Origin of the sequence: Streptomyces olindensis (genome assembly GCF_040645895.1) — a bacterium.
Classification (GTDB): Bacteria; Actinomycetota; Actinomycetes; order Streptomycetales; family Streptomycetaceae; genus Streptomyces; species Streptomyces olindensis.
The window spans coordinates 1-100,004 of the sequence record NZ_JBEYZD010000027.1 but is presented as its reverse complement, the minus strand read 5'-3'; the positions used below and the strand labels follow the sequence as shown (position 1 = coordinate 100,004).

At 71.2% G+C, this 100,004-nt stretch carries 86 protein-coding genes and 3 pseudogenes; 56 read left to right on the top strand and 33 right to left on the bottom strand.

Going from position 1 to position 100,004, the window contains the following annotated elements; all coding sequences use genetic code 11:
- Positions 1-189 precede the first annotated feature (189 nt).
- Together ABZ948_RS19540 and ABZ948_RS19535 are read left to right on the top strand one after the other, a co-directional pair.
- Positions 190-573 carry a VOC family protein gene (locus ABZ948_RS19540; protein ID WP_359761122.1) on the top strand — a complete coding sequence of 128 codons (384 nt, stop codon included), beginning with the start codon at positions 190-192 and terminating at the stop codon, positions 571-573.
- A gap of 101 nt (positions 574-674) precedes the next feature.
- Complete coding sequence (locus tag ABZ948_RS19535) at positions 675-1,436, top strand: SDR family oxidoreductase (protein WP_359761120.1); 762 nt, start codon at positions 675-677, stop codon at positions 1,434-1,436.
- An 89-nt stretch (positions 1,437-1,525) separates the two neighbouring features.
- Here ABZ948_RS19535 and ABZ948_RS19530 read toward each other — a convergent pair whose 3' ends face one another.
- From ABZ948_RS19530 to ABZ948_RS19510, 5 genes are all read right to left on the bottom strand, one after another.
- Entirely contained in the window at positions 1,526-2,473 is a 948-nt protein-coding gene (locus tag ABZ948_RS19530; protein WP_359761118.1) for a DUF5829 family protein, read from the bottom strand.
- Positions 2,474-2,532: 59 nt separating this feature from the next.
- Positions 2,533-3,222, bottom strand: a complete 690-nt coding sequence (locus ABZ948_RS19525) for a DUF4389 domain-containing protein (protein WP_359761116.1) — start codon at positions 3,220-3,222, stop codon at positions 2,533-2,535.
- Between the two features lie 305 nt (positions 3,223-3,527).
- On the bottom strand, positions 3,528-4,646 hold the full coding sequence (locus tag ABZ948_RS19520; RefSeq protein WP_359761114.1) for an AI-2E family transporter: 1,119 nt from the start codon (positions 4,644-4,646) through the stop codon (positions 3,528-3,530).
- 65 nt (positions 4,647-4,711) lie between these two features.
- A complete protein-coding gene (gene msrA / locus ABZ948_RS19515) occupies positions 4,712-5,380 on the bottom strand; it encodes a peptide-methionine (S)-S-oxide reductase MsrA (RefSeq protein ID WP_359761112.1) in 669 nt (222 codons plus the stop codon).
- A gap of 88 nt (positions 5,381-5,468) precedes the next feature.
- Positions 5,469-6,587, bottom strand: a complete 1,119-nt coding sequence (locus ABZ948_RS19510; RefSeq protein WP_359761110.1) for a hypothetical protein — start codon at positions 6,585-6,587, stop codon at positions 5,469-5,471.
- 163 nt (positions 6,588-6,750) lie between these two features.
- Between ABZ948_RS19510 and ABZ948_RS19505 the strand changes: the two genes are divergently transcribed.
- Positions 6,751-7,905, top strand: coding sequence for a cystathionine gamma-synthase (locus ABZ948_RS19505; RefSeq protein WP_359761108.1), 1,155 nt, complete (start codon positions 6,751-6,753; stop codon positions 7,903-7,905).
- Positions 7,906-7,920: 15 nt separating this feature from the next.
- On the opposite strand, the gene ABZ948_RS19500 is transcribed toward ABZ948_RS19505, so the two are convergent.
- The 3 genes from ABZ948_RS19500 to ABZ948_RS19490 form a co-directional block, all read right to left on the bottom strand.
- Positions 7,921-8,169: a hypothetical protein gene (locus ABZ948_RS19500; RefSeq protein WP_037757577.1), complete on the bottom strand. Its 249-nt coding sequence runs from the start codon at positions 8,167-8,169 to the stop codon at positions 7,921-7,923.
- 106 nt (positions 8,170-8,275) lie between these two features.
- Positions 8,276-8,779, bottom strand: a complete 504-nt coding sequence (locus tag ABZ948_RS19495) for a sigma factor-like helix-turn-helix DNA-binding protein (protein WP_359761106.1) — start codon at positions 8,777-8,779, stop codon at positions 8,276-8,278.
- Between the two features lie 245 nt (positions 8,780-9,024).
- Complete coding sequence (locus ABZ948_RS19490) at positions 9,025-9,531, bottom strand: MarR family winged helix-turn-helix transcriptional regulator (protein WP_031119764.1); 507 nt, start codon at positions 9,529-9,531, stop codon at positions 9,025-9,027.
- Positions 9,532-9,694: 163 nt separating this feature from the next.
- Here ABZ948_RS19490 and ilvA point away from each other — a divergent pair, with 163 nt between their 5' ends.
- The 3 genes from ilvA (at position 9,695) to ABZ948_RS19475 (ending at position 12,861) form a co-directional block, all read left to right on the top strand.
- A complete protein-coding gene (gene ilvA, locus ABZ948_RS19485; protein ID WP_359761104.1) occupies positions 9,695-10,924 on the top strand; it encodes a threonine ammonia-lyase in 1,230 nt (409 codons plus the stop codon).
- A gap of 162 nt (positions 10,925-11,086) precedes the next feature.
- Positions 11,087-12,064 (top strand): ATP-binding cassette domain-containing protein, encoded by a 978-nt coding sequence (locus ABZ948_RS19480; RefSeq protein WP_359761102.1) that lies wholly within the window; start codon positions 11,087-11,089, stop codon positions 12,062-12,064.
- Positions 12,061-12,861, top strand: coding sequence for an ABC transporter permease (locus ABZ948_RS19475; RefSeq protein ID WP_389612734.1), 801 nt, complete (start codon positions 12,061-12,063; stop codon positions 12,859-12,861). Before ABZ948_RS19480 ends, ABZ948_RS19475 begins: the two co-directional genes overlap by 4 nt.
- A gap of 97 nt (positions 12,862-12,958) precedes the next feature.
- Here ABZ948_RS19475 and greA read toward each other — a convergent pair whose 3' ends face one another.
- Both greA and ABZ948_RS19465 read right to left on the bottom strand, forming a co-directional pair.
- The gene (gene greA, locus ABZ948_RS19470; RefSeq protein ID WP_359761100.1) at positions 12,959-13,456 is read right to left on the bottom strand and encodes a transcription elongation factor GreA; all 498 of its coding nucleotides are present in this window, start codon (positions 13,454-13,456) and stop codon (positions 12,959-12,961) included.
- 179 nt (positions 13,457-13,635) lie between these two features.
- Positions 13,636-14,034 carry a DUF4307 domain-containing protein gene (locus ABZ948_RS19465; protein WP_359761098.1) on the bottom strand — a complete coding sequence of 133 codons (399 nt, stop codon included), beginning with the start codon at positions 14,032-14,034 and terminating at the stop codon, positions 13,636-13,638.
- A gap of 147 nt (positions 14,035-14,181) precedes the next feature.
- Here ABZ948_RS19465 and mca point away from each other — a divergent pair, with 147 nt between their 5' ends.
- Both mca and ABZ948_RS19455 read left to right on the top strand, forming a co-directional pair.
- A complete protein-coding gene (mca, locus tag ABZ948_RS19460) occupies positions 14,182-15,063 on the top strand; it encodes a mycothiol conjugate amidase Mca (protein WP_359761096.1) in 882 nt (293 codons plus the stop codon).
- Positions 15,056-15,349: a hypothetical protein gene (locus ABZ948_RS19455; RefSeq protein WP_359761094.1), complete on the top strand. Its 294-nt coding sequence runs from the start codon at positions 15,056-15,058 to the stop codon at positions 15,347-15,349. Before mca ends, ABZ948_RS19455 begins: the two co-directional genes overlap by 8 nt.
- 30 nt (positions 15,350-15,379) lie before the next feature.
- On the opposite strand, the gene ABZ948_RS19450 is transcribed toward ABZ948_RS19455, so the two are convergent.
- The 4 genes from ABZ948_RS19450 to ABZ948_RS19435 form a co-directional block, all read right to left on the bottom strand.
- Positions 15,380-16,372, bottom strand: coding sequence for a hypothetical protein (locus tag ABZ948_RS19450; protein ID WP_359761092.1), 993 nt, complete (start codon positions 16,370-16,372; stop codon positions 15,380-15,382).
- Complete coding sequence (locus ABZ948_RS19445; protein ID WP_359761091.1) at positions 16,369-17,706, bottom strand: CHAT domain-containing protein; 1,338 nt, start codon at positions 17,704-17,706, stop codon at positions 16,369-16,371. Before ABZ948_RS19445 ends, ABZ948_RS19450 begins: the two co-directional genes overlap by 4 nt.
- Before the next feature lie 12 nt (positions 17,707-17,718).
- On the bottom strand, positions 17,719-20,547 hold the full coding sequence (locus tag ABZ948_RS19440; protein ID WP_359761089.1) for an ATP-binding protein: 2,829 nt from the start codon (positions 20,545-20,547) through the stop codon (positions 17,719-17,721).
- A gap of 102 nt (positions 20,548-20,649) precedes the next feature.
- Positions 20,650-23,850: a tetratricopeptide repeat protein gene (locus tag ABZ948_RS19435; RefSeq protein WP_359761087.1), complete on the bottom strand. Its 3,201-nt coding sequence runs from the start codon at positions 23,848-23,850 to the stop codon at positions 20,650-20,652.
- A gap of 238 nt (positions 23,851-24,088) precedes the next feature.
- On the opposite strand from ABZ948_RS19435, the gene ABZ948_RS19430 reads away from it, so the two are divergent.
- From ABZ948_RS19430 to ABZ948_RS19410, 5 genes are all read left to right on the top strand, one after another.
- Entirely contained in the window at positions 24,089-26,122 is a 2,034-nt protein-coding gene (locus ABZ948_RS19430; protein WP_359761085.1) for a thioredoxin domain-containing protein, read from the top strand.
- A gap of 133 nt (positions 26,123-26,255) precedes the next feature.
- Positions 26,256-27,524, top strand: a complete 1,269-nt coding sequence (locus ABZ948_RS19425) for a glycosyltransferase (RefSeq protein ID WP_359761083.1) — start codon at positions 26,256-26,258, stop codon at positions 27,522-27,524.
- Positions 27,521-29,170, top strand: coding sequence for an ArnT family glycosyltransferase (locus ABZ948_RS19420; protein ID WP_359761081.1), 1,650 nt, complete (start codon positions 27,521-27,523; stop codon positions 29,168-29,170). The genes ABZ948_RS19425 and ABZ948_RS19420 overlap by 4 nt, the downstream gene beginning before the upstream one ends.
- Positions 29,167-30,360, top strand: a complete 1,194-nt coding sequence (locus tag ABZ948_RS19415; protein WP_359761079.1) for a glycosyltransferase — start codon at positions 29,167-29,169, stop codon at positions 30,358-30,360. Before ABZ948_RS19420 ends, ABZ948_RS19415 begins: the two co-directional genes overlap by 4 nt.
- The gene (locus ABZ948_RS19410; protein WP_359761077.1) at positions 30,357-32,768 is read left to right on the top strand and encodes a galactose oxidase family protein; all 2,412 of its coding nucleotides are present in this window, start codon (positions 30,357-30,359) and stop codon (positions 32,766-32,768) included. The genes ABZ948_RS19415 and ABZ948_RS19410 overlap by 4 nt, the downstream gene beginning before the upstream one ends.
- Here the strand turns inward: ABZ948_RS19410 and ABZ948_RS19405 are convergent.
- From ABZ948_RS19405 to trhA, 4 genes are all read right to left on the bottom strand, one after another.
- Positions 32,759-33,490, bottom strand: coding sequence for a Mut7-C RNAse domain-containing protein (locus tag ABZ948_RS19405; protein WP_359761076.1), 732 nt, complete (start codon positions 33,488-33,490; stop codon positions 32,759-32,761). The genes ABZ948_RS19410 and ABZ948_RS19405 overlap by 10 nt on opposite strands.
- A 33-nt stretch (positions 33,491-33,523) precedes the next feature.
- Positions 33,524-34,150: a TetR/AcrR family transcriptional regulator gene (locus tag ABZ948_RS19400; protein WP_359761075.1), complete on the bottom strand. Its 627-nt coding sequence runs from the start codon at positions 34,148-34,150 to the stop codon at positions 33,524-33,526.
- Positions 34,151-34,155: 5 nt separating this feature from the next.
- Complete coding sequence (locus tag ABZ948_RS19395) at positions 34,156-35,709, bottom strand: DHA2 family efflux MFS transporter permease subunit (RefSeq protein WP_359761073.1); 1,554 nt, start codon at positions 35,707-35,709, stop codon at positions 34,156-34,158.
- A 124-nt stretch (positions 35,710-35,833) separates the two neighbouring features.
- A complete protein-coding gene (gene trhA, locus ABZ948_RS19390; RefSeq protein ID WP_359761072.1) occupies positions 35,834-36,547 on the bottom strand; it encodes a PAQR family membrane homeostasis protein TrhA in 714 nt (237 codons plus the stop codon).
- A 324-nt stretch (positions 36,548-36,871) separates the two neighbouring features.
- Between trhA and ABZ948_RS19385 the strand changes: the two genes are divergently transcribed.
- Together ABZ948_RS19385 and ABZ948_RS19380 are read left to right on the top strand one after the other, a co-directional pair.
- Positions 36,872-38,701, top strand: a complete 1,830-nt coding sequence (locus ABZ948_RS19385) for a phosphoenolpyruvate carboxykinase (GTP) (RefSeq protein ID WP_359761070.1) — start codon at positions 36,872-36,874, stop codon at positions 38,699-38,701.
- 240 nt (positions 38,702-38,941) lie between these two features.
- Entirely contained in the window at positions 38,942-40,675 is a 1,734-nt protein-coding gene (locus ABZ948_RS19380; protein ID WP_359761068.1) for an Ig-like domain repeat protein, read from the top strand.
- On the opposite strand, the gene ABZ948_RS19375 is transcribed toward ABZ948_RS19380, so the two are convergent.
- Positions 40,665-41,291 carry a hypothetical protein gene (locus tag ABZ948_RS19375; protein ID WP_359761066.1) on the bottom strand — a complete coding sequence of 209 codons (627 nt, stop codon included), beginning with the start codon at positions 41,289-41,291 and terminating at the stop codon, positions 40,665-40,667. The two genes, ABZ948_RS19380 and ABZ948_RS19375, sit on opposite strands and share 11 nt — an antisense overlap.
- Positions 41,278-41,913: pseudogene (locus ABZ948_RS19370) on the bottom strand (vWA domain-containing protein); the annotation flags it as partial. The pseudogene ABZ948_RS19370 and the gene ABZ948_RS19375, both read right to left, overlap by 14 nt.
- Before the next feature lie 132 nt (positions 41,914-42,045).
- Here ABZ948_RS19370 and ABZ948_RS40935 point away from each other — a divergent pair.
- From ABZ948_RS40935 to ABZ948_RS19360, 3 genes and pseudogenes are all read left to right on the top strand, one after another.
- Positions 42,046-42,471 (top strand): annotated as a pseudogene (locus ABZ948_RS40935) (DUF6197 family protein); the annotation flags it as partial.
- A gap of 605 nt (positions 42,472-43,076) precedes the next feature.
- Positions 43,077-43,595, top strand: coding sequence for a MarR family winged helix-turn-helix transcriptional regulator (locus ABZ948_RS19365; RefSeq protein ID WP_359761065.1), 519 nt, complete (start codon positions 43,077-43,079; stop codon positions 43,593-43,595).
- Positions 43,592-44,866, top strand: coding sequence for a multidrug effflux MFS transporter (locus ABZ948_RS19360; protein WP_359761063.1), 1,275 nt, complete (start codon positions 43,592-43,594; stop codon positions 44,864-44,866). The genes ABZ948_RS19365 and ABZ948_RS19360 overlap by 4 nt, the downstream gene beginning before the upstream one ends.
- Before the next feature lie 201 nt (positions 44,867-45,067).
- Here ABZ948_RS19360 and ABZ948_RS19355 read toward each other — a convergent pair whose 3' ends face one another.
- Positions 45,068-45,691 carry a LysE family translocator gene (locus ABZ948_RS19355; protein WP_359761133.1) on the bottom strand — a complete coding sequence of 208 codons (624 nt, stop codon included), beginning with the start codon at positions 45,689-45,691 and terminating at the stop codon, positions 45,068-45,070.
- 170 nt (positions 45,692-45,861) lie between these two features.
- Between ABZ948_RS19355 and ABZ948_RS19350 the strand changes: the two genes are divergently transcribed.
- Together ABZ948_RS19350 and ABZ948_RS19345 are read left to right on the top strand one after the other, a co-directional pair.
- Positions 45,862-46,371, top strand: coding sequence for a GNAT family N-acetyltransferase (locus tag ABZ948_RS19350; RefSeq protein ID WP_359761131.1), 510 nt, complete (start codon positions 45,862-45,864; stop codon positions 46,369-46,371).
- Positions 46,372-46,382: 11 nt separating this feature from the next.
- Positions 46,383-47,093, top strand: a complete 711-nt coding sequence (locus ABZ948_RS19345; RefSeq protein WP_359761061.1) for a maleylpyruvate isomerase family mycothiol-dependent enzyme — start codon at positions 46,383-46,385, stop codon at positions 47,091-47,093.
- 460 nt (positions 47,094-47,553) lie between these two features.
- Here ABZ948_RS19345 and murJ read toward each other — a convergent pair whose 3' ends face one another.
- Positions 47,554-49,236 carry a murein biosynthesis integral membrane protein MurJ gene (gene murJ / locus ABZ948_RS19340; protein ID WP_359761059.1) on the bottom strand — a complete coding sequence of 561 codons (1,683 nt, stop codon included), beginning with the start codon at positions 49,234-49,236 and terminating at the stop codon, positions 47,554-47,556.
- Positions 49,237-49,500: 264 nt separating this feature from the next.
- Here murJ and ABZ948_RS19335 point away from each other — a divergent pair, with 264 nt between their 5' ends.
- Positions 49,501-50,130, top strand: coding sequence for a class I SAM-dependent methyltransferase (locus ABZ948_RS19335; protein ID WP_359761057.1), 630 nt, complete (start codon positions 49,501-49,503; stop codon positions 50,128-50,130).
- A gap of 253 nt (positions 50,131-50,383) precedes the next feature.
- Here the strand turns inward: ABZ948_RS19335 and ABZ948_RS19330 are convergent, their stop codons facing one another.
- The 4 genes and pseudogenes from ABZ948_RS19330 to ABZ948_RS19315 form a co-directional block, all read right to left on the bottom strand.
- Positions 50,384-50,755, bottom strand: coding sequence for a site-specific integrase (locus tag ABZ948_RS19330; protein WP_359761129.1), 372 nt, complete (start codon positions 50,753-50,755; stop codon positions 50,384-50,386).
- A gap of 270 nt (positions 50,756-51,025) precedes the next feature.
- A pseudogene (locus tag ABZ948_RS19325) lies at positions 51,026-51,322 on the bottom strand (hypothetical protein); the annotation flags it as partial.
- 133 nt (positions 51,323-51,455) lie between these two features.
- A complete protein-coding gene (locus ABZ948_RS19320) occupies positions 51,456-51,878 on the bottom strand; it encodes an SCO4983 family protein (protein ID WP_359761055.1) in 423 nt (140 codons plus the stop codon).
- 112 nt (positions 51,879-51,990) lie between these two features.
- Positions 51,991-53,202: a pyridoxal phosphate-dependent aminotransferase gene (locus tag ABZ948_RS19315; RefSeq protein ID WP_359761053.1), complete on the bottom strand. Its 1,212-nt coding sequence runs from the start codon at positions 53,200-53,202 to the stop codon at positions 51,991-51,993.
- A 126-nt stretch (positions 53,203-53,328) separates the two neighbouring features.
- Here ABZ948_RS19315 and ABZ948_RS19310 point away from each other — a divergent pair, with 126 nt between their 5' ends.
- Together ABZ948_RS19310 and ABZ948_RS19305 are read left to right on the top strand one after the other, a co-directional pair.
- Positions 53,329-54,453 (top strand): hypothetical protein, encoded by a 1,125-nt coding sequence (locus ABZ948_RS19310; RefSeq protein ID WP_359761051.1) that lies wholly within the window; start codon positions 53,329-53,331, stop codon positions 54,451-54,453.
- Between the two features lie 161 nt (positions 54,454-54,614).
- Positions 54,615-55,538: a S1 family peptidase gene (locus tag ABZ948_RS19305; RefSeq protein ID WP_359761049.1), complete on the top strand. Its 924-nt coding sequence runs from the start codon at positions 54,615-54,617 to the stop codon at positions 55,536-55,538.
- Positions 55,539-55,571: 33 nt separating this feature from the next.
- On the opposite strand, the gene ABZ948_RS19300 is transcribed toward ABZ948_RS19305, so the two are convergent.
- On the bottom strand, positions 55,572-57,185 hold the full coding sequence (locus ABZ948_RS19300; RefSeq protein ID WP_359761047.1) for an N-acyl-D-amino-acid deacylase family protein: 1,614 nt from the start codon (positions 57,183-57,185) through the stop codon (positions 55,572-55,574).
- A gap of 12 nt (positions 57,186-57,197) precedes the next feature.
- A complete protein-coding gene (locus tag ABZ948_RS19295) occupies positions 57,198-58,475 on the bottom strand; it encodes an amino acid deaminase (RefSeq protein ID WP_359761045.1) in 1,278 nt (425 codons plus the stop codon).
- Between the two features lie 134 nt (positions 58,476-58,609).
- On the opposite strand from ABZ948_RS19295, the gene ABZ948_RS19290 reads away from it, so the two are divergent.
- From ABZ948_RS19290 to ABZ948_RS19270, 5 genes are all read left to right on the top strand, one after another.
- Positions 58,610-59,644: a sugar kinase gene (locus ABZ948_RS19290; protein WP_359761043.1), complete on the top strand. Its 1,035-nt coding sequence runs from the start codon at positions 58,610-58,612 to the stop codon at positions 59,642-59,644.
- Entirely contained in the window at positions 59,641-60,402 is a 762-nt protein-coding gene (locus tag ABZ948_RS19285) for an IclR family transcriptional regulator (protein ID WP_359761041.1), read from the top strand. Before ABZ948_RS19290 ends, ABZ948_RS19285 begins: the two co-directional genes overlap by 4 nt.
- Positions 60,399-60,809, top strand: a complete 411-nt coding sequence (locus ABZ948_RS19280) for a RidA family protein (RefSeq protein ID WP_359761039.1) — start codon at positions 60,399-60,401, stop codon at positions 60,807-60,809. The genes ABZ948_RS19285 and ABZ948_RS19280 overlap by 4 nt, the downstream gene beginning before the upstream one ends.
- Positions 60,810-60,911: 102 nt before the next feature.
- On the top strand, positions 60,912-62,390 hold the full coding sequence (locus tag ABZ948_RS19275; protein WP_359761038.1) for a GntP family permease: 1,479 nt from the start codon (positions 60,912-60,914) through the stop codon (positions 62,388-62,390).
- Positions 62,391-62,494: 104 nt separating this feature from the next.
- Entirely contained in the window at positions 62,495-63,004 is a 510-nt protein-coding gene (locus ABZ948_RS19270; RefSeq protein WP_359761036.1) for a hypothetical protein, read from the top strand.
- Between the two features lie 22 nt (positions 63,005-63,026).
- Here ABZ948_RS19270 and ABZ948_RS19265 read toward each other — a convergent pair whose 3' ends face one another.
- Positions 63,027-64,379, bottom strand: a complete 1,353-nt coding sequence (locus ABZ948_RS19265; protein ID WP_359761034.1) for a M14 family metallopeptidase — start codon at positions 64,377-64,379, stop codon at positions 63,027-63,029.
- A 274-nt stretch (positions 64,380-64,653) separates the two neighbouring features.
- Here ABZ948_RS19265 and ABZ948_RS19260 point away from each other — a divergent pair, with 274 nt between their 5' ends.
- The 4 genes from ABZ948_RS19260 to ABZ948_RS19245 all read left to right on the top strand — a co-directional run bounded on the left by ABZ948_RS19260 (position 64,654) and on the right by ABZ948_RS19245 (position 70,611).
- Positions 64,654-67,665: a LuxR C-terminal-related transcriptional regulator gene (locus ABZ948_RS19260; RefSeq protein WP_359761032.1), complete on the top strand. Its 3,012-nt coding sequence runs from the start codon at positions 64,654-64,656 to the stop codon at positions 67,663-67,665.
- A 64-nt stretch (positions 67,666-67,729) separates the two neighbouring features.
- Positions 67,730-68,620: an anti-sigma factor RsbA family regulatory protein gene (locus tag ABZ948_RS19255; protein WP_359761031.1), complete on the top strand. Its 891-nt coding sequence runs from the start codon at positions 67,730-67,732 to the stop codon at positions 68,618-68,620.
- Between the two features lie 88 nt (positions 68,621-68,708).
- A complete protein-coding gene (locus ABZ948_RS19250) occupies positions 68,709-69,191 on the top strand; it encodes an ATP-binding protein (protein WP_359761029.1) in 483 nt (160 codons plus the stop codon).
- Between the two features lie 103 nt (positions 69,192-69,294).
- A complete protein-coding gene (locus ABZ948_RS19245; protein WP_359761027.1) occupies positions 69,295-70,611 on the top strand; it encodes an Nramp family divalent metal transporter in 1,317 nt (438 codons plus the stop codon).
- A 19-nt stretch (positions 70,612-70,630) separates the two neighbouring features.
- Here the strand turns inward: ABZ948_RS19245 and ABZ948_RS19240 are convergent, their stop codons facing one another.
- Positions 70,631-72,319: a chitinase gene (locus tag ABZ948_RS19240; RefSeq protein ID WP_359761025.1), complete on the bottom strand. Its 1,689-nt coding sequence runs from the start codon at positions 72,317-72,319 to the stop codon at positions 70,631-70,633.
- A 305-nt stretch (positions 72,320-72,624) separates the two neighbouring features.
- On the opposite strand from ABZ948_RS19240, the gene ABZ948_RS19235 reads away from it, so the two are divergent.
- From ABZ948_RS19235 to ABZ948_RS19160, 16 genes are all read left to right on the top strand, one after another.
- Positions 72,625-73,458 carry a hypothetical protein gene (locus tag ABZ948_RS19235; RefSeq protein WP_359761127.1) on the top strand — a complete coding sequence of 278 codons (834 nt, stop codon included), beginning with the start codon at positions 72,625-72,627 and terminating at the stop codon, positions 73,456-73,458.
- Between the two features lie 70 nt (positions 73,459-73,528).
- Positions 73,529-74,236, top strand: coding sequence for a Flp pilus assembly protein CpaB (gene cpaB, locus ABZ948_RS19230; protein ID WP_359761024.1), 708 nt, complete (start codon positions 73,529-73,531; stop codon positions 74,234-74,236).
- 9 nt (positions 74,237-74,245) lie between these two features.
- On the top strand, positions 74,246-75,496 hold the full coding sequence (locus ABZ948_RS19225) for a CpaE/TadZ family protein (RefSeq protein ID WP_359761023.1): 1,251 nt from the start codon (positions 74,246-74,248) through the stop codon (positions 75,494-75,496).
- 128 nt (positions 75,497-75,624) lie between these two features.
- The gene (locus ABZ948_RS19220) at positions 75,625-75,948 is read left to right on the top strand and encodes a pilus assembly protein (protein WP_359761126.1); all 324 of its coding nucleotides are present in this window, start codon (positions 75,625-75,627) and stop codon (positions 75,946-75,948) included.
- 1 nt (position 75,949) lies between these two features.
- Positions 75,950-76,306 (top strand): TadE/TadG family type IV pilus assembly protein, encoded by a 357-nt coding sequence (locus tag ABZ948_RS19215; RefSeq protein ID WP_359761021.1) that lies wholly within the window; start codon positions 75,950-75,952, stop codon positions 76,304-76,306.
- 25 nt (positions 76,307-76,331) lie between these two features.
- Positions 76,332-77,669, top strand: a complete 1,338-nt coding sequence (locus ABZ948_RS19210; protein ID WP_359761019.1) for a TadA family conjugal transfer-associated ATPase — start codon at positions 76,332-76,334, stop codon at positions 77,667-77,669.
- A 9-nt stretch (positions 77,670-77,678) separates the two neighbouring features.
- Positions 77,679-78,623, top strand: a complete 945-nt coding sequence (locus ABZ948_RS19205) for a type II secretion system F family protein (protein WP_359761018.1) — start codon at positions 77,679-77,681, stop codon at positions 78,621-78,623.
- Positions 78,624-78,640: 17 nt separating this feature from the next.
- Positions 78,641-79,528 carry a DUF5936 domain-containing protein gene (locus tag ABZ948_RS19200; protein ID WP_359761016.1) on the top strand — a complete coding sequence of 296 codons (888 nt, stop codon included), beginning with the start codon at positions 78,641-78,643 and terminating at the stop codon, positions 79,526-79,528.
- Between the two features lie 480 nt (positions 79,529-80,008).
- Positions 80,009-81,433, top strand: a complete 1,425-nt coding sequence (locus ABZ948_RS19195) for a sensor histidine kinase (protein WP_435857532.1) — start codon at positions 80,009-80,011, stop codon at positions 81,431-81,433.
- Between the two features lie 25 nt (positions 81,434-81,458).
- Complete coding sequence (locus ABZ948_RS19190) at positions 81,459-82,418, top strand: response regulator (RefSeq protein WP_359761014.1); 960 nt, start codon at positions 81,459-81,461, stop codon at positions 82,416-82,418.
- Between the two features lie 145 nt (positions 82,419-82,563).
- Positions 82,564-82,797: a hypothetical protein gene (locus ABZ948_RS19185; RefSeq protein ID WP_359761012.1), complete on the top strand. Its 234-nt coding sequence runs from the start codon at positions 82,564-82,566 to the stop codon at positions 82,795-82,797.
- Positions 82,794-83,420, top strand: a complete 627-nt coding sequence (locus ABZ948_RS19180; protein ID WP_359761010.1) for a pilus assembly protein TadG-related protein — start codon at positions 82,794-82,796, stop codon at positions 83,418-83,420. The genes ABZ948_RS19185 and ABZ948_RS19180 overlap by 4 nt, the downstream gene beginning before the upstream one ends.
- Positions 83,421-83,436: 16 nt before the next feature.
- Positions 83,437-84,018, top strand: a complete 582-nt coding sequence (locus ABZ948_RS19175) for a hypothetical protein (RefSeq protein ID WP_359761009.1) — start codon at positions 83,437-83,439, stop codon at positions 84,016-84,018.
- An 8-nt stretch (positions 84,019-84,026) separates the two neighbouring features.
- Positions 84,027-84,680 carry an OmpA family protein gene (locus ABZ948_RS19170; RefSeq protein ID WP_359761007.1) on the top strand — a complete coding sequence of 218 codons (654 nt, stop codon included), beginning with the start codon at positions 84,027-84,029 and terminating at the stop codon, positions 84,678-84,680.
- Between the two features lie 190 nt (positions 84,681-84,870).
- Complete coding sequence (locus ABZ948_RS19165) at positions 84,871-87,423, top strand: hypothetical protein (protein WP_359761005.1); 2,553 nt, start codon at positions 84,871-84,873, stop codon at positions 87,421-87,423.
- 45 nt (positions 87,424-87,468) lie between these two features.
- The gene (locus ABZ948_RS19160) at positions 87,469-88,788 is read left to right on the top strand and encodes a hypothetical protein (RefSeq protein WP_359761003.1); all 1,320 of its coding nucleotides are present in this window, start codon (positions 87,469-87,471) and stop codon (positions 88,786-88,788) included.
- 74 nt (positions 88,789-88,862) lie between these two features.
- Here the strand turns inward: ABZ948_RS19160 and ABZ948_RS19155 are convergent, their stop codons facing one another.
- Both ABZ948_RS19155 and ABZ948_RS19150 read right to left on the bottom strand, forming a co-directional pair.
- On the bottom strand, positions 88,863-89,246 hold the full coding sequence (locus tag ABZ948_RS19155) for a DUF192 domain-containing protein (RefSeq protein ID WP_359761001.1): 384 nt from the start codon (positions 89,244-89,246) through the stop codon (positions 88,863-88,865).
- Between the two features lie 70 nt (positions 89,247-89,316).
- Positions 89,317-89,688 carry a RidA family protein gene (locus ABZ948_RS19150; RefSeq protein ID WP_435857531.1) on the bottom strand — a complete coding sequence of 124 codons (372 nt, stop codon included), beginning with the start codon at positions 89,686-89,688 and terminating at the stop codon, positions 89,317-89,319.
- A 204-nt stretch (positions 89,689-89,892) separates the two neighbouring features.
- Here ABZ948_RS19150 and ABZ948_RS19145 point away from each other — a divergent pair, with 204 nt between their 5' ends.
- The 4 genes from ABZ948_RS19145 to ABZ948_RS19130 all read left to right on the top strand — a co-directional run bounded on the left by ABZ948_RS19145 (position 89,893) and on the right by ABZ948_RS19130 (position 92,843).
- On the top strand, positions 89,893-90,771 hold the full coding sequence (locus tag ABZ948_RS19145) for an LLM class flavin-dependent oxidoreductase (RefSeq protein WP_359760997.1): 879 nt from the start codon (positions 89,893-89,895) through the stop codon (positions 90,769-90,771).
- Positions 90,772-90,842: 71 nt separating this feature from the next.
- Positions 90,843-91,304, top strand: a complete 462-nt coding sequence (locus tag ABZ948_RS19140) for a GNAT family N-acetyltransferase (protein WP_359760995.1) — start codon at positions 90,843-90,845, stop codon at positions 91,302-91,304.
- 63 nt (positions 91,305-91,367) lie between these two features.
- Complete coding sequence (locus tag ABZ948_RS19135) at positions 91,368-91,937, top strand: nucleoside deaminase (RefSeq protein ID WP_359760993.1); 570 nt, start codon at positions 91,368-91,370, stop codon at positions 91,935-91,937.
- Positions 91,938-92,045: 108 nt separating this feature from the next.
- Positions 92,046-92,843, top strand: a complete 798-nt coding sequence (locus tag ABZ948_RS19130) for a class I SAM-dependent methyltransferase (RefSeq protein WP_359760991.1) — start codon at positions 92,046-92,048, stop codon at positions 92,841-92,843.
- A gap of 19 nt (positions 92,844-92,862) precedes the next feature.
- On the opposite strand, the gene ABZ948_RS19125 is transcribed toward ABZ948_RS19130, so the two are convergent.
- Complete coding sequence (locus tag ABZ948_RS19125; RefSeq protein WP_359760989.1) at positions 92,863-94,068, bottom strand: winged helix DNA-binding domain-containing protein; 1,206 nt, start codon at positions 94,066-94,068, stop codon at positions 92,863-92,865.
- A 777-nt stretch (positions 94,069-94,845) separates the two neighbouring features.
- Here ABZ948_RS19125 and ABZ948_RS19120 point away from each other — a divergent pair.
- The 4 genes from ABZ948_RS19120 (at position 94,846) to ABZ948_RS19105 (ending at position 99,890) form a co-directional block, all read left to right on the top strand.
- Positions 94,846-95,619, top strand: a complete 774-nt coding sequence (locus ABZ948_RS19120) for an isoprenyl transferase (protein WP_359760987.1) — start codon at positions 94,846-94,848, stop codon at positions 95,617-95,619.
- A gap of 381 nt (positions 95,620-96,000) precedes the next feature.
- On the top strand, positions 96,001-97,326 hold the full coding sequence (gene phoH2, locus ABZ948_RS19115) for an RNA 5'-3' helicase PhoH2 (RefSeq protein WP_359760985.1): 1,326 nt from the start codon (positions 96,001-96,003) through the stop codon (positions 97,324-97,326).
- A 418-nt stretch (positions 97,327-97,744) separates the two neighbouring features.
- Positions 97,745-98,434, top strand: a complete 690-nt coding sequence (locus tag ABZ948_RS19110) for an aggregation-promoting factor C-terminal-like domain-containing protein (protein WP_453073815.1) — start codon at positions 97,745-97,747, stop codon at positions 98,432-98,434.
- A 139-nt stretch (positions 98,435-98,573) separates the two neighbouring features.
- Positions 98,574-99,890 (top strand): AI-2E family transporter, encoded by a 1,317-nt coding sequence (locus ABZ948_RS19105; protein ID WP_359760981.1) that lies wholly within the window; start codon positions 98,574-98,576, stop codon positions 99,888-99,890.
- Positions 99,891-100,004 lie beyond the last annotated feature (114 nt).

Sequence of the window (100,004 nt, the reverse complement as noted above, 5' to 3'; positions counted from 1 at the left end):
GGGTGGGCTTCGAGGCCGGGGTCCGGTGCGGCGGCGGGTCGGGGCCGAGGCCGCGGGTCGGGTACAGCGTCGGGTCGTGCCGTGCGCCGGGGCCCTCGGGCGCGTCCGGAGTTTCCCGGTGCACGAGGGGGTACGAGCGGGGTACACGACGGGGAGTGTCCCAGGGGGGTCCGTCAGGGGAGGCCCACCATGACCGTGCAGCTGAACCACACCATCGTCGTCGCCCACGACAAGCGCGCCTCGGCCCGGTTCCTCGCCGATATCCTGGGCCTGGACGTGAGCCCGCCCTACGGACCGTTCCTCCCCGTCGAGATCTCCAACGGCGTGACGCTCGACTTCATGGACAGCCCCGGCGCCATCACGCCGCAGCACTACGCCTTCCTGGTCTCGGAGGAGGAGTTCGACGAGATCTTCGCCCGCATCCGGGAGGCCGGTCTGACGTACTGGGCGGACCCCTTCCACAGCCGTCCCGGCGAGATCAACCACAACGACGGCGGGCGCGGCGCGTACTTCGACGACCCCGACGGCCACCGTCTGGAGATCATCACCAGGCCCTATGGCAGCGGCGGCTGACCCCGCGCACCGCCCGCCTGCCCCGGCCCGTCACATCGTCGCGTCGCCGCCCGTCATACCGGCGAAGGCGACAGAAGAAGGCGACGAGCCGGGGAGCAGTCATGACATCACCGATTCTGGTCACGGGCGGCACGGGCACCCTGGGCGGGCACGTCGTGCCGCTGCTGCGGGCGTCCGGCCACGAGGTGCGGATCCTCAGCCGGAGCGCGCGCCCGGCCGCGGACGGCGTCACGTACGTCACCGGTGACCTGCTGACGGGCGAGGGCGTGGCGGCCGCCGTGGCGGGCGCGCGGACCGTGCTGCACCTCGCGGGCGGCCCCAAGGGCGATGCCGAGGCGACCCGCACCCTGGTCCGCGCCGCGTCCGGGGCCGGGGTGCGCCACCTGGTCTACATCTCGGTCATCGGCGCGGACCGGGTCCCGCTGGCCTGGATGCGCACCAAGCTGGAGTCGGAGCGGGCCGTCGCGGAGTCCGGCATCCCGTGGACGACCCTGCGCGCGGCCCAGTTCCACGACCTCACGCTGACCATGGTCGAGAAGATGGCGAAGCTGCCGGTGTTCCCGGTCCCTGGCGGCCTCCGGCTGCAGCCGGTCGACTCCCGCGAGGTCGCCGCCCGCCTCGTGGAACTGACCCTCGGCGGCCCGTCCGGCCTGGTCCCGGACCTGGCCGGGCCGCACGTCCACGACCTCGCCGCCCTGGCCCGCCCCTACCTCCGCCTGCGCGGCAGGCGCCGTCCCATGCTGCCGGTCCGCATCCCCGGGAAGGCGGGGCGGGCGTACCGGGCGGGGGAGAACCTGACGCTGGCGGGGGCGGAGACGGGCAAGGGGACCTGGGAGCAGTTCCTGGAGGAAAGGCTGGGTTAGGGGGTGTCCGACCCCCAGGGCCAGGGGGTTCCGCGCCACCTGGGGGGTGTCCGCGCCCCCGGGGAGTGTCCGCCCCCTGGGGCCTGGCGTCAGCCGGCCGGGCTCGGCCGGTCCTGGTCCTCGAACGTCCACACGGCGCGGGCGCCCGGGCCGACGGTGAGGGTCGAGTGGCCGATCCGCTCCTCGTGCCGGTACGACACCGGCCGGTTCAGCGCCATCTCGACCTGCCGGAGACCCACCTGGTCCAGGGGCACGACGTCGAAGCGGAGGGTGGTGCCGCCGCCCTTCGCGACGGCGCCCCCGCCCGGCAGGGACCGGACGGCGAACCCGCCGGCCTCCAGCAGCGGCACCGTGCCGGCCAGGTCCCGCGCGGTCACCGCGATCCGGATGCCGGTGACGTCCCGCATCAGCCGGTCGCGGTAGGTGTCGGGCAGGTAGCGCTCCCGGCCCACGTCACCCGGGTGTGCGGCGGGCTCGGTGTTGCCGCGCGGGTCGGCGAAGTACTCCGGCCGGTACTCCATGCCCCAGGCGCCGAACAGGTCGTACTGGTCGGTGGTGAACACGGCGTCGAACCACGGCACGGGCACGCCGTCACCGAAGTCGCGGGTCTGCCGGAACTCGATCGGGTCGCCGATGCCCTGCTGCCGCAGCCGCTCGATCACCGTGGGCAGGTCACCGGCGCGCTCGGTCGACACGCCCAGGCCGGCGGCGCCGAGGGTGCCGTCCTTGCCGGGCAGGTCACCCACGCCGAACAGCTCGAGGTAGGTCTCGCGGCCCATCAGATAGCGGCCGGTCCAGGTCTGCCCGCCGGATCCGGTCGTGGTGCGGACCTGGAAGTGGGCGAATTCCCGCAGGTAGGAGGAGTGCTCGATGGCGTCGGCGGTCTCGCGGTCGAGCACGCCGTAGGCGTGGTTGTAGTACAGCAGCTGTCGTCCGGCCGTCGGCGCGCCCTCCTCGGCGTGGGCCGTGCCCTGGACCGCCCCCGCGAGGGCCAGGGTCATGATCATGATCGCCTGTAACGCTCGTCTGAGAACCATGCGAAGGAGCGTAAGGCGGGAGGAAGGCATTCCGCCGGGGGTGCGGGCGGCCGCGGAGTTCAGGTCTTGGTCAGGGGCGATCCCTGCTCGGGCGCGGGCGGGGTCTCCCGGCCGCCCAGGTCCAGCCGGAACGGCGGGTACTGGTCGGTCAGCAGCACGGCGTAGGCCGTTACGCGTGCCGTCCAGCGGGCGAGGCCGATCAGGAAGTCGAAGAGGTGCCGCGGGTAGCGGGCGGTGAACAGCAGGATCACCACCGCGACGAGCGAGAGGAAGGGCACCACCCCGCCACCGCGCCAGCCGTCCCTCCCGTCCCAGCCCCAGCCGCCCCCGACGAACATCGCGACGACGATGTACTGCGGGATCGCCAGCAGCCACCACTTCACCAGGACCAGTCCACGGGACAGCCGCTCCGGGTAGGCGACGTCGAAGTGCGCGGGGTAGTCGGGCACGTCGGAGAGGGTGAACGGCGGGTACCGGTCGGTGCCGAGCGCGGTGTGCGCGTAGTAGCCGACCCGCCAGTTCCAGCGCAGCACGCCGACGCTGAAGTCGAAGAGGGACCGCGGGTACCGGCCCGTGAACAGGATGGCGAAGAAGGCGATCACGGTCACGACGACGAACGCGATCCACAGGAACGCCAGCACGACGTAGTGCGGGAGGGCGAGCAGCCACTTCACCAGCCACATCCAGCGGGACAGCCGGGAATCGACGGACGCCTCAAGGCGCACGGGCGACGCGGCGACAGGGATCATGTGTCGGCACTCCTTTCGCCTGCAATCTCGCAGTCGAGGAGGGCCCCCGCGACCCGGGCGGGGCCGTTCGCGCGCCCGGCCGCCTACGACGGGACGGCGGCGGGCCGCCTACGACGGGACGGCGGCGGGCCGCCTACGACGGGACGGCGGCGGGCCGCCTACGACGGGACGGCGGCGGGCCGCCTACGACGGGACGGCGGCGGGCCGCCCACGACGGAAAGGCGGCGGCTGCCCACGACGGAAAGGCGGCGGGCCGCCCACGACGGAAAGGCGGCGGGCCGCCCACGACGGAACGGCCGGGCCGCCTACGACGGAACGGCGGCGGCCGTGTCCGGTGGATCGTCGGATCCCGGTGCGTCCGCCGTCTCGACGAGCTGCTCGCGCACGTAGTTCCAGACCACGGCGATCAGCGCGGCGACGGGCACCGCGAGCAGGCTGCCGACGATGCCGGCCAGACTGCCGCCGAGCGTCACCGCCAGCAGGACGACCGCCGCGTGCAGCCCGAGGCCGCGGCTCTGGATCATGGGCTGGAAGACGTTCCCCTCCAGCTGCTGCACCACGACGATGATGGCCAGCACGAGCAGCGCGTCCGTCAGGCCGTTGGAGACCAGCGCGATGAGGACCGCGACGAAGCCGGCGAACAGGGCGCCGATGATCGGCACGAACGCGGAGACGAAGGTCAGCACCGCCAGGGGAAGCACCAGCGGCACGCCCAGGATCCACAGGCCCAGCCCGATCAGGACGGCGTCGAGCAGACCGACGGCCGCCTGGGAGCGCACGAACGCGCCCAGCGTGGCCCAGCCGCGCGCGAACACGGCCGGGACGTCTGTGGCGAGCCGGCCGGGCAGCTGACGGCCGAGCCAGGGCAGGAACCGCGGGCCGTCCTTGAGGAAGAAGAACATCAGGAACAGAGCCAGGACGGCGGTGACGACACCGTTGACCACCGTGCTCACGCCCGTCACGACCGCGCCCACCATGCTGCCGAGGCCCTCCTGGGCACGGGCGACCGCGGAGTCGAAGGCCCGGTCGATCTGGGCGTCCCCGATGTTCAGCGGCGGACCGGCGGCCCACTCGCGCAGCCGCTGGATGCCCTCGACCACGCCGTCGGACAGCTCCCCGGACTGGGACGCCACCGGCACGGCGATCAGCGCCACCACACCTGCGGCGACCAGCAGGAACAGCACGGTCACCACCGAGGCGGCGAGCGCGGGCGGCCAGCCGCGCCGCCGCAGGAAGCGCGCGACGGGCCAGGTCAGCGTGGTCAGCAGCAGCCCCACCACCAGCGGCCACACCACCGACCACATCCGGCCCAGCAACCACAGGGTCACGGCCAGCCCGGCCAACACGAGCAGCAACTCACCTGACACACGCGCGGATATCCGCAGCGCGGCACGGGATCTGGAGGAACTCAGCGGCGCAGTCACGGGGGCACCCTATTGGGTCCCCGGGTGCTCGGGCTGTGCCGGACCCCCGGCACGGCTGACGGTCGTCAGTCCTCGGCCCGGGCCACGCCGACCGGACAGGAGACGCCCGTCCCGCCGATGCCGCAGTAACCGGCCGGGTTCTTGTCCAGGTACTGCTGGTGGTAGCCCTCCGCCGGGTAGAAGGGGCGGCCCCGGGCCGGGACGATCTCCGTGGTGATGCCGCCGTAGCCGGAGGACGTGAGGACCCTCTGGTACGACTCGCGGGAGGCCCGGGCCGCGGCCTCCTGCTCGGGGGAGTGGGTGTAGATCGCCGAGCGGTACTGCGTGCCCACGTCGTTGCCCTGGCGGAAGCCCTGCGTGGGGTCGTGGGACTCCCAGAACGTCTTCAGCAGGCGCTCGTACGAGATCACCGCCGGGTCGTACACCACCCGCACGACCTCCGTGTGGCCGGTCAGGCCCGAGCAGACCTCCTCGTACGCGGGGTTCTCCGTGTGGCCGCCCTGGTAGCCGACCAGGGTCGTCCACACACCGGCCGGCAGCTGCCAGAACGTGCGCTCGGCACCCCAGAAGCAGCCCAGGCCGAAGTCGGCCGTCTCCAGACCCTCCGGGTAGGGGCCGAGCAGCGGGTTGCCGAGGACGGTGTGGCGGTCGGGCACCGTGAACGCCGGCTCCGGGCGGCCGGGCAGCGCCTGCTCGGGGGTCGGCAGCTGGGGCGTACGGCTGTGCGGGAACATGCGTCTCCAATCGGCCTGCCGCCCGCACCGGGGCGACGCCCCGCACAACACGCGGCGACCGGGGGGAATTCCGGCTCCCGGCCCGCGCTCAGTGGGGCAGGCTCGCCGGGTTGCCGCCGTTCGCCTCGAAGCCCGCCACCGCCAGCGCCCGGTACACCGCGAACTCCGCCGCGGGGTCGGCCGACAGGGTCCAGGGCAGGGCGCCCACATGGCCGTCGACGCGCACCAGCTGGTTCATGGCCTCCGCCCAGCGCTCGCCGCGCACCAGGAAGAACACCAGCATGTGCCGCACGTGCGCCAGCATCGGGTCGTCGGGGCGGGCCGAGTGCACCGCGTGCAGCGCGCCGTGGACCGCCTTCGTGACGACCTCCGTCTGCCAGAAGCCGCTGACCAGCGTCACCTCGGGGAGGTGCTCGAACACCGCGAAGAGAGGCATCGCCGCCAGCAGCGAGCCCTGCGGGGCCCGGGCCGCCGCGGCCTCCGCGAACGAGTAGGCCAGCTCACGCGAGCCGTGCCACTTCTCGCACCAGTAGTGCAGCGCGGCCAGGTGTGCCCCCATGTGGTTCGGGGCGCGGTCCAGGATCTTCAGCCACAGCTGCTCGAAGTCCTTCCGGGAGTAGCCCAGTCCGCGGGCCACCGACAGCTCCACGATGTACGGGATCGGATCGCCGGGGGCCAGCAGCGCCGCCTCGCCGCACGCCGCCTTCGCCTCCTCCATGATGATCCGGAACTCGTCCGTCCCGGGCGTCGCCGTCCGCCACGCCTGCTGCACCAGGAACTCGGCGTGCACCGCCGCGCCGCCCGCGTCCTTGGGCGCCTCGGCGCGCCACACCCGCAGCCACTGCCCGCCCGGCGCCTCGCTCACCCCGCCGGGGCGCTGCGCGAGCTCCAGCGAGGCCGCACCCGCGAAGGCCTGCACGCGCTGCCAGCGCCGCTCGCCCTCCTTCTCCGTGCCCGCGAGGAGCTGCTGCGCCGCGCGGTAGTCCTGCGTGCGCTGCACCACGTCCAGGACGTCCAGCAGGTCCTGGTCCGGGCCGGGCATGCGGATGTCGAGCTCCTCCTCGCGGACGAAGCCGTAGTTCGCCGGGTCCGCGGCGTCCGGGTGGTCGGGCGAGACCAGCCCGATCGCACCGCGCCCGCGCCGCAGGAAGGGGAGCAGCACGAAGCCCAGCATGACCAGTGCGATCAGGACCCAGAGAATCTCCATGCGACAAGCGAACCAGACCGCGCCGACAATTGGCCAACCTGATCCGCGAACCTGTGGAAAACCTCGCCGAGCGTCCCGCACCACCCTGTGGAAAACCCAGGTCCGGGCCCGGGTGGCCGCGGAATCCGGCACGCCTCGCGTCGGCGCACTACCCTCGGTGCCCATGAGCGACAGGCACATCAGTCAGCACTTCGAGACGCTCGCGATCCACGCGGGCAACACCGCCGACCCCCTGACGGGCGCGGTCGTCCCGCCCATCTACCAGGTCTCGACCTACAAGCAGGACGGCGTCGGCGGCCTGCGCGGCGGCTACGAGTACAGCCGCAGCGCCAATCCGACGCGGACCGCGCTGGAGGAGAACCTCGCCGCCCTGGAGGGCGGCCGCCGCGGCCTCGCGTTCGCGTCCGGACTGGCGGCCGAGGACTGCCTGCTGCGCACGCTGCTCACCCCCGGCGACCACGTGGTCATCCCCAACGACGCCTACGGCGGCACGTTCCGCCTGTTCGCCAAGGTCGTCGCCCGCTGGGGCGTGGAGTGGTCGGTCGCCGACACCTCCGACCCGGCCGCCGTACGGGCCGCCCTCACCCCGAAGACCAAGGTCGTGTGGGTGGAGACCCCGTCCAACCCGCTGCTCGGCATCACCGACATCGCCGCCGTCGCCCAGGTCGCCCGGGACGCGGGCGCCCGCCTCGTCGTCGACAACACCTTCGCCACGCCCTACCTCCAGCAGCCGCTCTCGCTCGGCGCGGACGTCGTCGTGCACTCGCTGACGAAGTACATGGGCGGCCACTCGGACGTCGTCGGCGGTGCCCTGATCACCGACGACGCCGACCTCGGCGAGGAGCTGGCCTTCCACCAGAACGCGATGGGCGCGGTCGCCGGGCCCTTCGACTCCTGGCTGGTGCTGCGCGGCACCAAGACCCTCGCGGTGCGCATGGACCGGCACAGCGAGAACGCCACCAAGGTCGCCGACATGCTCACCCGGCACGCGCGCGTGACGAGCGTGCTCTACCCGGGTCTGCCGGAGCACCCCGGCCACGAGGTCGCCGCCAAGCAGATGAAGGCCTTCGGCGGCATGATCTCCTTCCGCGTCGCGGGCGGCGAGGAGGCGGCCGTCGAGGTCTGCAACCGCGCCAAGGTGTTCACGCTCGGCGAGTCCCTCGGCGGTGTCGAGTCGCTGATCGAGCACCCGGGCCGCATGACCCACGCCTCCGCGGCCGGCTCGGCCCTGGAGGTCCCCGCCGACCTGGTGCGCCTGTCCGTCGGCATCGAGAACGCCGACGACCTGCTGGAGGACCTGCAGCAGGCGCTCGGTTAGTCCGGACCGGCCGGGTCACCAGCCGGTGAGGGGTGGGGTCGTGTGCGACGGCGGCTCCACCCAGGGGCGGGCCGTCAGCGCCCACACGGTGAACGCCACGGTCGCCGCGAAGAGCAGCAGCCACAGGGCGCGCCGGGCGAGGGTCCTGCGCCGCAGCATGCGGCCGCCGCGGCGCACCGCCTCCGCGTGGATCTCGGGCGGCACGGCCCGCGGCGCCTGCTCCAGCAGCCGCCGCACGGCCGCCTCACGGTCGTTGCCCCTCATCCCCGCCTCCCTCCGCCGGGACGGCTCTCGCCGGTGTGTCTCCCGCCGGGAGGGCCCTTGCGGGTGAGACTCGCGTCGACAGGGGCCCGGCCCTCGCCGGAATGGCTCATGACGGCACCGCCTTCGCCGTCGTCACCGCCGTGGACGGGCCCCGGCGCAGGTGCAGCAGGGTCGTCGTCGCCCGGTGGCAGATCGCCCGGACGCGCTCCGGGGACAGGCCGAGCAGCGCCGCCGTCTGCTCCTCGGCGACACCCTCGTAGAGCCTGAGCACCAGGATCAGCCGCTCCTGCGGGGTGAGCGGGGCCAGCGGACCGGCGGGGCGGGAGCGGGAGCGGCCGGGGCCGCCGTGGTGGTGCCACGCGCCCCGCGCGAAACGGGTGGCCAGGTACTGCCGGGTGCGGTCGTAGGGATCCTCGCCGCGCAGCCGGTCCCAGCACGCGTACGTGTGGGCCAGCGACAGCGTCAGCAGCCGCCGCGCGCGGGGGTTGTCGTCCGGGGCCTCCGCGGTGAGCAGGGTCGCGGCGTGCAGCAGCCGCCCGGCCGCGCCCGCGACGAACGCCTCGAACTCCCGGGCCCGACGGGCTGCCTGGGACGCATGCCGTTGTCGCACCGCGCCTCCCGCCTTCAGGGCGACCCCGAGGATGCGGGCCCGGCCGCTCGCGACGGGACCCGGTCTCATATCAGGCCAGGGGCGGCCCCGAGGTCAAGAGCCGCGCACGGCCGGACCGCGCGTGCCTGGAAGCCCGGGCGGTGTCGGCGTCCGCCCCTGCGTGCGTCGCGCGCGTGGTGGGTCTGCGCGGAGGGCGGTCGGGGCTCCGCGGCGTACCGGCCGCGATCCCCGTCGTCGTACGGCGGTCAGGACGGCGACTGCGCCTCCGGACCCGGTACCCCCTGCGCCGCCATCCGCGAGGACAGCGCGGTGTTGAAGCGGGTGAGGAGCGAGCAGAACGCCTCGCGCTCCTCCGGCTCCCAGTCGTGGGTCAGTTCGGCCATCAACTGACGGCGGGACGAGCGCACTTCCTCCAGACGGGCCTGCCCGCGCGGGGACAGCTGGAGCACCACCGCCCGCCCGTCCTCGGGGTGCGAGGTGCGCTTGACCAGGCCGGTGTCGACGAGCGGAGCCACCTGCCGGGTGACCGTCGACGAGTCGATGCCCATGCTCGCGGCGAGCGCCTTGACGCCCATCGGGCCTTCTTTGTCGAGCCGGTTGAGCAGCAGGTACGCGGCGCGGTCCATGGAGTTGCGCACCTGCCCGACCCCGCCGAGCCGGGTCTGTTCGGCACGGCGGGCGAACAGCGCCACCTCGTGCTGCAGCGTGTCGAGAAGACCGGTGTCACCGACGGTCGTCATGTCCATCGACATTTCAGGTGTTGTGGGCATGGCCGGGGGCTCACTTCGTGGAGGGCTGGCTGATTGGGGGACAGGGTACGCGGCCGGAAGGCAGGTCGTACCGGCGCTGCGCAAAGCGGGTCTCGGAGGTTGGTCACAACGGCCGTTCCCACCCGTGAACTGCGATGCTGGAGTCATGAGCTACAGCACGGCTGACTCCTTGCGCCCCGTCACCCTGGACGATGTGCGCGGCGCCCAGAAGATGCTCTCGGGCGTGGCGCGGGTGACCGCGATGGAGAGCAGCAGGCACCTGTCCCAGCTGGTCGGCGCGCCGGTGCACCTCAAGTGCGAGAACCTCCAGCGGACGGGCTCGTTCAAGCTGCGCGGCGCCTACGTCCGCATCGCGGGTCTGCTGCCCGAGGAGCGCGCCGCCGGTGTCGTCGCCGCGAGCGCCGGGAACCACGCGCAGGGCGTCGCCCTGGCGTCGTCGCTGCTCGGCGTGCGCTCCACGGTGTTCATGCCGAAGGGCGCCCCGCTGCCCAAGGTCAGCGCCACCCGCGACTACGGGGCCGAGGTGCGACTGCACGGCCAGGTCGTCGACGAGACGCTGGCCGCAGCGCAGGAGTACGCGGCCGAGACGGGCGCGGTGTTCATCCACCCCTTCGACCACCCCGACATCATCGCCGGCCAGGGCACGGTGGGCCTGGAGATCCTGGAGCAGTGCCCCGAGGTGCGCACGATCGTCGTCGGCATCGGCGGCGGCGGACTGGCCGCCGGGATCGCGGTGTCGGTGAAGGCCCTGCGCCCCGACCTCAAGATCATCGGCGTCCAGGCGGCCGGGGCGGCGGCCTATCCGCCCTCGCTGGCGGCGGGGCGGCCGGTGACGGTCGAGAACCCGGCGACGATGGCCGACGGCATCAAGGTCGGCCGGCCCGGCGACGTGCCCTTCGGGATCGTCGGAGACCTGGTCGACGAGGTGCGCACGGTCAGCGAGGACGAGCTGTCCGCGGCGCTGCTGCTCTGCCTGGAGCGGGCCAAGCTGGTCGTCGAACCGGCCGGGGCGAGCCCGGTCGCGGCGCTGCTGAGCGCGCCCGGCTCTTTCGAGGGCCCGGTCGTCGCGGTGCTGTCCGGTGGCAACGTCGATCCGGTGCTGATGCAGCGGGTCCTGCGGCACGGCATGGCCGCGCAGGGCCGTTACCTGGCCGTTCGTCTCCGGCTCACCGACCGGCCCGGTGCTCTCGCCACACTTCTGGGTGTGTTGTCAGTGGTCGACGCTAACGTCCTCGATGTGAGCCATGTGCGGACCGACCCTCGGCTCGGGCTCACGGAGGCGGAGGTCGAGCTGCACCTGGAGACGAAGGGCCCGGCGCACTGCGCCGAGGTGGGCCAGGCGCTGCGCGAGGCGGGTTACACGGTCATGGGCTGACCCGGCTCCCGAGCGGTCCGGCAGCCCGCCAAGATCACCTTCGTCGCTCGTACCGCACGCGGAGAAACTCGTTGAGAGACGCGATACATCGCGTTATGGTGTGTCTGTGAGAAGGCTCACCGGGCATCTGTCCGGCCATCCCCGAAGACGTGGAGACTTTTTATGCCAGGCGCCATTTATGCCGAAGGTCTGGTCAAGACCTTCGGTGACGTAAGGGCCTTGGACGGCGTCGACCTCGACGTGCCCGAGGGCACGGTCCTCGGCCTGCTCGGGCCGAACGGCGCGGGCAAGACGACGACCGTCCGCTGCCTGACCACCCTGCTGCGGCCCGACAGCGGCCGGGCGGTCGTCGCGGGCATCGACGTGCTCAAGCAGCCCGACGCCGTCCGCCGCTCCATCGGCCTGTCCGGCCAGTTCGCGGCCGTCGACGAATACCTGACCGGCCGCGAGAACCTGCAGATGGTCGGCCGGCTCTACCAGATGAAGGCCAAGCCGGCGAAGGAGCGCGCGGCCGAGCTGCTGGAGCAGTTCCACCTGACGGACGCCGCCGACCGCCCCACCAAGACCTACTCGGGCGGCATGCGCCGCCGCCTCGACCTCGCGGCGGCCCTCGTCGTCTCGCCGCCCGTGATGTTCATGGACGAGCCGACGACCGGCCTCGACCCGCGCAACCGCCAGCAGCTGTGGGAGGTCATCAAGCAACTGGTCTCCGGCGGTACGACCCTGCTGCTGACCACCCAGTACCTGGAGGAGGCCGACCACCTGGCGCACGACATCGCGGTCGTCGACCACGGCAAGGTCATCGCCCAGGGCACCTCCGACCAGCTCAAGGCCCGCACCGGCGGCGAGCGCGTCGAGGTCGTGGTGCACGAGCGCGAGCACATCCGGACCGCCGTCGAGGTGCTCGCCGGCTTCGGCAAGGGCGAGACCACCGTCGAGGAGCACATGCGCAAGCTCACCACGCCCGTCACCGGCGGCGCCAAGCTCCTCGCCGAGGTCATCCGCGAGCTGGACACCCGAGGCATCGAGATCGACGACATCGGCCTGCGCCGGCCGACCCTCGACGACGTCTTCCTGTCCCTGACGGGACACGTGGCCGAGGCCAAGGACGAGGAGAACGGCAAGGGGGCCGTCCAGTGAGCGCCATCAGCGATTCCGCGGTCATCGCCCGCAGGAACTTGATCCGTATGGGCCGGATCCCCGAGATGCTCATCTTCGGGCTCATCCAGCCGATCATGTTCGTGGTGCTGTTCACCTACGTGTTCGGCGGCTCGATCCAGGTCGGCTCGTCCAACTCGACCCAGGCCTACCGCGAGTTCCTGATGGCCGGCATCTTCGCCCAGACCGTCACGTTCGCCACCGCGGGCGCGGGTGCGGGCATCGCCGACGACATGCACAAGGGCCTCATCGACCGGTTCCGCTCACTGCCGATGGCGCGGGGCGCGGTGCTGACCGGCCGGACCATCGCCGACCTGGTGCAGACGGCGCTCACCCTCGTCGTCCTGGCGATCGTCGCGGTGATCGTCGGCTGGCGTACGCACGAGAACCTCGGCAAGGTCCTCGCCGGCTTCGCCCTGCTCCTGCTGTTCGGGTACGCCTTCTCGTGGATCGGCGCGCTCATCGGCCTGTCCGTGCGCACTCCGGAAGCGGCGACCTCCGGCGGCCTGATCTGGCTCTTCCCGCTGACCTTCATCTCGAACGCGTTCGTGGACGCCAACCTCATGCCGTCGTTCCTGCGGCACATCGCGGAGTGGAACCCGTTCAGCGCCGTCGTGCAGGCGTGCCGCGAGCTGTTCGGCAACCTCCCGCCGGGCTTCAAGACGCCCGATGCGTGGCCCATGCAGCACCCCGTGTGGGCCTCGCTGATCTGGTCCGTCGTGATCATCCTGGTGTTCCGCACGCTCGCGGTCCGCAAGTACCGCCGGGCGACCGGCTGAAGGCCTCGGCATCAGCGGGCCGCGTGGTCCGCGACGGTATGACGATGCCCCCGGCGCCGCAGCGGTGCCGGGGGCAGGTCGAGGCTCGGTCGGGGGCTCAGCCCTCGTACGGCTCGGCCTTCAGGATCTTCACCGAGGCCTTCTTGCCGTTGGGCAACTCGTACTCCGCGTCCTCGCCGACCTTGTGGCCGATCACGCCGGTGCCCAGCGGGGACTGCGGCGAGTACGTCTCGATGTCGGCGCTCGCGTACTCGCGGGAGGCGAGCAGGAACGTCAGCGTGTCGTCCTCGTCGCCGTCGAACGCGATCGTGACGACCATGCCGGGCGCCACCGCGCCGTCCGCCGCGGGCGCTTCGCCGACCTTGGCGTTCTCGAGGAGCTGGGTGAGCTGGCGCACACGCAGTTCCTGCTTGCCCTGCTCCTCCTTGGCCGCGTGGTACCCGCCGTTCTCACGCAGGTCGCCCTCCTCGCGCGCCGCGGCGATCTTCGCGGAGATCTCCGCCCGCGCGGGACCAGTAAGGTACTCAAGCTCAGCCCTGAGCTTGTTGTACGCCTCCTGGGTCAGCCAGGTGACGTTCTCGCTGGTCTGGGTCACAGGTGCTCCTCGTAGGTACTGGGAATACAAAGCATCGCCCTACCCAGAAGAATGTTCCTTCACGGATGGGCGAAACCACGAGCCTAACAATTCAGGGGCCCAAGGGGGAGGACATAAGCCACCAGATTCACGTCAACGCAGGTCAGGCGCTACGTATTCCAGGTGACGCCCGGTTGTCGTCAGTCGGCGTGGCAGCCCAGCAGCTCTGCCGTGGTCCCCTCGGAGGTCGTACGGAGCGTGACGACCTTGTCGATGCGGGTGGCGTCCCCGTCGAAGCGGAAGTCGGCCCGGCCGACCTCGGCGCCGTTCTCGGCCTGGGAGCGCACGGTGCAGTAGCCGTCGGTGCCGGCGTCCTTGCGGACCTCCAGGTGCACCTGCACGGACTCCTTGCCGGGCTCGAAGCTGATCACCTCGGCACTGATCTTGCTCTGGGCGACGTAGTGGTAGCCGAACCAGCCCACGAGCCCCAGCAGGGCCACCGCGAGGACGGCGCCGACGGCCTTGAGCTTGCGGTCGGCCCGCTCGTCCGAGGAACGGCCGTAGCGGCCCTCGGGCAGTCGCGTGCTCGCCGTACTCATGATCGTCCTCCAGACAGGGCCGGGACCGACGTCCCGGAGGGGGCCCCGGGACCCGGTCCCGGAATTATTCGCCCCCCGATTCGGTCACTATAGAAGCCGCTGATTGCGCCGACGCACACAGGGCGCCGACTTACTGAGGATTGAGTCTTGACTGACCAGTTGCGACTGATGGCCGTGCACGCCCACCCCGACGACGAGTCGAGCAAGGGCGCGGCGACCATGGCGAAGTACGTGTCCGAGGGGGTGGACGTGCTGGTCGTGACCTGCACGGGCGGGGAGCGCGGCTCCATCCTCAACCCGAAGCTGCAGGGCGACAAGTACATCGAGGAGCACATCCACGAGGTACGCAAGAAGGAGATGGACGAGGCCCGCGAGATCCTCGGGGTCAAGCAGGAGTGGCTCGGCTTCGTCGACTCGGGCCTGCCCGAGGGCGACCCGCTGCCGCCGCTGCCGGAGGGCTGCTTCGCCCTGGAGGACGTCGACCACGCGGCCGGTGAGCTGGTCCGCAGGATCCGCTCCTTCCGTCCCCAGGTGATCACCACCTACGACGAGAACGGCGGCTACCCGCACCCCGACCACATCATGACCCACAAGATCTCCATGGTGGCGTTCGAGGGGGCGGCGGACACCGAGAAGTACCCGGAGCCCGAGTACGGCCCCGCCTACCAGCCGCAGAAGCTCTACTACAACCAGGGCTTCAACCGCCCGCGCACCGAGGCCCTGCACCAGGCGATGCTCGACCGCGGCCTGGAGTCCCCCTACGGGGAGTGGCTCAAGCGCTGGGAGGAGTTCGGCATGAAGCAGCGCACGCTCACCACGCACGTCCCGTGCGCCGACTTCTACGAGATCCGCGACAAGGCACTGATCGCGCACGCCACGCAGATCGACCCCGACGGCGGCTGGTTCACCGTGCCGATGGAGATCCAGAAGGAGGTCTGGCCGACGGAGGAGTACGAGCTGGCGAAGTCCCTCGTCGATACCTCCCTCCCCGAGGACGACCTCTTCGCGGGCGTCCGCGACAATGCCTGACATGAGCGCAAGCGCAAGCCTGGCAATGACGCACCTCGTCTCCTTCGCCAAGGAGGTGGACGAGGACAAGGTCACCCCCGGCGTCCTCGGCTTCATCGTCTTCGCGGCGATGGCCCTGGCGGTGTGGGCCCTGATGAAGTCGATGAACCGGCACATGAGCAGGGTCGACTTCACCCAGGTCCCGGACCCGAAGGCCGAGCAGGGGGCATCGGCGGAGCCGGCCGAGTCCGACGGCCCCGCCGAGAACGCCACCGGGGCCGCGAAGAAGCCCTCCGCGAAGGGCTGACCACCGGCGGGTGCCCGGCAGCAGTGGTCATCACCGACTGTGAGCGGCCAGTGACAGCAAGAGGTGCGCCGTCTCCGGCCGCAGATGGTCGGAGTGGGCGCCCGCCGGGCCCTGCCCTCGGACGAAGACGTCGCTCGCGTCCACGCTGACGAAGCGGTGGTCGAGCACGCTCCGGGGATAGGGCTCGGCGGGCGGCAGCATCCGGACTGCCGAGACCGGGGCCGGCGCGGTGCCGATGCCCCCGTGGCCGACGCCTGCCCGCTTCTCGGCCCGCAGGTGCCAGAAGCCGGTGGCGCGGTCGTGCTGGGAGTACGTCGCGACCATCGGGCCGCGTAGCGGCGCCTCGGCGAGTGCCGGGAAGCCGGTCGCGAAGGTGTCGCGCGGCGCTGCCATCTGCAGCAACAGCATCGAGTCCACGGTGAAGGGCCGGCCCGGCGGCTCGGGTGTGCTCCAGCCCAGTGTGAGCGGCTCGTCGTCGGCGGCCCACTGGACGGCCTCGCAGAGGAAACGGCAGCCAAAGGAATGACCGACGAGGTGCAGGTACTGGCCGTCTCGGTTGGCGAGGACGCGAGGGGCGGTCGGATCCCCTCGGTGCACGTCCAGGTACCCGAGCAGCCGGCCGATGACGTGAGCGGCGTGGCCCTGCGTGCTCATGGCGTGAGCACGGTCGCGGATGCGCCGGTAGCCACCGGGCGAGGGCAGGGAGCGAGAGGGCCAGCGGACCAGGACGGTCCACGGATGCCAGGGCTGTAGCGGCCGGTACGCGGCCTGGTGTCGCTCGTACTGGGCCGCGGCGAGGGCGAGCAAGCGGCGGACCGTGACGAGGGCGTCGTCGGGTCTGGTCTGCCATCCGTGGACGTAGACCAGGAGGTCCGTCGCCCAAGAGGGCGGGGACAACTCCTCGGCGAAGTGGTCGGCCAGACGGTCGGCGGGCACTGGGCGGAGACCGCGGACCGTCTCCTCCAGCAGCCAGCCGTCCGATCCCAGATCGATCGTGCGCACCGGCGCGTCGACAGAGCTCACACGGACACCTCCCGATCGTTGTCGGAGCTGGGCGAGGGGGTGCGCTCCAGCCGTGTGTCCATTCCGTGGTGAAGGGCGTAGGCCAGACCGAGCGGATTGTGCAGCTCGTCGGCGAAGTACCGGGCCACGGTCAAGGCGATACTGCCCGCGGTCCGGGAGCCGTGCAGATAGCGGGTGAGGAACTGCAGCGCGTACTCGGCTGCGAAGACCTGGGGTATCTCGATCTGCGGGCCCAGGACGCCACGCGCCCCGGCGTCGACGAACGCCCGGCTCAGGAACCTGGCGTCCGCACTGCCCTCGGGCAGCCCCGCGTAACAGGCGTTGAGGACGATGAACGGCTGGAACGGGTGGTCGCTGCCGAAGCGGCGCCGCCGGTCGCGGATCGTGTGGGCGTCGATGGTCTTCTGGTCGGTCAGGCTGAGGACCAGGGACGGCGGCTGCGGTCCGTCCGCGGCGAAGCGGCCGTGGCACCAGAAGTACATCAACTGCTCGCACAGATCGGGCCGAGCCAGCGCGGTCACCAACTCCCGCCAGGTGGAGCGTTCGACGAATCGGGTGCCCTTGGCGAGGAGTGCCGCCACGTCCGCGGCCCTGGTGTGACCGGCGCGATCGACACGAGTGTCGTGGTTGAGGCTCACGGCCGGTACGTCGGGGGCCGTGCGGAGGCCTGCGAGCCAGGGATAGGCACCGCCGGTCTGTTCGATCTGGTGACGGTGGCCGAGGAAACGGCGAAAGAGGTCGGGCAGGGGCTCCGAGGGATGCGCGGGGTCGGCAGGCAGGTCCTCCGCCGTAAGACACACCATGGGCCAGGGGAGGTGCAGGTCCGAGTCGAAACGGACCCGTAGACCCTCGCGCTGGGCCAGTGCCTCGGTCAGATAGCTGCGGAAGCGGGCGATGCGTGGGTCGGTGCCGCCCAGGAGTGTGCCGTAGAGCAATTCGGAGCCCACCAGGGCGAGTTCCTCCATCAAGGTGATCAACTCGTCCATGGGGCGGGAGCGCAGGTCCACCAGGGAGGCGTACGGGGTCTCCGGCTCGCCGGGGGCGGGCCGACCGTCGGCCGTCAGGGGACGATGGTCGATGAGGACTTCCTTCCACATACGGCACAGCCGGGCCGCGGCGGATCGCACCTCTGCCGGATGCACCGCCAGGTCCACCCGGTGTTCGGTGCCGTGCAGCGACGGCACGGCGGGACCGTACAGCCGTGCCCTGAGCCGGTCCTCGCCGAGGACGTCCAAGGACACCGTGATGTCAGGTCCCCGGGTCAGCGCGTCGGGCAGGGTGGTGAACCCACGGCTGGGGTCCTGGACGACTCGTACGTGAAGCTCTCTTGGCATGCGCCGTTTTTCCTAGCGTCCTCGTTGCGTGACGGCTTCGGGTGAGGACAGCTCGCCCTGCTGATCGTGGTCGAGGATGTCGAGTTCTGTCTCCACTTGCTGCAGGACCGTCCCGGTGCGATCGAGGGCGATGGTGAAGCGGATGCGGTGCGTGCCGGTGCGATGGGCGGTGAACCCGAACTCCGCTCCGTGTCCGGGCTGTTCCGAGGGCATCAGCAGCGCGCTGGCGGGGTCGACGGAGGCGTGGGTGAGCGGCACGGCTGTGACGGTCAGCCAGGGCCGGTCTCCTTCCGCGACGGCCCAGGGGTGGCCCTCCTCCGGGAGAACCCGCAGGAGCAGCCGTGCGGTGGTGTCCTCGGCGGGACCGTCGTCGAACAGGGTGACGCGGACGTGACAACGCGGGGTGACCGGGACGGGCGACGCGAGGAATGCGTGGCCGGTATGACCCACGGCGACCGCGTCACGGGCGTGGAAGGGGATGACATGCCCTCCCACCACACCCCGGCCCCTCCAGAACTCGGTGACCTCCTCGACGATCAGGCCCCAGGCCGGGAGGCTGTCCGGCAGGGAGACGACGAGGGCCTCGGCTGTCCTGGGGCCCTGTTCGAGCACGTGGTTCTGCAAGACGGCTTCGACAGCCCTCGCCCAAGCCTGGCCGCATGGGTCGCCCAGAGCCCGGAAGCGCTCCCTGGCCGTGTCCAGCAGAGGCATGCTGCTGAGGTCGGTCGGCGGGCGCCGGGCCACCATCTCCAGTTCGGTCCACGCCGTCCCGACCGGGCAGCCGATCCACTGGAACAGCTCCCAGGCCGACTCCAGTGCTGCCAGAGCGTCCCTGAAGGAGCCCTCGCCGGTGGGCAGCGTGAGGAGAGCGACCCGGTGCCTGGTCCAGGCGGCTCCGAGGTCGTCCCCGCACCGCAGGAAGTACGTCTCCGCGGTGTTCAGCACATCGCGGGCTCGGCCGAAGGCTCCGCCCTCCATGTGTGCGAGGCCCAGATACAGGTACGTCCAGCCCATCCCGCGGATGTCCTCGGCTGCCTCGTGCTGCCGCAGCGCCTCACGGGCAAGAGCCTCGGGCGTCTCCGTGCCGCCGTGCCGCAGCGCCACGCGGACGCGCTCCGTCAGGACCCAGTTGCGGCCGCGCGTGTCCGCTACGGCGAGCAGATGGTCCTCGGCCTCGTCGAGCACACGGTCGGCTTCCGCTTCCCTGCCGGTCAGCAGACAGACCCGGGCGCTGTGCAGCAGGGTCCAGCCGACGCCTCGCCGGCAGCCGGCGGCACGGTGCAGGGCGGCCGCCCTGAGGAGCGCCTGTTCGGCCTGAGCCATCTCGCCCCGGTCACACCGGACGGCCCCGAGCACCGTCGACGCCCAGGCCATGTGCTGCCGTTCGTCCGGGCGCGCGTCCTCTCGAAGCAGTCCCTCCAGCACGCCCAACGCGCCATCCAGCCGACCTGACTGCAGGCAGATCGCGGCGCCCGCAGGGACGGCGTCCGGGCTCACCCAGGAGTCGGCGTCGAACATCGCCAGGGCACGATGCGGCAGGCCCAGGTCGGCGGCGAACGAGCCCAGGGCACGGCGGACGGGCGGCGTGGGGCGCAGGCGGTACAGCGCCACCAGTCGATGCGCGTCGCCGAGGACGGCCAGAAGTGCTGCCAGGCCGTCGGTGATGTGGTCCCGCTGCTCGGCTGAGCCCCGCTCATTGGCGAGCAGAGTCATGAACTCATCCACGTAGGGGACGAGTTCGTCAGGCGTGAATCGTTCGGACTCCTGTCGGGCGACGAACCCCGGACGGGGCCGGCCGTCCAGCAAGCCGGCCGTGTCCTGGAGCACGCGGCTCGCCCACACGACGGGGTGCGTTCCGGCTGTCTGGTGGTGCGGCGGCGTGGCCTCTGCGACCGGTTCCGGGATGTGGAAGGTCGCATCGCCGCGCCACGGCTGGACCAGCTCACGGGCGACCAGGCCGTCGAGCATGGAGCGGGATCGCCCCGGGTACAGCGCCTCGACCGAGCGGAGAGTGAAGGGCGCGGTGGAGTTCCGCACGACAAGCTGTCCCAGCAGCTTCCGCTGATCAGGCGTGCAGCCCTGCAGGGCGAGCCGGGTGAGCCACTGCGCCCCCGACTCGTCTACCCGCTTCTCCGGCAGGGACGTCCCCCGCTTGGCGATGAGGGCACCCGCGACCCGCGCGAGTGCGGGCATGCCCTGCAGCGCGTCGCCCAGGACGGACGTGGGATGCCAGAGGTCCCGGTGGACGAGCCGTCCTCCAGCCGCCTGACGGACGACGGCGCTCATCATTCCGTCGTCCATGGGAGTGACGTCGAGCATGCGCGCCCCCATGCGGAACCAGCCGGTCGGTTCCCGTGAGGTCACGAGGACGACGAGGCCGTGACAACCGCGCAGACGCGTCATCAGGGCCCGGACCACCGAGGGCTTCGCCCCGTCCAGGACCAGCATGCGATCATGGAGCCGCCGGGGGAGTTCATAGCGCAGTGTGCGCCGCCATCTGCGGCCACCGGCCACCGCCGCCCGCACGATGTCGGCGCGGGACGCTCCACTCTCGGCGAGCAGCCGTAACAGCGTCGGTTCCACGTCGACGCGGGTGGCGTCGGCCAGCGAGAGCCAGTGCGTCACCATGTCGTGCCGCTGACAGGCCATGGCTGCCAGGGCGGACTTGCCGACCCCGGCAGGGCCGTGCAGCACCAGCAGGCCCGGGAGTCCGTGGCTGTTCGACGGTCGGCCGACCCGCTGCTGTTTCAGCCACAGTGCGATGTCCTGGAGTTCCTTGAACCGCCCGACGAACCGCACCGGTTCCGGGGGCGGCGTCGGAGCGCGCAGGTGCTGTCCCATGGCTTCCCCCCGTCGCCTGCCCACGCTACGTCCGCCTCCTACGGTCGCAGTCCCGTGGCCGCGTTGCCAGCGAAACCCACGACAAGGGCCCACGCGGGAGCCTCACTTGCGTACCTCCGACACCGCCACCCCCATCACCTCCCGCGCATGCCGGCTGGGCGTCATCCCCAGCCCCCAGGCCTGCCAGCCCGCCTCCAGGCTCACGCCGCGCTCCAGCAGCAGGGCCCACGCGTCGGCGTACTCGTCGAGCTTGTCGTCGCGCAGGGCGTGGCCGGCGCGGGACAGCTGGGACAGTTCCTCCTGGGCCACGGCCGTGCCGACCTCCATGCCGCCCGGTGCCGCATACGGCAGGAGGGTGCAGCGCAGGAAGCGGGCCCAGTCCTCGCCCCGGCGGTCGCCGTAGGACGTGAAGAGGTCCACGGCCTCGTCGCACAGGGCCAGGGCCTGCTGCGTGCGGGCGTTGCCCGCGTCCACGACCGCCAGCTCCAGGCACGTCCACGCCTCGCCGTGGGCGACGCCGATGCGCTGGAAGTCGGCGCGGGCGTCCACCAGGAGCTGGCGGGCGAAGCCGGAGTTGCGCAGCGAGCCCGTCTGGGCCGCGCGCTGGTCGCGGGTGACGCGCGCCGAATGATGGCGGGCGCAGGCCAGGCCGTACACGTCCCGCATGCGCGAGAACATCGTGCGCGAGCGTTCCAGCTCGCGGACCGCCTGGTCCAGGTTGCCGGTCTCCTCCAGGGCCTGCCCCAGGTAGTAGAGGGTCCAGGCCTCACCGCGCGCGTCCTCGTTGTCGCGGTGCCGGGCGGCCGCGCCGCGCAGCTCCTCCACGGCCGGGGACGCGTCCCCGGCGACCAGCCGCGCCCGGGCCAGCTGGGTCAGGGCCCACGCCTCGCCGCGGGCGTCGCGGGTGCGGCCGTACAGATCGAGGGCCGCCCGCAGCTCCGACTCGGCGCGCGCGACATCGCCCATGCGCAGACCGAGCTGACCGAGCTGGAAGTGCGCCCAGGCCTGGCCGTGCACGGACTCGCCCGCGCGGTGCAGGACCAGCGACTCGGTCAGCAGCTCCAGCGCCTCGCCCAGCCGGGCCCGGTCCCGCTCCACCGCCGCGAGGGCGTGCATCGTCCACGCCCGGTCCGTGGCCAGCGCGGGCGAGGACTGCAGGGCCAGGGCCTCGCGGAGCTTCGCCGACGCCTCCGTCAGGTTGCCCTGGTGGTGCAGGGTGATGCCCAGGGAACACAGGGCGCGGGCGGCACCGGCGTCGTGGTGCGCCTCCCGGTAGAGGTCGACGACCGACGCGAGGGTCGCACGGGCCTTGTCCAGCTCGCCCAGCTGCCGGGCCGCGATGCCGGTACGCCACTGCACCGAGCGGACCAGCAGCCCCTCGTCCACCGCCTGCGCGAGTTCGCTGATCTCACCCAGGCGGTACAGGTCGCCGCGCAGCAGGCAGTAGTCGCACAGCGCGCCCAGCAGGTTCAGCACCGCCGCCTGGTTCACGCCCTCGGCGTGCCGCAGCGCCGCCGTGATGAAGCTCGACTCGTCGTCCAGCCAGCGCAGCGCCTCGTCGAGGGAGGTGAAGCCGTACGGGCTGAAGCGGTTGGTGCGGGTCGACATGTTGCCGTCGACCATGCGCAGCACCGAGTCGGCCAGCTCGGCGTAGTTCACGATCAGCCGCTCCTGCGCCGCCGTGCGCTCGGCCGGTTCCTCCTCGTCGAGCAGGCGGGCCTGGGCGAAGGCGCGGACCAGGTCGTGCAGTCGGTAGCGGTTGCCCCGGACGTGGTCGATCAGGCCCGCGCGGGACAGCGCCTCCAGGTGGCGGGCCGCCTCGGCCTCGTCGGTGGCCAGCAGCGCGGCCGCCGCGGCGACGCCCAGCGAGGCCCGGCCGGCCAGGGCCAGCCGGCGCAGCAGCCGCCGTACGGTCTCCGACTGGTCGGTGTAGCGCAGCCACAGGGCGCGTTCCACCGGCTCCACCGGGCCGTACGCGCCGAGGTCCGTGGCCAGGGCGCGCGGGGAACGCGGGCCGAGGCAGGAGCCGGCGATGCGCAGCGCCAGCGGCAGTCCGCCGCACAGCTCGCGCACCTGGTCGGCGGACTCGGCGTCGTACGGCCCGGAGCGGTCCTGCGCCGCCGCGCCGAGCAGCTCCTCCGCGCCGGCCGCGTCCAGCGGCTCCACCGCCAGCTGGTGCACCCGCGCGGGCAGGTCCCCCAGCTCCAGTGGCCCCCGCGCGGTCACCAGCACCAGGCTGTCGGAGCGCTCCGGGACCAGGGCGCGGATCTGGCCCGCGTCCGAGGCGTCGTCGAGGACGACCGTGACCGGCAGGCCGGTCAGATGCTGGTGGTACAACTCGGCGAGCCGTTTGACCTGCTGGTCGGGGGAGGAGCGCTCGCGGAACAGCAGTTGCTCGCGGGGCGCGCCGAGCCGGTTGAGCAGGTGCAGCAGGGCGTCGCGGGTGGACAGCGGGGTCCCGGCCGGGCCCTCGGCGCGCAGGTCGACGACGCAGGCGCCGCGGAAGTAGTCCTTCAGGTCGTGCGTGGCGTGCACCGCGAGGGTCGTGCGGCCGCTGCCGGGCGTGCCGTGCAGGACGACCACGGTCGGCTGCGTCTCCGTGCTCGCCCGGGCCGCCTGCACCCACTGCCGGATCTGCGCCAGCTCCTGCCGCCGCCCCGCGAACGGCTTCGCCGGTTCCGGCAGCTGCGCGAAGGACTGCTCCAGCACGTTGCGCCCGCGCGCCGCCGCGCTCTTGTCGGCGCCCCGCAGCCGCGGCCCCGTCTTCTTCGGGCCGGTGGAGGCGGCGAGCACCCGCTGCTGGTCCAGGAACGGGCGGATGCCCCGCACCTCCAGCGCCGTCAGCCACTGCAGCCGCAACTGCTCCGGCCCGCCCGGCTGGCTCACGGCCCCGGCGCGGTGATGCGCGGCCGGCAGATGGGAGCCGACCACCTTCACGACCGTCGCGGCGGCGCCCACGACCCCGACCGTCACGCCCGCGCCCAGCGCCGTGCCGGTGCCCGTGCCCAGGGCCATGTCGGCGACGACGGCCGCGACGGCCGCGACCCCGGCCACCAGCAGCGGCGTCCCGGCGCCCTCCCGTGCGTACCGCTGCCCGAAGGTGAGCTGACCGGCCGCCGCCTCGTCCAGGGCGCGCGTGTACGCCTCGTACTCCTCCGCCGCGCTCCGCGCCATCGAGTCGAGCGCCCCGCGCGCCCGCGCGAGCAGCACCTTCCCGTCGCTGCGCCCGCCCGTGCGGCGCACCTCCTCCTCCACGGCCCGCACCAACAGCCGCTCGGCCTCCGCCCGATGACTGTCCCGCATGTCACGTCCCCCTCCGGCGGCAACGGCGATCCTCGGTGATCCCTCGGTCGTCCCTCGCGCGTTGTCTCGGTCGTGTTCCTGGTCAAGTGTGCTGCGGACGGCGCACCGGGGCGAGGGGGCGTGCCCGGCCCGATTCTGTGAAGACCCCGTCGCCCAGGCGTGCCGCGCGCCCGGCTCCCGCGCGTCCCGTGCGACGCCTGACGCGTCACAGGCCGGGTACTGCGGCAGGATGGGAACCATGCCGAACCGACTGGCGCACGAGACGTCCCCCTACCTCCTTCAGCACGCCGACAACCCCGTCGACTGGTGGCCCTGGTCGGCGGAGGCCTTCGAGGAGGCCCGCAAGCGGAACGTGCCCGTGCTGCTCAGCATCGGCTACAGCAGCTGCCACTGGTGTCACGTCATGGCGCACGAGTCCTTCGAGGACCAGGAGACCGCCGACTACCTCAACGCGCACTACGTGAGCGTGAAGGTCGACCGCGAGGAGCGCCCCGACGTCGACGCCGTCTACATGGAGGCCGTGCAGGCGGCGACCGGGCACGGGGGCTGGCCCATGACCGTCTTCCTCACCCCGGACGCCGAGCCGTTCTACTTCGGCACGTACTTCCCGCCGGCCCCCCGCCAGGGCATGCCGTCCTTCCGGCAGGTGCTCCAGGGCGTGCACCAGGCGTGGGAGGACCGGCGGGAGGAGGTCGACGAGGTCGCCGGGAAGATCGTGCGCGATCTGGCGGGGCGGGAGATCTCCTACGGCGACGCACAGACGCCCGGCGAGCAGGAGGTCGCGCAGGCGCTGCTCGCGCTCACCCGGGAGTACGACCCGCAGCGCGGCGGCTTCGGCGGGGCGCCCAAGTTCCCGCCGTCCATGGTGCTGGAGTTCCTGCTGAGGCACCATGCGCGGACCGGCGCCGAGGGCGCGCTGCAGATGGCGAGCGACACCTGCGAGCGCATGGCCCGGGGCGGGATCTACGACCAGCTCGGCGGCGGCTTCGCCCGCTACTCCGTCGACCGCGACTGGGTCGTGCCGCACTTCGAGAAGATGCTGTACGACAACGCCCTGCTGTGCCGGGTGTACGCCCACCTCTGGCGGGCCACCGGCTCGGAGCTGGCCCGCCGCGTGGCGCTGGAGACCGCCGACTTCATGGTGCGCGAACTGCGCACGGACGAGGGCGGGTTCGCCTCCGCGCTGGACGCCGACAGTGACGACGGCACGGGCCGCCACGTCGAGGGCGCCTACTACGTGTGGACGCCGGAGCAACTGCGCGAGGTGCTCGGCGAGCAGGACGGCGAGCTCGCCGCCCGGTACTTCGGCGTGACCGAGGAGGGCACCTTCGAGCACGGGCAGTCCGTTCTCCAACTGCCGCAGCAGGACGAGCTGTTCGACGCCGACAAGGTCGCCTCCGTCCGGGAGCGGCTGCTGGCGAAGCGGGCCGAGCGGCCCGCGCCCGGCCGGGACGACAAGGTCGTCGCCGCCTGGAACGGCCTGGCGATCGCCGCGCTCGCCGAGACCGGTGCCTACTTCGACCGGCCCGACCTCGTCGAGGCCGCCCTGGCCGCCGCCGATCTCCTGGTCCGGCTGCACCTGGACGAGCAGGCCCGCCTCACCCGCACCAGCAAGGACGGGCACGCGGGCGCCAACGCGGGTGTCCTGGAGGACTACGCGGACGTGGCGGAGGGCTTCCTCGCGCTCGGGTCCGTCACCGGGGAGGGCGTCTGGCTGGAGTTCGCCGGGTTCCTGCTCGACCATGTCCTGGCCCGCTTCACCGACCCGGAGTCGGGCTCCCTGTTCGACACGGCGGCCGACGCCGAGCGGCTGATCCGCCGGCCGCAGGACCCGACCGACAACGCCGCCCCCTCGGGCTGGACCGCGGCGGCCGGTGCCCTGCTGAGTTACGCCGCGCACACGGGGTCCGAGCCGCACCGCACGGCCGCCGAGAAGGCCCTCGGCGTCGTCAAGGCGCTCGGGCCGCGGGTGCCCCGCTTCATCGGCTGGGGGCTCGCCGTCGCGGAGGCCGTGCTGGACGGGCCGCGCGAGGTCGCGATCGTCGGGCCGTCTCTCGCACACGAGGGCACCAGGGCCCTGCACCGCACGGCGCTCCTGGGCACCGCGCCGGGCTCGGTCGTGGCCGTCGGGGCCCCGGAGAGCGAGGAGTTCCCGCTGCTCGCGGACCGTCCGCTGGTCGGCGGTGAACCGGCCGCGTACGTCTGCCGTAATTTCACATGTGACGCCCCGACGACCGAAGCTGACCGGTTGCGTGCGGTCTTGAGTAACTGAAGCCGCGAATCAACGGAAACACGCTCTTTATCGGAACAGCCCCCAGACTTCACAGTTCCCCCTTAATCTCTGCACAGTGCCGCGACGGATGGGACGGTCGCGACAGGGGGTTCTTGGATCTGGGGGGATCTGTTTGCTGACGTCTGTCTTCATCGCTGCCGTTTCACTGGCCCTGTTCTGGATGGCGGCGTTCACTTTGTGGTGGCAGATGCACGCCTGGCGCACGCCGGAAGTGCTCGCCTCCACCCGGTTCAGCAGTCCGGACGGGGACGAGCACGTCTCCTTCTCGCTGCTGCTGCCCGCCCGGCACGAACAGGCGGTGCTGGACCACACGATCCAGCGGCTGCTGGAGTCGAGCCACACCGACTTCGAGATCATCGTGATCGTCGGGCACGACGACCCGGAGACCACCGCCGTGGCCGAGCAGGCCGCCGCGCGTGACCCCCGGGTCCGCGTCGTCGTCGACACGCACGAGAAGAAGAACAAGCCGAAGGCCATGAACACGGCGCTGCCGCACTGCCGCGGCGACGTCGTCGGCGTGTTCGACGCGGAGGACCAGGTCCACCCCGAGCTCCTCGCGCACGTCGACCACGCCTTCCGCACCACCGGCGCCGACGTCGTCCAGGGCGGGGTACAGCTGATCAACTTCCACTCCAGCTGGTACAGCCTGCGCAACTGCCTGGAGTACTTCTTCTGGTTCCGCTCGCGGCTCCACCTGCACGCGCAGAAAGGTTTCATTCCGCTGGGCGGCAACACCGTCTTCGTCCGCACGGACGTCCTCAGGGAAGCCGGCGGCTGGGACCCGAACTGCCTCGCCGAGGACTGCGACCTGGGCGTGCGGCTGTCCAGCGTCGGCAAGAAGGTCGTCGTCGCCTACGACTCCGACATGGTGACCCGGGAGGAGACCCCGGGCTCGCTGATGTCCCTGCTGAAGCAGCGCACCCGCTGGAACCAGGGGTTCCTCCAGGTGTACCGGAAGAAGGACTGGAAGCAACTGCCCACCCTCGGGCAGCGGCTGCTCGCCCGCTACACCCTGATGACGCCGTTCATGCAGGCCTTCACCGGCCTGATCATCCCGCTCAACGTGGCGATCGCGCTCTTCCTCGACGTGCCCGTCGGCATCGCCTTCATCACCTTCCTGCCCGCCGTCACCGCCCTGGTCACCTTCGTCTTCGAGATCGTCGGACTGCACGACTTCGGCAGGCAGTACGGGCTGCGCGTGCGGTTCGCGCACTACCTGAAGCTGATCGTGGGCGGCCCCTTCTACCAGGTCCTGCTCGCCGGGGCGGCCGTCCGTGCCGTCTGGCGTGAGCAGCGCGGCCGCAACGACTGGGAGCTGACCAGCCATGTCGGGGCCCACCTCGACAAGACGGCCGTGACCCGAGAGGACGTCCCCGCGTGACCTCCACCCTTCCCGCGGCGACCACCCCGAAGGTCCCCCCGCAGCGCGGGCCCGCGCCCCGCACCGGTGCGCACCGGCGGATCGAGCCGCCGAGCCGGCTGCGCTCCTCCCGGCCCGACCTGCTCCTGTGCACGGTGCTGCTCGCGGCGATCCTCGTCGTGCAGGGCTGGAACATCGCCGACTACCCGGCCCTCAGCGACGACGAGGGCACCTACCTCGCTCAGGCCTGGTCGGTCCAGCAGGGCAACGGCCTCGCCCATTACACCTACTGGTACGACCACCCGCCGCTCGGCTGGATCCAGATCGCCGTCCTCACCTGGATCCCGGCGCTGATCAGCCCCGAGTCGATGACGGTGGGCACCATGCGCGCCGCGATGCTGGTGATCAGCGGCATCAGCGCGGTCCTCGTCTTCGTGCTGGGCCGGCGCCTCGCCCTGCCGCGCTGGGCGGCCGCGCTCGGCATGGTGTTCTTCGGCCTCTCGCCGCTGTCGGTCGTCCTCCAGCGGGAGATCTTCCTCGACAACCTCGCGGTGATGTGGACGCTGCTGGCCTTCACGCTGGCCGCCTCCCCGAGCCGCCACCTCTGGCACCACTTCGGCGCGGGGATAGCGGCCGCCACGGCCGTCCTCACCAAGGAGACGATGCTCGTCGTCCTGCCCGCCCTGTTCCTCACCATGTGGCGGCACAGCCACCGGGACACCCGCAAGTTCGCCCTCACCGGCGCCGTCACGGCCTGCGCCCTGATCGGCTTCTCGTATCCCCTGTTCGCCCTGCTCAAGGGCGAGCTGCTGCCGGGCGCCGGGCACGTCTCCCTCTGGGACGGCGTCAAGTACCAGATGACCAGGCCCGGTTCGGGTTTCATCCTGGACCAGGGCTCCGGATCCTGGGGCGTGCTCCAGTCGTGGCTGTACTACGACAAGATCCTGCCCCTCGGCGGCCTCGCGGGCGCCCTGCTGCTGCTCGCCACCTGGCGCTGGTCGGTCACCGCCCGCGCCCTGGCCGGACCCGCCCTGGCCGTCGCGATCTTCGCCGCGCTCGCGCTGCGCCCCAACGGCTACCTGCCCGCGATGTACGTCATCCAGGCCCTGCCGTTCCTCGCGCTGGTCCTCGCGGGAGGAACCGCATCCGTCGCCCACGCGGTGCTGAGCCGCTGGCGCTCCGAGGCGGAGAAACGGTACGTCAGCATGGGCCGGTACGCGCTCGCCACGGTCCTCGCCCTGGCCGCCGGCGCCTACGTCGTCCCGCACTGGTACGACGGCGCCCGCACCGCAGTCACCACCGACGCCAACGCCCCCTACAAGGCCGCCTCGAAGTGGCTCGCCACGGAGGTCGAGGACCCGGAGCGCACCCGGGTGCTGGTCGACGACGCGCTCTGGCTGGACCTGGTGCACCAGGGCTACGAGCCCGGACTCGGCGTCATCTGGTTCTACAAGGCCGACCTGGACCCGGCGGTGACGAAGACGATGCCGCGCGGCTGGAAGGACCTGGACTACGTCGTGGCCTCGCCGACCGTGCGGCGGGACGCGGCGGACCTGCCCAATGTCAAGGCCGCCATGGAGCACTCGGAACCGGTCGCCACCTTCGGCACCGGCGAGGACCGCATCGAGATCCGCCAGATCCAGACGTCCGCCGGAGGCGCGCGATGAGCCAGGAGTCCACCGTCCCCGGCGAGGTCGTCGAAACGGCCGAGATACCCGAACCGGGCGCCGTCACCATCGTCGTACCGACGTTCAACGAGTCGGCGAACGTACGGCAGTTGCTGCGCCAGATCACCGAGACCGTGCCGGCCCGGGTGCCCTGCGAGGTCGTCTTCGTGGACGACTCCACCGACGACACGCCCGAGGTCATCGAGAAGGCGGCGCAGGACTGCCCCTTCCCGGTGACCGTGCTGCACCGCGAGGAGCCGGTGGGCGGGCTCGGCGGCGCGGTCGTCGAGGGGCTGAAGGCGGCCACCTCCGACTGGATCGTCGTCATGGACGGCGACTGCCAGCACCCGCCGTCCCTCGTGCCCGACCTGGTCGCCACCGGCGAACGGGCGAACGCCGGGCTCGTCGTCGCCTCCCGGTACATCAAGGGCGGCAGCCGGGCCGGGCTCGCGGGCAGCTACCGCATCGCCGTCTCGCGCGGGGCGACCTGGCTGACCAAGGCGCTGTTCCCGCGCCGGCTGCACGGCATCAGCGACCCCATGAGCGGGTTCTTCGCGATCCGCCGCAGCGCGGTCACGGCCGAGGTGCTCCAGCCGCTCGGCTACAAGATCCTCCTCGAACTCGCCGTCCGCAGCCGCCCGCGCACGGTCACCGAGGTGCCGTTCGTCTTCCGGGACCGGTTCGCCGGGGAGTCCAAGTCGACCGCGCAGGAGGGCCTGCGGTTCCTGCGTCACCTGGCCGGACTGCGGGCCGCCTCGCCGGTCGCGCGGATGATCGGCTTCGGCCTGATCGGGCTGACCGGCTTCGTTCCGAACCTGCTCGGCCTGTGGGCGCTGACCGCGCTCGGCATGCACTACGTACCGGCGGAGATCCTCGCCAACCAGCTCGGCGTCGCCTGGAACTTCGTGCTCATCGAGCACCTGCTGTTCCGCGAGCGGCGCCGGCACCGGCGCTGGTGGGACCGCGCGGGGCGGTTCGCGCTGCTCGCCAACGCCGATCTGGTGCTGCGCATCCCGCTGATCGCCCTGTTCGTGCACCAGCTGCACCTGGGCGTGCTGTCGGCCACCGCGCTCGCGCTGGTGACGACGTTCGTCCTGCGCTTCGTCGCCACCGAAGCGCTGGTCTACCTGCCGCGCCGGGCCCGTGAGGAGTCCGTGCGCGACGGCCGCACCGCAAGGAGAGCCGTGTGAACAAGTACCGGAGAAGAACCGCATTCGCCGGCGTGGGCGCGCTCACGGCCGGCCTCCTGCTGACCGCACCCCAGCCCGCCTCCGCCGCCAACCTCATCAAGAACCCCGGCTTCGAGACCGCCGGCACCGGCGACATGCCGTACTGCTGGGAGAAGTCCGGCTGGGGCGACAACGACTTCACCTTCACCACCACGGCCGACGCGCACTCCGGCGCCAAGGCGATGAAGGTCGAGCTGACCCGCCGGGTCGACGGCGACCGCAAGGCGCTGATCACCGAGTCCGCCGACTGCGCACCGGTGGTGACGCCGGGCAAGCAGTACGACCTCGGCCTCTGGTACAAGACGACGACCCCGGACGCGGCGATCACCCTGTTCCGGCACGACACCACGGCCGGCTGGCAGTACTGGACCGACCTGAAGACGCTGGACATGGCGGGCGACTGGACCGAGGCGACGGTCCGCACGCCCGAGGTCCCGGCCGGCACCGACCGCATCTCCTGGGGCGTCTCCGTCTACGGCACCGGCTCCGCCACCACCGACGACTACACGATGGACCAGGTTCCCGACCCGGTCCTGCCACCGCAGTGCACCGGCACGGCGGAGCAGTGCGCCAACGGCAAGTGGGACGTGCTGCCCACGCAGAACCCGGTCCGCTCCATGCACTCGGTCGTCCTGCACAACGGCAAGGTGCTGCTGATCGCGGGTTCCGGCAACGACGAGTCGATGTTCGAGGCGGGCACCTTCACCTCGGCGGTCTACGACCCGGCGGACGGCTCCTACAAGGTCATCCCCACGCCGAAGGACATGTTCTGCGCCGGGCACGTGCAGCTCCAGGACGGCCGCGTGCTGGTGATGTCCGGCAACAAGGGCTACCCGACGGCGGACGGCCGGATCGGCTACCAGGGCTACAAGGACTCGTACATCTTCGACCCGGAGACCGAGACCTACACCAAGACCAACGACATGAACGACGGCCACTGGTACCCGTCGGCGACGATCCTCGGCAACGGTGACGTCATCTCCTTCGGCGGCCTGCGCGAGGACTCCACCGGCTCGGTCGCCGCCGAGCTGTTCTCCGAGGCCGAGCAGCAGTGGCAGCCGCTGTGGAAGGTCAACCAGACCTGGTCGTACTGGGGCCTGTACCCGTCGATGATCCTGATGCAGGACGGCCGCCTCTTCTACTCGGGCAGCCACGTCTTCGGCAACAACATCCCCGGCACCGGCTCGGCCATCTACGACTACGGCGCCAACACCATCACCCAGGTGCCGGGCCTGCGGAACAAGGACGAGCGCGACCAGTCGGCCAGCGTGCTGCTGCCCCCGGCGCAGGACCAGAAGGTCCTCACCCTCGGCGGCGGCAACATCGACTCCAACCCGGAGGCGAACCGCCTGACCGACATCATCGACCTCAAGCAGCCCAACCCGTCGTACGTGGCCGGGCCGCCGATCCCGCAGGGCACGGTCGACCTGGGCGACGGGCCCGTCCCGCAGACCGGCGACCAGGGGAAGATGTACGTCTCCGCGGTGCTCCTGCCCGACGGCAAGGTGCTGGAGACAGGCGGCGCGCTGCACAACCGGGCCAACCCGGTCTACGAGACGTCGATCTTCGACCCGGAGTCGGAGACGTTCGACCCGGTGGCCGTCGACCCCGAGGCGCGCGGCTACCACTCCTCGGCGTTCCTGCTGCCCGACGGCCGGGTGATGACCACCGGCGACAACCCGGGCAACGGCTCCTGGAACCACGACGTGTCGGTCTACAGCCCGCCCTACCTGTTCAAGGGCCCGCGTCCGCAGATCACGTCGGTCATCGACACCGAGTGGAACTACGGCGACACCCAGCGGATCACCGTCGACCGGCCCATCGCCAAGGCCGAGCTGATCCGCCCGGCCGCCGTCACGCACTCCTCCGACCCGAACCAGCGGTTCGTGGACCTGCCGCTGTCGGTCGACGGCGACAACGTCGACCTGAACGTGACGAGCAACCCCAACCTGGCCCCGCCCGGCTGGTACATGCTCTTCGCGGTCGATGCGGGCGGGGTGCCGTCGGTGGCGAAGTGGGTGCACCTCCAAGGCCCGCAGGCCCTCAAGGCGACGGACGCCTCCGCCCACGTCCACGACTTCGCGGACGAGCCCGAGGGCAAGGTCGCGGGGCCCGGCAAGAAGCGCACGTCGCAGAAGGTCAGCCCGACCATCTCCGGCTGCGACCGGCACTACGGCTCGATCAACGTCTGCGTGCCGACGGACTTCCCGGCGGAGGTGAAGAAGACGACGGCCGACCGCTGCGAGTGGCTCCGGGCGAACGACTACGGCCGCCTGAAGGTCAACGGCAGGGACGACCCGCTGGGCCTGGACCGGAACGGGGACGGGATCGCCTGCGGGAAGGGCGATGTGAGGAAGAGTCAGCGCTGACCGCGTGACTCCGCCAGGGCGCGCTCCACGATGGCCTCCAGCTGCTCGTGGTGCGCGCCCTTCCAGTACGCCCGCCCGCACGCCGTGCACTGCGCGAACACGTCGTACGTGGCGTGCGTGCCGTGCTTGAGCTGGTCGGCGACCTCGTCCTTGGTCGCCGTGCGCAGCACCCCGTTGCAGGCCGTGCACCGCGTCCACGGCAGCAGCTCGGGCCGGAACCGGTCCAGGACGTCCCGGAGCTGCTCCTCGGGGCGCGTGCTGTAGACGAACGCCCCCGCCCACAGCTCCCGGCGCCGCAGCAGCCCCCGGTCACGGCTGAGCATGACGCGCCGCTCGGCCGCCGAACGCGCCGCGAGGGCCGGGTCGCCGATGTCGGTCGACTCGTACGCCGTGTCCACGCCCAGCAGCCGCAGCCGCCGGGCCAGCGTGCCGAGGTGGACGTCGAGGAGGAACCGCAGGGGAGCGCCCGGGACCTGCTGGGGACGCGCGACGGTCCGTACGGTCACCGCCTCCCCGGCCGCCGGGACGTGCGAGACGGGCACCTCGCTGCCGTCCACGAGCAGCGCGCCCACCTCGGTCAGCGGCACGCCGAGGGACTCGACGACGTGGCCGAGGCTGGAGACGCCGTCGGTGGCGGCCCGGACCGTGCCGTTCCTGCGGGCCTGGGGGACGAAGACGTGCAGTTCGGGCGCGAAGTCGACGTGGATCTCGGGACCGTTCACCCGGCCAGGATGCCACGGGGACGGGCGCCGGCCTCAGGGTTTTCCGGTCGGCAGGCCGTGCTCCAGGACGTCCAGGGCGCGGTCGACCAGGTCCCGGATGTCGTCGCGGTGGCCGGTCTCGGCCCAGTAGTGGGAGACCTCCATGAGCCCGCCCATCACGGACATGGCGAAGACCCGCAGCTCCAGGCTGTCGGGGTCGAGCCCGGAGCGCTCGGCGAGGGCGTCGCGGAGCAGCCGGCCGGTGGCCGCGGTGCTCTCGATCATGCGGGCGCGGACCGCGGGGACCTCGACGCCGAGCCGCGTCCGCAGCCGGGTCACCTCGGGTTCCTCGGCGAGGCTCAGGTCGAGGGCCGTGCGCATCACGTGCCGCAGGGTGTCGGCCCAGGACTCGTCCAGCGGCCGGGTCCGCAGCTCCTCCAGCATCACCGGGTCCCACTCGTCGGTGATGACGATGTCCTCCTTGGTCGGGAAGTACCGGAAGACGGTCGACGGCGACACCTCGGCGCGGTCGGCGATCTGCTCGATCGTCGTGGCGTCGTAGCCCTGCTCCTCGATCAGCGCGTAGGTCGCCGTGCGGATCGCCTGGCGGGTCTTGATCTTCTTCCGCTCCCGGAGTCCCAGCTGGGGGCGGTCGGCGGGGGTGGTGCGTGGGGCCGTCATACAGATCATTGTCGGGCATCGGCCTCCGGCTCGGCCATGGCCGGGCGGTCGCTCTCCGGGCCCCCGGCGGACGGGGTGCCGGGCAGGAAGGCCGCGGTGAGCAGTGCGGCGACCAGGGCCGCGACGCCGCACACCAGCAGGACGACGCCCATGCCCTGCACGTACGCGCTGTTCGCGGACGCGGCGAGGCCGGTGGTGCCGGTGCGCTCGGCGACGAGGTGCGCGGCGACCACGGACTCCCCGGCGGTGTCGGCGGCCCGGGCGGGCAGGCCGCTCACGTCGAGCCGGTCCCGGTAGACACCCGCGAGGAGGCTGCCGAGCAGGGCGATGCCGACGGCGCTGCCGACCTGGCGCAGGGTCATCAGCAGGCCGGAACCGCTGCCGGCCCGCTCCGCAGGCAGTGCGGCCAGTGCCCCGTCCATCGCCGGGACCACGGCGAAGCCGAAGCCGAGGCCGGTGACGGTCAGCCACAGCGCGGTGAAGCCGTAGCCGGAGCCGTCCGCCGTGCGGCTGCCGAGGAACGCGGCGAACGCGAGCACCACCAGGCCGCAGGTGACCACCGCGCGGGGGCCGAACCGGGCGACGACCGGCTGGGCGCAGCGTGCGGAGACCATCAGGCCCGCCATCATCGGCAGCAGCCGCAGCCCGGTGCCGAAGGCGTCGTGGCCGAGGACGGCCTGGAGGTAGGGCGGCAGCAGGAACAGCAGGCCCGCGAGGACGAAGGTGACGAGGGTCGCCGTGAGGGTGTTGACGAGGAAGCCCCGGTGGCGGAGCAGCTCCATGTCGAGCATGGGCCGCGCCGCCCGCCGCTCGCGCAGCACGAGCCCGGCGAGCAGGACCGCGGAGCCCGCGAGGAACCCCCACACCAGGGGGTCGCCCCAGCCGCGCGTGGGCGCCTCGATGATGGCGTAGACGAGGGCGCCGAGTCCGGCCGCGATGAGTGCCGTGGCGGCGGTGTCGACCTTGGGGGACGCGGGGTCCCGGGTCTCGGGGAGCAGGAACAGGCAGGCCGTGATGCCGATGCCGACCATGGGCACGTTGATCAGGAAGACCGAGCCCCACCAGAAGTGGTCCAGCAGCCAGCCGCCCAGGATCGGGCCGAGCGGCATCCCGAGCGCGGAGGCGGCCGACATGACGCCGATGGCCTTGGACCGCTCGTCCGGCCCGAACAGCGAGGGCAGCACGGACAGCGCGAGCGGCATGACCAGCGCGCCGCCGACGCCCATCACGGCACGGGCGGCGACGACCCAGGCCACGTCGGGGGCCAGGGCGCCCACGACCGAGCCGGCGAGGAAGATCCCGAGCCCGGTGACCAGCATGAGCCGCCGCCCGAACCGGTCGCCGAGCAGCCCGGCGGGGAGCATCAGCGCCGCGAAGACGACGACGTAGGCGTCCGCCATCCACTGCTGTTCCCCCGTGGCGGCGCCGAGGTCGGCGGCCATGGTCGGCAGCGCGACGTTGAGGATCGTCATGTCGAAGCCGAGCGTGAGCATGCTCGCGACCAGGGCCGACAGAGCCCACCAACGGCGAGGGTCGGAACCTGAAGTGGTAGTAACCATGAAATGACAGTAACTCTCATAAGCCTCACGCTGTCAATCGGTAGTGCCTTTCGGGGTAGTGGGACGGGACAGCGAAAAGGGCCACGGCTCGAAGCCGTGGCCCTGGAGGCCGGAGCGGGGGAGATCAGGCGTGCTGGTACGCCACCAGCGAGATTCCGACGTAGTGCGCGATGAAGGCCGCCAGCGTCAAGGAGTGGAACACCTCGTGAAAGCCGAACCAGCGCGGTGACGGGTTCGGCCGCTTGATCCCGTAGACGACGCCGCCCGCGCTGTAGAGCACGCCGCCGACGATGACCAGGACGAGGACCGCGATGCCGCCGGTCCGCATGAAGTCCGGCAGGTAGAAGACGGCCGCCCAGCCCATCGCGATGTAGCACGGCGTGTAGAGCCAGCGCGGGGCGCCGACCCAGAAGACCCGGAAGGCGATCCCGGCGGCGGCCGCCGCCCAGATGCCCCACAGCAGCCACCGGCCCTTCGCGCCCGGCAGGAGAAGCATCGTCAGCGGTGTGTACGTGCCGGCGATGATCAGGAAGATGTTGGAGTGGTCCAGTCGGCGCAGGATGCCGTCCATGCGGGGGCTCCAGTTGCCCCGGTGGTACAGCGCGCTCACGCCGAACAGCAGACAGGCGGTCAGAGCGAAGATGCCGCAGGCGATGCGCCCTCTGGTCGAGTCGGCGAGGGCGGTGAGCACCAGGCCCGCGACGAGGACGGCCGGAAACATGCCGAGGTGCAGCCAGCCGCGCAGCTTGGGCTTCACCGGGTGCGGCAAAGAGAGCGCCTGCGGACCGCGGCCGTCGGCCGGCGTGTCCGTGGGCGCGTCGGGGGCGAACGCAGTCATGGCCGAATGGTAGCTACGGAACCGTAAGTGACGTATCAGTCCGCCGGATTGGCCGACGAAGAGTGGCCATCCTCTCACCGTGACCCAACGATGGTTACGCAAACGGGCGGTCTGGTGAACGCAACGTGCACGTAAAGGGGCGCGAGAAACCGTGGCGATCCTCACGTTGCTCACCTGTGCGCTCCTCTGGACAGATGGGCGCTCACGTCGGATGATCAAATGAGTGCGGTCGGCACCGGATGAGCGCCAAGTTTCACCGTGAAGCATCCGGGTCGCAGCCCCCACGGGGCCTCCACATCAAAAAACCCTCATTTAGGAGCAATCGTGGCGCGCGACATCGCGGCTCCCACCGTCCCCACCACTCATCAGGGACTGATCTCGTGGGTCAACGAGATCGCAGAACTGACGCAGCCGGACAACGTGGTCTGGTGTGACGGATCCGAGGCCGAGTACGAGCGCCTGTGCGGGGAGCTCGTCCAGAAGGGCACCTTCCGGAAACTCGACCCGATCAAGCGCCCCCACTCCTACTACGCCGCCTCCGACCCCACCGACGTCGCGCGCGTCGAGGACCGGACGTTCATCTGCTCCGAGAAGGAGGAGGACGCCGGCCCCACGAACCACTGGAAGGCCCCCGCCGAGATGCGGGAGATCTTCCAGGGCTCCGGCGGCCAGGGCGGTCTGTTCCGCGGCTCGATGCGCGGCCGGACCATGTACGTCGTGCCCTTCTGCATGGGCCCGCTCGGCTCGCCGCTGTCCGCGCTCGGCGTGGAGATCACCGACTCGGCGTACGTCGCCGTGTCCATGCGCACGATGACCCGCATGGGTCAGGCGGTGCTCGACGAGCTCGGCTCCGACGGCTTCTTCGTCAAGGCCGTGCACACCCTGGGCGCCCCGCTGGAGCCCGGCCAGGAGGACGTCCCCTGGCCCTGCAACCAGACCAAGTACATCTCGCACTTCCCCGAGGACCGCGAGATCTGGTCCTACGGCTCCGGCTACGGCGGCAACGCCCTGCTCGGCAAGAAGTGCTACGCCCTGCGCATCGCCTCCGTCATGGCCCGTGACGAGGGCTGGCTGGCCGAGCACATGCTCGTCCTCAAGCTGACCCCGCCGCGCGGCGAGGCCAAGTACGTCGCCGCGGCCTTCCCGAGCGCCTGCGGCAAGACCAACCTCGCCATGCTGGAGCCGACCATCCCCGGCTGGACGGTCGAGACCATCGGCGACGACATCGCCTGGATGCGCTTCGGCGAGGACGGCCGCCTCTACGCCATCAACCCCGAGGCCGGCTTCTTCGGCGTCGCGCCCGGCACCGGCGAGCACACCAACGCCAACGCCATGAAGACGCTGTGGGGCAACTCCGTCTTCACCAACGTCGCGCTCACCGACGACAACGACGTGTGGTGGGAGGGCATGACGGAGGAGACCCCCGCCCACCTGACGGACTGGAAGGGCAACGACTGGACGCCCGAGTCGGGCGTTCCGGCCGCCCACCCCAACGCCCGCTTCACCGTCCCGGCCTCGCAGTGCCCGATCATCGCGCCGGAGTGGGAGGACCCCAAGGGCGTGCCGATCTCGGCGATCCTCTTCGGCGGCCGCCGCGCCACCGCCGTGCCGCTGGTGACGGAGTCCTTCGACTGGAACCACGGCGTCTTCCTCGGCGCCAACGTGGCCTCCGAGAAGACCGCCGCCGCCGAGGGCAAGGTCGGCGAGCTGCGCCGCGACCCCTTCGCGATGCTGCCCTTCTGCGGCTACAACATGGGCGACTACATGGCCCACTGGATCGACGTGGCCAAGGACAAGGACCAGTCCAAGCTGCCGAAGATCTACTACGTCAACTGGTTCCGCAAGGACGACGAGGGCACATTCGTCTGGCCCGGCTTCGGCGAGAACTCCCGCGTCCTGAAGTGGATCGTGGAACGCCTGGAGGGCAAGGCCGAGGGCGTCGAGACCCCGATCGGCATCCTGCCGACGAAGGACGCCCTCGACACGGACGGCCTGGAACTGGCCGACTCCGACCTGGAGTTCCTCCTCACGGTCGACAAGGAGGTCTGGCGCGAGGAGGCCGCCCTGGTCCCCGAGCACCTCAACACCTTCGGCGACCACACGCCGAAGGAGCTGTGGGACCAGTACCGCGCCCTGGTGGAGCGCCTGGGCTGAGCCCCACCCCGAACTCCGCGGCCGGCCGGAACCGACAGTGCCCTGACCAGCAACATCGTCACGGCCGGCCGCGGTGAACGCACCACCGCAGGCAGGGGTCCGCACAACGGCGTGCGGGCCCCCGCCTCCGTCGTTCCCGCGCGCCCCCTTGCTCACAGGATCTTCACGCCTGTTTCATGCTGTCTACAGGCGTCTCACCGGTCCCGGTGAGGTGCTCAAGACAGCCTGTGGGGGGCACAGTTGCATACTGCACACCGTTCCAGACGTCTCGCGGCCACGCTGTCCGCCGCGCTGCTGGCGGGTACCGGACTGACCGTCGCCGCCGCGCCCGCGGCGCACGCGGCGGCCGCCGACGCCGTGGTGAAGCTGCCGATGACGACGTACTCGGCGCTCGCGGTCGACTCGGTCCACGAGCGGGTCTTCGTCGCGGACGCCATGACCGGCGACTCGTCCTACAAGGGCACCATCGCCGTCTACACCTTCGGCGGCGAGCGCATCTCCACGATCACCACCCCGAGCCACCTCTCCGGCCTGGCGCTCAGCGCCGACGGCTCCACCCTGTACGCCGGCGAGCGCAGCCGGATCGTGGGCTACGACACCACCACGCTCGCGCAGACCAGCGCCGTCAGCGCCAACCTCGACCAGTGCGGGCGCGAACTCGCCTTCTCCGGCGGCGAGGTGTACTTCACCACGCCCTACGCGTCCTACTCGTCCCAGTGCGCCACGACCGCGCACACGAATCTGGACGCCCTCGTGGGCGGCGCCCACACCCGGACCGGCTGGAACGACTACGGCCGGCTCCAGCTGGAGGCCGGTCCCGGCGACCGGATGCTGATGGGCCAGCCGACCGCTCCGCAGGCGGCCAACCCCTTCGTCACGGTGTTCGACACCAGCGGCGACACCCCGGTGCGCAACGCCGCACGCCGGTTCGCCGACGCCGACGGCAAGGGCGCGCTCAACCTGAAGGACATGGCGTTCTCCGCGGACGGCAGCAAGGTCGCCCTCGCGGACGCCGCCCACGGCACGCGGCTGCTGAACACCAGCGACCTGTCCGACGCGGCGACCGGCTACCCGGCGCTCCCGCAGGGCGCCACCGCCTCCGCCGTGGCGTTCAGCGGCGACGGCAGGTACCTGGCGCGAGGCGCCTCCGCCACCGGCTCCACGCCCGACCTGCTGCTCCAGCCCGCCGACCCGTCCGACTCCTCCGCCCCGCTGGAGTTCGTCTTCGAGGGCAGCCTCGACGGCGACCGGGTCGCCCCGCGCGGCATGGAGTGGTCCGCGGACGGCTCCCGGCTGTTCGCGGTCACCACCAACGCGGCCGGCAGCCAGTACTGGCTGCACATCATCCAGCCGCCGGCCGTCCAGTACGACACCCGCTTCACCAGCGGCCTGACCCACAGCCCGGGCACGGCCGTCGCCGGGGAGCCGCTGGCCGTGCGCGGCAAGCTGGAGCTGGACGGGCCCGCCCCGGCCGAGCCGGTCAAGGTCAAGGCGACCCGCACCGACGCAAGCGGCACCCACGAGCTGGGCACCGCCACGGTGAAGGAGGACGGCACCTTCACCGTCCTCGACGAACCGGACCGGACCGGCGAGGCCACCTACACGGTGTCCTACCTCGGTGACCTCACCCACCGCCCGGCCACGGACGTCACCCACACCGTGACCGTCGCCAAGGCGCCCACCTCGATCGTGCTCACCGCCCCCGAGGAGGCGAGCATGTCCGGCGGCATCGAGATCACCGGCACCTTCACCGCGCAGGGCAAGGCGCTCGCCGAACGGCCCGTGCTCAAGGTCGTGCGCGAGGACCGCCTCGGCACCGGCACCCTGTCGCCGGTGACCGTCGCCGCCGACGGCACCTTCACCATCAACGACGTGCCGCGCACCCGCCGCGAGGTGACCTACACGGTCAGCTGGCCGGGTGACGACCTGCACGACGGGTCGACGGCGTCGGCGGAGGTGTACGTCAGGCGCTGAACCCGCCGCCCGCCGGCCCGCCCCTGTCCTCCAGGCGGCGGGTGACGGACTCCTGGCGGCGGGCCTCGGTCTCCCGCAGGCCCGCCGCCAGCCGCTCGGCCTCCTCCCGCAGGAGGCCGAGCTGCCGCTCCAGATGCCGCTCGGGCGCCTCCGCCCCGGGCGACAGCCGCGCCCACCACCGGGTCCGCACGAAGGCGTCGACGGCCTCGGGCAGGTCCCGGCGCACGGTCCGGGACAGGGTGTGCACGCCCTCCGGGTCGTGGGCGAGCAACTCCGTGGTCCAGCCCGGGTCGAGCAACGCGCCCAGCAGGTCGGTGAGTTCGCCCAGCCGGGCCGCGACGGCGGGCGGCAGGTCGACGCCGGCCAGGTAGCCGCGGAGCGTGCCGAGGTCCGCGCGCACCTCGTCGAGCTGGGCCGACGGGTCCGGGAAGGCCGGCGGGTCCGGCCGCTCCGGTGGGGCGATCAGCGCGCCCGCCCCGTACAGACCGGCCACCACGACGGGCCAGTACGGTCCCGCCACGCCCGCGAACGTCAGGGCGAGGCCCACCACCCCGCAAGCGCCGCCCGTGCTGTCCTTGCGGGACTCCAGGTAGCGGACGAACCTACTGGTAGCCACGGATCTCCTCGAAGTCGCCGTCGAGCGAGCCCTGCCGGGCGTCGAAGAGACGGCCGCCGGTCAGCTCGGCGATGTGCTCCAGCTCCGCCCGGTCGGAGTCGCCGAACAGGATGGGGAACACGGGGATCTCGGCCCGCTCGCGCGGCAGCCGCCCGAAGAAGTCCTCGAACTGCCCCGCATCGGCGCCGGTGGTGTTCTCGCCGTCCGTCATCAGCACGATCGAGGTGAACGTGTCCCGGTCGGTGCCGAGATGGTCGTAGGCCTTCTCCAGGGAGGTGTAGATCGCGGTCTCGCCCTCGGCGGAGAGGCGGGCCGTGTCGGCGCGGATCGCGTCGAGGCCCTGCCGCGGCCGGGCCGGGCCGACGACATGCGTCCGTACGCTCTTCACCCGCGAGCCGAACGGCATCAGCGTCACCTCCTCCCGGTCGCGGAAGTCCCCGGTGAGCCCGGTGAGCGCGGACTTCAGCCCTTCCAGCCGGTCCCCGTCCATCGAGCCGGAGGTGTCGAGGACGTACACCGTGCGCGACGGGCGGCGCAGTTTGTTCTCGTAGGCGTCGAGCAGCCCGTCGGCGACGGACCGGCTGCCCGGGAAGGGCAGTTCGCGTCGCCGGCCGGTGTCGAGCCGGCCCGGGCGGCCACCGACGCGATCAGCACCGTCACCGGCTGGATCTCCAGCACCTGACACCGCCCCGGCCCGCCGGCGTCGAAGGCCGCCACCCCCGCCCCGCGCTTTCGACGCCTCCAGGAAGCACCGATGCCTCAGACCCACACCGCCATAGACCAGACGGCCCCGACCACCGCAGCGCCCGCGCCGCCAGCCGAACTGTCCCTCGAGGAACGCTTGAAGTTCATCGAGGCGGCGATGACGGTACGGCTGGACAAAGCGGCCGTCGCCTACGAGGTCAACACCGCCCACATCGACACCGAGCCCGTGGACCTGGTCGACGTCGTCACCGGCCCCGCCGACACCGGGCCCGCACCGCTGCCGGGCCTGTACCCGACTCCGATCGCGGCCCTACTGCAGCGCGCCCGCCACCGGTTGCTCACCAGCGGCTGGTGCTCCGGCGCGCTGGTCGACGAGGACGGCGCCCGCTGCATGCTCGGAGCCATCCGGGCCGAGGCCGCGGCGACAGAGGCCTGGAAGCCGACGCGGCCCAGACGCGATCCGCCGCAAGTTCGGCGACGACGTCGACTCCTTGCCCTCCTTCTACGACGCGCACGGCTCCGCCCGCGTCCCGCTCCGCATGCTCGACCAGGCCGCCGGCCTCGCCGACGCCCGCGGCCTCTAACCCCCTGCTCCGGACCACCGGCCTCGCACCCGAACCCCTCGCGGTCGGGCCGTCCGGCCTGCGCACCACCCGCCCTCCCCACCGACCCGAGCAAGGGAGTCGCCTAACCATGCAGTCCGACGACAAGCCCATCAACGGCCAGCACACGAACAGCCCGAGCTTCTTCGACCTGCTCGACCAGACGCCCCCACCGCGCTGCACGACACGGAGGACGCGCCTGGCACGAAGCGCTTCGCCTGGCTCCGCGAGGCGTGGGACGCGTCCTAAGAGAAGGGCGGCTTCCTGGGGGCGCCGACGAAAGGGCCTGACCTCCGGTGTTGTTGGCGATGCCGCTGCCCGTTTCCCGTGCTCGGCGTGATCGTTTCCCGCCGCCGACGGCATCCTCAGTGCGCCTGTCGCCCGCCTGACACCTGCCTTGGAAGGCAAGCTTGAGCTTTCCAAATAGACGCATCTTCGGGATTGCTTCACCAACTTACGAAGCTTTAGCTTGGTAATCATGGATGGGGATACAGAGGCGGACCACCTGAGGCTTGCCGAGTCGTTGCGGTGGGGAGTGTCCCGGCTGGCCTCACGACTGCGCGCGGAGCAGCCGGGGGCCGGCCGGTCACTGACGCGGCTGGCCGCGTCGGTTCTTGCGAACCTTCGGCACAGCGGCGCGTTGACGCCTTCCGAGTTGGCCGCCATTGAGGGGCTGCAGACGCAGTCACTGACCCGGGTGCTCAATGAGTTGGAGGAGCAGGGCCGTATCCGTCGTTCACGCAGCGAGGTGGATGCACGCCGCCAGAACCTCGTGATCACCGAGGCGGGCCGAGAAGCGCTGCGTGAGCATGTGCGGGACGGCAATGCCTGGCTGGCTGCGGCGCTGCGCCAGACGTTGTCGCCAGCCGAGCGAGGCGTGTTGCAGATCGCCGCCGGGCTGCTGGAGCAGGTCGCCGAGGCCGAGCCCGAAGTGGAGACGCCAGCCAGACCGGAGCAGGCACTCACGGACGCGAAGGGAGCGGCTCCGGCGCTATGACCGCTCACCACACCGGGAAACCACCCCGGACTCTCCGCGTTCCCCAGGCCGCGGCCCGGCGGCAGGCACGGCTGCTGGTGGTCTTGGCCGGGCTGAGCGCTGCCAGCCCACTGGCCACGGACATGTATGTGCCCGGGCTTCCGGATCTGGCACGTTCCCTGGGTACCGATGCCTCCGGCGCGCAGATGTCACTGACCGGCTTCCTGGCGGGGATCATCGTCGGGCAACTCGTCCTGGGACCGATCAGTGACGTGGTGGGGCGCCGCCCGGTCCTGGTCGTCGGGACCGGGCTGTTCGCCGTGTTCTCCGCCGTGTGTGCGTTGGCCCCCGACTTGGCGGTGCTCAACGCGGCACGACTCGGGCAGGGCATCACGGGAGCCGCTGGGATCGTCGTGGCCCGCGCGGTCGTCTCAGATTTGTTCGTCGGCGACGGTGAACTCGCCACGGTGTTCTCACGATTAGGAGCGATCACCGCCACGGCCCCGGTCCTGGCCCCGCTGGCCGGGGGCGCACTGCTGCTGGTGGTGTCCTGGCGGTACGTCTTCGCGTTCCTCGCCGTTGTCGGCCTGCTCCTCACCCTGGGCGTGCTGCGCTGGGTGCCGGAGTCCCATCCGCCGCAGGCGCGCCTCACCGGAGGACTGGCCGGCGGCTTGCGGGCCATCGGTCGGGTCGCCGCCCGGCGCGCGGTGCTCGCCCCGGTGCTGGCCCTGGCCTTCGGCGGAGCGGCGGTCTTCGCCTACATCGCCGGGACCACCTTTGTCTTCCAGGACATCTACCACCTCGACCCGGCCCTCTCCAGCCTCGTCTACGGTGTCAATGCCGTCGGCAATATGGCCGGCAGTCTGGCCTACGGATGGTTGGCCAGACGCTGGTCGGCCGAAACTCTCCTCGTCGCCAGTGGTGTGCTGGCGCTGGCGGGACCGGCAGCCCTGCTGCTCGTCCAGGTGACCGTCGGCAGCGGCCTGCCCGTCACCTGGCTGTGTCTCCTGTTCGCTCTCACCGCGTTCGGGGTCTTCTTCCCCGCCGTCGTCACCATTGCCCAGAGCCGCGGACGCGCGGCCCCCGGAGCCACGTCGGCCCTGCTGGGCGGTGGCCAGTTTCTCCTCGGAGCCGGTGTTTCCCCGCTGGTCGGGCTGTTCGGTACGCGCAGCCCCGCGCCGATGGCCGCGATCATGGCCTCTTGTCTCGCCCTGGCCACCCTCGCCGCAGCAGCCACGAGGCTTTCCTACAGTTCATGCGATGCGAGCCATCGCCGTCCGCACGCGGGCTGACAGAGACCCGCCGGGCGCCGCGCAGTTACCTTGGCCTGCCGGCCATCGCCGCCCGCAACACGGCCTTGTTCGGCATGGCCGGTGAACTCCCGCCGATCGTCATGTGCGACCTCTTCGGAATCCACAGAAACACCACCACCCAGTGGGCGGCTCTGGCCCAGAAAAGTTGGGCTGGCTGCCTCGCCGCACGGACAATGGCTTCTAAGACTCGGTAGCCAGACGCACCCCCAGCCCGACCAGGAGCGCCCCGGAGACCTGCTCCATCCGGTGCCGAACGGACTGCCGCCGAAGCACTCCTCCGACACGTCCGGCCAGCCAGACCAACGGTAGGTACCAGATCAAGTCGACCACGGCCCAGATCACCGAGAAGGCGAGCAGCGTCGGAAGAACAGCGGCTCCATGCGGCACGAACTGCGGCAGGAAGGACACGGCGAACACACCGGCCTTCGGATTGGCGAAGTTGGTGACGAGGCCCTGCCAGAACGCCCGCCGAAGCGACACCGGAGCTGTTTCCGCCGGCCCCTGATCCGGCTGTCCAGCTCGCCTCGCCTGCCACAAGGCACGCGCTCCCATCCACACCAGCACCGCGGCGCCGGCAATCCGGATGACGTCGTAGGCGACCTGCGAGGCCAGCAGTAGGGCGGAGAGACCGAAGGCCGCGGCGAGGCCCCACAGCAGCACCCCGCACTCGTTACCCATGACCGTGGCCATGCCGGTCCTCCGGCCGTTCACCACCGCTCGGCGCAGGATCACGACCGTGCTTGGCCCTGGGACCATGGCGATCAGGAAGGCCGCACCGACGAATGCAACGACGGAAGTCATCATCGAGGCAGCATCGCCAAGCGTGTTGATGCGCCACAAGGCTCTTGTCGGCCCAGCTGCGGACGTGTTCCGCAGCTGGGCCGTCGAGGCGAAGACCATGGTCGGGTGCACGCCGGGGAGAAGGCGCGGAATCGGATGGACACGGCTCGGTACGGTGGCCGATGATCTCCGGCATGATCCGGGCCGCCACTGAGGACGACATCGCGGAGATCCGCGCGATGATCCGCGAACTCGCTGAGTACGAACGCGCTGCTGAGCAGGCCCGTGCGACCGAGGAGCAGCTCCGCGACGCGCTGTTCGGAGAGCATCCCGCTGCTTTCGCACTGATCGCTGAGGACGACGAGACGGGGCAGGCCGTGGGCTATGCCCTGTGGTTTCCTCGCTTCTCGACCTGGACTGGCACGCGCGGCATGCACCTGGAGGACCTCTACGTACGGTCGCACGCCCGAGGTGGAGGACACGGCAAGGCTCTGCTCGCCTCCCTGGCCGCGGTCTGTCGACAGAACGGCTACGAGCGCTTCGAGTGGTGGGTCCTTGCCTGGAACGAACCGACCATCGAGTTCTACAAGTCGCTCGGCGTGGAGCTGCTGAACGAGTGGACGGTATGTCGGCTTAGCGGTGAACCACTCAAGGAACTCGCTGCCCAGGCCCCGGCTGTCCTCAACCAGACCCCGGCCCTGTAGGACGGAGGGTCATGCAACCTCCTGTCGCAGCTGTGATCGAAGCCCACCGGACACTGGAAAGGCTCGTGGCCGGACTGAGCGACCAGCAGGTCGCCGAGGCATCCGCCCTTCCGGGCTGGTCACGCGGCCACGTCCTCGCCCATCTCACCGACAATGCGAGAATGTTCGCCCGTCTCGCGGAACATGCCCTGCGCGGTGAACTCGTAGCGGGCTACGACGGCGGGGTCGACGAGCGCAACGCGATCATCGAGGCGACGGCTGGCCGCAGCGCAGCCGAGCACCGCGCGCAACTCGCCGTACACACCGCCGGGCTGGAGGCATCCTGGGCACGCGCCGCCGACGTGGACTGGAGCCGTCCGGTCACGTTCCGCAACGCGAACCTTGCCGCAACCGTCTTCGCACGCTGGCGCGAGACATGGATCCACATGGTCGATCTGGAACTCGGCGTGCGGCCGGACGACTGGCCCGAGGACCTGGCCGCACACGCCATCGACTTCCTCCTCAGCCGCCTTCCGGCAGGCATACGTGTCCGTGCCGAGGACGTGGGCCGCCAGTGGTCCGTCGGCGACGGGCCGCCGGGCACGGTGGTTGCCGGAGGCGTGCGCGACCTGGCGGCCTGGCTGGCCGGACGTACGCCCGCGGTGTCACCGGTGGCGGCGGAGAAGCTACCTGCTCTCGGGCCCTGGCCGCCCCACCCTCCACAGCGCCTGGACCGCCTGTGAACTCATCACCTGCATCGCGCCGTAACCGCGTGCCCGTGGCCAGCCGACAGCCGGATTCCGTCTCGGAAGGAAGGAGCGCCATGCGTGCCGACATCGTGTGGTGGGACCTGTCCGCCTCCGGACAGACCATCGAGTCCATGCGTGAGTACCTGCGTGAGGAATCCGTCGCCGCGTTCTCCGAGGTGCCTGGGCTTCGCTTCAAGATGTGGCTCTCCGATCCGGACACCAACCGGTGGGGAGCCGTTCTGTTGTGGGAATCGGAAGAGGTCGCGAGATCAAGCGCGTGCCCCGCACCGACGCGACCCTGCCGGAGTACGACCGCGGCGCTGTCCCCGATGGCTTGGTCACCCGGCGTCAGTTACGGGGCATGGGCCTCAGCCCGGGCGACAACGACGGCCCGGTCGCGATCCTGCGCTGCAAGTGGTGTTCCTACCGGCCTCCTTGCATCGTCTGCCTGTACTCAGCGCATCCCGGGCAGACGACGCAACTCGTTGACCTTCATCAGCCGGGCGAGAAGGAGATACCCCACGGCTGTCGCCAGCGCCCCGGTAGCCAGTGCGACGGCCGTGGGCCACGTTCCACTTCCCAGGCCCGCACACGCACGCGCTGCAGCCCAGCCCAACCCAGCAGCCGGACCCGCGGCGCAGAACAGTTTCACGTAAGTGCGGCGCAGGCCGCCGTCGTCGATGCGCCCCCCAAGCCTCCTACGCAGCAGATGCGCGGTGAGTGCAAGACCGGCCACGTAGGAGAGGGTGTAGGCGCCGGCCATGCCGACGACCGCCCAGCGGGCGGGCAGGAGCAAATGGCACGCGGTGGCCAGGGCGATGTTCACGCCAGCGATCGACGCCGCCATGAAGAACGGAGTGCGGGTGTCCTCGAAGGCGTAGAAGCCGCGCAACAGCAGATACTGGGCGGAAAACGGGATGAGCCCGAGTCCGAACGCCTGCAGCATGTACCCCAGCGGGCGGGCCGAGGCGGCGTCCGCCGCCCCGTGGGCGAACAGCAGCGAGGAGATCTGCGGGCCCAGGGCGAGGAAGAGGAACGCGGCGGGCACAATGACCACGCCGCTGATCCGCAGCACCCGGGACAGGTCCGCGCGTACGTCCGGGATGCGCCCCTCAGCGACGGCCCGGCTCATACGCGGCAGCAAGGCCGTCACCAGGGATACCGTCACGATCGACTGCGGCAGCATCCAGATGGTCTGCGCGTAGGTGTAGGCCGAGTAGCCCGCGCCGGCCTGCGGAAGCTCCTGGTCGGCGGCGTTGGCGTAGTTCGTGACCACCGTCAGGGCGACCTGATTGGCCAGGACGAACAACAGCGTCCACTTCGCCGCGTGGACGCTCTTGCCCAGGCCGGTGCCCCGCCAGTCGAACCGCGGGCGGAAACGGAAACCGGCTGCCCGCGCGAACGGGATCAGTGCCAGGGCCTGCAGGGCGATTCCTGCCGTCGTCCCGAGCCCCAGCAACTGCACCTGGTCGGCGGTGATGTCCTCCACCCGGTCGGGAACCGTCATCAGCCCCAGATAGGCGGCGAACATGCCGACCAGCACCACGTTGTTCAGCACCGGGGTCCACATCATCGCGCCGAACTTCTCGCGAGCGTTCAGCACCTGCCCGTAGATGCTGAACAGCCCATAGAAGAAGATCTGCGGCAACAGGAACCGCGCGAACGTCACCGTCAGCTCGAACGCCTCGTGACTGTCCGGGGTGTCCCGCATATACAGGCCCACGATCTGCGGCGCCGCCCACACCGCCAGCGCCGTCCCTACACCCAGTACACAGACCACAAGCGTGACCAGACGCTGCTCGTAAGCGCGTCCGCCATCGGGCTGCGTTGCCCTGGCTCGGACCAGCTGCGGCACCAACACGGCGTTGAGCGCGCCACCGATCAGCAGCGTGTACAGGCTCGTCGGCACGGTGTTCGCCGTGTTGTACGTACTGGCCAGCAAGCCCGTCCCCAGCGCTGCGGCCTGCAGCACTTGGCGGATCAGTCCCGTCGCCCGTGACACCACCGTGCCAACAGCCATCAGCAAGGACGAACGAGCCAGTCCGCCCTTGTCCTTCTTCCGCCGGGCGGCATGCCGCCCCCTTGTCTGCTGCTCCTGCGGCATGGTCTGAGCCGCGGAGTTCGCCCCCTCCACCATGCCGTCAACCTATGCCCCAAGGTTTCCCGGCCCCCATTCGACCGTCTGACCGGAGAGTTCAGCGAACGCTCCCCGGCCGTGACCGCAGGAACACGACAGCCACGGAACAAGTGCTCTGCGCCGGTAGAAGAAGCTCGGGTGCTGCCTTCTCCGAACTACCGGGGCGTCCCGTGGTCAGGTGACAGGACGATCAGTCCTGCGGGGAGGGAGCCGGTATGGGCCCGGAGAACTGCCGTGAACGGCGCGGGTGTTAGCTTCCTTCCCGTGTTAAATCACCAGGACGAAACCAGGGCGGCCTATGACGGGGTCGTCGATCTGTATGCGTCGATGTTCGCTAATCAGTTGGAGACGCAGCCGTTCGCGCGGAACATGATCGGCACCTTCGCCGAGCTCGTGCGTGGCACGGGGAACCTGCGGGTAGCCGACGTCGGGTGCGGACCCGGTCATTTGACGGCCATGCTGCACGATCTGAGGTTGGACGCCTTCGGGATCGACCTCTCCCCGGCCATGGTCGACCACGCTCGGCGGACCCAGCCAGCGCTGCGGTTCGACGAAGCGCGGATGGAGGCCCTGCCGGTCGAGGACGGCGCGCTCGGCGGAGTGCTGGCCCACTACTCGATGATTCATACCCCACCCGAAGAATTGCCCGCGCTGCTCGCTGAGCAGGTGCGTGTCCTGGCACCAGGGGGCCTGCTCCTGGTGTCCTTCTTCGGAACCGAGGGGCCGGAGCCTGTCCGCTTCGACCACAAGGTGGCGCCTGCCTATAGCTGGCCGGCGGACCAGTTTGCCGAGTTGCTCGCCGGTGCCGGACTCGTCACGGTGGCTCGGCTGCTCCATGACCCAGCGACCGAGCGGGGCTTCCTCGACACCCACCTGCTGGCCCGCCGCCCGTAGAACGTGGGCCGTGTCCGGGGCCGGAGTGGTGTAGATCATCCGCGTGGATGAAGCTCGACCGAGCGCCGCATTCTGTGGTGGTGCCCGCTGAGCACTCCGGAGTGACAGCCGTTCAGTCACGCAGGCTCCGGCGGGGTGGCCGCCGCAGTGGTGCGAGCAACGGTCTCCCGGAAGGTAGGAATTCCCAGGTCGACAGACTCGTGCTTCCGGGAGATCTGGGCGTCGAGTTGGGCAAGCTTCTCCTCGGCGTGGGTCAGGCTGCTCTGCAATGAGCCCGGGTTGCCGGCGAGTACTTGGTCCCGACCGTGGGTTTACCAGTCACCGGATTCGGTGTCCCCGGCGCCGGCCTGTCACTGCGAGGCGGTGGGACCGCGGAGAGAGCCCTGCCTCGGTGGCGCCAATGCACGCGTTGCGGCTTGTCCGCCACCTTCATCCACAACATGAAGTCCCGGGCATCTTCCCGGGTCGCACGGTCCCACTCGATCGCGAGCCCCCACAAGAACCGGAACCAGCGCAGCAGATCCATGCCGTACGAACGTGGCGTCAACGGCGAGCTGTCCCTCGCCATCAGCTCCTTGAGATATAGCGCAGCGGGCTCGACCGGCCTCCCGAGTCGATCCAGCACCCTGTACGGCTCCCAGGGATCTCCCGTCTTCAGTAACTGGCCTAACTCAGGCAGGACAAAGTTCCTCAGGTCCCTTCCGGGCCGCTGCTCATCAAGCACATCGGGAAGCTAGCAGATACCCGGTCTGACCTGCGAAGACAGCCGAGTTAGTTCGGTTAACAGGCCTGGAGTGCTTCGACGGCACGCCCGTGGACCCCAGCAGCTACATGGAGCCCACCGCCCCGGGCCCTCACCGGCTCGCCGCCTGACCACCGCAGCCAACCGGGCGGGCCGCACGCGTCCGGCGAGTTCGACGGCGGGCGCCTGGCTGGACGGGAAGGCGAGGTCGTACCCCTTGAGGTCCAGGCCCTCCATGGCCCAGGACCCCGAGGTCTCCGCCTCGACGGTGTAGCCCTTGGCGGCGAGGGCCTGCACCACGTCGGGATCGGCGAAGAACTCCGCCTTCTCCGATCCGATCACCGCGCGCACGGTCTTCGTTGCCGTGCCCGTGTCCTCCCCTTGCCGGCCGGCCACGACAGCTGCCACCACGCCGCCGATCAGCACGACCGCGAGGACGATTCTGACGATCCCGGTATGCAACAGGAATGACGGGCTCCGGGCGCGGGTACCCGCGAGCCCTCACGAAGGGGATTGTGGCGCCCGGTCCGCGCGTCGCTGCGGGTGCGCGCGGACCGGGGCCGTCAGGGGAGCCCCTTGGGGCTCAGCGGGACGCGAGGGGGCGCGGCTCGAGAGCCGCCGTGTGCGCGTCCATCCGCTCGGCGGCCAGGATCGCGGCCGCCGTGTCGGCACGGGAGGCGGCGACGACCAGCGCGCGGCCCGCCAGGGCGTGCGCCCGCCGGTGCAGGGCCGCGGCGCTCTTCTCGCGCCGGCTGCCGCTCATGGGCGCACGGGCCAGCACGCGCCCGCCGCGCAGTCGGCGCACCTGCTCCGCGAGCCGCTCCGCCGCGGTGTCCAGGTCGGCCGAGCCGTCCGCCGCGCGCAGCTCGTCCGTGACGGTGAGCAGCGCGGCGAGATGACCCGCGAGCTGGATGTCCAGCTCTTCCTCGCGGGAACGGTGGGGGAAGTCCGGGTTGGGGCCGTCCACCGTGCTGTGGACCGACTTGGTGCGGATCGGTTCGTACATGGGAGGGCCTCCTGAACGCTTGCAGGAAACCATCCTAGCTTAGATTTCGTCTAAAGTTGAGTTGTTCACAAAACCGGACCGCATGCACACATAGGGTGAGGGGGTGGCCCGGTCAGGGCTGGCTGTAGCCGTCCAGGAAGTGCCCGATCCGCCCCACCGCGTCGCGCAGATCCCCGACCGTCGGCAGCGTCACCACCCGGAAGTGGTCCGGCTCCGGCCAGTTGAAGCCCGTGCCCTGCACGACCATGATCTTCTCGCGCCGGAGCAGGTCCAGGACCATGCGGCGGTCGTCCTTGATCTTGAAGACCTTGGGGTCGAGGCGCGGGAAGAGGTACAGCGCCCCCTTGGGCTTCACGCATGTCACGCCCGGGATCTGGGTGAGCAGCTCGTAGGCCACGTCCCGCTGCTCGCGCAGCCGCCCGCCCGGCAGCACCAGGTCGTTGATCGTCTGCCGCCCGCTGAGCGCGGCGACCACGCCGTGCTGTCCCGGCATGTTCGCGCACAGGCGCATGTTCGCCAGGATCGTCAGGCCCTCGATGTAGGAGTCGGCGTGCGCGCGCGGCCCGGAGATCGACATCCAGCCCACCCGGTAGCCGGCCACCCGGTAGGCCTTCGACATGCCGTTGAAGGTGAGGGTGAGCAGGTCCGGGGCGACCTTGGCGGTCGGGGTGTGCACGGCGTCGTCGTAGAGGATCTTGTCGTAGATCTCGTCCGAGCAGACCAGCAGGTTGTGGCGGCGGGCGATGTCGGTCAGGCCCTTGATCATCGCCTCGTCGTAGACGGCCCCCGTCGGGTTGTTGGGGTTGATGATCACGATCGCCTTGGTGCGGTCGGTGACCTTGCGCTCGATGTCGGCGAGGTCGGGCATCCAGTCGGCCTGCTCGTCGCAGCGGTAGTGCACGGCGGTGCCGCCGGACAGGGAGACGGCGGCGGTCCACAGCGGGTAGTCGGGCGCGGGTACGAGGACCTCGTCGCCGTCGTCCAGCAGGCCCTGCATCGCCATCACGATCAGCTCGGAGACGCCGTTGCCGATGAAGACGTGCTCGACGTCCGTCTCGATGCCGAGGGTCTGGTTGTGCATCACGACCGCGCGGCGCGCGGCCAGCAGGCCCTTCGCGTCCCCGTAGCCGTGGGCCGAGGAGACGTTGCGGAGGATGTCCTCCAGGATCTCGGGCGGGCACTCGAAGCCGAACGCCGCCGGGTTGCCGGTGTTCAGCTTGAGGATCCGGTGGCCGGCCGCTTCCAGCCGCATCGCCTCCTCGAGCACCGGGCCCCGGATCTCGTAACAGACGTTGGCGAGCTTGGTCGACTGGATCACCTGCATGTCTGGGAGCTTACGGCCCGGTAACGCCTCTCGGGTCGTGTTTTCCGCCACGTGAGACGCGGCGGTTTGGGTGGATATCGCCGAGCGCTGTCCCACCAGTACCTCCTGTCCCTAGAATGCGCCGCCATGTCCAAGTCATTCGAATACGCCGACGGAGTGAACGGCGGCGAGCCCCAGGGGCCGCCGAACGTGTACCTGCCGCAGGCCGCCCCGCCCCCGGCGTACGACGGGTACGCCGATCCGGCGGCGGCGCACGGATGGCAGGACGTGTACGGCGACCCGGGCCCGGGGGGCACGGCGGGGGTCATGGGGGAGGCGGGGGCTACAGGGGCCGCCGCCGGGGCCACGGGGATCTCCGGGGCCGCCGGGCTCACCGGGGCTGCTGGGTCGTCCGAGGCCGCCGGGCTCACCGGGGCCGCCGGACTCACCGAGGCAATGCACGGCCCGGCGGGCACGGGGGTCATGGGAGTCACCGGAGTTGCCGGAGTTCCGGGAGCCGCCGGAGTCCCGGGTGCCACCGGCGGCGCGCGCCTCACCGACGGCGCGGGCCTCACCGGTCCGAGCCCCACGGGCGCCACGGGTGCCGACGCCGCGGGTCGCGCGGGCGCCACGGGCGGCGGCGGCGTCGCCGGCGGCACAGGTGGCGGTGCCACCGGTCCCGTGGGAGCGACGCACGCCATGTACATCACGGGCGCCGTCGACACCGCGGGAGCCGCAGGCGCCGTGGGCGACACGCGCGAGCTGCCGGTGGTCCCGGCGGGGCGCCGGTCCGGGGCGGGGCACCGTGCCCGGCGCCGGACGAGTCCCTGGCGGTCGCGCCGGGTGGCGGTCGCCGCCGGTGCCGTGGGGGCCGTGTCGGCGGCGGCTCTGATCGCCGGGTTCTCCTTCTCGGGGGCGCCCTCCGGGACGCGGGGCGGCGAGGGCGGCCGGAGCGGCCCGACGGCGGGGGAGTCGCCGGCCGCGCCCACGGGCACCGACCCGGCCTCGACTCCCGCCGCGCCGCTCGCCGGCCGGCCGGGGGATCGCGGTGAGCAGTCCGCGAGCGCGTCCGCGAGTCCGACGGAGGCGGCGAGCCCGCCGGAGGCCGCGAGCCGCACTCCGTCCGACGGTGCGACGGACAGCGCGCCCCCGGCCTCCGACGGCCCGGCCGTCACCCCGACGACCTCCGCCCCCGACACCACCGCGACGCCCCCGGGCAGATCCGAGGGGAAACCGGGCCACGGCCCCGGCGGCACGAAGGGGCCCAAGTAACCGGCCGGTGAGGGCGGTTGAGTAGGGTCGGGCAGGACGCGCTGGTTCCGCTTGTGGAACTACTCCTTGCCCTGCCCGCCTTGCGACGATCACAATGTGCATGACAACACACGGGCGGCCGGAAGATTTCCGGCCGCCTCCGTCGCAAGAGGGGACCCCCCATGAGAAAACCTCTCGCCGCCGCGTTCTTCGCCCTGGCGATAGCCGGGGCCGGCGCGGCCCCCGCGACCGCTGCCGAAGCCGCCCCCACGGGCGTCGGCAAGGCCGCGGACACGGGCTCGGCCACGTCCGCCGTCTCCGGCGTGGTCTCGTCCGTGGAGCAGACGCTGACGGGGCTCAACCCGTCGGCCAAGGCGGTCAACTTCGCCGGCACGGTCGCGCTCAGCAACTGCTCCGGCTCCGTCGTCCGCATGCCGGACTCCGAGAGCAACGACCCGGCGCTCGTGATGACCAACGGCCACTGTCTGGAGTCCGGCTTCCCCGGGCCCGGCGAGGTCCTCGTCGACAAGGCGTCCAGCCGCACCTTCAGCCTGCTCAACGCCTCCGGCTCGCGCGTCGCGACCCTGCGCGCCGCCAAGCTCGCCTACGGCACGATGACCGACACGGACGTCGCGCTGTACCAGCTCACCACCACGTACGCGCAGATCAAGAGCTCGTACAACATCAACGCGCTGACGCTGAACGACGCTCACCCGGTCGCCGGCACCGCCATCAGCATCCCCTCGGGCTACTGGAAGCGGATCTACAGCTGCTCCGTCGACGGGTTCGTGCCCACCCTGAAGGAGGGCGACTGGACCTGGAAGGACTCGGTCCGCTACACCTCGGCCTGCAACACCATCGGCGGCACGTCCGGCTCGCCCGTCGTCGACGAGGCCACCGGCAAGGTCGTCGCCGTCAACAACACCGGCAACGAGGACGGCGAACGCTGCACGGTGAACAACCCCTGTGAGGTCGACGCGAACGGCACCGTGACCGTCCGCAAGGGCATCAACTACGCCCAGCAGACCTACGGGATCCCGGCCTGCTTCGGCATCGACAACAAGCTCGACCTGAGCGCGAGCGGCTGCACCCTGCCCAAGCCGTAGGGCAGGTTCTGGGACAGGGTGCCGGCCGGGCGGTCACGCGGGAGGAGTCCCGCGGACCGCCCGGCCCGCCAGCACGTCCGTGCGCCGGCCGTCCTCGATCACGAACCGGCCGTCGACCAGGACGTACGGGATGCCCGTCGGGAGGCGGCGCGGCTCCTCGAAGGTGGAGCCCGCCGCGACCGTCGCCGGGTCGAAGAGGACCAGGTCGGCCACGTATCCCTCACGGACCAGCCCCCGGTCCGGCAGCCTCAGCCGCGCCGCCGGACGCGACGTCAGATGCGCGACGCACTCCTCCAGCGACAGCACCCCCAACTCCCGTACGTAGTGCCCGAGGTAGTGCGGGAACGTGCCGTAGGCGCGCGGGTGCGGCTTGGCGCCCTGGAGGATGCCGTCCGAGCCGCCCGTGTGCACCCGGTGGCGCATGATCTCCCGGACGTTCTCCTCGTGGCCCACGTGCTGGAGGATCGTCGGGGCCAGCCGGTCGGCCAGCAGCAGGCCGCGCGCGGTCACCCAGGGGTCCTCCCGCCGGACGGCCGCCGACTCCTCGATCGTCCGGCCGACGTAGTCCGCGAGGGCCGGGTCGTTCACGCCCGAGATCTCGATGGTGTCCCACTCGATGGGCACGCCGTGGCAGCCGTCCGAGCCGGTGACCTCCAGGTCGTGGCGGATCCGCTCGGCCGTGCCGGGGTCCGCCAGCCGCTTGAGGACCTGCTCGGGTCCGCCCTCGCTCGCCCAGCTCGGCAGCATGGCCGCGAGGGTGGTGCAGCCGGGCGTGTAGGGGTACGTGTCGAGGCTGATGTCGGCCCCGGCCGCGAGGGCCTCGTCCAGCAGGGCCAGCAGCTCGGGCGCCCGGCCCTTGTTCACGCCGAAGTTCATGGTGGCGTGGGCGAGATGGAGGGAGCAGCCCGCCTCCCGGGTCAGCGCGACCATCTCCCGGTACGCCTCCAGGGCGCCGGCGCCGTAGGAGCGGTGGTGCGGGCAGTAGTAGCCGCCGTAGGACGCCACCACCTTGCACAGTTCGGTCAGTTCGGCGTCCCGCGCGTACATGCCGGGCGTGTACGTCAGCCCCGACGACATGCCGACGGCGCCCTGCTCCATGCCCTCGGCGACCAACTGCCGCATCCGGTCCAGCTCCCGCGCGGTGGCCGGGCGGTCCTCCCAGCCGACGGCGAGCGCCCGGACCGTGCCCTGCGGGATCAGGTAGGCCGCGTTGACGGCGATCCCCCGGTCCAGCCGGTCCAGGTACTCGCCGACCGTGCGCCAGTCGAAGTCGATGTCGTCCCCGGGTCCGTTCCACCCGGCGATCGCGCGGCGCACCTCGTCGAGCGTGCGGTCGTCGACCGGCGCGTACGACAGGCCGTCCTGGCCGATGACCTCCAGCGTCACGCCCTGCGCGGCCTTGGCGCTGTGGTCGGGGTCGCGCAGCAGGGCCAGGTCGCTGTGGGCGTGCATGTCGACGAAGCCGGGGGAGAGGACCAGCCCCTCGGCGTCCAGCTCCCGGCGCGCCTTCGGCCGCTGGCAGCCGGCCGCGGCGGCCTCCTTGACGATCCCCACGATCCGGCCGCCGTCGACCACCACATCGGCCCGGTACGCGTCCCCGCCCGAGCCGTCGACGACGTCCGCGTCCCGGATGACGAGCTCTTCCATCGCCCTTGCCTCCTAGAAGAACGTACGCACGTAGTCGACGACCGTGCCGTCCGCCTCCGCGACCGGGATCAGCTGCCACTTGTCGAACGAGGTGCACGGGTGGGACAGCCCGAGCCCGACCCAGTCGCCGACCTCCAGATCGGCCTCCGGAGTGGTGCTCAGCCAGGCGTGCTGGTCGGACAGGGCCGTCACCGACACGCCGGTGGCCGGGCGCTCGGTGCCGTCCCGGCGGATCACCTGCGCGAAGGGCAGGTCGAGGTCGTAGGCCGCGTCCCGCTTGCCCGCGTTGACGAAGGCCTGCTCGCCGGAGGGCCGTGACACCACCTGCGTCCACAGCCGGAACGCGGGCTCCAGGGCGCCCTCCTCGGGCACCCGGTTGAACGGGGTGAGCTTGCGGTAGTGGCCGTCGTCGTGCGAGACGTAGGCGCCCGAGCGGAGCAACTTCAGGACGGGGCGGGAGAGTTCGGGGATCTCCGCGAAGACCTCGGCGACCGCGTCGAACCAGGCGCTGCCGCCCGCGCTGACGACGATCTCGTCCAGGCCGGTGAAGCGTCCCGCCTTGTCGAAGTCGGCGGCGAGCGCGACCAGCCGGCGCAGCCAGGCCGTCACCCGCTCCGGGTCGGCCTTCGGCACCTCGCCCTCGTAGCCCGCGACGCCGACCAGCCGCAGCGTCCGCGTGGCGGCCACGGCGTCGGCGACCGCCGCGCACTCCGCCTCCGTGCGGACACCGGTCCGGGCGCCCTCGCCGGCGGCGAGTTCGACCACGACGTCGACGGGGCGCGTGGCACCTCGCAGGGCCGCGTCCATCAGCTCGACCCCGCGCACGGAGTCGACGTAACAGACGAACGCGAAGTCCGGGTCGGCGTCCAGCTCGGCCGCGATCCAGCGCAGGGCCGCCGCGTCGACCAGTTCGTTCGCGAGGAACACGCGCCGGGTGCCGAACGCGCGCGCCACCCGCACCTGGTGCGGAACCGCCAGCGTGATGCCCCACGCCCCGTGCTCGATCTGCCGCTGGAACAGCTGCGGGGCCATGGAGGTCTTGCCGTGCGGCGCGAAGGCCAGGCCGTGCCGGGCCGCGTACGTCTCCATGAGCCTCAGGTTGTGCTCCAGGCGCTCGGCGGACAGCGCGAGCACGGGGGTGGCGAAGCCCCCGGTGAACAGGTTCCGGCGCTGCGCCGCCAACTCCCCGACCGTCAGTCCGTCGGCGTCCGGGGGGAGGCCCTTGAAGCGGTGGTCGACGCGCTCTGCGGCGAGCCGGGCGAGGGACTCGGCGGCGGTGTCGGCTGGCATGGAGCCTCCTGATCTGCACTGTTGCAGTGCTTGCAACCTTCATTGCGTATGTCGCTGAACGCTGTCTAACATCTCGGCCACCGCCGGTCAATGAAACCGCCACCCACCGAAGCCGCCGAGGAGCTACGAGCATCGTGACCCCCACCGGACCCTGCGACACCCCCGGCGTCGTGGACGTCGTCGCGCTCGGCGAGTCCATGGTCACGTTCCGGCCCTCCCGGCCGGGCCGCCTCGCCGACGTCCCCTCCTTCGACCGGGGGATCGGCGGGGCGGAGTCCAACGTGGCGTGCGTGCTGGCGGCGGCGGGACACTCCGTGCGGTGGGTCAGCCGGGTCGGGGACGACCCCTTCGGTGATCACCTGGTCGAGGCGATCGGCGGCTACGGGGTCGACGTGGCGCACGTGCGCCGCGACCCCGACCGCCCGACGGGCATCTACTTCCGCACGGCCGGGGACCGGGCCGACGACGCGCACGAGGTCGCGTACTACCGGGCCGGCTCCGCCGCGTCCGCGATGAGCGTGACGGACCCCGACCCTGCGGCGGTGCGCGCCGGACGGGTGCTGCACCTGTCCGGGATCACGGCCGCGCTGTCCGGCAGCTGCCTGGACCTGATGCGCGAGCTGACCGCCCGCCGCCCCGGCCGCCCCCTGGTCTCCTTCGACGTCAACCACCGGCCCGGCCTGTGGCGCGACCTGGACGCACCCCGGGTGCTGCGCGACCTCGCCCGGGGCGCGGACCTGGTGTTCGTGGGCCAGGACGAGGCCTGGGGACTGCACAGCGCGGAAGCCGTCCGCGCCGCCCTCCCCGAACCCGAGGTGCTGGTCGTCAAGCAGGGCGCCGCCGGAGCCACCGTCTTCGAGAAGCGGGACGTCACCTTCGTCCCCGCACCGCGGGTCGAGGTCGTCGCCGCCGTCGGCGCGGGCGACGCCTTCGCCGCCGGGTTCCTCTCCGCCACCCTGCGCGGACTGCCCGTCCGGGAGCGGCTGCGGCACGGGCACCTCATGGCCGCCGCCGCCCTCACCGCACCCGGTGACCTCGCCGCGCCGCCCGCCCGGGAGCACGCCGACCGGCTCGCCGCCCTGGACGACGCGGCATGGGGGAGACTGCGACTCGGCCCCGGCTGGACCGAGGACCCCCAGCGGGCCGACGAGGAGGTACGTACGCCATGAGCCAGACCGTCGACCGCGCGCTCAGCATCCTGCCGCTGCTCGCCGAGGGCCCCGCCGACCTGGGGCAGGTCGCCGACCGCCTCGGCGTCCACAAGTCCACGGCCCTGCGCCTGCTGCGCACCCTCCACGAGCACGGCCTGGTCTACCGCCAGTCCGACCAGCGCTACCGCCTCGGCGCCCGCCTCTTCGCGCTCGCCCAGGAGGCGATGGAGAACCTCGACGTCCGCGAGATCGCCCACCCGCACCTGGTCCGCCTCAACGAGAGCTGCGGGCACACCGTGCACCTCGCCGTGTACGAGGAGAACGAGGTCCTCTACATCGACAAGGTCGAGAGCCGCTACCCGGTGCGGATGTACTCCCGCATCGGCAAGCCCGTCGCCATCACCGTCGCCGCGGTCGCGAAGCTGCTGCTGGCCGACCTGCCCGAGCACGAGCGGCGGGCCGTCGCGGAGAAGCTCGACTACCCCCTGTACACGTCCCGTTCGACGCCCCACGCGAGCGCGTTCCTGCGCGAGCTGGAGAAGGTGCGCGAACAGGGCTGGGCCACCGACCTCGGCGGCCACGAGGAGTCCATCAACTGCGTCGCCGCCCCCATCCGCGGCGCCGACGGCCGGGTCGTCGCCGCGATGTCGGTCTCCGCGCCGAACGTCGTCGTCACCGCCGACGAACTCCTCACCCTCCTGCCGCTGGTGCGCCGCACGGCGGACGCCATCAGCGGGGAGTACTCCGGCAGAACACCAGTGAAGGGCACCGTATGACGGACAAGACCGCGCTCACCCCGAAGACCCACACCACGCCGCCGGCGAAGTTCTCGCACGGTGTGAAGAAGGGCAACATCCTCCAGGTCGCCGGCCAGGTCGGCTTCCTGCCCGCCGAGGAGGGCAAGGCGCCCACCCCCGCCGGGCCGACCCTGCGCGAGCAGACCCTCCAGACCCTGGCCAACGTCAAGGCCATCCTTCAGGAGGGCGGCGCCTCCTGGGACGACGTGATGATGATCCGCGTCTACCTGACGGACGTGGCCCACTTCGCCGAGATGAACGAGATCTACAACGCGTACTTCGAGGAGCAGGGGCTGACCCAGCCGCCCGCCGCGCGCACGACCGTCTACGTCGGCCTCCCCGCGGGTCTCCTCATCGAGATCGACGCCCTGGCCGTCCTCGGCTGACCCACCCCCACCCCGCTTTTCCGAGGCGCGGCGCCGCTCCATGCGCCGCGCCGTGCTCCCCCCTACCCAGAACCTGCATGCATTTACGTAGAGGACCCCCGAATGTCCCATCCGCTCGCCGCGTCCGCCCCCGCCGAGACACCACCCCACACCGGAGGACTGCTCCTCCTCGTCGACGGCACCGCCGGACTCCTCCTCACCGCCGCGCTCGGCATCGCGCTGCTGCTCTTCCTCATCATCAGGACGAGACTCCAGCCGTTCGTCGCGCTGCTCGCGGTCTCCATAGCCGTCGGCCTCGCGGCCGGCCTGTCGGTCACCGAACTCTTCGGCACGGTCCAGAAGTCGGACGCCGTCTCCACCATCGAGTCGGGCATGGGCGGCATCCTCGGCCATGTCGCGATCATCATCGGCCTGGGCACCATGCTCGGCGCGATCCTCGAAGTCAGCGGCGGCGCGGAGGTGCTGGCCGGTCGCCTGCTCGGCCTGTTCGGCGAGAAGCGCGCCCCGCTCGCCATGGGCCTCACGGGCCTGATCTTCGGCATCCCGGTCTTCTTCGACGTGGGCATCTTCGTCCTGGCCCCGATCGTCTACGCCGCCGCCAAGCGCTCGGGCAAGTCGATCCTGCTCTACTGTCTGCCGCTGCTCGCGGGCCTGTCCGTCACGCACGCGTTCCTGCCGCCGCACCCCGGGCCCGTCGCCGCCGCGGGCCTCCTCCACGTGGACCTCGGCTGGGTCATCCTCATGGGCGTCGTCTGCGGTCTGCCGGCCGTGGTGGCCGCGTGGGCGTACTCGGCGTGGATCGGCCGCCGCATCTTCGTCGCCGTGCCGCAGGACATGGTCGAGGCGGCGGAAGAGGCCAAGCAGGCCGTCGTCGACGAGCAGCGGGCCGCCGGGGTGGCGCCGAGTGAGCAGCCGGTCTCCCTCGGCACGGTCCTCGGCATCATCGGCACCCCGCTGGTCCTCATCCTCGCCGCGACCTTCTCCTCGATCGCCCTGGACCCCTCCACGCTCCGTTCGGTCATCGAGTTCTTCGGCAACCCGTTCGTGGCGCTCACGATCGCGCTGTTCCTCGCGTACTACCTGCTGGGCATCCGCCGCGGCTGGTCCCGCAAGTCCCTGGAGACGGTGTCCACGGCGTCCCTCAAGCCGGTCGGCAACATCCTGCTGGTGGTCGGCGCGGGCGGTATCTTCGGCGCGGTCCTCAAGGCCAGCGGTGTCGCCCAGGCCCTCTCGGACACGTTCCACGATGTGGGCCTGCCGGTGATCGTCCTCTCCTACCTGATCTCCGTGGTCCTACGCGTCGCCCAGGGCTCGGCGACGGTCGCGATCGTCACGACGGCCGGCATCGTGGCGCCCCTGCTCGCCGAGGGCGACCACTCCCAGGCCTTCGTCGCCCTGGTCATCATGGCCATCTCCGCGGGCTCCATCTTCGCCTCCCACGTCAACGACGGAGGCTTCTGGATGGTGGCCAAGTACTTCGGCATCAGCGAACGCGACACGCTCAAGACGTGGACGGTCCTGGAGAGCGTGCTGTCGGTGGCCGGGTTCGTGGTCGCCGCGGTGCTCAGCCTGTTCGTGTAGGCGGCCGGGCCGTTCCCGTGGGGCGGCCGGTTCTTGTAGGCGTCTGATAACGAAGTTGGGGCCGACTGTGTGCGGCACAGGTTTGTCGACCATACTGCTCCGCTGTGGAGCAGCGCATAGGTTCGAGCAGCCAGCCCCTGGAGGGCGCCGGATTCGACCCGGCCTTCATCCCCGGGCTCACGTCACCCGCGTCCGCCCGGACGGAGGAGGACGGGCCGGAGAAGGAGCCTGAGGTCGCCGAGGCCGAGGAGGCCGCACCCGAGGCGGAGGAGAAGGACACGGCGTCCTCCCCCGAGCCGGAGGAGCCGGAGGAGGAAGCCGCGGCCGACGGTCCCGTCTTCGAGGCGTCCGACCGCCGGTCGCGGATAGTCGCCGACCACAGAGGCGTACGGCTCTGCCTGGACGACCAGGAGTGCGAGTTCCGCTGGGACGAGATCGGCGCGGTGGAGACGGAGACGGCACGCTTCGGCAAGCGCTACACCGTCACCGTCCACACTCCTGACCGGCGCTGGTACCCGATCGAGATCGAAGCACCGGCCAGGAGCCGTTTCGCCGAGTGGGACGCCCAGTTGGACGCGGTGCTGGACGCCTACTTCGACGAGAACGCCGAGTAAGGGGCGCGGGGAACCGCGCACCTCAGCTGCAGTACTGGGTCTCCTTCCCGATGGACCTGTACATGCAGTCCGCGTTCTCCAGCAGTTGTAGCACCGCGTCCCGGTTACGGGAGGTCTCCCGCTCGATCACCTCGTCGGGCGGGTAGAACCCACCCCCGCCGGACCTCGGATACATCTCGAAGGTGTAGCCGAAGATCTTGTGCACACCCCAGAGGTAGTCGTCGATCGACCCGTCCGTGATGTACAGGTCACTGGACTGCTCCGCCGTGTACCCGTTGCTCGCGGCCATCTTCTGCCCGACCGCCTTGAACGCCGCGTTGTCGTCGGCCGTCATGCCGGTCGTGGTGTCGGAGTACGTGTAGCCGAACGGCCACAGCACCAGCTCGCTGTACGTGTGGAAGTCGACCCCTGCCCTGATCTGCTGCTTGCCGCCCACGACCCGGCTGCGCACGAAGTCGGCGACGACCTTCACCTCCGGCGCGGACTCCGCCGCGGTTCCCCGGTAGGTGTCCGAGGACGTCGACCCCGAGGAGCCGCCGCAGCAGCCCCAGCGGTAGTTCCAGTTGCGGTTGAGGTCCGTGCCGACGTACGACGAACCGGAGTTGGGCTGCCGGTTCTTGCGCCACGAGCGGTAGGAGCCGGTGGCGATGTCGTACTCGCCGCCGTCCGGGTTGATGTCCGGCACGATCCAGATCTCGCGGTTGTTCACCATGCTGGTGACGCGCGAGTCGGAACCGTAGTCGGAGGTCAGCTCGCGCAGCAGGTAGAGCGCCATCTCGACGGTGAGGTGCTCGCGGGCGTGCTGGTGGTGCGTGAACAGCACCTCCGGCTCGGACTCGTCGCTGCCGACGTTGTCGCTGATCTTGATGGCGACGATGTTCCGGCCCTGGTACGACTTGCCGATCACGCGCTGGCTCGCGATCGACGGGTTGGCCGAGACGATCGAGTTGATCTCGTTCGTCATCTCCGCGTAGTTGTGGTACTTCGAGTCGGCCGACGGGAAGTCGAAGACCCGGACGTCGTCCTCGCCGGCGGACCGGTCGGGCACCGCGCCGAGCGGGGTGACCTCGTAGCCCTGGGCGCGCAGCTTCCTGATCTGGTCCGCGCGGCCGGAGACGACGACCCCGTGACCGTGTGCCTCGTCGACGGTCACGCCCGCGCGCTGCAGTGCCGTGCGGTCCTTGGCCGTCGAGTGCAGGTGGATCTCGTACTGCCGGACGTCGTCCGCCGCCGGGGCGGCCTTGGGCACGCTGTCTGCGGTGGCGTCCGGTGCCGTCGCGGACAGGGGCGCCGCGAGGGCGAGGGCGAGGAGGGTGGCGAGGGCGGCGGTGCGTCTGCCGGTGCGGGCACCGGAGCCTCGTATGCGAAGTCGCATGAAATCTCCTTGTGGGAGGTGGGGTTGTTCCGTGCGACGTACGTGGTGCGGGTGGCGCACATCGTTCTGCTAATGGCATGAGCAGGTCAAGAGCGAAAGCGGCCGTGCAGTGTACGCGTGCGGCGCGGCGGTCGAGGGGGAGCGGCCGAAGTGCACCCGCGGGTGTGACCCGAGCGTGCATATATGTACGTAGCCGGGAGAGAGTGAGGGTCCGCGCAAGGGGAGCCGGAATGTCCGGATCCTCGGACCACACCCCCCAGAGGACTGGCTGATCATGGGCGGATCAGCGCCACGACGGGACCACCACCTACCGGCCGAGACGACCAGCTTCGTCGACCGGCGTGGCGAACTGACCCAGGGCCGCGAACTGCTGGCCCGCGCACGACTGGTGACGCTGACCGGGCCGGGCGGCGTCGGCAAGACCCGGCTCGCCGCGCGCATCGCCGCCCGGGTGCAGCGGGCCTTCCCGGACGGTGTGCGCTTCGTGCACCTCTCCGGACTCCACGACCCGGCCCTCGTCCCGCTCGCCGCCGCCGACGCCCTGGGGCTGCACGACCACTCACCCCAGCCGCCGCTGGCCGCCCTCGTCGAGCAGGTACGGGAGCGTCGGCTGCTCCTCGTCGTCGACAACTGCGAGCACCTCGCGGGCGCGTGCGCCCAGCTCGCCGCGGCGCTGCTGCGCGGCACCGAGGGAGTCAGGATCCTCGCCACCAGCCGGCACCGGCTCGGCCTCACCGAGGAGCACCTGCTGGAGGTACGGCCCCTGCCGGTGCCCGACCCGGACGGCGACCTCTCCGCCGCCGAGGGCTACCCGGCCCTCACGCTCTTCGCCGACCGGGCCGCCGCCGTCGTCCCCGGCTTCCGCCTCACCCCCGCCAACCGCGCCTCGGTGGCCCGCCTCTGCCACCGCCTGGACGGCCTCCCCCTCGCCATCGAACTCGCCGCCGTCCGCATGCGCGTCCTCGACGTCGACCAGCTCCTGGACCGCCTCGACGACCGCTACCGCTTCCTCACCACCGGCAGTCCGGCGGCCCTGCCCCGCCACCAGACCCTGCGCGCCGCGGTCGCCTGGAGCCACGACCTGTGCACCGGCCCCGAGCAACTGGTGTGGGCCCGCCTGTCGGTCCTGGCGGGCGGCTTCGACCTGGAAACGGCGGAGGCGGTGTGCGCCGACGACCGCCCGGCGCAGACCTTCCCGGACGGCCCCGGTGAGCGCACCCGGCACGGGCAGGTGTCGGTGGCCGGTCTGGGCGAAGGGGCCGGTTTCGCGCCGCCGTTCGCGGCCGGTGTCGCGGGCGCGTGCTCGGCCGGTGTCGCTCAAGGGGACTGGCCCGTGCAGGCCTTCCCGGACGTCCCCGGTGCGCGCACCCGGCATGGGCAGGCGTCGGTGGCCGGTCTGGGTGAAGGGGCCGATTTCGCGCCGCCGTTCGCGGCCGGTGTCGCGGGCGCGTGCTCGGCCGGTGGCGCTCAAGGGGACTGGCCCGTGCAGGCCTTCCCGGACGTCCCCGGTGCGCGCACCCGGCACGGGCAGGTGTCGGTGGCCGGTCTGGGCGAAGGGGCCGGTTTCGCGCCCCCATTCGCGGCCGGTGCCGCGGGCGTGTGCTCGGCCGGTTCCGCGGCCGCGTGCACGGCCGGTTCCGCGCCCCCGTTCACGGCCGGTTCCGCGGCCGCGTTCTCCGCCGAGCCCGCTCAAGATGCCTGGCACCCGCAGGCGCTCCCGGCCGTCCCGGGACGAGGGCCCCGGCCCGTGCAGGTGGTCCCTGCCGGTTCCGCCGTGCCCGCTGCCCGGCACGCGCAGGTGCCCATGGGAACCGTGACCCTGCCCCCTCCCGCCGCCACCCCCGGCCCGGGCCCGGCCCTGCGGACCGACGACGTCCTGGAAGCCCTCGCCGGACTTGTGGACAAGTCCGTGCTCTGCCGGGAGCCCGGGCCCGGCGGCGCCCGGTACCGGCTGCTCGACACCCTGCGGCAGTACGGGCTGGAGCAGTTGCGGCGGACGCCCGGGGAGGAGGGCGCCGCCCGGCGACGGCAGCGGGACTGGATGCTGCGGCGGGCCGAGGACTGCGAGCGCGACTGGTTCGGGCCCGGGCAGCCGGAGGCCGTCGCCCGGTTGCGCGCCGACCGGGACAACCTGCGCGCCGCCCTCGACTTCAGCCTCTCCACCCCCGGCGAGGCACGCGCCGGGCTGCGGCTCGCCGGCGCCCTCTGGTTCTACTGGCACGCCTGCGGCGCCCCCCGCGAGGGCCTCTACTGGCTCGACCGTGCCCTGGCCGCCCACCCCGGGCCGACCCGGGAACGGGCCCGCGGCCTGTGGGTCGCCGGGCTGCTCGCCGCCGCCACCCAGGACTTCCCCCGGGGCCGCCGCCACGCCGCGGACGCCCTCGCCCTCGCCCGCGCCCTGGGCGACACCGCCGAAGCCGCCCACGCCGAGTACGTCATCGGCGTCATCCGGCTGTTCGGCGACGACCTGCCCGGCGCGCTGAGGCACTTCGAGGCCACCGTCGCCCGCGGCCCCGTGCCCGGCCAGCACCTGAGCCTCGTCGGCCTCGACCAGGTCGAACTCGCCTGCGCGCTGGGCTACCTGGGCCAGGCCGACCGGGCCGTCGAGGTCTGCGAGCGGGCCCTGCGGCTGTGCGAGCGGCATGGCGAGCAGTGGGTGCGGTCGTACGTGCTGCGGATGCTCGCCCTCGCGCACAGCGTGCGCCGCGACTGGCCCCGGGCCGAACGGCACGCCCGCGAGGCCCTGCGCCTGAAACTCGCCGTCCACGACGTCATCGGCATGGCCCTCACCCTCGACCTGCTCGCGTCGATCGCGGCCGAACGCGGCGCCCACGAGCAGGCGGCCGTGCTGCTGGGCGGCGCCGACCGCGTCTGGGCCGACATCGACACCGGCCGCTGGGGCGCGCACACCCTCAACTCCGCCCGCCGCGAGAGCGAGGAGAAGGCCTGCCGGGCCCTGGGACGCGAGGCGTTCGAACGGGCCCACCGGCGGGGTGGCGGACTCGCACTCGGCGAACTCGTCGGCCACGCGCTCCAGGAGCCGGCCCGCCCGCAGCCCGGCGAGTCCACCGCCGACCACCCTGAGCAGGAGAGCACCGCGGTCCGCCTGACCCGCCGCGAGACGGAGGTCGCCCAGCTCGTCGCGGAAGGGCTCGCCAACCAGCAGATCGCGGACCGCCTGGTGATCGCCCGCCGCACCGCCGAAGGCCATGTGGAACGCATCCTCAGCAAGCTCGGCTTCAGCAACCGCAGCCAGATCGCCGCCTGGGTGACGGCACAGCGCTGACCCGCCCGCACCCACACCCGCACCCGCACCCGCACCCGCACCCGCACCCACCCGAGGGGACCACGTGACCACCGGACAACGCACCGCCTTCGACCACCGCATGGCCGTCTTCGGCACCGACGACGGCTTCCTCGCCGCCGCCCTGCCCTTCCTCGGCGAAGGCCTCGCCGCCCCCGGCGAACCACCGCCCGTGGCCATCGCCGACCCCCGCAACCTCGACCTCCTGCGGGACGTCCTCGGCGCCGACGCCAAGGACGTCACCTGCGTCCCGCACACCGACTGGTACACCGGCTCCGCCGCCAACGCCGTCGCCCAGGCCGCCTCCTACCTCACCGCGCACGCGGGGCCCGGCGGCCGGATCCACCTCCTCATGGAGCCCGTCTGGAGCGGCCGGGCCGGCCGCTCGGCCCGCGAGACCACCGAGTGGATCCGCTACGAGGCCCTCGCCAACCTCCTCTTCGCGCCCATGGCCACGACCGCCCTGTGCGCGTACGACACCCGCACCGCCGGGCCCGCCGTCGTCGCCGCGGCCCGCCGCGCCCACCCCGACACAGACGTGTACGAGGACCCGGTCCGGCTCACGGCCGAACTCGACGCCGTACCGCTGCCCCTGCCCCCGGCCGGCGCGCAGCCGCTGGCGGAGCCGCACGCCGCCGCCGTGCGGACCTGGGCCGAGGCGCGGGGCCTGCCCGCCGCCGACGCCGAGCTGTTCGCCACGGCCGTGGCGGAGACGGCGGCGACCCTGGCCCCGCTCGACGGCTCCGCCCTGCTGTGGGGCGAGGCGCCCGCCTGCGTCTGCGAACTGCGCTCCGCCCACCGCCTCGACGACCCCCTGGCCGGCTTCGTCCCGCCTCCCGTCGACAGCCCGGGGCTCTGGTACGCCCGTCAGGTCTGCGCGTACGTGGACGTCCGCGACGACACCGCGGGCGCCACCGTCCGCCTCCAGTACGCATAGCCGCACCGCCCCCTACCTGCACAAGCAGGTAGGGGAACGGGTAGTCCTCCCCCTGCGCCGGGGCGCCCCCGGGGAGCACCCTGGACCCATGCTGCAACTCTCCGGGCGCCACCTCCCGGACCCCGACGCCGAGTACGGCCCGTTCCCGCAACCGCCGCTGGGAGCAGGCCACCTGAGTGTCGAGTACGCACCCCGGCCCTCCGCCGTCCGCGAGGCACGCGCGGAAGTGCGCAGGCAGTTGGAGGGATGGGGACTCGCGGAACGCGGCGAGGTGGCGGACGTGGCCGAACTGCTCGTGGGCGAGCTGGCCACCAACGCGCTGGTGCACGCCGAGACCCGCTTCCGGCTCACGCTCTTCGCCGCGCACGGCGTGCTGCGCTGCGAGGTCGCCGACGCCGAGCGGGGCGTGCCCCGGGTGCTTCAGGCGGGCACCGGGGAGAGCGGCCGCGGGATGTTCCTGGTGGACGCCCTCGCCGAGCGCTGGGGCTGCCACCGGGACGGGCCGGGCAAGACCGTGTGGTTCGAGCTCGGCACGTGCGGGGCGGACGGCTGCGGTCGGCGACAGCCGTGACGCTGCCGCTGGGCCTGACCGGGCAGGGTGTCCTACGGGCATCGCGTGAAGATCCGGTCAGGCCCTCTTGTCCCGCGGGCGCCTTTGGGCTTTCTTGACCTGCATGGCGGACACCACGGGAAACACCACGGACCATCAGGCTCCCCAGCCACCCCCCATGCGCAAGGCGAGTTGGAAGTACATCGGGCCGGGGATCGTCGTCGCGGCGACCGGGGTGGGGGCCGGTGACCTCGTCGCCACGCTCATCGCGGGCAGCAACTTCGGGTACACGCTGCTGTGGGCCGCGATCATCGGCTGTCTGGTGAAGATCTCCCTGGCCGAGGCGGCGGGCCGCTGGCACCTGTCCACGGGCCGCACCCTGTTCGACGGCTGGGCGAGTCTCGGCCGCTGGACGACGGGGTTCTTCGCGGTCTACGTCGTCGTCTGGGGCTTCGTCTACGGCGCCGCGGCGATGTCGTCGAGCGCGCTGCCGCTGCAGGCCCTCTTCCCGGACGTGATGGACCTCAAGTGGTGGGGCATCGCCTGCGGTCTGGTCGGGCTGGTCTTCGTCTGGTTCAACAAGTACGCGGTGTTCGAGAAGGTCATGACGGTCCTGGTGGGCGTCATGTTCGTGGTGACGGTGTACCTGGCGATCCGGGTGACGCCGAATCTCCCGGACGCCTTCGCGGGGCTCCTGCCCGTGCTGCCGGACGAGAAGGACTCGATCCTCAACACGCTCGGTCTGATCGGCGGAGTGGGCGGCACGATCACGCTCGCCGCGTACGGCTACTGGGTCAACGCCAAGGGCTGGACCGACACCGGCTGGATGAAGGTCATGCGCCTGGACAACCGCGTCGCCTACGCCACCACCGGCATCTTCGTGATCGCCATGCTGTTCGTCGGCGCCGAGCTGCTGCACTCCGCGAACGTCGCCATCGCCAGCGGCGACAAGGGCCTGATCCAGCTGGGCGACATCCTGGAGGAGGAGTACGGCGCGGCGACGGCGAAGTTCTTCCTGATCGGCTTCTTCGCCACGTCCTTCACCTCGCTGATCGGCGTCTGGCACGGCGTGAGCCTGATGTTCGCCGACTTCGTCGCCCGCCTGTCGGGCCGCGGCCAGGCCAAGGGCGAGGAGGTCGCCTCCGGCGAGCGCGAGCGCTCCTGGCCCTTCCGGGCGTATCTGCTCTGGCTGACCTTCCCGCCGATGATCCTGCTCTTCGAGGGCCAGCCCTTCCGCCTGATCATCATCTACGGGGTGCTCGGCGCGGCCTTCCTGCCCTTCCTCGCCGGCACCCTGATCTGGCTCCTGAACTCCTCCCGCACGCCCCGCGAGTGGCGCAACGGCCCGGTGAGCAACGTGATGCTCGCCCTCGCGGGGCTGCTGTTCCTGATCCTGTGCGTGAAGCAGATCTGGGACCAGCCGTGGGGGGAGTTCTTCTAGGGGCCAGGAGGGCGGGCGGCTACGGCAGCGCGTCCACGTGCGGTCCCACGGCGTTGGACCACGCGTTGCCGGTCGCCGCGTCCCAGTTGGTCGACCAGGTCATCGCACCCCGCAGGGCCGGGTACGTCCGCGGCGGCTTGAAGCTGCCGCAGTTGGTGGCCCTGGTGAGGCAGTCCAGGGCGTTGTTGACCACCGTCGGCGACACGTAGCCGCCGCCCGCCGCCCGGGTGGAGGCGGGCAGGCCGAGTCCGACCTGGGACGGGGCGAGGCCGTTCTCCAGCTGGATGCAGGCCAGGGCCGTCAGGAAGTCGACCGTGCCCTGGCTGTAGACCTTGCCGTCGCAGCCCAGCATGGAACCGCTGTTGTAGTACTGCATGTTGACGACGGTGAGGATGTCCTTGATGTTCAGCGCCGTCTGGAAGTAGGAGTTCGACGTCGACTGCATGTCGATGGTCTGCGGCGCCATCGCGATGATCAGCGACGGGCCCGCCTTCGCGGACAGGGCGCGCAGGGCCTGCGTCATGTACGTCGCGTTGAGGCCGTTCTCCAGGTCGATGTCGACGCCGTCGAAGCCGTACTCCTGCATGACGGACCAGACGCTGTTCGCGAAGTTCGTCGCGGAGGCCGCGTCGTTGACGGTGACCGTGCCGCGCTCGCCGCCGACCGAGATGATGACCTTCTTGCCGGCCGCCTGCTTGGCCTTCACGTCGGCCTTGAACTGGTCGACGGTGTAGCCGTTCAGCCCGGCCGAGTCGAGGGTGAAGGACACCGCGCCCGGTGTGCCCGTGGCGTCCGCGAAGGCCACCGCGATGATGTCGTAGTGCGCGGGCACGTCCGAGATCCGCTGGACCGTCGCGCCGTTGTCGAAGTTCTGCCAGTAGCCGGTCACCGCGTGCTTCGGAAGGGAGGGGCCCGGGCCGTTCGGCTTGCTCGTGGTCCCCGTCACCGCCGCCGACTTCGGTGACTCACCTGCCGCGTTCGTCGCCGTGACCTGGAAGGAGTACGACGTCGAGGCCGCGAGACCGGTCACCGTCGCCGACGTGCCGGAGACCGCCGTGACCTTCGTGCCGTCGCGGTAGACGGTGTAGCCCGTGGCGCCCGAGACGGCGTTCCAGGCGAGGGACACCGAGGAGGACGTCGTCCCCGAGACGCTCAGGCCGGCCGGCGCCGCCGGGATCGCCGGGCCCGGGTCCGTGCCGCCGCCCCCGTCGGGGCCGAACACCGACACGTCGTCCGCGTAGTACGCCGCCTGCCCGTACCAGCCGTGCGTGTACACGGTCACGGACGTCGTCGACGGGCCCGTCCTGAACGTCGTCGACAGCTGCTTCCAGGAGGAGGAGTCCGGCGTCCACGTGGACACGTCCGTGGTGCCCGTGCCCGAGACGCCGAGGTACGCGTAGCCGCCCCGGACCCAGGCGCCCAGGGAGTAGGTGGAGTCCGGCCGCACCGCCACCGTCTGAGTACACCGCGCGTTGTCCTGCCCCGACGGGGTCGCCCGCAGCGCGGCCGTCCCGCCGTGCACGGGGGAGGAGACCGTCGTGCCGCTGCCCGCCGAGCAGGTCCAGTTGCTCAGGCCCGCCTCGAAACCGGCGTTCCTGGCGTTGTTGACGTCGGCGGCGGACGCCTGGCCGACGGTGGTGAGAGTGAGGGCCAGGGCAGCCGTGACGGCACCCGACCAGAGCCGCAGGGATCGTCTGTATCTGGACATGACAAGAAAATGGTCCAGACCAAAGCGGCTGTCAAGAGGTCCAGACCAAATCGCGCGCCCTGGAGCGAGGGTCCACCGCAGGTGTCAAGATGCTCAACCTGCCCCGATTTGACGCATCTTGTGCAACGGCAGTTCCTCCTCAGCTACACAAACGCTGTTCTCCGGTCACAGAGCCGTGGATACAGTGCTGAGGTAGTCACGCAGTGAAGTCGACGAGGTGTGCCGGAGTGACCCCGGCGCGCCGACGGGCATGGGGAAACGGGGAGCTGCGCGTGCCAACTGCCATTGCCGTGACCAGTGCCGACATGGCGCTGCCACCACAGGACGAACGCACCCTGCCCGCCGTGGTGCTCCGGGACGTCGCGCAGCGCCCCCTGGAGCAGGTGCTCGCAGACCTGCAGGCCCTGGTCGAGCACCACGGACATGTGATCGTGGTCTGCTCGGCCGCCGCGCCCACCGCCGTCCAGCGGCGGCTGCACACCCTGCGCTCCCTCATGGAGACCGACCGGATCGCCCTGTTCCGCCCGGAACTGCCGCCGCTCGGACTGGCCGTCCTGACCCGCCAGTTACGGCAGCTCGCCTCCTGTGACATCAGCCCCGGCGTCCTCGCCTCCGCCGGCCGCCTCCTCGTCCACTACATCCACGCCGGCGCGCTGCTCAACTCCGTCGCCCGCCTCGACCGCGTCCCGGTCGGCCTGAAGTCGCACGCCAAGTCCTGGGTGCCCGGCAGCCAGTTCGGTGTGCTCGCCCACCCCGAGCCGCAGCTGGTCCGCATCACTCCCGAGGCCCAGCTGTCCGGCCCCGAGTTCGGCACGTGGATGCTGGTCGCCAAGGGGCAGCTCCAGTCCGACTGGGTCACCGGCACCCTCGCCCCCTCCTGGAAGGTGCAGGGGCTGCGCGAGACCCCGCTCCCGGCCGAGTCGCCCGGGTGGTGGGGCACCGGCAAGCTCATCGAGTTCTGCAGCTACCTGCCCGACCTGTCGGTCCTCTACCAGCTCGTCACCTCCGTACGGCGCAGCCGCTGCCACTGGTGCGGCATCGACGTCATCGGCGACCGCTGCGTCTTCTGCTCGGCCACACCACCCGTCCACGACGGCCCACCCCTCAAGCAGCTGGAGAACCGGACGGCCGCCGGGTGAGCCCGCCCACCGCTCCGCAGCACCGCTCCCGTCCCGCTCGACCGATATCCCCAACGAGGTTGTACGGTTCATGAATTCCCGTCAGCGCCGCGGCGTGATTCTCCTGCTCCTGTCGGTCGTCTGCGCCCTGGGTGCCTTCACCGGCGTGCTGTCCGTCATCAGTGACGTGGAGTCCAAGGTCGGCCCCGAGGTCACCGCCTACCGGCTCAAGTCCGACGTGCCGCCCTACACCACCCTCGGCACGAGTCAGTTCGAGAAGATCAAGATGCCCGAGCGGTGGCTCTCGGACAACGCGGTCACCGACCTGCGCGAGATCCAGGGCAAGATCGCCGTCACGACCCTGAAGGCGGGCTCCCTCCTCCAGTCCGACATGATCGTCCGCCGGCCGGCCCTCCAGCCCGGCCAGCAGGAGGTCGCCATCATGATCGACTCGGCGACCGGCGTGGCCGGCAAGATCACCCCGGGCGCCTCGGTCAACGTCTACGCGACCTTCGAGGGCGAGCGCGAGGGCGACCCGGACCAGTCGAAGATCATCGTGACGAACGCCAAGGTCATCGACGTCGGCGAACTGATCGCGCTGAAGCCCGACGAGAGCAACCGCACCCAGCAGCCCACCGACGCCGTCCCGATCACCTTCGCGCTGTCCGCCCGGGACGCCCAGCGCATCACCTACGCCGAGTCGTTCGCCAAGCGCGTCCGGCTCGCCCTCGTCGCGCCCGGCGGCGACACCACCGTCCCGGAGCAGGACCGGACGTACGAACTCGCGAAGGACAAGTGAGAGGTTCGCATGCCCACGAGGATCCTCCCGGCAGTCGGTGACGCGGACGCCGTCCGGTCCGTCACGACGCTGCTCAGCCAGCTCCCGGACGCCGAGCCGGTCGCCCCGGTGGTCGACTCCACGCAGCTCATCGACACCCTCGCGCGCCTGGCCGCCGAGTCCGTGGACGAGCTGCCCGAGGTCGTGGTCGTGCACGAGCGGATCGGTCCCGTCCCCGCGCTGGAGCTGATCCGCGAGGTCGCCCTGCGCTTCCCGGCCGTCGGCGTCATCCTCGTCACCTCCGACGCGAGCCCCGGCCTCTTCCAGGCCGCCATGGACTACGGCGCCCGCGGCCTGGTCGCCCTGCCGCTCAGCTATGAGGAACTCGCCAGCCGCGTCCAGGCCGTCGCCCAGTGGTCGGTGGGCGTACGGCGTCACCTGGGCGCCGGCGGTGACGTGTTCACCGGCGTCGGCGGCTCCGTCGTCACGGTCAGCGGCGCGAAGGGCGGTACCGGAGCCACCCTGACGGCGATCCAGCTGGCCCTGGCCGCCCAGGCCTCCGGCCGCAGCACGGCCCTGGTCGACATGGACCTCCAGACCGGCGACATCGCCTCCTACCTGGACGTCCAGTTCCGCCGCTCCGTCGTCGACCTGGCCGCCATCACCGACATCTCCCCGCGCGTCCTGGCCGACGCGGTCTTCCGCCACGACACCGGCCTCGCCCTGCTGCTCGCCCCCGCCGAGGGGGAGCGCGGCGAGGACGTCACCGACCGCGCCGCCCGGCAGATCGTCAGCGCCCTGCGCTCCCGCTACGAGGTCGTCGTCGTCGACTGCGGCGCCCAGCTGAGCGGGGCGGGGGCGGCGGCCGTGGAGATGGCGGACCGGGCCCTGCTGGTCACCACCCCGGACGTGGTCGCCGTGCGGGGCGCCAAACGGGCCGTGCGGATGTGGGACCGGCTCCAGATCCGCAAGGCCGAGGAGACGACCGTCGTCGTCAACCGGCACTCCCGCGGCACGGAGATCCAGCCGCCCCTGATCCAGCGGATCACCGGCACGGCGGTCGCGGCCACCGCGATCCCCGCCAACTTCAAGGAACTGCAGAGCGTCGTGGACGCGGGCCGCGTCCACGAACTGGAGAACAAGAGCGCGGTGAAGCAGGCCCTGTGGGGCCTGGCGGCCGAACTGGGCCTGGTCAAGGCCCCCGACGCCGCCCAGAAGGCGGGCAGGTTCCGGGGCGGCGACCGGGGGTCGGTGAGCTTTCGGCGGAGGAGGGAGGGATGAACATGCCCTTAGGAGGGCGGGAACGGGAGCGGGACCACCGGGGGCAGGACCGGGGGCGGGGCCGAGGGCAGGACCGGGGGCGGGGCCGAGGGCAGGACCGGGGGCAGGTCACCATCGAGTTCCTCGGCATGACACCGACGATCATCGTGACCCTGATCGCGCTGTGGCAGGTCGTCCTCGTCGGCTACACGTTCATCCTCGCGGGCAACGCCGCGGACGAGGCGGTGCGGGCCGGAACGGCGGCCGAGCCCGGGGCGCGGCAGGCCGCCTGCCAGGAGGCCGGGCTCAGACACCTGTCGGAGGCGTGGCGATCCGGCGCCACGGTCACCTGCGGCGGCTCCGGCTATGTGACGGCCGACGTGCGCCTGGAGGTCCCGGTCCTCTTCCCGGGCACGCTGTCCTTCCCGTACGCCGTCAAGGGCCACGCCGGCGCGGTCGAGGAGGCGGACTGACATGGCTCGTCCCCACAAGGGCCGCGACCGCGGCCAGGTCGCCATCGAGTTCCTCGGCTTCCTGCCGATCCTGCTGATCGTCGCGCTCGCGGCGGTGCAGCTCGGCCTGATCGCCTACACGGCCCAGCAGGCGGGCACGGCCGCCCGGACGGGGGCGCGCAGCGCGTCGCTGGACGGCCCGTACGAGGCGGACTGCCGGGCGGCGGTCAGCAGCTGGCTGGCCGACGGCACCAGCTGCCCGGCGTCGATCGGCGCGGACGAGGTCACGGTCACGGCCACCGTGCGGATCCCGTCCCTCGTGCCGGGCTGGGAGTTCGACCCCGCCGTCAAGACCGCCACGATGCCGCGCGACCACTGAGCAACGAGCGAGGAGCACCGGACTCATGAGCCTGCGAGCACGCATCAACACCCCCGAGGAGCACGGCAACCGGGGCGAGGACGGCCACATGGTCGCCTCCTACCGGGCCAAGCTCCTGGAGGAGATCGACCTCGCGGAGATGAGTTCGCTGGCCGCCGCCGAGCGCCGGGCCCGGCTGGAGCGGGTGCTCGGGCACATCATCAGCCGCGAGGGCCCCGTCCTGTCGACGGTCGAGCGCTCACAGCTGATCCGCAGGGTCGTCGACGAGGCCCTCGGCCTGGGCATCCTGGAGCCCCTTCTGGAGGACGCCTCCATCACCGAGATCATGGTGAACGGCCCGGACGCGATCTTCGTGGAGCGCGGCGGCCGGGTCGAGCAACTGCCCCTGCGCTTCGCCTCCAACGACCAGCTGATGCAGACGATCGAGCGGATCGTCTCGACGGTCAACAGGCGGGTGGACGAGTCGAACCCGATGGTCGACGCCCGCCTCCCGTCCGGGGAGCGCGTCAACGTCATCATCCCGCCGCTGTCCCTGACCGGCGCGACGTTGACGATCCGCCGATTTCCCCGCTCCTTCACCCTCCAGGAACTGATCGGCCTCGGCTCGCTCGACGAGCACATGCTGTACCTGCTGGCGGGCCTGGTGCAGGCGAAGTTCAACGTCATCGTCTCCGGCGCGACGGGCACCGGCAAGACGACCCTCCTCAACGCGCTCTCCGGCCTGATCCCCGAGGGCGAACGCATCATCACCATCGAGGACTCGGCCGAACTCCAGCTCCAGCAGCCCCACGTCATCCGCCTGGAGTCGCGGCCCCCGAACGTCGAGGGCAAGGGCCAGGTCACGATCCGCGACCTGGTCCGCAACTCCCTGCGCATGCGGCCCGACCGGATCGTCGTCGGTGAGGTCCGCGGCGGCGAGTCCCTCGACATGCTCCAGGCGATGTCCACGGGCCACGACGGCTCGCTCGCCACCGTCCACGCCAACAGCGCGGAGGACGCGCTGATGCGGCTGCAGACCCTCGCGTCCATGTCGGACGTGGAGATCCCCTTCGTCGCCCTGCACGACCAGATCAACAGCGCCGTCGACGTCATCGTCCAGCTGACGAGGTTCGCGGACGGCGCCCGCCGCATCACCGAGATCGCACTGATGGACAGCCACGGCAGCGACCCGTACCGCCTGGTCACGGTCGCCCGCTTCCACGCGCAGCCCATGTCGGCCGACGGCCGCATCTACGGCGGCTTCGAGCACTACCCCCTCCCACGCCGCACCGCCGACCGCCTGTACATGGCGAGCCAGCCCATCCCGCAGGCCTTCGGCATCGCCGGGTCCGCGGACCAGCTAGCCACCCGAGAAGCCAGGTAGGACCGACCGATGGATCTGCAATCGCTCATCACGCTCACCACGGGCATCACCCTGCTGACGTGCGTCCTCGCGGTCGCCGGCCTGCACTCCTACGCCACGGGCAAGGCACAGCGGCAGGCGCTCGTCGACCGCCTGTCCGCCACCGGCCGGCTCCCGGCCGCCGGCCGCCGCCGCCACTTCCGGGGCATCGACCGCCGCCTGCGCCGCACCAAGCCCGGCAGGAAACTGGAACTCCGCCTGGCGGCGACCGGCCTGGACATCACGCCGGGTGAGTTCTTCGTCTACATGCTGGCGACGGTCGCGGGCCTGTGGCTGATCGGCCAGGCGGCACTGGCACCGTTCTTCGGACCGCTGGCGGGCCTGCTGGGCATCGGGGTGGCGATCCAGTTCCTGAACTGGCAGCGGCAGAAGCGCATCGAGAAGTTCATCAACCAGCTCCCCGAGATGTCCCGGATCCTGGCGAACGCGACGCAGGCGGGGCTGGCGTTGCGTACGGCGATCGGGATGGCGGCGGAGGAGATGGAGGCCCCGGCGGGCGAGGAACTGGGCAAGGTGTCGGCGCAGCTGGCGGTCGGCGCCTCGATGGACGACGCGCTGAGCGAGATGGCGGACCGACTCCCGTCCCGTGAACTGGTCGTCCTCGTCACCACGCTGGTGCTGTCCAACCGGGCGGGCGGCCAGGTGGTGAGCGCCCTGCGGAACCTCACGGAGACGTTGGAGGAGCGGAAGGAGACGCGGCGGGAGGTCCGGACGCAATTGTCGCAGGTGAACATGACGTCGTACGCGGTCCCCGTACTGGGCGTGGGCTCCCTGTTCCTGATGGACGGGGTGAAGGACGGCGCCCTGGACCGCATGACCGGCTCCCCCTTCGGCCAGGCGGCGGTCATCATCGCCTTCTCGCTCTACGCCGTCGGCTTCGTCCTCATCCGCCGCCTGTCCCGCATCGACGTCTGAGAAGCACGGAGGCAACCATGGGACTGCTTCTCGCCCTGCTGGTGGGTATCGGCGTCTGGGGCGTCTTCGCCGGCATCCGCATGTACCGCGCCGAGGCCAAACTCCCCGGCGACCTCGCGCTCGCCCTGGAGGTCGGCTCCACGCGCACCGGCGCGGTCGACTCGCTCATCGACCGCATGGGCATGCGGTACGCCCCCGCGGTGCTGCGCCTGATGGGCCCCAAACAGGTGGCGAAGTACCGCCGCAAGATCGACCTGGCGGGCAACCCGGGCGGTCTGACGATCGACCGCTACGCGGCGCGGCGGGCGGTGTACGGGGCCCTGGGCGGCGTCGGCTTCCTGGTGTTCCTGATGAGGGGCCAGCTCCTGGTGGCGCTCCTCCTGCTCGCCTTCGGGGCGTTCTGGACGGAGGTCGGCATCTGGTCGGCCATCCGCATCCGCAAGGACGTCATCGAACGGACCCTGCCGGACTTCCTGGACGTCCTGGCCGTCGTGGTGAGCGCGGGCCTCGGCTTCCGCCAGGCCCTGGACCGGGTCGCGTCCAAGTACGAGGGCCCCTGGGCGGACGAACTCCGCATCACCCTGCGCCAGATGGACCTCGGCATGAGCCGCCGCCAGGCCTTCGCGGAACTGCGACGGCGCAACGACTCGGAGCAGGTCGCCATGTTCGTGACGGCGTTGCAGCAGGGTGAGGAACTGGGCGCGCCGATCGTCGACACGCTGGTGGCCCTCGCCAAGGACATGCGGCGTACGGATGCCCAGAACGCCAGGAGGAAGGCGGCTCGGGCGGTCCCCAAGGCCACGATGATGATCACGACCTTCATGGTCCCGGCCACGATGCTCCTCCTCGGCGCGGGCCTGATCCTCGGCTCGGGCACGGACTTCGGCTCGGTGACGGGGAAGTAGGGGAGGGGGCGACAGCACATGTCGATGACAGGGGAACGCAGCGGACTGCTGGGCCGTCGCCGCCGCGCCGGTAGGACACCGGAGATCACGACGCCCCCGGCGGGCACGGTCCTGCCGGCACACGCCCGCACGGGCGCGTCGGACGTCCCGGTGACGTCCGTGACACCCGCGCTGCCGCCGGGCTGGGAGGCGGTGGGCGGTGAGCCGACACCGCGGATCGAAGGGGGAGAGGACGGGGGCGGCGATCGGGACGGGGCGGGGCCGCGAGCGACTGGGCCGGCTGTGCTTGGGGTGGCTGTGCCCGGCGTGGCTGTGCTCGGGGTGGCTGTGCCAGGGCGGGGGCAGGTGGCGTCAGGCGGTCCGGAGGGGCAGGTGGCGTCAGGCCGTCCGGAGGGGCAGGTGGGGAACGGCGGTCGGGAACGCGAGGCCGGCGTCGGGCCGGAAGGACCTGCGAACGGCCTGTCAGCCGTCGACGGGGCGGTGCCCACCCTCCACGGCTCGGTGCCCACCGTCCACGGCTCGGTGCCCACCGTCCACGGCTCGGTGCCCACCGTGCCACCGCTGCCCGCACAGGGACCCCCGGCACCCGTCGACGAGAGCCGCACGGGCAGTATCGACGGAAACCCGGCGCCGGCCGAAGGCCAGGCCACCGCCGCTTCCCCCAACCCCGCGATCGGCATCCAGGTCAACGCCCTCCAGGCCATGTGCCGCCAGGTCTTCGGCTTCCGCCTGGCCATGATCGCCCTCGCCACCCCCACCGCCCTCGTCAACGCCAACCCCGGCCTCCCCACCCGCCTCGTCGGCGCGGCCGTCGTCGTGACCTTCATGACCTCCTACGTCCTCTTCAGGGACTGGGAACGCTTCGGCCCTCTCCTCCTCCGCCACCCCACCCTCCTCGCGGCGGACACCCTCTTCGGCGCTCTGCTCCTCATCTCCGCGGGCCCCGACAGCACCCTGGCCTACGTCAGCGTCTGCACCCCCCTCCTCGCCGGCCTGGTCTACGGCTGGCGAGGCGCGGCCGTCTTCGCCTCCCTCCAGGCCCTGCTGCTCCTCCTCATCCACGCGGCACAGGAGAACCCGCACCCAGGCCTGGCCGAGTCGTCGCTCCTCCCCGGACTCTGCGTCATCGCCGGGGCCGTCGGCTCCAGCCTGCGCAACCTCATGCTCCGCTTCGGCGCCGCCACCCAGGCCCTCACCACCGTCCAGGCCCGCCTCGCGGTGACCGAAGCGGTGAGCGCCGAACGCGCCCGCTTGGCCCGCGAGATGCACGACTCGGTCGCCAAGACCCTGCACGGCGTGGCGTTGGCAGCGGACGGCCTCGCAGGCTCGGCGGGAGCCGACCGCATCGATCCGGCCCTGATCAGACAACAGGCGGCCCTGGTCGCCCGATCTGCCCGCCGGGCCGCTGCGGAGTCCCGGGAACTGCTGGCCGACCTGCGCCGCGAGTCGGACCCCGCTCAAGCCACCGACGTCCTGGTCGAACTCGCGGCCCGCACACGCGACTTCAGCACCCGCACCGGCTTGACCGCCGTATACCACCCCACCGGCGACCACGCCGTACCGCCCGTCCCGCCGGCTGTGGCCCGCCAGCTCCTGACCATCGCCTCGGAAGCCATGGAGAACGCCCACCGCCACGCGGGACCGACCCGCGTGGACGTCCACGCGGGCGTCCACGGCGACCTGCTCCACATCAGCGTCCACGACGACGGTCGCGGCCTCCCTCCGGGCACCACCCTCGAACACCTCCGCCGCGCGGGCCACTTCGGGCTCGTCGGCATGGTCGAACGCGCCGCCTCGGTGGGCGCCCGGATCCGTATAGGCCGAGGCGACCACGCCAAGGGCACGGAGGTCCGCCTGGAACTCCCCCTGGCGGCCCTGACCGCACCCACCGCACCCACCGCATGACCCCACGACCCGAGAGGAGGCCCTGATGCCGGACCCCACCGCACACCACCCCGGCGCACGCCGTCAGCCGCCGCCACCACCCCAGAACCCGTTCGCCGCACCGCCGGCACACCGCCTCCGGGTCGTCGTGGCGGACGACAACCCCGTGGTCCGGGCCGGCCTCACCGCCCTGCTCTCCGGCCGCGCGGACATCGAGGTCGTGGCGGAGGCCGCGGACGGCCGTCAGGCCTGTGAGGCAGCGCAACAGCACCGTCCGGACGTCGTCCTCCTCGACGTCCGCATGCCCGGCCTGGACGGCATCTCGGCCCTCCCGTACCTGGTGCGGATCGCCTCGGTCGTGATGCTGACGTACAGCAGGGAGTCGGAGATCGTCCAGGAGGCCCTGCGCCGGGGAGCGGGCGGCTACTTGGTCCACGGCGAGTTCACCGCCGACCAACTGGTCGAGGCGGTACGGGACATCAAGGAGGGCCGGGCTCACTTCACGTCCACGGCGGCGAGCGCCCTCCTGGCCCAGCTCCGCAGCCACCAGGCCCCGCCGGACCAGGCGCTCCCCGACGGCCTGGGCCAGTCGTCAAGTGCGACTGCATACGGAATAACTTCCTCCGCGCAGCCGCATATCCACCCCCAAACACTCTCTCAACCAGCGGATTTACCCGTCCACCCCGCGCCGCTCACTTCCACTTCTTCAGAAAACCTTTCGCAGGTGCAACCGAATGTGGGACAGTCTTCGTCTGGGTGGGGGAGTGGCCGTCCGGTCGCTCCCGACAGGTCGCGGTTCCAACTGAGCACGAGGGAGGCGGAGATCATGGACCTCATCGCGTCCGGCATGAACAACCAGCAGATCGCCGCCGCGTGCTTCATCAGCGAGAAGACGGTCAAGAACCACATCAACCGGATCTTCGCCAAACTGCACAGCACCAGCCGCTCCGAGGCCGCCGCGAAATGGATCGGCACGGCACCGGACTCACACCGAGGGCTGAGGTGACTTTCGGTGACGGGTTGGGGGGACAGCCGGATGGGCCTGCACGATTGGGCCCGGAATTGGGCCCTGGGGCCCTCCGGCGGACAGCACGTTCCGCCGTACGTTCCTCGTGTCGAAAGCGCCACAGCCGCAACCGGAGGGGAACGCCATGAGCGACCTGATGCTGAAGACCGCCGTCGCGACCAAGGTCCGTGTGAACGGCTGGAAGAACACGACGACCGAGGCGATGAAGCGCCGCGCCGGCGACAAGGGGCAGACGGCGGTCGAGTATCTGGGCATCATCGCGGTGGTGGTGGCGATCGTGCTGGCGATCACGGGTACGGACATTGGGCAGACGATCCTCGACAAGATCAAGGCACAGGTTGCCAAGGTTGCCCCTTGACGCGGACTCGCAGGTACGGCGATTCAGGGCAGGCTTTCCCCATCTACATCACGGTGGTGGGAAGCCTGCTCTTTCTCGCGTTCGCATACTTCGCGGTCGGCCAGGCGGCAGCCAATCGGAACGGTGCGCAGACGGCTGCCGATGCGGCGGCTCTCGCAGCAGCGCAGGACCGGCGGGACCAACTCGCGGATGCGTGGGTGAAGGAACTGCTCGATCCGACCAAGTGGGAGCAAATCTTCGAGGGAAATGCAGAAGGGCTCACCCCTTCGTGCTGGCGTGCGCACCAGTTGGCCGCACAGAACGATGCCCAGATCGCCGGTGCTGGTTGCGTACCCGATGGTCCCTTGGGGTTCACGGTCGAGGTCGAGACGAACAAGTCCGTAGGAGAATCCATCGTCCCCGGCACGGAGCAGCAGCAGGCCAATGCGACCGCCACTGCGGTGATCGAGCGTCTGTGCACCTTCGAGCTCCCGGGCGAAGGCGGCGATGACGAAGCGCTGCCTGCGCTCACCTGTGAGGACGACAGGGAATGGGACTTGGACGTGGATGATCCCGAACTACTTCCGAAACCTGAGGATCTCTTCGACGTCCACCTGGCCGAACCACAAGCGAACAACGAGTGATGAAGGAAGCAGAGAGATGAGCATTCGGTTCACTGCGAAGGCCCGCAGGGGGATGGTCGCACTGACCGTTGCGACTGGTTTGGCCCTCGGTGTGGCCGGTTGCGGCGGCGGTGGTAGCGACGACAAGAAGCCCGAGAAGTCGGCATCCGCCTCCAAGGACAACGGATCCAAGCCGAGTGCCCAGGAGGAGACGTCTTCCGAGCCGCTGGCCGAGTTGAAAGGTCCGCAGGGACTCTTCCTTCAAGTCACTTCTGCCGCCCGTGACTCCGGTGGATTCATCACAGTGAACGGCAACTTGAAGAACGACGGTTCGGAGACAGTGGTCGTCCCTTCGAATCTGAGCGGCAACGAAACCGAGATCATCAAGAACGGCAGCTCACTGGGCGGCGCCACGCTGGTGGACTCGAAGGGCAAGAAGCGCTACTACGTCCTTCGTGACACGGACGGCCGCCCCCTCACCACAACAGGCTTGCCCACCCTGAAAGCCGGCGAATCGGTACCGGTGTTCATGCAGTTCCCGTCTCCGCCGACCAGCACCACTGAAGTCGGCTTGCAGCTTCCGGGCTTCCCCACCGCCACCATCACGATCTCCGGGTGAGGCCTTCCATGACCGTCACCCGCACTCCAGCCCTGGTGGGAACACCCCGCCTCGCCCTGACCCTCACCGCAGCCACCCTCATGGTTGCCGCGAACCTTTTCGGAGCGGTGTCGGCCCACGCCGAAGACGGCCCCAGCGTGCCCCCAGGGACCGAGGCGACCGCCACCGCACCCGTCGAACTCGACCCGAACGACCCTGACCTGAAGATCCCGGACGGCGCCACCCTCGCCACCCCCAAAGTCCTCGACATCAAACAGGTCGTCGAAGACCAAAGCGGTGACGAACGCCGCGAAGACACCAACGCCGACGTCAAGTTCGCCCTCCAGGCCGAGGTCCTCTTCGGCAAGGACAGCGCGAAACTCAGCGCAGAGGCGAAAGCCCGTATCTCCGCGATCGCCGAGGAGATCAAGACGCAGAACGCGACGAAGATCCGCGTCTTCGGCTTCACGGACAACCTCGGCTCCTCCGCCCACGGCGACGTCCTGTCCAAGAAACGCGCCGACGCCGTCCAGAACATCCTGGACCAGGAACTGAACGACTCCAACGTCACCTACGAGGTACGCGGCTACGGCGAGCAGTACCCGATCTCCGACAACTCCACGGAGTCCGGCCGCAAGAAGAACCGCCGGGTCGAGGTCTCCTTCCCCCGCTCGGAGAGTTGAGTCACCACCGACCCACCTGAGGCCCGTCTCGCGCCACCGTCGGCGAGGACGGGCCCCGCCGTGACCGTGCCCCCCCTGCGCTTCACGTGGGCCCAGGGTTGGGGCCACGGGCCCATGCGTGCCTGATCGTCTTTTCTTAGCCTCGGCCTGGTGTCCGCCTTGAACTGCTGCTTACGAGCCGAGGTCAAGCATGTCCCCTGCCGGTGACCACATACCCCCGAGTGGAACGTGGGGTGCACACAACAGTCCGTCCTGGGACCGGCGTTCGCCGTTTCCGAGGGAACTGGGCTGGGCGCAGGCGCTGCTGTGGGTGCAGTTCGCGCTGACGGCGCTGTACGCGGTCACCGTGCTGTCGGTGGTGTCGTACTACTCCGGCGAGATCTTCGGGATCCTGGTGTACGACTCGCTGCCCGGCGCGGCCGGAGTCTGCCTGGCCCGGCACCTGTGGCGGGGCGGGGTGTGGACGAGCCGCGCACTGATCGCCGTACAGGCGTGGATCGTGTGGCTGTCGTTGGGCACGCTGTCGCACGGTGATCCGCGGGGAATCACGCAGGCGGCGATGCCGGTGGCGGTGATCGTACTGTTGTGCCGGACCAGGTCGCGGGAGTGGTTCGCGCTCCCGCCCGAGGAGCGGGAGCAGCGCCGGGAGTTCAGTCTGGCGAGGATGATCCGCTGGCAGCGGGACGAGGGCCAGACCGCGGTGGAGTACGCGGGGCTCGTCGCGGTGGTCGCCGCCATCATCGTCGCGCTGTCGGTGGGCGGGCTCGGCGGGCGTATCTCCGACGGCGTTCAGTCGGCGGTCTGCTCGGTGACGGGCATGGCCTGCCCCGCGTCGCAGGGCGACGGTACGGAGACCGGTGCGGCAGACGGCGGCGACCGGCAGGGCGGCGGTTCGGACACCGACACCGCGGACGGCACCGGCACCGGCCCCGGCGGGGTGGACGACGGTACCGGTACGAGCCCGGGCGCCGATTCCCGCGGCCGGGAAGGCGCGGACGGCGATGGCGGAGCAGACACCCGGGGCGGTTCGGGTGGTACCGACGGCGGCGGCAGATCCGCTTCGGCCCAGATCATCACCTATGACGGCGCGGGGGCGAACGACACCGTACCGCTCGCTCCGGGCCCCTTCGACCAGAGGTCGCTCTGGGACGACGTACATGACCAGGAGCGCCACGACGAGACGTTCATGGACCATGTCCGTGGCTTCTTCGTGGCGCCGACCAAGAGCTTCCTGGCCGGCACGATGGACGTCGTCGACGACCCGGTCGGCTCGATCAAGGACAGCTGGAACGGCCTGAAGGGCTACACGACCGGCTGGTGGGGCGACAAGGCCGGCGAACTGGGCAAGGAGTGGGACAAGGGAAACCACGTCTCCTCCGTGTGGGGCTGGATCAACTCGCCCGAGGACTTCGTGTCCGATCTGGCGAGCGACACGCTCGTCGACAAGGAGAACTGGGAGAAGGGCAACTACGGCGCCTCCATCGGCAACACCCTCGTCGGTGTCGTCGGCGTGTTCAGTCCGAAGACCATCACCAAGTTCACCAAGTTCAAGGATCTGGCCGAGGTCGGCGCATCCCTCGACAAGGCGGCTGAAGCGGCCGAGAAGGCGCGCGAGGCAGCGAAGACGGGCGACGCCGACGCCGCACGCAGGGCGGCGGACGACGCGGACGAGGCCGCCGACGACGCCCGGAAGAAGGCCAGGGCGTCCGGCTGCACTCTCTCCGCCCCCCGCCCCACTGTCCCGTATGGCCCCGGCCTCACCGGCTCTCCCGGTACCGGTACGACGGTCATCGCGGCTGGCGGATCCCCGTACGTCATCCTCGCTGAGGGAGGCTGCGACGACGAAGTAGAGCAGCAGGCTCGGGACGCTCGCGAGCAAGCCGACGAGGCCGACCGGATCGCCGACGGAGCCGAGCTGGCGGATCGTCAGGATGCCGCCAAGAAGGCACTCGAGGACGAAGGCGTCCAGCACGCGCCGAGGAAGATCGACGAGTTCGTTCAGCGGGCGCAGGACGACCCGGACCCGGACAAGAAGGAGATCGGCAAGGCGGATGTGGCCAGGGCGCTGGACGACATCGCGAAACTGGCCGGCACGAAGAACGTTTCCAAAGAGGCACGTTCGTCGCTGACCAGCAAGGTCACGAACGCCAAGAACATTGACGAACTCAGCCAGGCACGGGCTGAGCTGAACGCGGTCCAGCGAGCCGCCGACAACGAGGCGGCCCCCGGCACGGCGGTGCACACCGCTGTCGGTAGGGACTTCGGCAAGGAGGACATCGATCTCGGCAACGGCGAATCGGTGAACATCTCCGAGATCAACGACGCCGACGTCCTCTACAAGGGCACGGACGGCAAGGTCCACGCCGTGGAGGTCAAGAACACGGGGAACGCCACCATCAAGGCCGACTTCGAACGCCAGATCGAGGACCTGGCCGAGTGGCAGGGCAAGGTCGGCGCGGGAAGGGCGACCCGCGTCGAGATCGAGACCACCGAGAAATGGACCAACATCTTCAGCGGATACAAGAGCGGAAAACGGGACGGTGTCAAGTACAAGCCTCAAGGCACACCGGCCGGAACGATGGCGAAGAACGGGGTGCCGGTACGTATCGCCGGCACGGACATATCCCCGAGCCGGCTGAAGCGGATGGAGGCGGAGATCCAGGCCCGGAAGCAGGCAGGCTCCATGGATTGGTCCAGGATGAAGACCCCGCAGGATGCGATGGATTACCTGGGCGTCTCGTGAAGCTGACGCATCGGGATTCCGTCGGGCGCGAACGGAGAACGACTGGTGGACGTCTACCTGCTGCCCGCTGCCATGCGGCAGCTGCCACCGCCTTGGAACGACCTGACATACCGCAGATCGCAGACCCTGGAGGAACTCGCGCCCACGGAGGAGAGACGCGAGCAGGCTCGGCATGTGCTGCGTGTCTGCCTGCCCGAGCGACGGCAGAGCGTGCACGACTGGGACGAGGAACTGCGGGACTTCTATGACGACCGCGATGATCACACGCTGGACGAGGCAGACGCCTGGCTGACCCGGATCATGCCGACCACGTCCCACGTCACCCGGCAAAGAGTGGCGCAGGTGGTCGGTGTGTGGGCCGACATGAGGATCCCCACGGTGTCCGCGCCACCGACAGAGCAGCAGATCGACACCGTGGCGGCGGAATGGGCCGCCTCCGTGCGGCAGGCGCTGGCGCACGACGCCTTCGCCTTCATCGAGCGTGCGACCGTTTCCGGATCGCTGAGCGATCCGGAGATGCAAGACATCGCGCTGCTCGCGCGTGGGTTCACGCGGGTGGGCCTGGCGGCGGAGGCGGCGGTGCGCGTGCTGGTTTCGCTCGGCCGTCCACGGGGCGAAGACGCTTTGCTGGATCTCGTACGCGACGCCGAGGTCCAGGATCTCCGGCCGTTTGTGCGTTCCCGGCTTCTCAGGCTGCGCCGTTCGCTGTACGAGACTCGGGTCCGCGAAGTTCCCCGGGACGAGAGGCCTCTGCTCCCCGACGGGCTGCGGAACCTTCCCCATTCCTGGCGGAACGACTTCGCCTGGGGAGCGACCGCGCCGGACGGCAAGAGCCTTACCCGGGCGCGTTCGGCACTGGAGGCTTCTCTGGCTGTCGAACGCGCGCCGGGCGTCGGGCGGTCGTACGGCGGCGCACCAGTGGACTGGGACGCCATGGCCGAGGTCGTGCGTGCCCTGATGCCGTACCCACGGCTGGTCACTCGCGAGCGGATGAACGAGGCGTGGCACGAGTGCGAGTCGCTGGGGTTCGACCTGCGCGGCACGGACGCCGAGTCCTTCGCCGGGGTTTGGTGCGCGAGGATCGCGGACCGGGTCACCGCCGCCGTCTTCCGCTGGCTCGCGGATCTCCCACATGTGGAAGGGGTGGACGGCCACAAGGAACCGGAAGCTCTGTCGACGCCGGCCGTCTGGGCGGCCGCACTCGCGGAGCGGTCTGTCCGGCGCGGTAGCGCGGTCGAGGAGGCCATCTGGTTCCTCCACCGCACAGATGACGTGCCGGACAGCCGTGAGGCCCTGCTGCGACTTGCCTCCGACCCGAGCCTGCCGACCACGGCGAGGGAGGTCGCGCGGCAGTGGACGGTATGACGCCTCCCCCTGCAGCGACTCGGTGCTCCCCTGGCCAGCCCCCGGTGATCGCGCATCCCGGGATGCCTGCCCGCCTACCCTCCACCCGCGGCGACGACGACCTCCACCCGCGCCCCTTCCCGCACCCCCCACTCACCCATCGCCCCGGCCCGCGCCTCCACCACGTGCCGAGCCCGCAGCCGAGGCATTCCCAACCGTCCCGGCACCATGGTGCGCACGGCGATGACACGCAGGTGGCGGTCGAGATAGGCGACGTCGATCGGCATCCGCATACGAAAGGTGTGCACGCTGTTGGCCGGGGACAGCAGAATCGCCCCCTCGACGGAGTCCCGGCCCAACAGCCCTTTCGTACGGGCCCGGTAGGAGGCGGCGATCTCCAACGGCACGCGCACGCCCGGCGCCCCGTCGCTCCCGCGCACGACCAACTCCCCACGCCCGTCCCGCCACTGCCGCCCCATCCGGACCCCTTACCGCCGTGCCGCCGATTGCCCGAACCCTAGGCCCCTGGCCACACGCCGAGTCTCCTGCCTACGGCTTCGCGTCGAGACGTACGAGCGCTCCGATCTCGACGAGTTGGTCCGGCAGTGCCAAGTCGGAGATTCCCATGACCGTGCTCGCGGGCCGGTGCTCTCCGAAGTATTCGGCGTGGAGGCGTGCTGTCGTGTCGAAGTTCTCCCGCAGGTTTCTCACCAGCACCGTGGTCTCCATTATCTGGCTACGCTCGGCCCCGAACTGCCTCAGCACCAGGTCCAGATTCTCCAGCGTGGTTCGGACCTGCAGTTCGAAGTCGCCCGCACCCACGAAGTTGCCGTGGCCGTCATGGGACAGCTGCCCTGACACGTAGACCGTGTCACCGACCTGGGTGGCCTGGCTGTAGCCGTACAACGACTCCCATGGCATTCCGAAACCGAATGACTTCACCTGAGAACTCATGAACCACTTCCTCTTGGTAGTGCGTGGGGCCGTCTGTCCGCAGACAGGCTCCTTTTCCGCAGAAGTTACAGGCTCGTACAAACGGTGTTTGTCCGGCAGCGAAGCCGAAGTGTTCCCCGCGCGCACAGAATTGGCTTGCCCGTCTGTTCCCCCTCCGGTTAGGAAGGGTGGATGACCGGACTCGGCGCTGTCTTCCGTCCCCAACTCGCCCCCGAACGCCTCCACTCTGTGGCCCGACTCGCCGACGAGACCGGCCTCGAGGAGCTCTGGCTCTGGGGAGACTGTTTCCGCGAGGGCGGCGTCTCCACCGCCGCCGCCGCGCTCGCGTGGACCGAGCGGGTGCGGGTCGGGGTCGGGCTGTTGCCCGTGCCGTTGCGGAACGTCGCCATCACCGCCATGGAGATCGCCTCGCTGCACCGGATGTTCCCGGGGCGGGCGATCGTCGGCGTGGGGCATGGAGTGCAGGACTGGATGGGGCAGGTCGGTGCCCGTGTCGAGTCGCCGGTGACCTTGTTGCGGGAGCATCTCGTCGCGCTGCGCGCCCTGCTGGGCGGGGAGCGGGTGACGACCGACGGGCGGTACGTCAGGCTCGACGACGTCGGGCTCGACTGGCCGCCGGAGGGCGGCGGGAGCGGCGTGCTGACCGGGGCCACCGGGCCGCGTTCGCTGCGGCTCACCGGAGAGGCCGCCGACGGGACCATCCTCACCGCCGGGACCAACGCGGAGGGCGTGCGGGAGGCGCTCCGGCTCGTCCAGGAGGGCCGGGAGGCCGCCGGGCGGGGGGACGGGCCGCACCAGGTCGTCGTCTACCTCCTCGCCGCCACCGGGGCCGACGCGGACGCCCGGCTGCGTGCCGAGCTGGTCGCCGAGGGGCTGGAGTCCGTTCCGGACCTCGGTGTCGCCGGGGACGCGAGGGCCGTCGCCGAGGCCGTGGAGAGGCTGGCCGAGGCCGGGGCCGACAGCGTGGTGCTCCAGCCCACCGGTGACGAGCCCGACCCGGAGGGGTTCGTACGGTTCGTGGCGGAGGAAGTGCGTCCGCTTGTTCCCTGAGGGGTGCTGGTTGTTCCCTGAGGGGTGCTGGGAGAAGGCCGGTTGTCAGTGGCTGCTGCCACACTCCGGGCATGAGCGATGACGACGTGGACGTCCGGCTGCGCGACGTGGTGGAAGCCGACCTGGAGTTCTTCCTGGCCTACGAGCACGAGCCGGAAGCCGTGCGCCGGTCGAGGTTCACTCCCCGGCCGCGTGAGGCGTTCCTGCGGCACTGGAAGACCAGAATCCTCGTCGACGACACCTGCTTCGTGCAGACCGTCACCGTGGACGGCGCCGTCGCGGGCAGCATCGTCGCCTGGTGGGACGGGGACCGCCGCTTCATCGGCTACTGGCTGGGACGCCCGTACTGGGGACGCGGCATCGGGAGCAGGGCCCTGGGCCTCTTCCTGGAGAAGGAGGAGAACCGGCCCCTGTACGCCGATCCCTTCAGCGGGAACACCGGCTCCATCCGTCTCGTCGAGAAGCACGGCTTCCGCCGCACCGGCACCGTCCGGCACGGCGAGGACGACCATGTCCTGCTCGTCCTCGACTGACCGCCGGAGCCGGCCGCCGGAGAGCCGGTCGCCGGAGATCGGGACGCCGGAGAGCGGGGCGCTGTGACGGGACATCCCAGCGCGCTGCCCCAGCCCTGGCAGCTGCCCTTCGAGCTCGCCTGGGAGGCCCTGCGGGCCGGCAGCCGGCCGGTCGGCGCGGTCCTCGTCGATGCCGACGGGCGCGTCGTCGCCACCGGGCGCAACCGGAGCGAGGAGACCACGGCCCCGCCGGGGCAACTCGCCGGTACGGCCATCGCGCACGCCGAGGTCAACGCGCTCGCCCAGCTGCCGACCGGCGCCCGCGCCGACGACGGCCTACGGCTGTACACGACCCTCGAACCCTGCCTGCTGTGCAGCGGCGCGCTGATGCACAGCCACGTCCGGCAGGTGGTCTACGCCGCGGCTGATCCGATGTGGCGCGGCGTCGAGAACGTGCCGGGGGTGGGCGGGCTCGTCGCCGAGCGGTGGGCCCGCCGGGAGGGGCCCGTCGGAGGACCGCTCGCCGCCTTCAGCCGGCTCCTGATGGACAGCTGGACGATGGCCCGTGCCGCCGCCCCCGCCGCGCCCGGCCCCGACCTCCTCGACGCCCCCACCGTCCACGCGGCCTACGCGGCCCTCCTGCCGCACCTCTGACCGGCGGCCATCCCCCCCCGACGACCACCCCCGACCACCGACAAGATGCCGTCCGTCCGACCGCCTGACCGACCGTCCGTCCGACCGACAAGGAGAAGTGCCGTTCCCATGCAGGAGCAGCAGAACCCGCACCCCCACCACCGCACCTTCGAAGACCTCGTCGGTGAAGGTGCCTCCGCGCCCACGGAAGGCTGGGACTTCTCCTGGTTCGAAGGACGGGCGACCGAAGCCCGGCCCTCCTGGGGGTACGCCGTGTCGATGGCCGAGCGGCTGGGCCGGGCGGGCGCCGTGCTCGACGTCCAGACCGGGGGTGGCGAGGTGCTGGACTTCGCCCTCGTCAGGGCCCCGCAGCGGCCCCCGCTGACCGTCGCCACCGAGGGCTGGCCGCCGAACGTCGCCAAGGCGACCGCGCTGCTCCGTCCGCGCGGAGTCGCCGTCGTCGCCGTCCCGGAGGACGATCCGCTGCCCTTCGCCGACGGCGCCTTCGACCTGGTCGTCAGCCGCCACCCCGTGCGACCGCACTGGCCCGAGATCGCCCGCGTCCTGCGGAGCGGAGGAACGTACTTCGCCCAGCACGTCGGCCCGAGCAGCGTCTTCGAACTCGTCGAGCACTTCCTCGGGCCCCAGCCGGACGAGGTGCGCGGCGCCCGCCGTCCCGAGCGTGAGCGCGCCGACGCCGAGGCCGCCGGGCTGGACGTCGTCGATCTGCGGGCGGAGCGGCTGCGCATGGAGTTCCACGACATCGGGGCGGTCGTGCACTTCCTGCGCAAGGTGGTGTGGATGGTCCCCGGCTTCACCGTCGAGGCGTACGAGCCGCAACTCCGCGCGCTGCACGAGCTGATCCGGGCGGAAGGACCCTTCGTCGCCCACAGCACCCGCCACCTCTTCGAGGCACGCAAGCCGTAGACACCGGGCGGCCCGCGCATCACGCGTGCGGCCCCACCGTCACCTCTCCCACCACCAGTTCCGCCGTAGCCTCCAGCACTTCCCCCACCCGCTCCACCTGCCCGGCCAGCTCCCTCTCCTGCCGTGCCGTCAGCCGGTCGAGCGGTTCGACCGTGACGGTCGTACGACGGCCCCGGCGCCGCTGGTGCCACACCCCGGCCACCACCCCGTCCACCAGCAGCACGGGATGGTTGCCCGCCTGGCCGCCCGCGAGGGCCCGCTGGTACGCCCTGCCGGGGAACAGCCGCTCGCGGGGCTGCGCGGCGACGACGTACGCGTCGAAGTACGGCAGCAGCCGCACGCCCCGCGCGGGCCCTTCGGGGAACTCGGTGTCACCCGCCGCCACCCACGCCGGCGTCCCCTCGAAGTCGACCGCTTCGACAGCGCCCCCGGCGGCCAGCTCACGGAACAGGTCGGCGGCCCAGCCGGGCGGTGCCCCCAGCCACCTCGCGAAGTGCTGCGGGGTGGCCGGACCGTAGGCGTGCAGATAGCGGCCGACGAAGTGCCGGAACACCTCCGCGGCGTCCGTCCGCCGCCCGGCGTCCGTCCGCCGCCCGGCGTCCGTCCGCCCTCCGGCGTACGGCGGCCGCGTGTACGTCGTCCTGCGTCCACGGTTCGGGCCGAAGCACAGCGTCCCGGCCCAGCCCGCCCGGTGCAGCACCTGCCGCCAGCGCGGCCACAGGTCCTGGAACGCCGGCATCACCCGGTCCCCGGCCCACGGGCCCGTGCGGGCCACGACCTCCTCGGTCAGCTCGTCGACGGTCAGGCACCTGCCGTCGAGCGCGTCCCCGATCGCCGCCACGACCTGCTCGGCCTGCTCGTCGGTGAGCCGCACCTCGGGCGGGAACGGACTCGGCCCGACCGGAACCGCGCTCAACGCGGCCGACCAGAGGGGGAGTTCCCGCGCCGGGAGGAGATGGACCGTGCCGCGCGGGCCGTACGTCTTGACCAGGGACCGCTCCTCCCAGAGCGCGGCCCGTACGTCCGCCCGCGTCACCCCGCTCGCCCGCATCCCGACCGACACCTCGGCCGCGGACGGCACCTGCGCGTGCGCGCCCGCCATCGCGCCGACCACCTCGGCGACGACGTCGGCGGCCGATGTGCCGCCGTCGGCCGGTCTGGCCAGGAACTGCCGCTCCATCCGCCGCGCGCTCGCGGCGTCCCATGTGATCCTCGCGGTCGTCATAGGGCGACGCTAGACCTCGAAGAGGACAGATTCTGTCCTCTTCCAGCCTGATCTGTCGTGAGGCCGCGACTCACCCGTTTCACCCCCTCACCTTGCGCATCTTCCGACGAGCTTTTTCACATCGTTATCGCCGGCGGCTCGCCTCCTCGCCGCCGCTCACGTAAGTTCAGACCAAGGTAATTCGCGCAAGCAAAGCTGCGCGGGCCGTACCGCGCAGTGGAGGGGGCTGCGCGGTGCCGGGGCCTCCGGGTCGGGCCGGGGCGGGGCCTGCGTTGAGCGGCCGCCGGGGTCAAGCGGGTGTTCGCGGCCGGGGTCACCCGTCGGAGGGACGTCGGGACAAGTCGCCGAGCGGACCCCAAGATGCGGCAAATCCTCGCGATCCTGCCCCAGGGCCCACGATTCCCCTGCGCAGCGGCCTCTTTTCGGCCAGAGACGAGCCGGGAACGCCGGCTTCCGCGGCCACCGCGGCGTCGCCGGACGGCTCCGGAGAGTAGTTGTGGCACGCCGATGCACGCAGCATCACTCACGAAGGGTTATGGTGGAAACCCCCCCTCGGGCCGGTCCGTCTCCCCCCCACGGACCGGCCCGTTTCTTTTGTGCGCCGGGGGCGCATCGCGCCTCGGCCGGAACCTTTCGTTCCGCACCCGTTAACGGCCCGGGGCGCCGACGGGGGTAGGCTTCGCCCCCGGGGACTTCCAACGGGCAGGGACCGCCCGCGGCCACGACCGGGCCGCATGCCGCGGCCTGTCCGATCCGTACGGAGGGGCTGACAATCTCGTGAACCTGCGCGACAAGCTGCGCGGCCTGCTGGTCAGGCTGTACGCACGCCGGGTGGAAGGCCACCTGGACCACGCTCAGGTGCCCAAGCACATCGGCGTCATCATGGACGGCAACCGGCGCTGGGCGAAGGCGGCCGGATCCAGCACCGTCGACGGCCACCGGGCCGGGGCCGGGAAGATCGAGGAGTTTCTCGGCTGGTGCACCGAGACCGACGTCGAGGTCGTCACCCTCTGGCTGCTGTCCACGGACAACTTCGACCGGCCGCAGGAAGAGCTCGTCCCGCTGCTCGGCATCATCGAGGACGTCGTGCGCACCCTGGCCGCCGACGGCCGCTGGCGCGTGCACCACGTCGGCACGCCCGACCTGCTGCCGTCCGGGATGCAGACGGTCCTCAAGGAGGCCGAGGAGACCACCGCGCACGTCGACGGGATACTGGTCAACGTCGCCATCGGCTACGGCGGCCGCCAGGAGATCGCCGACGCCGTACGGTCCATGCTGCTCGACGCGCAGGACAAGGGCACCTCGCTGGAGGAGCTCGCCGAGGCCGTCGACATCGACATGATCGGGCGTCACCTCTACACGAGCGACCAGCCCGACCCCGACCTGGTGATCCGCACCAGCGGCGAGCAGCGGCTGTCCGGATTCATGCTCTGGCAGACCGCGCACTCCGAGTACTACTTCTGCGACGTGTTCTGGCCGGCCTTCCGCAAGGTGGACTTCCTGCGCGCCATGCGCGACTACGCGGCCCGCCACCGGCGCTACGGCGGCTGACGCACCCGTCGCGGGGCCTCGCGGACGCACGACGCCGCAGGTCGCAACCCCTCCCGGTACCCCTTCGAAGACGCGTGTAACACGGAGTTCACCGACCCGCCGTCATATGCCGTGGCATGGCGACGCTCGTTCGAGGGCATAAGCCAGTCAGGTCGACGCCCGAACCACGGGTGTCGGATCTCAGCGGACGGCACGGGGCCGTCCGCCCGGGAGGCCCTTTGCACCAGCCCGATCGTGCGGTCACAGCACGGACGAAGAGGCGGAGGGCCGGTTCTCGGCCCGCGCAGGGCGGCCGACGACCGGTCGGGATTTTTCCCACCCCTCCCGGCCCAGCTTCCACTCCGTCGCTCCCCGACCTCATCCGAGGGGGTACGTCCTTCCGTGGTGACCAGCACAAAGCGCCACAAGCCCGACCGGCGCACCTATGTTCTCGACACCAGCGTCCTGCTGGCCGACCCGAACGCCCTGAACCGCTTCGACGAGCACGAGGTCGTGCTCCCCATCGTCGTGGTGACGGAACTGGAGGCCAAGCGGAACCATCCCGAACTCGGCTACTTCGCCCGGCAGGCCCTGCGTCTGCTCGACGACTACCGGGTGCGGTACGGCCGCCTCGATGCCCCCATCCCGACCGGGGACCTCGGCGGAACCGTCCGTGTCGAGCTCAATCACTCGGACCCCAGCGTGCTGCCCAGCGGCTACCGCCTGGGGGACAACGACTCCCGCATCCTCGCGGTCGCCCGCAATCTGCAGGCCGAGGGGTTCGACGTCACCGTCGTGTCGAAGGACCTCCCGCTCAGGATCAAGGCGTCCTCCGTCGGACTCCTCGCCGAGGAGTACCGCGCGGAGCTCGCCATCACGGACTCCTCCGGCTGGACCGGAATGTCCGAACTGACCCTGTCCGGCGAGCAGGTGGACATCCTCTTCGAGGAGGGGCAGGTCCACGTCCCCGAGGCCGCCGACCTGCCGGTGCACACGGGTCTGATGATCCAGTCGGAGCGCGGCAAGGCGCTCGGGCGGGTCACGCCCGAGGGCAACATCCGGGTGGTGCGCGGGGATCGGGAGGCGTTCGGCATCAAGGGCCGCAGCGCCGAGCAGCGGATCGCGCTCGACCTGCTGCTCGACCCGGACGTCGGGATCGTGTCGATGGGCGGCCGGGCCGGCACCGGCAAGTCGGCGCTGGCGCTGTGTGCCGGTCTGGAGGCGGTGCTGGAGCGCCGTCAGCACCAGAAGGTGATGGTCTTCCGTCCGCTGTACGCGGTGGGCGGGCAGGAGCTCGGCTATCTGCCCGGTACCGAGGCGGAGAAGATGAGCCCCTGGGCGCAGGCGGTGTTCGACACGCTGTCGGCGGTCACCAGCCGGGAGGTCATCGAGGAGGTCACCGCGCGCGGGATGCTGGAGGTGCTGCCGCTCACGCACATCCGCGGCCGCTCGCTGCACGACGCGTTCGTGATCGTCGACGAGGCGCAGTCGCTGGAACGGAATGTGCTTCTCACCGTTCTGTCCCGGATCGGGGCCAATTCACGGGTGGTTCTCACCCATGACGTGGCCCAGCGGGACAACCTCAGGGTCGGCCGCTACGACGGTGTCGTCGCCGTCGTGGAGAAGCTGAAGGGGCATCCGCTCTTCGCGCACGTGACCCTGACGCGGTCCGAGAGGTCCCAGATCGCCGCCCTTGTGACCGAAATGCTCGAAGACGGGCAGATCTGACCGACCCACCCCAAGGAGGGGTGGTTACGCACGAGTTGGCGCCGTCCGGAAAGGCGAAGAGCCTAGCCGGGCGGCGTCTTCGCGTGTGGGTGTTTCTGTGAATCTCCAGCGTCAAACGGGATGTGAGCTTTCACACGCAACTCGGAATTGCCTTGCCCCATCGGGTTACGGCAGAGTCTCACTCCTGTCAGGCCCCGCATACGACACACCTGTACCCCCAGCGGTACGGCACCACAAAAGCAACAGCATCAACTGCATAGCGTCGTCGTATGCCGCCCGAGCACCACGCGGCACTCCCCCCGGGGAGTTGCCCACCGGGCCCGCGCCTCCCGTGACCCCGCAGTTGGGGAGGCCAGTGCCAGGGGCACGATTGCGTCCGCGAGGGTCACCGAAGCGGGCGATGCTGGAAGGAAACCGTGTGAGCCGGATCTCGGTCCGGGGATTCGCAGTGGCCTCGGCCACGGCGGTCACCGCTGTCGGAAGCGTCGTCGGCGTTGCCTCGGGCAGCACCGCGCAGAACAACGACGCCGAAGCGACGGCAAGCGGCGCCACGCTGCTCGCGGACATCCCCGCGGGCCAGCAGGCCCAGGTGCAGACCGCGTCCCTGACGCAGCAGGCCGACGCACAGGCCATCGCCGCGGACGCGAGCGCGAAGAAGGACGCCGAGGAGGCCGCCCGCAAGGCTGCCGCCGAGACGGCCATCGCCAAGAAGGAAGCCGCCGAGAAGGCGGCCAAGGAAGCCAAGGAGCGCGCGGAGGCCAAGGAAGCGGCCAGCCGTTCCAAGGACATCTCCGACTTCCCCGTCGCGACCTCCTACACCATCGCCCAGATCCAGGCGATGGCGCGGCAGATGGTGCCGGCGGGTCAGTTCCAGTGCTTCAGCAACATCGTGGACCACGAGTCCGACTGGAACTACAAGGCGGTCAACCCCTCCTCCGGGGCCTACGGCATGTTCCAGGCACTGCCCGGCTCCAAGATGTCGTCCGTCGGCGCCGACTGGCGGACCAACCCGGCCACCCAGATCAAGTGGGGCCTGAACTACATGAACGACCGCTACGGCAGCCCCTGTGACGCCTGGTCGTTCTGGCAGGCCAACAACTGGTACTGAGCCGACCGGCCCCCGGGCCGATCCTCTCCTTCCCGCGAGCCCCGCACCGTCGTACGGTGCGGGGCTCGCGGCCATGTACGGTCGGACGCGGACGACTTCGGGCGGAGTGGTGCGCGGAGACGGGGGAAAAGGACGGATCATGTCGCGAGTGCCAGGGTGGCTCGGCCGGCTCGGTGCCGGACTGACCGAGATGAGCGAGCGGTACAACGAACGCCGTGCCGCGGCCGAACGGGAGCGGGACGACATCGAGTCCCGGTCCCCGTCCGACGAGCACGTGCCACCGCCCCCGGACTACGCGCCCGACGTCCCGGCCCGCCCCGATCCCGCGCTCGCCGTGCCGTGGGGCGTGCGCGTCGCCGCCGAGGCCGGCTGGCGGCTGCTGGTCCTCGCGGGCACCCTGTGGGTGCTGATGCGGGTCATCAGCGCCGTCCAGCTCGTCGTGCTCTCCTTCGTCATCGCCCTGCTCATCACGGCGCTGCTCCAGCCGACGGTCGCGCGGCTGCGGCGGCACGGGGTGCCACGCGGGCCGGCCACGGCACTGACGGCGATCCTCGGGTTCGTCGTCATGGGCCTCATCGGCTGGTTCGTGACCTGGCAGGTCATGGAGAACATCGACGACCTCTCGGGCCAGATCCAGGACGGCATCGACGAGTTGCGGAACTGGCTGCTGAACAGCCCGTTCCACGTCACCGACAAGCAGATCAACGAGATCGCCAAGAACCTGCGCGAGGCGGTCGGCGCCAACACCGACCAGATCACCTCGGCGGGGCTGGAGGGCGTGACGGTCGTCGTGGAGGCCCTGACCGGGATCCTGCTGGCCGTCTTCTGCACGCTGTTCCTGCTCTACGACGGCAAGCGGATCTGGCAGTGGACGCTGAAGCTGGTCCCGGCGGCGGCGCGGCCGGGCGTGGCCGGGGCCGGGCCCGCGGCGTGGCGGACGCTGACGGCGTACGTGCGGGGCACGGTGATCGTGGCGCTGATCGACGCGATCTTCATCGGCCTCGGCATCTACTTCCTCGATGTGCCGATGGCCGTGCCGCTGGCCGTGTTCATCTTCCTGTTCGCGTTCATCCCACTGGTGGGTGCGGTGGTGTCCGGGGCGCTGGCGGTGGTCGTCGCGCTCGTCACCCAGGGAGTGTTCACGGCGGTCATGACGCTGGTGGTCGTGCTGGCGGTGCAGCAGATCGAGGGGCACATCCTGCAGCCGTTCATCCTCGGGCGGGCGGTGCGGGTGCACCCGCTGGCGGTGGTGCTGGCGGTGGCCTGCGGCGGGATGGTGGCCGGGATCGGGGGTGCGGTGGTCGCCGTGCCGCTGGTGGCCGTGACGAACACGGTCGCCGGGTATCTGCGGGCGTACTCGCGGGAGTCCGCGCTGCGCCACGCGGTGCGGCCGCGCGGGGCGACGGCGGTGGGGGCGGCGGAGCAGCCCGGCCCCTCCGAGGCGCCGCCGGAGTAGCGAGGGAAACGGAACAGGGTCCGCGCACGCGGCGGACGAGGACGACGAGGAGCCCGCGGAGGACGCCGGGGACGCGGAGGACGCCGGGGCCTCCTCCTGGGACGTGCAGCCCAC

Bases quoted from the DNA above. Each gene is read 5' to 3' on its own strand.
- ABZ948_RS19400 (WP_359761075.1), bottom strand. From the start codon at position 34,150: ATGACGGCCCCACGCACCACCCCCGCCGACCGCCCCCAGCTGGGACTC.
- ABZ948_RS19265 (WP_359761034.1), bottom strand. From the start codon at position 64,379: ATGCGACTTCGCATACGAGGCTCCGGTGCCCGCACCGGCAGACGCACC.
- ABZ948_RS19200 (WP_359761016.1), top strand. From the start codon at position 78,641: ATGGGACTGCTTCTCGCCCTGCTGGTGGGTATCGGCGTCTGGGGCGTC.
- ABZ948_RS19500 (WP_037757577.1), bottom strand. From the start codon at position 8,169: ATGAGGGGCAACGACCGTGAGGCGGCCGTGCGGCGGCTGCTGGAGCAG.
- ABZ948_RS19300 (WP_359761047.1), bottom strand. From the start codon at position 57,185: ATGGAAGAGCTCGTCATCCGGGACGCGGACGTCGTCGACGGCTCGGGC.
- ABZ948_RS19185 (WP_359761012.1), top strand. From the start codon at position 82,564: ATGAGCGACCTGATGCTGAAGACCGCCGTCGCGACCAAGGTCCGTGTG.
- ABZ948_RS19490 (WP_031119764.1), bottom strand. From the start codon at position 9,531: ATGTCGATGGACATGACGACCGTCGGTGACACCGGTCTTCTCGACACG.
- ABZ948_RS19280 (WP_359761039.1), top strand. From the start codon at position 60,399: ATGACGGACAAGACCGCGCTCACCCCGAAGACCCACACCACGCCGCCG.
- ABZ948_RS19295 (WP_359761045.1), bottom strand. From the start codon at position 58,475: ATGCCAGCCGACACCGCCGCCGAGTCCCTCGCCCGGCTCGCCGCAGAG.
- ABZ948_RS19315 (WP_359761053.1), bottom strand. From the start codon at position 53,202: ATGCAGGTGATCCAGTCGACCAAGCTCGCCAACGTCTGTTACGAGATC.
- ABZ948_RS19465 (WP_359761098.1), bottom strand. From the start codon at position 14,034: ATGAGTACGGCGAGCACGCGACTGCCCGAGGGCCGCTACGGCCGTTCC.
- ABZ948_RS19305 (WP_359761049.1), top strand. From the start codon at position 54,615: ATGAGAAAACCTCTCGCCGCCGCGTTCTTCGCCCTGGCGATAGCCGGG.
- ABZ948_RS19155 (WP_359761001.1), bottom strand. From the start codon at position 89,246: ATGGGGCGGCAGTGGCGGGACGGGCGTGGGGAGTTGGTCGTGCGCGGG.
- ABZ948_RS19225 (WP_359761023.1), top strand. From the start codon at position 74,246: ATGCCCACGAGGATCCTCCCGGCAGTCGGTGACGCGGACGCCGTCCGG.
- ABZ948_RS19275 (WP_359761038.1), top strand. From the start codon at position 60,912: ATGTCCCATCCGCTCGCCGCGTCCGCCCCCGCCGAGACACCACCCCAC.
- ABZ948_RS19430 (WP_359761085.1), top strand. From the start codon at position 24,089: ATGCCGAACCGACTGGCGCACGAGACGTCCCCCTACCTCCTTCAGCAC.
- ABZ948_RS19355 (WP_359761133.1), bottom strand. From the start codon at position 45,691: ATGATGACTTCCGTCGTTGCATTCGTCGGTGCGGCCTTCCTGATCGCC.
- ABZ948_RS19210 (WP_359761019.1), top strand. From the start codon at position 76,332: ATGAGCCTGCGAGCACGCATCAACACCCCCGAGGAGCACGGCAACCGG.
- ABZ948_RS19445 (WP_359761091.1), bottom strand. From the start codon at position 17,706: ATGCCAAGAGAGCTTCACGTACGAGTCGTCCAGGACCCCAGCCGTGGG.
- ABZ948_RS19240 (WP_359761025.1), bottom strand. From the start codon at position 72,319: ATGTCCAGATACAGACGATCCCTGCGGCTCTGGTCGGGTGCCGTCACG.
- cpaB (WP_359761024.1), top strand. From the start codon at position 73,529: ATGAATTCCCGTCAGCGCCGCGGCGTGATTCTCCTGCTCCTGTCGGTC.
- ABZ948_RS19345 (WP_359761061.1), top strand. From the start codon at position 46,383: ATGCAACCTCCTGTCGCAGCTGTGATCGAAGCCCACCGGACACTGGAA.
- ABZ948_RS19505 (WP_359761108.1), top strand. From the start codon at position 6,751: ATGAGCGACAGGCACATCAGTCAGCACTTCGAGACGCTCGCGATCCAC.
- ABZ948_RS19395 (WP_359761073.1), bottom strand. From the start codon at position 35,709: ATGGTTACTACCACTTCAGGTTCCGACCCTCGCCGTTGGTGGGCTCTG.
- ABZ948_RS19170 (WP_359761007.1), top strand. From the start codon at position 84,027: ATGACCGTCACCCGCACTCCAGCCCTGGTGGGAACACCCCGCCTCGCC.
- ABZ948_RS19150 (WP_435857531.1), bottom strand. From the start codon at position 89,688: ATGCCATGGGAGTCGTTGTACGGCTACAGCCAGGCCACCCAGGTCGGT.
- ABZ948_RS19310 (WP_359761051.1), top strand. From the start codon at position 53,329: ATGTCCAAGTCATTCGAATACGCCGACGGAGTGAACGGCGGCGAGCCC.
- ilvA (WP_359761104.1), top strand. From the start codon at position 9,695: ATGAGCTACAGCACGGCTGACTCCTTGCGCCCCGTCACCCTGGACGAT.
- ABZ948_RS19130 (WP_359760991.1), top strand. From the start codon at position 92,046: ATGCAGGAGCAGCAGAACCCGCACCCCCACCACCGCACCTTCGAAGAC.
- ABZ948_RS19190 (WP_359761014.1), top strand. From the start codon at position 81,459: ATGCCGGACCCCACCGCACACCACCCCGGCGCACGCCGTCAGCCGCCG.
- ABZ948_RS19440 (WP_359761089.1), bottom strand. From the start codon at position 20,547: ATGGGACAGCACCTGCGCGCTCCGACGCCGCCCCCGGAACCGGTGCGG.
- ABZ948_RS19140 (WP_359760995.1), top strand. From the start codon at position 90,843: ATGAGCGATGACGACGTGGACGTCCGGCTGCGCGACGTGGTGGAAGCC.
- ABZ948_RS19245 (WP_359761027.1), top strand. From the start codon at position 69,295: ATGGCGGACACCACGGGAAACACCACGGACCATCAGGCTCCCCAGCCA.
- ABZ948_RS19435 (WP_359761087.1), bottom strand. From the start codon at position 23,850: ATGCGGGACAGTCATCGGGCGGAGGCCGAGCGGCTGTTGGTGCGGGCC.
- ABZ948_RS19285 (WP_359761041.1), top strand. From the start codon at position 59,641: ATGAGCCAGACCGTCGACCGCGCGCTCAGCATCCTGCCGCTGCTCGCC.
- ABZ948_RS19145 (WP_359760997.1), top strand. From the start codon at position 89,893: ATGACCGGACTCGGCGCTGTCTTCCGTCCCCAACTCGCCCCCGAACGC.
- msrA (WP_359761112.1), bottom strand. From the start codon at position 5,380: ATGTTCCCGCACAGCCGTACGCCCCAGCTGCCGACCCCCGAGCAGGCG.
- ABZ948_RS19365 (WP_359761065.1), top strand. From the start codon at position 43,077: ATGGATGGGGATACAGAGGCGGACCACCTGAGGCTTGCCGAGTCGTTG.
- murJ (WP_359761059.1), bottom strand. From the start codon at position 49,236: ATGGTGGAGGGGGCGAACTCCGCGGCTCAGACCATGCCGCAGGAGCAG.
- ABZ948_RS19480 (WP_359761102.1), top strand. From the start codon at position 11,087: ATGCCAGGCGCCATTTATGCCGAAGGTCTGGTCAAGACCTTCGGTGAC.
- ABZ948_RS19125 (WP_359760989.1), bottom strand. From the start codon at position 94,068: ATGACGACCGCGAGGATCACATGGGACGCCGCGAGCGCGCGGCGGATG.
- ABZ948_RS19250 (WP_359761029.1), top strand. From the start codon at position 68,709: ATGCTGCAACTCTCCGGGCGCCACCTCCCGGACCCCGACGCCGAGTAC.
- ABZ948_RS19320 (WP_359761055.1), bottom strand. From the start codon at position 51,878: ATGTACGAACCGATCCGCACCAAGTCGGTCCACAGCACGGTGGACGGC.
- ABZ948_RS19360 (WP_359761063.1), top strand. From the start codon at position 43,592: ATGACCGCTCACCACACCGGGAAACCACCCCGGACTCTCCGCGTTCCC.
- trhA (WP_359761072.1), bottom strand. From the start codon at position 36,547: ATGACTGCGTTCGCCCCCGACGCGCCCACGGACACGCCGGCCGACGGC.
- ABZ948_RS19350 (WP_359761131.1), top strand. From the start codon at position 45,862: ATGATCCGGGCCGCCACTGAGGACGACATCGCGGAGATCCGCGCGATG.
- ABZ948_RS19175 (WP_359761009.1), top strand. From the start codon at position 83,437: ATGAGCATTCGGTTCACTGCGAAGGCCCGCAGGGGGATGGTCGCACTG.
- ABZ948_RS19525 (WP_359761116.1), bottom strand. From the start codon at position 3,222: ATGATCCCTGTCGCCGCGTCGCCCGTGCGCCTTGAGGCGTCCGTCGAT.
- ABZ948_RS19205 (WP_359761018.1), top strand. From the start codon at position 77,679: ATGGATCTGCAATCGCTCATCACGCTCACCACGGGCATCACCCTGCTG.
- ABZ948_RS19540 (WP_359761122.1), top strand. From the start codon at position 190: ATGACCGTGCAGCTGAACCACACCATCGTCGTCGCCCACGACAAGCGC.
- ABZ948_RS19220 (WP_359761126.1), top strand. From the start codon at position 75,625: ATGACACCGACGATCATCGTGACCCTGATCGCGCTGTGGCAGGTCGTC.
- ABZ948_RS19260 (WP_359761032.1), top strand. From the start codon at position 64,654: ATGGGCGGATCAGCGCCACGACGGGACCACCACCTACCGGCCGAGACG.
- ABZ948_RS19535 (WP_359761120.1), top strand. From the start codon at position 675: ATGACATCACCGATTCTGGTCACGGGCGGCACGGGCACCCTGGGCGGG.
- ABZ948_RS19105 (WP_359760981.1), top strand. From the start codon at position 98,574: ATGTCGCGAGTGCCAGGGTGGCTCGGCCGGCTCGGTGCCGGACTGACC.
- ABZ948_RS19455 (WP_359761094.1), top strand. From the start codon at position 15,056: ATGCCTGACATGAGCGCAAGCGCAAGCCTGGCAATGACGCACCTCGTC.
- ABZ948_RS19215 (WP_359761021.1), top strand. From the start codon at position 75,950: ATGGCTCGTCCCCACAAGGGCCGCGACCGCGGCCAGGTCGCCATCGAG.
- ABZ948_RS19530 (WP_359761118.1), bottom strand. From the start codon at position 2,473: ATGGTTCTCAGACGAGCGTTACAGGCGATCATGATCATGACCCTGGCC.
- ABZ948_RS19235 (WP_359761127.1), top strand. From the start codon at position 72,625: ATGGCGCTGCCACCACAGGACGAACGCACCCTGCCCGCCGTGGTGCTC.
- ABZ948_RS19510 (WP_359761110.1), bottom strand. From the start codon at position 6,587: ATGGAGATTCTCTGGGTCCTGATCGCACTGGTCATGCTGGGCTTCGTG.
- ABZ948_RS19165 (WP_359761005.1), top strand. From the start codon at position 84,871: ATGTCCCCTGCCGGTGACCACATACCCCCGAGTGGAACGTGGGGTGCA.
- ABZ948_RS19415 (WP_359761079.1), top strand. From the start codon at position 29,167: ATGAGCCAGGAGTCCACCGTCCCCGGCGAGGTCGTCGAAACGGCCGAG.